General features: G+C 56.5%; 114 protein-coding genes, 1 tRNA gene and 1 pseudogene (2 of these 116 only partly in view). 58 read left to right on the forward strand and 58 right to left on the reverse strand.

All coding sequences use genetic code 11. From position 1 onward, the window contains the following. Positions 1–405 carry the 5' portion of a TetR/AcrR family transcriptional regulator gene (locus tag CU103_RS11105; protein WP_106664004.1) on the reverse strand. Its footprint begins 177 nt before the window's first position, so the window shows 405 of its 582 coding nt (coding positions 1–405); its start codon is at positions 403–405; the stop codon falls past the left edge of the window. A gap of 120 nt (positions 406–525) precedes the next feature. Between CU103_RS11105 and CU103_RS11110 the strand changes: the two genes are divergently transcribed. Continuing rightward, positions 526–1569: an aldo/keto reductase gene (locus tag CU103_RS11110; RefSeq protein WP_106664005.1), complete on the forward strand. Its 1044-nt coding sequence runs from the start codon at positions 526–528 to the stop codon at positions 1567–1569. Positions 1570–1666: 97 nt separating this feature from the next. On the opposite strand, the gene CU103_RS11115 is transcribed toward CU103_RS11110, so the two are convergent. Next, positions 1667–2251: a TetR/AcrR family transcriptional regulator gene (locus tag CU103_RS11115; RefSeq protein ID WP_106664006.1), complete on the reverse strand. Its 585-nt coding sequence runs from the start codon at positions 2249–2251 to the stop codon at positions 1667–1669. Between the two features lie 149 nt (positions 2252–2400). Between CU103_RS11115 and CU103_RS11120 the strand changes: the two genes are divergently transcribed. Further along, positions 2401–3411, forward strand: coding sequence for a Rossmann-fold NAD(P)-binding domain-containing protein (locus CU103_RS11120; protein WP_106664007.1), 1011 nt, complete (start codon positions 2401–2403; stop codon positions 3409–3411). 125 nt (positions 3412–3536) lie between these two features. Further along, positions 3537–5054 (forward strand): helicase HerA domain-containing protein, encoded by a 1518-nt coding sequence (locus CU103_RS11125; protein ID WP_106664008.1) that lies wholly within the window; start codon positions 3537–3539, stop codon positions 5052–5054. Here the strand turns inward: CU103_RS11125 and CU103_RS11130 are convergent, their stop codons facing one another. Together CU103_RS11130 and CU103_RS11135 are read right to left on the reverse strand one after the other, a co-directional pair. Then, positions 5055–5756, reverse strand: coding sequence for an HAD family hydrolase (locus CU103_RS11130; RefSeq protein ID WP_106664009.1), 702 nt, complete (start codon positions 5754–5756; stop codon positions 5055–5057). Between the two features lies 1 nt (position 5757). After that, positions 5758–6183, reverse strand: a complete 426-nt coding sequence (locus tag CU103_RS11135) for a Kazal-type serine protease inhibitor domain-containing protein (protein ID WP_106664261.1) — start codon at positions 6181–6183, stop codon at positions 5758–5760. Between the two features lie 155 nt (positions 6184–6338). Here CU103_RS11135 and CU103_RS11140 point away from each other — a divergent pair, with 155 nt between their 5' ends. The 3 genes from CU103_RS11140 to CU103_RS11150 all read left to right on the forward strand — a co-directional run bounded on the left by CU103_RS11140 (position 6339) and on the right by CU103_RS11150 (position 8530). Then, complete coding sequence (locus CU103_RS11140) at positions 6339–7181, forward strand: lytic transglycosylase domain-containing protein (RefSeq protein ID WP_106664010.1); 843 nt, start codon at positions 6339–6341, stop codon at positions 7179–7181. A gap of 392 nt (positions 7182–7573) precedes the next feature. After that, positions 7574–7789 carry a cold-shock protein gene (locus tag CU103_RS11145; protein WP_099998216.1) on the forward strand — a complete coding sequence of 72 codons (216 nt, stop codon included), beginning with the start codon at positions 7574–7576 and terminating at the stop codon, positions 7787–7789. A gap of 321 nt (positions 7790–8110) precedes the next feature. Beyond that, complete coding sequence (locus CU103_RS11150) at positions 8111–8530, forward strand: BA14K family protein (protein WP_106664011.1); 420 nt, start codon at positions 8111–8113, stop codon at positions 8528–8530. Between the two features lie 47 nt (positions 8531–8577). Here CU103_RS11150 and CU103_RS11155 read toward each other — a convergent pair whose 3' ends face one another. From CU103_RS11155 to CU103_RS11165, 3 genes are all read right to left on the reverse strand, one after another. Continuing rightward, positions 8578–9222, reverse strand: coding sequence for an MBL fold metallo-hydrolase (locus tag CU103_RS11155; protein ID WP_106664012.1), 645 nt, complete (start codon positions 9220–9222; stop codon positions 8578–8580). A gap of 111 nt (positions 9223–9333) precedes the next feature. After that, entirely contained in the window at positions 9334–9645 is a 312-nt protein-coding gene (locus tag CU103_RS11160) for a hypothetical protein (RefSeq protein WP_106664013.1), read from the reverse strand. Positions 9646–9779: 134 nt separating this feature from the next. Next, positions 9780–10670, reverse strand: coding sequence for a branched-chain amino acid aminotransferase (locus tag CU103_RS11165; RefSeq protein WP_106664014.1), 891 nt, complete (start codon positions 10668–10670; stop codon positions 9780–9782). Positions 10671–10919: 249 nt separating this feature from the next. On the opposite strand from CU103_RS11165, the gene CU103_RS11170 reads away from it, so the two are divergent. The 4 genes and pseudogenes from CU103_RS11170 to CU103_RS32025 all read left to right on the forward strand — a co-directional run. Further along, positions 10920–11423, forward strand: a complete 504-nt coding sequence (locus CU103_RS11170) for a MarR family winged helix-turn-helix transcriptional regulator (protein WP_106664015.1) — start codon at positions 10920–10922, stop codon at positions 11421–11423. Between the two features lie 75 nt (positions 11424–11498). After that, complete coding sequence (locus CU103_RS11175) at positions 11499–12203, forward strand: response regulator (protein WP_106664016.1); 705 nt, start codon at positions 11499–11501, stop codon at positions 12201–12203. Between the two features lie 172 nt (positions 12204–12375). Next, complete coding sequence (locus tag CU103_RS11180; protein ID WP_106664262.1) at positions 12376–13671, forward strand: sensor histidine kinase; 1296 nt, start codon at positions 12376–12378, stop codon at positions 13669–13671. Between the two features lie 63 nt (positions 13672–13734). Then, positions 13735–13869 (forward strand): annotated as a pseudogene (locus tag CU103_RS32025) (hypothetical protein); the annotation flags it as partial. Between the two features lie 96 nt (positions 13870–13965). Here CU103_RS32025 and CU103_RS11185 read toward each other — a convergent pair. Both CU103_RS11185 and CU103_RS11190 read right to left on the reverse strand, forming a co-directional pair. Continuing rightward, complete coding sequence (locus tag CU103_RS11185) at positions 13966–14301, reverse strand: tRNA-binding protein (RefSeq protein ID WP_106664017.1); 336 nt, start codon at positions 14299–14301, stop codon at positions 13966–13968. A gap of 31 nt (positions 14302–14332) precedes the next feature. Next, positions 14333–14833: a type III secretion system chaperone family protein gene (locus CU103_RS11190; RefSeq protein ID WP_100001028.1), complete on the reverse strand. Its 501-nt coding sequence runs from the start codon at positions 14831–14833 to the stop codon at positions 14333–14335. 559 nt (positions 14834–15392) lie between these two features. Between CU103_RS11190 and CU103_RS31380 the strand changes: the two genes are divergently transcribed. Then, positions 15393–15566 carry a hypothetical protein gene (locus tag CU103_RS31380; RefSeq protein WP_162707068.1) on the forward strand — a complete coding sequence of 58 codons (174 nt, stop codon included), beginning with the start codon at positions 15393–15395 and terminating at the stop codon, positions 15564–15566. Positions 15567–15657: 91 nt separating this feature from the next. On the opposite strand, the gene CU103_RS11195 is transcribed toward CU103_RS31380, so the two are convergent. After that, positions 15658–16557, reverse strand: a complete 900-nt coding sequence (locus CU103_RS11195; RefSeq protein WP_106664018.1) for a LysR family transcriptional regulator — start codon at positions 16555–16557, stop codon at positions 15658–15660. A 102-nt stretch (positions 16558–16659) separates the two neighbouring features. On the opposite strand from CU103_RS11195, the gene CU103_RS11200 reads away from it, so the two are divergent. After that, a complete protein-coding gene (locus tag CU103_RS11200) occupies positions 16660–17649 on the forward strand; it encodes a zinc-dependent alcohol dehydrogenase family protein (protein WP_106664019.1) in 990 nt (329 codons plus the stop codon). A gap of 77 nt (positions 17650–17726) precedes the next feature. On the opposite strand, the gene CU103_RS11205 is transcribed toward CU103_RS11200, so the two are convergent. Then, entirely contained in the window at positions 17727–18047 is a 321-nt protein-coding gene (locus tag CU103_RS11205) for an accessory factor UbiK family protein (protein ID WP_106664020.1), read from the reverse strand. A gap of 224 nt (positions 18048–18271) precedes the next feature. Here CU103_RS11205 and lgt point away from each other — a divergent pair, with 224 nt between their 5' ends. The 11 genes from lgt to CU103_RS11260 all read left to right on the forward strand — a co-directional run bounded on the left by lgt (position 18272) and on the right by CU103_RS11260 (position 27698). Further along, a complete protein-coding gene (gene lgt / locus CU103_RS11210) occupies positions 18272–19162 on the forward strand; it encodes a prolipoprotein diacylglyceryl transferase (RefSeq protein ID WP_425350598.1) in 891 nt (296 codons plus the stop codon). Next, a complete protein-coding gene (locus tag CU103_RS11215; protein ID WP_106664021.1) occupies positions 19159–20241 on the forward strand; it encodes a class I SAM-dependent methyltransferase in 1083 nt (360 codons plus the stop codon). Before lgt ends, CU103_RS11215 begins: the two co-directional genes overlap by 4 nt. A 64-nt stretch (positions 20242–20305) precedes the next feature. Beyond that, positions 20306–21097, forward strand: a complete 792-nt coding sequence (gene pgeF, locus CU103_RS11220) for a peptidoglycan editing factor PgeF (protein WP_106664022.1) — start codon at positions 20306–20308, stop codon at positions 21095–21097. A gap of 4 nt (positions 21098–21101) precedes the next feature. Next, positions 21102–22253: a M24 family metallopeptidase gene (locus CU103_RS11225; RefSeq protein ID WP_106664023.1), complete on the forward strand. Its 1152-nt coding sequence runs from the start codon at positions 21102–21104 to the stop codon at positions 22251–22253. Between the two features lie 66 nt (positions 22254–22319). Next, entirely contained in the window at positions 22320–22949 is a 630-nt protein-coding gene (locus tag CU103_RS11230; RefSeq protein ID WP_106664024.1) for a hypothetical protein, read from the forward strand. 145 nt (positions 22950–23094) lie between these two features. Then, positions 23095–24027 (forward strand): ribose-phosphate pyrophosphokinase, encoded by a 933-nt coding sequence (locus CU103_RS11235; protein ID WP_099998201.1) that lies wholly within the window; start codon positions 23095–23097, stop codon positions 24025–24027. A 214-nt stretch (positions 24028–24241) separates the two neighbouring features. Continuing rightward, on the forward strand, positions 24242–24874 hold the full coding sequence (locus CU103_RS11240; protein WP_106664025.1) for a 50S ribosomal protein L25/general stress protein Ctc: 633 nt from the start codon (positions 24242–24244) through the stop codon (positions 24872–24874). Between the two features lie 30 nt (positions 24875–24904). Further along, complete coding sequence (gene pth, locus CU103_RS11245) at positions 24905–25630, forward strand: aminoacyl-tRNA hydrolase (protein ID WP_106664026.1); 726 nt, start codon at positions 24905–24907, stop codon at positions 25628–25630. Between the two features lie 12 nt (positions 25631–25642). Next, positions 25643–26746 carry a redox-regulated ATPase YchF gene (gene ychF, locus CU103_RS11250; RefSeq protein WP_106664027.1) on the forward strand — a complete coding sequence of 368 codons (1104 nt, stop codon included), beginning with the start codon at positions 25643–25645 and terminating at the stop codon, positions 26744–26746. A gap of 14 nt (positions 26747–26760) precedes the next feature. Continuing rightward, on the forward strand, positions 26761–27231 hold the full coding sequence (locus CU103_RS11255; RefSeq protein ID WP_106664028.1) for a MaoC family dehydratase: 471 nt from the start codon (positions 26761–26763) through the stop codon (positions 27229–27231). Continuing rightward, positions 27228–27698 carry a MaoC family dehydratase gene (locus tag CU103_RS11260; RefSeq protein WP_106664029.1) on the forward strand — a complete coding sequence of 157 codons (471 nt, stop codon included), beginning with the start codon at positions 27228–27230 and terminating at the stop codon, positions 27696–27698. The genes CU103_RS11255 and CU103_RS11260 overlap by 4 nt, the downstream gene beginning before the upstream one ends. Before the next feature lies 1 nt (position 27699). Here CU103_RS11260 and CU103_RS11265 read toward each other — a convergent pair whose 3' ends face one another. The 6 genes from CU103_RS11265 to CU103_RS11290 all read right to left on the reverse strand — a co-directional run bounded on the left by CU103_RS11265 (position 27700) and on the right by CU103_RS11290 (position 35162). Continuing rightward, positions 27700–28245 (reverse strand): adenine phosphoribosyltransferase, encoded by a 546-nt coding sequence (locus CU103_RS11265; RefSeq protein WP_106664030.1) that lies wholly within the window; start codon positions 28243–28245, stop codon positions 27700–27702. Positions 28246–28352: 107 nt separating this feature from the next. Next, on the reverse strand, positions 28353–29216 hold the full coding sequence (locus tag CU103_RS11270; RefSeq protein ID WP_106664031.1) for a cytochrome c1: 864 nt from the start codon (positions 29214–29216) through the stop codon (positions 28353–28355). Between the two features lie 29 nt (positions 29217–29245). Then, positions 29246–30544 carry a cytochrome b gene (locus CU103_RS11275; protein ID WP_106664032.1) on the reverse strand — a complete coding sequence of 433 codons (1299 nt, stop codon included), beginning with the start codon at positions 30542–30544 and terminating at the stop codon, positions 29246–29248. Between the two features lie 21 nt (positions 30545–30565). Continuing rightward, the gene (petA, locus tag CU103_RS11280) at positions 30566–31129 is read right to left on the reverse strand and encodes a ubiquinol-cytochrome c reductase iron-sulfur subunit (RefSeq protein WP_106664033.1); all 564 of its coding nucleotides are present in this window, start codon (positions 31127–31129) and stop codon (positions 30566–30568) included. A 188-nt stretch (positions 31130–31317) separates the two neighbouring features. Continuing rightward, on the reverse strand, positions 31318–33168 hold the full coding sequence (locus CU103_RS11285) for an ABC transporter ATP-binding protein (protein WP_106664034.1): 1851 nt from the start codon (positions 33166–33168) through the stop codon (positions 31318–31320). Positions 33169–33314: 146 nt separating this feature from the next. Next, positions 33315–35162, reverse strand: a complete 1848-nt coding sequence (locus CU103_RS11290; protein WP_106664035.1) for an ABC transporter ATP-binding protein — start codon at positions 35160–35162, stop codon at positions 33315–33317. A 345-nt stretch (positions 35163–35507) separates the two neighbouring features. On the opposite strand from CU103_RS11290, the gene CU103_RS11295 reads away from it, so the two are divergent. After that, the gene (locus CU103_RS11295) at positions 35508–35978 is read left to right on the forward strand and encodes a tRNA (cytidine(34)-2'-O)-methyltransferase (RefSeq protein WP_245448734.1); all 471 of its coding nucleotides are present in this window, start codon (positions 35508–35510) and stop codon (positions 35976–35978) included. A gap of 56 nt (positions 35979–36034) precedes the next feature. Here CU103_RS11295 and CU103_RS11300 read toward each other — a convergent pair whose 3' ends face one another. After that, the gene (locus CU103_RS11300) at positions 36035–37138 is read right to left on the reverse strand and encodes an ABC transporter substrate-binding protein (RefSeq protein WP_106664037.1); all 1104 of its coding nucleotides are present in this window, start codon (positions 37136–37138) and stop codon (positions 36035–36037) included. Between the two features lie 220 nt (positions 37139–37358). Continuing rightward, positions 37359–37631 (reverse strand): hypothetical protein, encoded by a 273-nt coding sequence (locus tag CU103_RS11305; RefSeq protein WP_106664038.1) that lies wholly within the window; start codon positions 37629–37631, stop codon positions 37359–37361. Positions 37632–37786: 155 nt separating this feature from the next. On the opposite strand from CU103_RS11305, the gene hemF reads away from it, so the two are divergent. Together hemF and CU103_RS11315 are read left to right on the forward strand one after the other, a co-directional pair. Continuing rightward, entirely contained in the window at positions 37787–38701 is a 915-nt protein-coding gene (gene hemF, locus CU103_RS11310; protein ID WP_106664039.1) for an oxygen-dependent coproporphyrinogen oxidase, read from the forward strand. Between the two features lie 126 nt (positions 38702–38827). Continuing rightward, on the forward strand, positions 38828–39010 hold the full coding sequence (locus tag CU103_RS11315) for a DUF1059 domain-containing protein (RefSeq protein WP_106664040.1): 183 nt from the start codon (positions 38828–38830) through the stop codon (positions 39008–39010). Positions 39011–39025: 15 nt separating this feature from the next. Here the strand turns inward: CU103_RS11315 and CU103_RS11320 are convergent, their stop codons facing one another. From CU103_RS11320 to CU103_RS11330, 3 genes are read right to left on the reverse strand one after another with little or no spacing between them, the layout of a single operon-like run. Continuing rightward, positions 39026–40294 (reverse strand): CCA tRNA nucleotidyltransferase, encoded by a 1269-nt coding sequence (locus tag CU103_RS11320; protein WP_106664041.1) that lies wholly within the window; start codon positions 40292–40294, stop codon positions 39026–39028. Beyond that, on the reverse strand, positions 40291–40932 hold the full coding sequence (locus CU103_RS11325) for a CoA pyrophosphatase (protein ID WP_106664042.1): 642 nt from the start codon (positions 40930–40932) through the stop codon (positions 40291–40293). The genes CU103_RS11320 and CU103_RS11325 overlap by 4 nt, the downstream gene beginning before the upstream one ends. After that, on the reverse strand, positions 40929–41537 hold the full coding sequence (locus tag CU103_RS11330) for a DUF1285 domain-containing protein (protein ID WP_106664043.1): 609 nt from the start codon (positions 41535–41537) through the stop codon (positions 40929–40931). Before CU103_RS11330 ends, CU103_RS11325 begins: the two co-directional genes overlap by 4 nt. Before the next feature lie 123 nt (positions 41538–41660). On the opposite strand from CU103_RS11330, the gene CU103_RS11335 reads away from it, so the two are divergent. Genes CU103_RS11335 through CU103_RS11350 form a run of 4 tightly spaced genes read left to right on the forward strand, consistent with a single transcriptional unit; the run spans position 41661 to position 48497 of the window. Next, positions 41661–42668 carry an AAA family ATPase gene (locus CU103_RS11335; protein WP_106664044.1) on the forward strand — a complete coding sequence of 336 codons (1008 nt, stop codon included), beginning with the start codon at positions 41661–41663 and terminating at the stop codon, positions 42666–42668. Beyond that, positions 42668–43582, forward strand: a complete 915-nt coding sequence (locus tag CU103_RS11340) for a DUF58 domain-containing protein (RefSeq protein WP_106664045.1) — start codon at positions 42668–42670, stop codon at positions 43580–43582. The genes CU103_RS11335 and CU103_RS11340 overlap by 1 nt, the downstream gene beginning before the upstream one ends. Then, a complete protein-coding gene (locus CU103_RS11345) occupies positions 43579–46410 on the forward strand; it encodes a DUF4159 domain-containing protein (protein WP_106664046.1) in 2832 nt (943 codons plus the stop codon). Before CU103_RS11340 ends, CU103_RS11345 begins: the two co-directional genes overlap by 4 nt. A gap of 11 nt (positions 46411–46421) precedes the next feature. Further along, complete coding sequence (locus CU103_RS11350) at positions 46422–48497, forward strand: hypothetical protein (RefSeq protein WP_210203755.1); 2076 nt, start codon at positions 46422–46424, stop codon at positions 48495–48497. Between the two features lies 1 nt (position 48498). On the opposite strand, the gene CU103_RS11355 is transcribed toward CU103_RS11350, so the two are convergent. After that, entirely contained in the window at positions 48499–49011 is a 513-nt protein-coding gene (locus CU103_RS11355; RefSeq protein WP_106664264.1) for a GNAT family N-acetyltransferase, read from the reverse strand. Positions 49012–49332: 321 nt separating this feature from the next. Here CU103_RS11355 and CU103_RS11360 point away from each other — a divergent pair, with 321 nt between their 5' ends. Beyond that, positions 49333–50310 (forward strand): glutathione S-transferase family protein, encoded by a 978-nt coding sequence (locus CU103_RS11360; protein ID WP_106664048.1) that lies wholly within the window; start codon positions 49333–49335, stop codon positions 50308–50310. Positions 50311–50313: 3 nt separating this feature from the next. Here CU103_RS11360 and CU103_RS11365 read toward each other — a convergent pair whose 3' ends face one another. Further along, positions 50314–50784 (reverse strand): NUDIX domain-containing protein, encoded by a 471-nt coding sequence (locus CU103_RS11365; protein ID WP_106664049.1) that lies wholly within the window; start codon positions 50782–50784, stop codon positions 50314–50316. Between the two features lie 85 nt (positions 50785–50869). Here CU103_RS11365 and CU103_RS11370 point away from each other — a divergent pair, with 85 nt between their 5' ends. Continuing rightward, a complete protein-coding gene (locus tag CU103_RS11370; protein ID WP_106664050.1) occupies positions 50870–51802 on the forward strand; it encodes a metallophosphoesterase family protein in 933 nt (310 codons plus the stop codon). Positions 51803–51805: 3 nt separating this feature from the next. Here the strand turns inward: CU103_RS11370 and CU103_RS11375 are convergent, their stop codons facing one another. The 7 genes from CU103_RS11375 to putA form a co-directional block, all read right to left on the reverse strand. Then, entirely contained in the window at positions 51806–52426 is a 621-nt protein-coding gene (locus CU103_RS11375; protein WP_106664051.1) for a hypothetical protein, read from the reverse strand. 126 nt (positions 52427–52552) lie between these two features. After that, a complete protein-coding gene (gene leuA, locus CU103_RS11380) occupies positions 52553–54271 on the reverse strand; it encodes a 2-isopropylmalate synthase (RefSeq protein WP_425350594.1) in 1719 nt (572 codons plus the stop codon). Positions 54272–54597: 326 nt separating this feature from the next. Then, a complete protein-coding gene (locus tag CU103_RS11385) occupies positions 54598–55545 on the reverse strand; it encodes an alpha/beta hydrolase (RefSeq protein WP_106664052.1) in 948 nt (315 codons plus the stop codon). Positions 55546–55913: 368 nt separating this feature from the next. Then, on the reverse strand, positions 55914–56822 hold the full coding sequence (locus CU103_RS11390) for a cation diffusion facilitator family transporter (protein ID WP_106664053.1): 909 nt from the start codon (positions 56820–56822) through the stop codon (positions 55914–55916). 1 nt (position 56823) lies between these two features. Beyond that, positions 56824–59007 carry an anthranilate synthase gene (locus CU103_RS11395; protein WP_170117027.1) on the reverse strand — a complete coding sequence of 728 codons (2184 nt, stop codon included), beginning with the start codon at positions 59005–59007 and terminating at the stop codon, positions 56824–56826. A gap of 333 nt (positions 59008–59340) precedes the next feature. After that, on the reverse strand, positions 59341–61020 hold the full coding sequence (locus tag CU103_RS11400; RefSeq protein WP_106664055.1) for a formate--tetrahydrofolate ligase: 1680 nt from the start codon (positions 61018–61020) through the stop codon (positions 59341–59343). A gap of 101 nt (positions 61021–61121) precedes the next feature. Next, on the reverse strand, positions 61122–64214 hold the full coding sequence (putA, locus tag CU103_RS11405) for a bifunctional proline dehydrogenase/L-glutamate gamma-semialdehyde dehydrogenase PutA (protein WP_106664056.1): 3093 nt from the start codon (positions 64212–64214) through the stop codon (positions 61122–61124). A 110-nt stretch (positions 64215–64324) separates the two neighbouring features. Between putA and CU103_RS11410 the strand changes: the two genes are divergently transcribed. After that, entirely contained in the window at positions 64325–64786 is a 462-nt protein-coding gene (locus tag CU103_RS11410; protein ID WP_106664057.1) for an Lrp/AsnC ligand binding domain-containing protein, read from the forward strand. 23 nt (positions 64787–64809) lie between these two features. Here the strand turns inward: CU103_RS11410 and CU103_RS11415 are convergent, their stop codons facing one another. From CU103_RS11415 to CU103_RS11435, 5 genes are all read right to left on the reverse strand, one after another. Then, positions 64810–65934 carry a DUF2333 family protein gene (locus tag CU103_RS11415; RefSeq protein ID WP_106664058.1) on the reverse strand — a complete coding sequence of 375 codons (1125 nt, stop codon included), beginning with the start codon at positions 65932–65934 and terminating at the stop codon, positions 64810–64812. A gap of 105 nt (positions 65935–66039) precedes the next feature. Continuing rightward, positions 66040–67326, reverse strand: coding sequence for a DUF6638 family protein (locus CU103_RS11420; RefSeq protein WP_106664266.1), 1287 nt, complete (start codon positions 67324–67326; stop codon positions 66040–66042). Beyond that, a complete protein-coding gene (locus CU103_RS11425; protein WP_106664059.1) occupies positions 67326–69236 on the reverse strand; it encodes an AAA family ATPase in 1911 nt (636 codons plus the stop codon). Before CU103_RS11425 ends, CU103_RS11420 begins: the two co-directional genes overlap by 1 nt. Before the next feature lie 24 nt (positions 69237–69260). Continuing rightward, positions 69261–70412, reverse strand: coding sequence for a hypothetical protein (locus CU103_RS11430; RefSeq protein ID WP_106664060.1), 1152 nt, complete (start codon positions 70410–70412; stop codon positions 69261–69263). Positions 70413–70415: 3 nt separating this feature from the next. Continuing rightward, positions 70416–71504, reverse strand: a complete 1089-nt coding sequence (locus CU103_RS11435) for a hypothetical protein (protein WP_106664061.1) — start codon at positions 71502–71504, stop codon at positions 70416–70418. Between the two features lie 229 nt (positions 71505–71733). On the opposite strand from CU103_RS11435, the gene CU103_RS11445 reads away from it, so the two are divergent. Beyond that, entirely contained in the window at positions 71734–72111 is a 378-nt protein-coding gene (locus CU103_RS11445) for a winged helix-turn-helix domain-containing protein (protein WP_106664267.1), read from the forward strand. Here the strand turns inward: CU103_RS11445 and modC are convergent. The 4 genes from modC to CU103_RS11465 form a co-directional block, all read right to left on the reverse strand. Beyond that, on the reverse strand, positions 72105–73181 hold the full coding sequence (modC, locus tag CU103_RS11450) for a molybdenum ABC transporter ATP-binding protein (protein WP_106664063.1): 1077 nt from the start codon (positions 73179–73181) through the stop codon (positions 72105–72107). The genes CU103_RS11445 and modC overlap by 7 nt on opposite strands. Beyond that, positions 73178–73879, reverse strand: coding sequence for a molybdate ABC transporter permease subunit (gene modB / locus CU103_RS11455; RefSeq protein ID WP_106664064.1), 702 nt, complete (start codon positions 73877–73879; stop codon positions 73178–73180). The genes modC and modB overlap by 4 nt, the downstream gene beginning before the upstream one ends. Before the next feature lie 27 nt (positions 73880–73906). Continuing rightward, positions 73907–74701 (reverse strand): molybdate ABC transporter substrate-binding protein, encoded by a 795-nt coding sequence (modA, locus tag CU103_RS11460; RefSeq protein ID WP_162707070.1) that lies wholly within the window; start codon positions 74699–74701, stop codon positions 73907–73909. Positions 74702–74894: 193 nt separating this feature from the next. Further along, positions 74895–75488, reverse strand: coding sequence for a thymidine kinase (locus CU103_RS11465; protein ID WP_106664065.1), 594 nt, complete (start codon positions 75486–75488; stop codon positions 74895–74897). A gap of 189 nt (positions 75489–75677) precedes the next feature. On the opposite strand from CU103_RS11465, the gene CU103_RS11470 reads away from it, so the two are divergent. The 3 genes from CU103_RS11470 (at position 75678) to choV (ending at position 78607) form a co-directional block, all read left to right on the forward strand. Beyond that, entirely contained in the window at positions 75678–76619 is a 942-nt protein-coding gene (locus tag CU103_RS11470; RefSeq protein WP_106664066.1) for a choline ABC transporter substrate-binding protein, read from the forward strand. 105 nt (positions 76620–76724) lie between these two features. Further along, positions 76725–77567: a choline ABC transporter permease subunit gene (gene choW / locus CU103_RS11475; RefSeq protein ID WP_106664067.1), complete on the forward strand. Its 843-nt coding sequence runs from the start codon at positions 76725–76727 to the stop codon at positions 77565–77567. After that, a complete protein-coding gene (choV, locus tag CU103_RS11480) occupies positions 77564–78607 on the forward strand; it encodes a choline ABC transporter ATP-binding protein (RefSeq protein WP_106664068.1) in 1044 nt (347 codons plus the stop codon). Before choW ends, choV begins: the two co-directional genes overlap by 4 nt. 13 nt (positions 78608–78620) lie before the next feature. On the opposite strand, the gene CU103_RS11485 is transcribed toward choV, so the two are convergent. From CU103_RS11485 to CU103_RS11510, 6 genes are all read right to left on the reverse strand, one after another. Further along, positions 78621–78887 carry a hypothetical protein gene (locus CU103_RS11485; RefSeq protein WP_106664069.1) on the reverse strand — a complete coding sequence of 89 codons (267 nt, stop codon included), beginning with the start codon at positions 78885–78887 and terminating at the stop codon, positions 78621–78623. 163 nt (positions 78888–79050) lie between these two features. Next, positions 79051–79884 (reverse strand): ABC transporter ATP-binding protein, encoded by an 834-nt coding sequence (locus tag CU103_RS11490; protein WP_106664070.1) that lies wholly within the window; start codon positions 79882–79884, stop codon positions 79051–79053. Further along, positions 79881–80735 (reverse strand): ABC transporter ATP-binding protein, encoded by an 855-nt coding sequence (locus tag CU103_RS11495; protein WP_106664071.1) that lies wholly within the window; start codon positions 80733–80735, stop codon positions 79881–79883. Before CU103_RS11495 ends, CU103_RS11490 begins: the two co-directional genes overlap by 4 nt. A gap of 1 nt (position 80736) precedes the next feature. Next, a complete protein-coding gene (locus CU103_RS11500; RefSeq protein ID WP_106664072.1) occupies positions 80737–81648 on the reverse strand; it encodes an ABC transporter permease subunit in 912 nt (303 codons plus the stop codon). Between the two features lie 12 nt (positions 81649–81660). Further along, positions 81661–82665: an ABC transporter permease subunit gene (locus tag CU103_RS11505; RefSeq protein WP_106664073.1), complete on the reverse strand. Its 1005-nt coding sequence runs from the start codon at positions 82663–82665 to the stop codon at positions 81661–81663. Positions 82666–82777: 112 nt separating this feature from the next. Further along, a complete protein-coding gene (locus tag CU103_RS11510) occupies positions 82778–84385 on the reverse strand; it encodes an ABC transporter substrate-binding protein (RefSeq protein ID WP_106664074.1) in 1608 nt (535 codons plus the stop codon). A gap of 334 nt (positions 84386–84719) precedes the next feature. Here CU103_RS11510 and CU103_RS11515 point away from each other — a divergent pair, with 334 nt between their 5' ends. The 5 genes from CU103_RS11515 to CU103_RS11535 all read left to right on the forward strand — a co-directional run bounded on the left by CU103_RS11515 (position 84720) and on the right by CU103_RS11535 (position 88621). Next, the gene (locus tag CU103_RS11515) at positions 84720–85481 is read left to right on the forward strand and encodes a 3-hydroxyacyl-CoA dehydrogenase (RefSeq protein WP_106664075.1); all 762 of its coding nucleotides are present in this window, start codon (positions 84720–84722) and stop codon (positions 85479–85481) included. Positions 85482–85613: 132 nt separating this feature from the next. After that, the gene (locus tag CU103_RS11520; RefSeq protein WP_106664076.1) at positions 85614–86804 is read left to right on the forward strand and encodes a hypothetical protein; all 1191 of its coding nucleotides are present in this window, start codon (positions 85614–85616) and stop codon (positions 86802–86804) included. Continuing rightward, on the forward strand, positions 86801–87391 hold the full coding sequence (locus CU103_RS11525; protein ID WP_106664077.1) for a protein-S-isoprenylcysteine O-methyltransferase: 591 nt from the start codon (positions 86801–86803) through the stop codon (positions 87389–87391). The genes CU103_RS11520 and CU103_RS11525 overlap by 4 nt, the downstream gene beginning before the upstream one ends. A gap of 72 nt (positions 87392–87463) precedes the next feature. Next, a complete protein-coding gene (locus CU103_RS11530) occupies positions 87464–88084 on the forward strand; it encodes a hypothetical protein (protein WP_106664078.1) in 621 nt (206 codons plus the stop codon). A gap of 147 nt (positions 88085–88231) precedes the next feature. Continuing rightward, entirely contained in the window at positions 88232–88621 is a 390-nt protein-coding gene (locus tag CU103_RS11535; RefSeq protein WP_106664079.1) for a DUF930 domain-containing protein, read from the forward strand. A 46-nt stretch (positions 88622–88667) separates the two neighbouring features. Here CU103_RS11535 and CU103_RS11540 read toward each other — a convergent pair whose 3' ends face one another. Then, positions 88668–89615 carry a cell wall hydrolase gene (locus CU103_RS11540; protein ID WP_106664080.1) on the reverse strand — a complete coding sequence of 316 codons (948 nt, stop codon included), beginning with the start codon at positions 89613–89615 and terminating at the stop codon, positions 88668–88670. 238 nt (positions 89616–89853) lie between these two features. On the opposite strand from CU103_RS11540, the gene CU103_RS11545 reads away from it, so the two are divergent. The 3 genes from CU103_RS11545 to CU103_RS11555 all read left to right on the forward strand — a co-directional run bounded on the left by CU103_RS11545 (position 89854) and on the right by CU103_RS11555 (position 91766). After that, positions 89854–90045, forward strand: a complete 192-nt coding sequence (locus tag CU103_RS11545) for a hypothetical protein (protein ID WP_106664081.1) — start codon at positions 89854–89856, stop codon at positions 90043–90045. 84 nt (positions 90046–90129) lie between these two features. Further along, positions 90130–90909 (forward strand): HugZ family pyridoxamine 5'-phosphate oxidase, encoded by a 780-nt coding sequence (locus tag CU103_RS11550; protein ID WP_106664082.1) that lies wholly within the window; start codon positions 90130–90132, stop codon positions 90907–90909. Further along, entirely contained in the window at positions 90906–91766 is an 861-nt protein-coding gene (locus tag CU103_RS11555) for a TrmH family RNA methyltransferase (protein ID WP_106664083.1), read from the forward strand. Before CU103_RS11550 ends, CU103_RS11555 begins: the two co-directional genes overlap by 4 nt. Here CU103_RS11555 and CU103_RS11560 read toward each other — a convergent pair. Together CU103_RS11560 and CU103_RS11565 are read right to left on the reverse strand one after the other, a co-directional pair. Further along, the gene (locus CU103_RS11560) at positions 91719–92771 is read right to left on the reverse strand and encodes a coiled-coil domain-containing protein (RefSeq protein WP_146147784.1); all 1053 of its coding nucleotides are present in this window, start codon (positions 92769–92771) and stop codon (positions 91719–91721) included. The genes CU103_RS11555 and CU103_RS11560 overlap by 48 nt on opposite strands. Before the next feature lie 125 nt (positions 92772–92896). Further along, positions 92897–93475 (reverse strand): DUF1134 domain-containing protein, encoded by a 579-nt coding sequence (locus CU103_RS11565; protein WP_106664085.1) that lies wholly within the window; start codon positions 93473–93475, stop codon positions 92897–92899. 321 nt (positions 93476–93796) lie between these two features. On the opposite strand from CU103_RS11565, the gene chpT reads away from it, so the two are divergent. From chpT to CU103_RS11585, 4 genes are all read left to right on the forward strand, one after another. Continuing rightward, positions 93797–94426 (forward strand): histidine phosphotransferase ChpT, encoded by a 630-nt coding sequence (gene chpT / locus CU103_RS11570; RefSeq protein WP_106664086.1) that lies wholly within the window; start codon positions 93797–93799, stop codon positions 94424–94426. Between the two features lie 120 nt (positions 94427–94546). Beyond that, positions 94547–94915 (forward strand): response regulator, encoded by a 369-nt coding sequence (locus CU103_RS11575; protein ID WP_106664269.1) that lies wholly within the window; start codon positions 94547–94549, stop codon positions 94913–94915. Between the two features lie 132 nt (positions 94916–95047). Further along, positions 95048–95677: a bleomycin resistance protein gene (locus tag CU103_RS11580; RefSeq protein WP_106664087.1), complete on the forward strand. Its 630-nt coding sequence runs from the start codon at positions 95048–95050 to the stop codon at positions 95675–95677. A 119-nt stretch (positions 95678–95796) separates the two neighbouring features. Further along, positions 95797–96183, forward strand: coding sequence for a cupin domain-containing protein (locus tag CU103_RS11585; protein WP_106664088.1), 387 nt, complete (start codon positions 95797–95799; stop codon positions 96181–96183). Between the two features lie 51 nt (positions 96184–96234). Here CU103_RS11585 and ctrA read toward each other — a convergent pair whose 3' ends face one another. Further along, on the reverse strand, positions 96235–96936 hold the full coding sequence (gene ctrA, locus CU103_RS11590) for a response regulator transcription factor CtrA (RefSeq protein ID WP_099998139.1): 702 nt from the start codon (positions 96934–96936) through the stop codon (positions 96235–96237). A gap of 493 nt (positions 96937–97429) precedes the next feature. Here ctrA and CU103_RS11595 point away from each other — a divergent pair, with 493 nt between their 5' ends. After that, on the forward strand, positions 97430–97813 hold the full coding sequence (locus tag CU103_RS11595; RefSeq protein WP_106664089.1) for a flagellar export protein FliJ: 384 nt from the start codon (positions 97430–97432) through the stop codon (positions 97811–97813). Positions 97814–97950: 137 nt separating this feature from the next. On the opposite strand, the gene CU103_RS11600 is transcribed toward CU103_RS11595, so the two are convergent. Both CU103_RS11600 and CU103_RS11605 read right to left on the reverse strand, forming a co-directional pair. Beyond that, positions 97951–98235 carry a GNAT family N-acetyltransferase gene (locus CU103_RS11600; protein WP_210203756.1) on the reverse strand — a complete coding sequence of 95 codons (285 nt, stop codon included), beginning with the start codon at positions 98233–98235 and terminating at the stop codon, positions 97951–97953. 76 nt (positions 98236–98311) lie between these two features. Then, positions 98312–100423, reverse strand: a complete 2112-nt coding sequence (locus CU103_RS11605) for a carboxy terminal-processing peptidase (protein ID WP_106664091.1) — start codon at positions 100421–100423, stop codon at positions 98312–98314. A gap of 374 nt (positions 100424–100797) precedes the next feature. Between CU103_RS11605 and CU103_RS11610 the strand changes: the two genes are divergently transcribed. Next, positions 100798–101259, forward strand: a complete 462-nt coding sequence (locus CU103_RS11610; protein ID WP_106664270.1) for a paraquat-inducible protein A — start codon at positions 100798–100800, stop codon at positions 101257–101259. A 61-nt stretch (positions 101260–101320) separates the two neighbouring features. Here the strand turns inward: CU103_RS11610 and sciP are convergent, their stop codons facing one another. Further along, positions 101321–101596 (reverse strand): CtrA inhibitor SciP, encoded by a 276-nt coding sequence (sciP, locus tag CU103_RS11615; RefSeq protein ID WP_081816000.1) that lies wholly within the window; start codon positions 101594–101596, stop codon positions 101321–101323. Positions 101597–101896: 300 nt separating this feature from the next. On the opposite strand from sciP, the gene mnmA reads away from it, so the two are divergent. Next, positions 101897–103087: a tRNA 2-thiouridine(34) synthase MnmA gene (mnmA, locus tag CU103_RS11620; protein ID WP_210203748.1), complete on the forward strand. Its 1191-nt coding sequence runs from the start codon at positions 101897–101899 to the stop codon at positions 103085–103087. A gap of 47 nt (positions 103088–103134) precedes the next feature. Here mnmA and CU103_RS11625 read toward each other — a convergent pair whose 3' ends face one another. Next, complete coding sequence (locus tag CU103_RS11625; protein WP_106664272.1) at positions 103135–104253, reverse strand: DegT/DnrJ/EryC1/StrS family aminotransferase; 1119 nt, start codon at positions 104251–104253, stop codon at positions 103135–103137. 215 nt (positions 104254–104468) lie between these two features. Next, complete coding sequence (locus CU103_RS11630; protein ID WP_106664273.1) at positions 104469–105428, reverse strand: Gfo/Idh/MocA family protein; 960 nt, start codon at positions 105426–105428, stop codon at positions 104469–104471. Between the two features lie 302 nt (positions 105429–105730). Here CU103_RS11630 and CU103_RS11635 point away from each other — a divergent pair. From CU103_RS11635 to CU103_RS11645, 3 genes are all read left to right on the forward strand, one after another. Beyond that, a tRNA-Met gene (locus CU103_RS11635) sits at positions 105731–105807 on the forward strand. Between the two features lie 256 nt (positions 105808–106063). After that, positions 106064–106924: a hypothetical protein gene (locus tag CU103_RS11640; RefSeq protein ID WP_106664092.1), complete on the forward strand. Its 861-nt coding sequence runs from the start codon at positions 106064–106066 to the stop codon at positions 106922–106924. 88 nt (positions 106925–107012) lie between these two features. Then, a complete protein-coding gene (locus CU103_RS11645; RefSeq protein WP_106664093.1) occupies positions 107013–107645 on the forward strand; it encodes a LysE family translocator in 633 nt (210 codons plus the stop codon). On the opposite strand, the gene CU103_RS11650 is transcribed toward CU103_RS11645, so the two are convergent. Further along, complete coding sequence (locus tag CU103_RS11650; protein WP_106664274.1) at positions 107633–108550, reverse strand: LysR family transcriptional regulator; 918 nt, start codon at positions 108548–108550, stop codon at positions 107633–107635. The genes CU103_RS11645 and CU103_RS11650 overlap by 13 nt on opposite strands. A 106-nt stretch (positions 108551–108656) precedes the next feature. Here CU103_RS11650 and CU103_RS11655 point away from each other — a divergent pair, with 106 nt between their 5' ends. Then, on the forward strand, positions 108657–109289 hold the full coding sequence (locus CU103_RS11655) for a pyridoxamine 5'-phosphate oxidase family protein (protein WP_106664094.1): 633 nt from the start codon (positions 108657–108659) through the stop codon (positions 109287–109289). Positions 109290–109296: 7 nt separating this feature from the next. Here CU103_RS11655 and CU103_RS11660 read toward each other — a convergent pair whose 3' ends face one another. Then, the gene (locus CU103_RS11660) at positions 109297–109479 is read right to left on the reverse strand and encodes a hypothetical protein (protein ID WP_106664095.1); all 183 of its coding nucleotides are present in this window, start codon (positions 109477–109479) and stop codon (positions 109297–109299) included. A gap of 250 nt (positions 109480–109729) precedes the next feature. On the opposite strand from CU103_RS11660, the gene CU103_RS11665 reads away from it, so the two are divergent. Continuing rightward, positions 109730–112267 (forward strand): DNA translocase FtsK, encoded by a 2538-nt coding sequence (locus tag CU103_RS11665; RefSeq protein WP_210203749.1) that lies wholly within the window; start codon positions 109730–109732, stop codon positions 112265–112267. A 90-nt stretch (positions 112268–112357) separates the two neighbouring features. Here the strand turns inward: CU103_RS11665 and CU103_RS11670 are convergent, their stop codons facing one another. After that, a complete protein-coding gene (locus CU103_RS11670; RefSeq protein WP_106664097.1) occupies positions 112358–113431 on the reverse strand; it encodes a Tim44 domain-containing protein in 1074 nt (357 codons plus the stop codon). Between the two features lie 146 nt (positions 113432–113577). Here CU103_RS11670 and CU103_RS11675 point away from each other — a divergent pair, with 146 nt between their 5' ends. Beyond that, a protein-coding gene (locus CU103_RS11675) for a tetratricopeptide repeat protein (protein ID WP_106664098.1) crosses the window boundary here: on the forward strand, positions 113578–113641 show its 5' portion. The gene runs 422 nt beyond the window's last position; only the first 64 of its 486 coding nucleotides appear in the window; it begins with the start codon at positions 113578–113580; its stop codon lies beyond the right edge, outside the window.

The following is a 113641-nucleotide window of genomic DNA, read 5'->3' on the forward strand; positions in this document are numbered from 1 at the left end:
GATGTCAAGCAAGGTACCTATCCCCTCGCTGAAACGCTTGCGCACAGGCCCGCTTTGTCGGGCGATATCAGGGGCCAGTGCCGCGATCGTGCAGCCGGTTGCCTTGCCATCCCGGTGGGCCTTCGACAAATAGGAATTTGCAATCGCCGCAAAGGCTTCGTCCGGCGATGTTTCCGCAAGCTGCGACCATTTTTCGGCCGACCGATCCATTGAAGCGGCGCAGGCCTCCGCGATAAGGTCATCCTTGGATGCGAAATGGCCATAGAAGCCGCCATGTGTCAGACCTGCACTTTTCATAACGTCTGCCACGCCGATCCCATCGAAACCCTTCTCGCGAAATTCCCGGCTGGCAATATCAATGATCCGCTCCCGGTTCTTGGCTGCCTGTTCTCGACTGACACGCATGCAACGACCCTCTCAAAAACATTGTTGACTTTTTATATGATGACCGTCATCTATAGTCAATCATTATGATCATCATTTAATTTCGACTGCGGCAGGCAGCAGCGAAAGGGAGAATACGTCATGCGCTACAAGCTATTTGGCAATCACACTGGTCTCCGCGTTTCGGAATTTGCATTGGGCACTGGAAATTTCGGTACCGGTTGGGGTTATGGTTCCACACCCGACATCGCGCGGCCAATCTTCGACGGCTATGCCGAAGCCGGGGGAAATTTCATCGATACTTCGGACAGTTACCAGTTCGGTCAGTCGGAGAGCATGATAGGAGAATTCATCGCCCCGGAGCGTGATAGCTTCGTGCTCGCTACTAAATACTCGCATGGCGCATCGGCGAATCCCAGTCTTTCCGCCGTCGGTAACAGCCGTAAATCCATGATCCAGGCAGTTGAAGCCAGTCTGAAACGGCTGAAGACAGACCGCATCGACCTGCTCTGGGTGCACATGTCCGATGAAATGACGCCGATTGAAGAAATCGTTCGCGGTCTCGACGACCTCGTCCGTGCTGGCAAGATCATATACACCGGTTTCTCCAACTTCGCGGCTTGGCGCATTGCCAGTGGCGCGACCATCGCATCCCTGCGCGGCTGGACACCGGTGGCCGGTCTCCAGACGGAATATAGTCTCGTGGAACGCAGCGCAGAACGTGAATTGCTACCGATGGCGAAGGGCTTCGGGCTGGGTACGGTTGGTTGGTCGCCGCTTGGAGGAGGATTGCTCACGGGCAAGTACCGTAGGGGCGAAGAAGGTCGTGCTACGGGCCTCGGGGTCGTCATCCAGCACGAAGACAGCCCGCAGCGAACCGCGATTATCGACGAATTGCTGGCGATTTCCGATGAGATCGGCGCAGCCCCCAGCCATGTCGGCATTGCCTGGGTTGCCGCCAAAGGTGTGATGCCGATTATAGGTCCCAAAACCGTCGAGCAGCTGCGCGACAATCTCGCTGCCGCGTCGCTTGTCCTCACCGCGGAACATATCGACCGGCTCGACAAAGTGAGCGCCATCCCCCTTGGTGCGCCACATGAATTGCTGACAAATGGCCGGACGAAGCAAAGACTTGCAGGTGGCAAACTCGAGCTTCTCGACCTCTCATCCGCGCCATTGATTTGATGCGGGTGTTTGGTGTCTGATCACGGCACTATTGGTGCCGACGCGCAACGAGAGTAGCCCAGTGCAGCAGTAGGCAGACTGACGCCGATGGTGGAGTTCAGATGGAAAGCCATTTGACAATTAGCGATTGCAACACACGTGCAGCCGACGCTTCGTCGAGATTGCCGCGCATCATCTCCTTCGAAATCGCTTCTGCTGCGCCGACAATTCCTACACAACGCAAACGAAGTTCGATCGCAGGCAAAGCAGCATAGGGCGACAGGGTTTTGCAATACAGGTCGACGTAGCCGTCGATCAGGCTTGCCTGAAATCTCTCCATCGCCTCATCGCCCTTGAGTGCTGCCGATATCGCGGACCATTCAGGGCCAATAGAACGGTAGCACGCCATATACGCATCGCTCATGACGCGTGCAATGTCGTCAAGCTGTTTTGGCGTTTCCTCGATCGCAGCAACAAGTTCGTCAACCTGCCGCTGATCCAATTGCTCATAAAGGGCAATCAGCAGGCCAGCTCTGGTCCCGAAATGCTCGTAAGCAATGGGCTTGCTCACGCCAGCCCGCTCGGCCAGATAGCCGAGCGTCAGAGCATCCGTACCCTGTTCCCGAATTATATAAAGCGCCGTACTCAAAAGCTGATTACGTCTTTGAGCCTTCGGCATTTTCTTAGCTGAAACTGTCGCCATACGGCTCGATCCTTCATGAACGTCAGAATTCCGGATTGACGGCCCTTGTATTATTACTATTAGTAACCTACTATTAGTAATAATACAAGGAGCGAGAGGAATCGCCCCTCGCATTCACCATTGTCCAGTTTCAAGAAGGAGTCGAGGTCATGTCATTACTCGAAACAAAACCTGTTCTGATCATCGGCGGTTCGGGTATCGTTGGAGCAAAAGCCGCGCAGATCCTGCGCCAGCTTCACCCGGATCTACCGATTGCTATCGGCGGCCGCGATACCAACAGGGCGCAAAACATTGCCGAAGTCGTCGGCAATGCCTTCGCTGTCAAGGTTGATCTCGAGCGCAACGATCTCGGCCAGGGAGAAGGGACTGGCTATAGCGCGGTTGCCGTCTTCGTGAAGGATGAAACGCTTAACAGCATGAAATATGCACAGGCCCATGGCTTGCCATATCTAAGTGTTTCCAGCGGGGTATTCGAGGTCGGACCGGAAATGGCACTGGCCATACGCAACCCCGGACGTGCCCCAATCCTCATGGCGAGCAACTGGTTGGCGGGTGCCGCAACCTTCCCGGCACTTCAGGTCGCGCGTGATTTTCGTACCATCGACAATATCACGATCACTGTCGTGCTTGACGAAGAGGACATGGGGGGCCCCGCAGCTTTTGCGGATTATCAGCGGCTCACGGAATCCGCACCCAATCCCCTGCAACTCAAAGACGGACATTGGCGTTGGATCAAAGGGGAAGAGGCAACACGGCGATATACCGATATAGACGGCACGGATGTCGAAGCCAACGCGTACTCGCCGCTTGACGTGCTCAGCCTCGCCACCGCAACTGATGCAAAGTCCGTACGTTTCGATCTTGTCTATGGCGTGTCTGCGAGCAGACGACGGGGCAACGCTTTTTCCACGGAGATAGCTGTCGAGACCAGTGGCGATCTGTTGACTGGCGAAAAGGTGCACCAGCGTCTTGATATCGTCCATCCAGAGGGTCAGGCTCCACTTACGGCGCTGCATGTCGCACTAGGTATCGAACGTCTTCTTGGTCTGCATGGCGGTGAACCGGTCAAACCCGGCCTCTATCTCCCCGACTTGCTGATGGATCCGGAATATGTCGTGCGGCGCATGAAGGAATTCGGCGCATTGTTTCGGCAAAGCTGATGCCAAACCAGCTGTGGGTTTCCGTCTGGAAGTGCCGCATGGCCTTCTCCTGAACAGCAAAGGGATGCTAAGGATTCCGCGCGCGCCACCTCGCGCGTGGAATCACTCGAACGCTTGGAGAAACGATGAAGGTCGATATCGACATGGGAGCGGCGCCAGCCGGCGCGAAAGCCATGCTCGATCTGGAAGAGCTTCTGGCTACCCGCCTGCTCGTCCAAGGCAACTCTGGATCAGGCAAATCGCACCTGTTGCGCCGCCTGCTTGAACAAAGCGCCCAGTGGGTGCAGCAATGTGTTATCGATCCGGAGGGCGATTTCGTCACCCTGGCCGACAAGTACGGCCATGTGGTTGTCGATGGCGCTCGTACGGAGAATGAGCTGACCCGTATTGCCGCGCGTATTCGTCAGCACCGGGTTTCCGTCGTACTTGACCTCGAAGGGCTGGATGTCGAACAACAGATGCGCTGTGCTGCGGCCTTTCTCGGCGGCTTGTTCGATGCTGAGCGGGACTACTGGTATCCGATGCTCGTCGTTGTAGACGAGGCGCAGCTTTTTGCGCCAGCCGTTGCCGGAGAAGTCTCCGACGAGGCGCGTAAGCTCTCCCTCGGCGCCATGACCAATCTGATGTGCCGCGGCCGAAAGCGCGGCCTCGCCGGTGTCATCGCTACCCAGCGTCTGGCCAAGCTGGCCAAGAACGTGGCCGCCGAAGCATCCAACTTCCTGATGGGACGCACTTTTCTCGACATCGACATGGCCCGTGCTTCCGACCTTCTCGGGATGGAACGGCGCCAAGCAGAACAATTTCGTGATCTGGCGCGCGGTCATTTCGTTGCGTTGGGACCAGCGCTTTCACGTAAGCCACTGGCCGTCACAATCGGACCGGTGGAGACCTCTGCCCGGTCATCGAGCCCAAAATTGACGCCACTGCCTCAGCCGGGTGAAGACGCCCACGATTTGATCTTCACGCCGGCACCGGAAGAGCGGCGTGCCATTGTCCGCCGCACGCCTCCTCCGCCAGTACCGACCCCCACTGCCGACATTTTGAATCAGCTCACGCAAGCCAAAGCCCTCGTACAAGCCGAAGCTCCTGCGCTGACGCTTTTTCCGGAGATTGACCAAGCGGAGCGCAATGGTCGGATCGATTCGGTGATGCATGAAATGCTGAATGATCCCGACGCTTCCTTCCGCACTGATGCCGTCCTCTACCAGGACTTTCTCGTCCGTTGCCGTATTCGCCGTGTACCGGGCGAAGCACTGGCACTTCCCGAGTTTCGTCGCAGACTAGCGGTCGCTCGGGCTGGTATTGACGGAGAAACGGCGCAAAGCGAGCCATGGCAGCAGGCGCTGGAGCTGTCAAAGGCCCTGCCCGACGATGTTCAGGGCGTATTCTTCATTGTGGCGCAAGCTGCGGTCACAAATAGCCCCTGCCCGTCGGATGCGACATTGGCCCGCGCCTATGGCACGCATTCGGCCAGGCGAGCCCGACGGCTTCTCACCTATTTCGAAGAACAGGGCTTGATTGTCGTTCGCACCGATTTCACCGGCAACCGCGTCGTCGCCTTTCCGGATCTCGGCCGTGAGACAGCAGCCGGTGATCCGAATGGTCCCGACGAAGTCACACCAGAACAGCACGCCGCTGAATAATCAATCGATCTCTACCAGAAGCGGTACCAATTCTCCCAGATGCCTGATCTCCCGGAAACGCGGCTCGGCAACTGGCGCATCGACATGTTCGAGTACCCATGTCAATTCGTGCGGTACGAACACGCCCCAACTACCGGCCTCTATCGCCGGAACCACATCGGATTTCAGCGAGTTGCCAATCATCATGGCTCGTTCCGCACCATCGCCATGACGACTGAAAATCCGTGCGTACGTTTCTCTGTCCTTATTGCTGACGATTTCCACCGCATCGAAGAAATCACCGAGCCCCGATTGCGCCAGCTTGCGTTCCTGATCAAACAGATCGCCCTTCGTGATCAGCACGAGTCGATATTGATCGGCCAGTTGCTCCAGCGTTTCCTGCACATGCGGTAAAGTTTCAACCGGATGACGCAGCATTTCCCGACCGGCGGCCAGAATCTCGGCGATAACCGAAGCTGGAACCTGACCTTCCGTCACTTCGACTGCCGTTTCGATCAATGAGAGTGTGAACCCCTTGATGCCGAATCCATAAACATCGAGATTACGCTTCTCGATGGCAAGTAATCGCTCGGACAGGCCGGCTACCTCGACATGAGCAGACAATAGATCCGTAAAGTGCATTTCCGAGCTCCGGAAGAACTGTTCGTTCTGCCAGAGTGTGTCATCTGCGTCGAAGCCGATTGTTGTAATGGAACTGGGCATATCAACAGCGTCCTTCGCCAATCACCTGGTAACCCGCATTGCCAGCCTCGCAGGTATTGCCAAAAGTTTGGACGGAAGTGCCGCGGCGGGCACAAACGGGCGCGTATTGCAGTGTGCACATGCGGGGCTGCTCGGGTCTATCGCGCCGTCCGTCCCAGCCGCTGTCCGGTCTGTCCTGAAAACTGCATTTCCCAGAACCGATAATACGATAACCTTTGGAACGTGCTTCGCAAGCATTGCCGAATGTCTGGCGCTCGGAATTACGAACGCCGCAAACCGGCGCATATTCGCGTGTACAAATCTGCGGCCGCTCTGGCCGCGGATGGTGCGGCCCGCTATCCTCTACCGAAACGGTACAATTGGCGGCTATGACCGCCACAGCCATTATCGCACCAATTCTCAGGAAATTCCTCGGCTCCGCTTGCATGACCTCTCCCTTCATTCAAACCTTGCGCAATCAGATCAAAACAATGGAATCATTGCGCTATACCTCTTATCAGAAATATCGCTGTGCTTTATGCCTGTGCGCAGATGCACGAAGGGGATGACTACGGAGTGAACAGGCTCAGACGGTTCAGCTTGATGGCAGCATTCGTCCTCATGCCCCCGCTCGATGCGTGGTCTGCGGACAATCCGTCCGTTTCAACACCAGTGCAGCCACCGGTGCCAACCGTTGGCCAAATCTGCGCAGCCATCGCGACTCAGGCCGATGGCCATGGGGTCCCACGTGATTTTTTTGCAAGGTTGATTTGGAAAGAGAGCCGTTTCGACGTGTCGGCGACAAGCCCGGTTGGTGCTCAAGGTATCGCCCAGTTCATGCCCGGGACCGCCAAGGAGCGAAATCTGGACGACCCCTTCGATTTTGCCAAGGCACTTCCAGCCTCCGCTGCGCTTTTGAAGGACCTCCGCAGATCATTCGGTAATTGGGGTCTGGCAGCCGCGGCTTATAATGCTGGCCCGACGCGCGTGGCAAATTGGCTTTCCAGTGGCGGCTTTCTCCCGCTCGAAACGGAAGAATATGTCCTCGACATTACGGGGCATTCGGCAGACGATTTTGCCGCTGGAACCGAAATAAACGCACGCCCCCTCAACGCCAAGCTCAGTTTCGATGCGGCGTGCCGCCAGCTGCCCATTGTCCGCTTTTCCACGATTGCCATGGCTCAGATCAAGCCCAAGCCGTGGGGTATCCAGATTGCCGGAAACTTCCGCCGTTCGGCCGCTGTCGGTCAGCTTCAGCGCTTGCGCCGAAGCTTTCCAGCCATTTTGAACCAGCATGAACCAGTGATCAGCCGCTACCGTTCCGCCTTGGGACGGCGTGGTATCTATGCGGTACGCATCGGTGCAGACAGCCGGAACGAAGCCAATCAAATCTGTGCCCAGCTGCATAATGCCGGGGGCGCCTGCATCGTGCTGCGCAATCGATAGCAGTCAAGGATGGAGCGAGGCCCACGCACTTTCCATGATGTCGAAAGGTACCCCATCGGGAATGCCTAAAGAAATTTCCTACTCCTAAGTATGTAGGTTGCAATGTCGTTCGTTATAGTCGTCTAAATGATAGAAAAACTTTTGCTTGCCAAAAAACACTTATTCTAGCAGTCTCAATGTGTTCGGGCATTTGCGAACACTGGAAGACTGGAAGAACGGCGCGCCGGAACCGCAAGAATACCGGGTCGGGAGAAATCTCGGCAATGATCGGCTCCTTTCCTGAATTCGAGAACTGCCTGCATGATTTCCGTTGGATGTATCTCACAGAAGACGGCTCTACCAATCCCGCAAACCCGGAGGGGAACGCGGTAAGTAAGGAAAAGGAACGAAGCATGGCACAGACCGGTACGGTCAAATTCTTCAACAGTGAAAAAGGCTTTGGCTTTATCAAGCCGGATGACGGCGCAGCGGATATTTTCGTTCATATTTCCGCCGTTCAAGCTTCCGGACTCACAGGTCTCGCAGACAATCAGAAGGTGTCCTTTGATACCGAGCCTGATCGTCGCGGCAAGGGACCAAAGGCCGTCAATATCTCGGTCACTGAATAATACTGGGCGGCTAACACCGTCAGAAAGATCCCCGGTCAGGAATCGGGGATTTCCGTTCCTTAAATTTTGTGGCGCGCCCGAGTGGCCAGTCGCCGAGCTGAAGCTTTTGCGCTTCGCTGCCTTGGATTTGCTGAATTTGTGTGTGCTTTCTCTTCCCGTCAGGAGTGACGTGGAATGAATTCCTGCGATGTCCGTTCAGCTTGCATTCATGCTCATGCGGATAAAACAGACACTACGGCTGGCGCCCTCACCTAAGTCCAGCCCAACACTATCAGGCAAGCATATAATCGCTTCGCCAAGGATGCTTCAAAGGAGGCACAAATGAACAAAGGCACGAAAATTGCCGTCCTGGCAGCCGCCGCTTTTGCAACGGTCATGGTACCCCTCAGCTCAGCATCGGCAGACGATTGGCGCTGGCGCCGCCATCACCACCACGACAACGGCGGCGACGCATTGGCGGCCGGCGCAATCGGTCTTGCGGCCGGCGCCGTACTCGGTAGTGTCCTTGCCCAACCGCGTGAACCGGAAGTTATTTACCGCGATTATGACGATGGCTATCGCCCGGCCTACCGTGCCGCGCCTGTTCGCGTATATCGTGAGGCACCACGCTATTACGGTTCTCTGGAGCCATGGTCCCGTGAATGGTACCGTTATTGTTCAGATCGATATCGCTCGTTCAACCCGGAAACCGGCACATTCCGCGGGTATGATGGAGGCGACTACTTCTGCAATGCCAACTGATGTTGATTGGATAGCTTCGACGAACCGCCGGGAGACCGGCGGTTTTTTTATGGTTGCAGGAACGGATTAGTGCGGCGCTCTTCGCCAAAACGCCCGCCCGGCCCGTGTCCGCAGATGAATCCGATATCGTCTCCGAGCGGCAAAAGCTTTGTCTTGATGGAGTTGATCAAGGCGGCGTGGTCGCCACCCGGCAAATCCGTACGCCCCACCGATCCGTTGAACAGGACATCGCCCACATGGGCAAACTTGGCCACCCGGTTGAAATAAACGACATGGCCCGGCGCATGGCCCGGACAATGCAGGACTTCGAAGGCATGCGAACCAAACGACACCGTATCACCGTCGTTCAACCACCGGTCCGGGGTGCAGTTACGAACCTTGTCCGCAATGCCATACTGCAAAGCCTTTGCTTCCAGACTATCCAACAAAAAACGGTCCGCTGCGTGTGGCCCGATGATGTCGACGCCAAGCGCATCCTTCATGTCCATAGCCCCGCCCGCATGATCGATATGGCCATGCGTAATCCAGATGGCTTCAACCACGATGCCATTTGACTGGATTGCATTCAGGACTTGATCATTGTCCCCGCCTGGATCGATGAGAACACCATGCTTGTCGTCACTGTCAAAAAGGATCGTGCAATTCTGCTGGAACGCCGTAACGGGAATAATACCGGCCTGCAATTGTCCCATTTCACGATAGTCCCATGCTCGATCAATCTTATTTAGTATCTACTGCAAAGTGCACTCAAATGAAAAGGGCGGTCATGGACCGCCCTCGAAATCGTTTGCTTTCCGATAGGATCAGGTCTTGGCCATCGAGTTCTTGATTGCCCCAACAATCGCAGTCAGAATAAGGCCGCCCACACCGCCGCCGGCGACTTGTCCGATGATCGAGCCAAGATCCAGACCCGACGATGCTGCTGCATTTGCCACGACTTCAGCACCACCGGAACCGAGGAATTGCGTCAAATAACCACCGATAAGTCCGCCAATACCGCCGGCAACAGTATTGCCTGTTGTGCCGAGGCTCAGGTTTTTTAGAAGGCCGCCGACAATATTTCCGCCGACACCACCCGAGATAAGCTGGATAATAATAGGAAGAAGCGCTTCCATGATTGACACCCCGTCAACGTTTCAAGCCAGACTCATGCCTGACCTGACTCATGTTGACTAAGTTTTAAGCAATGTCAAACAGCTTGGTACCTCTATTCGAAGGTATCCAAGACTATTTTGCATTCTACTTTCGATCACTCCGCAGCTGCTTTCTTTGGCATTACTTCGGCAGCATAATCATTCATCAGATTGACAGCAATTTCGCCCACCGTGAAACGATACGAGCCGGCTTCCGAAACTGGAGTAACTTCTGCGGCAGTGCCTGTGAGGAAGCATTGCTCGAAACTCTCCAGTTCCTCCGGCATTATAGCCCGTTCGACAACTTCATATCCACGGCGCTTTGCCAGATCGATGACTGTACGGCGCGTAATACCGTCGAGGAAACAATCGGGCGTCGGCGTGTGAATGACGCCATCCTTCACGAAGAACACGTTGGCACCGGTTGCTTCGGCAACTTGGCCACGCCAATCGAGCATCAGGGCGTCAGCATAGCCCTTGGCTTCGGCGGCGTGTTTGGAGATCGTGCAGATCATGTAAAGGCCAGCGGCCTTGGACTTGGATGGGGCTGTTTTAGGGTCTGGACGGCGATATTCCGCAAGGTCAAGGCGGATGCCTTTAAGTTTCTGTGCTGGATCGAAATAGCTTGGCCATTGCCAGATGGCTATCGCAACATTGATTTTGTTCGCTTGGGCCGAGACGCCCATCGATTCACTGCCCCGCCACGCGATCGGACGGACATAGGCATCCTTGAATCCCTGTTTGGCCAGAAGTTTGCGGCTTGCTTCATTCAACTCTTCAACGGTGAAAGGTATTTTGAATCCAAGAATCTTTGCCGATTCGTGCAAGCGTTCGGTGTGCTCGTTAAGCTTGAAGATCTCGCCGCCATAGGCGCGCTCCCCTTCGAAGACTGAGCTAGCATAGTGCAAGCCATGGGTCAGCACATGAATCTTTGCATCCGCCCAGCGAACGAATTCGCCATTCATCCAGATGTAACCTTCAAGCTGATCAAATGGAACGGATGCCATGTTTTCCTCCAGGCGTTTGATTCCTGATAATTTTGCGGGTTTGAGCCTGCACCAACTGGTCCCGATTACCAATTGGTGTACCATTGCCCACGGCACCAATAGGCGTTTCAATAAGGAAAATGTCCCAGAAACACTTATTGGCTTTTCGTTTAATTCAAAATGTAGCCAACAGCTTGCCAAAAATTATCAGCAGTCTAAAATTAAGTCAATAAGACTGACATAATTTTCGGACAAGAGCGGGAACCCTGCATGAAATCTTATACACCAGATAGACATATCGAGACAGCCCTGACCAAGAAAGATGCGAGAGAACTCGACATCATCGAGCTGTTTTTCTTTGCATACCGTGACTTTACCGCCGATCCGGACATGATCCTGGAGAAGCTTTCATTTGGCCGGGCGCATCATCGCGTTCTGTACTTCATAAACCGTAAACCCGGGATGACGGTGGCGGAATTGCTGGATGTCCTTCAGATTACTAAGCAAAGCCTTGCCCGTGTACTCAAGCAACTTATTGACACAGACCATGTCGTCCAGATTCCCGGTCCACGGGACCGGCGCCAACGCGAACTTTACCCGACACCAAAGGGCCGCGACCTCGCACTGGAGCTTGCGGCACCGCAATCACGCCGCATTACCAGTGCATTGGATCAAATCGGTCATTCTGATCGGATCATCATTGAGCATTTCCTTAAGGCCATGGTGAACCCCGCCCAATGGCAACAGATCGACAGTTTACCGAAGGCAGGGTAGAACCATGCGGACCCTGCCACTCGTTTCGATGAACAGGGGCAAGGAAGCGAATGCCCGAAAAAAAGAGGACCGACATTGGTGAGTGACGAACTTCCACTTTCAGACGATGCGCCACATCTGCTCATTGTTGATGACGACACCCGAATTCGAAATCTTCTGTCGCAATATCTCACCGGCAGCGGCTTTCGCATTACGGTGGCTGCCAACGCAGACGACGCTCGCCGTAAGCTTGCGGGAATCGATTTTGATCTTCTCATTCTTGACGTGATGATGCCGGGGGAGAGCGGTGTCGCCCTGACCCAGTCGTTGCGCAAGGAAAAGACTGTCCCGATCCTCATGCTGACCGCTCTATCGGAAACCGACAGCCGCATCACCGGACTGGAAGCAGGAGCGGATGACTACTTGCCAAAGCCTTTTGATCCGCGTGAACTAATTCTCCGGATCAATAATATCCTGCGGCGAGGTGCCCCCGCTACGCAGGCGAAGATCGAGCAGATCGTATTTGGCCCGTATACGTTTATAATCGCCAAACGCGAACTCAAGCGCTCAGGGGAGTTGATCCGCCTGACGGATCGGGAACAGGATATCATGGCTATTTTCGCGGCACGGGCCGGGGAAACGGTACCACGCCATGAGTTGACTGGGCAGGAAGGCGATGTCGGCGAGCGTACGATCGATGTGCAGATCAACCGCCTGCGCCGCAAGATCGAAAACGATCCTGCCAATCCTGTTTGGTTGCAGACGGTGCGCGGCGTCGGCTATAAACTGAGCGTGGAGTAGCAAGACAAGATCTACACCACGCTATGAACCGAGTGCGCAAGCGGATACCGACAAGATGGCAACGACCGACTCCGCAAAACGCGCATTGGCAGTCAGAAAGCGCCACTGGCGGCGCAAGCGAAGCACCCTCCTTGCCCCATGGCGGAAGCTGACGCGATGGCTCGCGCATTGGATGCCAAAACGGCTCTATGCGCGCTCGCTGATCATCATTATCGCACCAATGGTACTACTCCAGTCCGTTATCGCTTTTGTCTTCATGGAGCGCCATTGGCAAACTGTTACGCAACGCCTGTCCACAGCGGTGGTTCGTGACATTGCCGGTATCATCGATCTCATGGACACCTATCCCCAAGACCCGGGCTACGAGAATCTGATCCGGATCTCGCGTGAAAGACTGGCGCTCAATATCTCGATTCTCCCGGCTGATCCGCTGCCCGCACCTGGTCCCAAGCCGTTCTTTTCGATTCTTGACAGCATCTTGGGTGAGGAGATCACCAGGCAGATCAATCGTCCCTTCTGGATCGATACGATTGGTGATTCCGACCTGGTAGAGATCCGTATCCAGCTGGAGGATAAGGTCATGCGCGTATTTGCCCGCCGAAGTCAGGCTTACGCATCAAACACCCTGATTTTTCTTGTCTGGATGGCGGGTTCTGCGCTTGTCCTGCTTGCTATTGCAATCCTGTTTCTTCGTAACCAGATCAAACCAATACAGCAACTCGCGACAGCGGCCGACAGCTTTGGCAAGGGGCGCGCACCGCCACCCGACTTCAAGCCGCGTGGTGCTGAAGAGGTACGCCGTGCTGGTGCAGCATTTATCGTCATGCGCGAACGCATTGAACGGCAAATTGAGCAGCGCACGACTATGCTCAGCGGTGTCAGCCACGATTTACGCACTATCCTGACCCGATTTAAACTTCAACTCGCCCTGGTGGGTAACAAGGTCGATACCGATGCCATGGAGCAGGATATCGCGGATATGCAGTCCATGTTGGAAGGCTATCTGGCATTCGCCCGCAGCGAGGCCGAAGAAGAGACGGGAACCTTCAATCTGGAGCGCTTCTTTGCCAAACTGAAGGAAGAAGGTGCGTTGCTGGAGCGCGGATTTGAGTCAAGCATCCGGGGCGAGCCAGAAATTCAGGTCCGCCCGAACGCATTCTCACGCCTTATTTCCAATCTTGTCTCGAATTCGTTCCGTTATGCGACCAACGTATCCGTCACCGCCGATCATCGCGAGGGCTGGCTGACAATCACCATTGACGACGATGGCCCCGGCATCCCAAAGGAAATGCGCGATGAAGTATTCAAACCCTTCTTCCGGCTGGATGAAGCACGCAACCAGGATGCAGGCGGAACCGGGTTGGGCCTCGCCATCGCACTCGACATTGCCCGCAGCCATGGCGGCGACATCTCACTCGATGAGAGCCCGAAAGGTGGTTTGCGGGCGGTCGTCCGAATACCGGCATAGTCGCAATCAGGGTCAATCAGTCCTTACGCGGCTCGCTCGCCAACCAGTGCTGACGTTTGGGCGGTGCAATTTCTGTTTGTTTCGGATGGCAGCCTGTTCACAACCGGCGGTGCAGAAAATCCGATGCTGACGATTGTCAGTCTCGCGATCCGGCAGGCGGACTATATCGCCAAGGAGATGGTAGCGAAGACAATTTAGCGTCAGGTCGGTTCCACTCGAGTGCTGACAATAGTTACGCCATTGGCACAATTCCAAGGGGAATTGAGTCAGTGGTGTAGCTATTCACATGGGGTTCTAGAACAGCTTGCCGCCATTCGGCACGGGCTTGCTTATGGCAGCCAGGACAACAGCTCCTTCCTCATCCGGAAATCCGAGGGTCAGAACTTCCGACATGAATGGCCCGATCTGGCGCGGCGGGAAATTCACCACTGCCATGACCTGGCGGCCCTGCAGCTGGTCCATCGTATAATGCTTCGTAATCTGCGCCGAGGATTTCTTGATGCCGATTTCGTCTCCAAAATCGATTTTCAGTTTGAACGCAGGCTTACGTGCTTCGGGGAAGGTTTCCACCTCGACGATAGTGCCGACGCGAATATCCACTTTCTCAAAATCGTCAAAACTGATGGTCATAAACTCAACCGTTGAATTGATCTGGTTTCGCTCAGGCTGAACCTACCGTCTCGAACAGTATACTGTCGAGCGATTCCCGGGCTGTCGAACCTGACCAGACAACGAACTGGAAAGCCTGAAAATAGGTCTCGCAGGCGTCCAAAGCGCTGGAGAGCAGTACTTCGACCTGTTTGCTCGTCGGCTCGGCTCCACCCGAGAGCAGCAGCGACTGGCGATACATGACCGCTCCTTCCTGCCGCCAAAGATCAAAATGGCCCATAAGTAGCTGTTCGTTGATGAGTGACAGCAAACGCATCACTTCATTGACGCGCGGCTCGCTCACGGCAATATCAAAGGCGCAAGCCAGATGCAGCGCTTCGAAATCCTCCATCCACGAAAAGGAAATCTGGTAGTCGGTCCAGCTCCCCTCGACAGTGATGGCAATTTCATCTTCCCCAGTGCGCTCGAATGCCCATTCGTTGGCGTGGGCTACATGCTCAATCACATCAACCGGATGCAAATCGCGCGCAATTTCTATTTCCAGAAGGCTCATCGCCACTACCTGCTAAATCGAATCTCATATGACGCTGCGGGAGCACAGCGCACCCACCCGAATGACACAAACGCTTGAAAACTCACCGGCAGGAAGAACGCACCAACCGGACCACGGTTAAGAACCAGAATAACCGCTACATGATCCTAGAAACGAATCATGCTGTAATTTCAGTGTATTGATGCTGAGTCCGAGCGCCAGTCCCCTTTTGATCGAACGGCGAGAATGGGTGTGGACAGACGCTCCCAAAAGGATTCACGACCTGCCTTTAACTGACTCTAAGAAAACGATTTTCGGCGATTTCCACCTGTTGATAAATTCTTAAGATTAATTTTGGGGATTGCGGATTGGGCGGTGGAAATATCAAGAAAATACCCGCAAGGATCGCCGCATCGTTCGCGCGGACGTCCAAGCTCGTGAAGCGGCGATTTTTATGGCCCCAAAAAATTGCGTTCTTGCGCGGTGACAATCGCGCGGTGACGGTCCCGAAATTTCCGTCATATATCCGATATCCACACCATCTAGACTGATGTTCTTGCCAACTCAAAGGAGACCGGCGATGTCCAGCGAAACAAGTACGACTGTGTCCGCAAGCCAAAAGAATGATGACGGACAATGGTACTATGTGATCACCACTGGTGGCGAACAGGGCCCAAAGGTTGGACCTTACGAAACGGAAGAAGAGGCGATCGCAGCAGGCGAACAACAGCTGGCGAAAAGCAGCAACGCCTGACCGAAATTTGGGTTCGAAAAACCCAGTAAATCATATGGCGTGAAATATCACGAAATCCGTGCAGCAGCGGGACCGACCGCGTCCGTTCATTTCACGTCATGAACTCGGGCAATGCGGCCGCCAACGCATCGACAGCAAGGCGAACCTTCAGCGGCAAGTGAGGTGTCTGCAGCCATAGGGCGTAGCAGTCGTAAGGAAATTCGGGCTGATCCTGCAACAGTGGGATTAGTGTGCCGGCTTCAATGCGCTCCCTGATGAGCCAGCGCGGCAGCCAGGCGAGCCCCATGCCGGCGGTTGCAGCATCGGCGATAGCGTCCATGTCGTCGAGCCGTATCCGGCTGATTGGCAAGACCTCCATTGGAGGCGCATCATTGCGTGGAAACAGCCATGGGCGTACACGGCCTGAGCGGCTGTAGATGATCGCATGATGTCCGCTGAGCGCCGCGATCTCCAGTGGCCGGCCGTACATCTCCACATAGGATGGCGACGCGCAAACGATCATGCGCTGGCGTGCAACGCGGCGCGCGATCATACCGGCCTTGCCCTCCAGGCTGCCGGTGCGGATGGCAAGATCATAGCCATTCTCAGCCAGGTCAGCGATGCGGTCATTGAACGACAGATCAAGTTCCAGCATGGGATATTGCTGTGCAAGTTTCAGCAGGATGGGCGCAACGCAGCGCCGGCCGAATAATGCCGGCATGGTGACACGCAGCCTTCCACAGGGATCGGAAAGGTGGTCGGAAGCCAGCGCATCCGCTGCTTCGGCTTCCGCGAGCACCACCTGGCAGCGTTCATAATAAGCGCGTCCGAACTCTGTCAGGCTTTGGCGCCGGGTGGTCCTGTTGATGAGGCGCACGCCGAGACGCTGTTCCAGAAACTGGACGTGCTTGCCAACCATTGGTCCGGACAGATTGAGTGCGGCCGCGGCCCCCGCGAACGAGCCCAGGTCCACAGCTTTAACGAATACGGCCATACTTGTAAGGCGATCCATATTCAAAACTCTTGATTTCGACTGTTCTTCATACAAGCCAATTTATCGCAATAATGCCAGCCGCTATAGCTTATTATGTCGAAATCTTTTGGAGTTATGATAATGACGCGCGTTATTCGCTTTCATAAGCATGGTGGTCCCGAGGTCCTGCGAATTGAAACCGTCGATGTTCCTAAGCCCGGCCGCGGCGAGATTCAAATCCGTGTCAAGGCGCTTGGCCTCAACCGCGCCGAGGCCTTGATACGCTCGGGCTCTTATATCGAGACGCCGCCATTGCCATCCGGTCTTGGCCTTGAGGCGGCAGGCATCGTCGAGGCGGTGGGCGCAGATGTGCGCGGTTTCGCACCGGGCGATGCCGTTAGCGTTGTTCCGCCACTGTCGATGGTCCGCTGGCCAGCCTATGGTGAGCTCGCGACATTTCCTGTCGAGATCGTTGTTAGGCATCCGCCGTCACTGACCTGGGAACGCGCCGCAGCCGTCTGGATGCAGTATGTCACGGCCTACGGGGCGGTGATCGATATTGCCCAACTCCGCAGGAAGGATTTTGTCGTCATTACCGCCGCATCCAGCAGTGTCGGCCTTGCCGCGATCCAGATTGCCAACCTGGTTGGCGCGACCCCGATCGCGGTCACACGGACGTGTGTTAAGAAGCAGGCCCTGATCGAGTTAGGTGCAGCGCATGTCATCGCTTCAGCGGAGGAGGATCTGGAGGCCCGGCTAAGAGAAATCACCGGCACTGAGGGCGTACGGGTTGTGTTCGACGCAGTTGGCGGCCCATTAATCGAGCCGCTGACGGCTGCAATGTCACGGAATGGCATTCTCATCGAATACGGCGGCTTGAGCTCAGATCCTACCCCCTTCCCGCTGTTCACCGTGCTGAGCAAGAGTCTGACGCTGCGCGGTTACCTCATCCATGAGATCGTCCGGGATCCGGCACGGTTGGAGGCCGCCAAGACGTTCATTCTCGATGGGTTGATATCCGGTTCGCTACAGCCAGTAATTGCCAGAATTTTTCCGTTCGACCAGATCGTAGAGGCGCATCGCTTTCTGGAATCAAATGAACAATTAGGGAAGATTGTCGTGACCCTTTGACGTTCCGTGATCTTCGGTCCGAACGCATTGATGCGCAGGACCGAAATCCACCAAACCCGCCGGTTACAGTTCGGAAACTACGCCTTCTTTGTACGGCCGCCACCAGACGCAGCAGGCTTTTCCAAAGTATCGCCCGGAGCTTTCTCTTTTGCGCCTACAAGAGCTTCCAGCGCCTCGATGCGGGCCAGGAGTGCCGTGTTTTCCGCCCTGGCGCGGATTGCCATTTCGCGCACAGCCTCGAAATCCTCGCGCTGCACCACATCCATCGTGTTGAGCAATCGTTCTGCCTGGCCACGGAACGCTGTTTCGACCTCGCGGCGCACGCCCTGAGCCGCTCCCGCAGCGTCTGTTACAAGCTTTGCCAGTTCATCGAGAACGCGATTTGATCCATTGGTCATGGCTGTACCTCCTCTGCTGCGCCGTGCTCCCTTTGTGCATAAAGGACGCAGTAGCACCTTGAATTGCGCACATCCTTGTCGAAACCTCTTCCAGTTTCAAGGATATGCGCCGGTTCCCAATCAGATAATCGCCGCCCGGTGTGATTGCAAGCAAGTTGGGCATTGGATCGTCCGCATGCAAATGTTACCGGAGAGGCAACTTGACGCTCTTCATGCCCTCGCGCATGGTCCCGCCGATCATCAATCACGACTGGAGTGCCTTTGTGAGCGAAATCCTTCTTCCGACATTTGCCGCGATCGCATTTCCGGATATTGATCCTGTGCTTTTCTCTATCGGCCCGCTGTCAGTCCATTGGTACGGTCTAGGCTATGTGGCCGGGATTCTCTTTGCTTGGTGGTATGGCAAGAAACTGATCGGCAAGCCTCGCCTTTGGGCGAATAACACGCCACCGATGAAACCTGCCGACCTTGACGATTTTGTCCTGTGGGCGGCACTTGGCGTCGTCCTTGGCGGTCGCATGGGCTACATCCTCTTTTACGACCTTGCTCGTTATGTCTCCAACCCGCTGGACATATTCAAAGTATGGGAAGGTGGCATGTCGTTCCATGGTGGTCTGCTTGGCACCATTCTGGCGATGATACTCTTTGCCCGGTCGCGTAGGATCAATGTCTACAGTATGTTTGACACCGTCGCCGCCGGCGTGCCGGTTGGCCTCGGTCTTGTCCGGGTGGCAAACTTCATCAACAGCGAGCTCTGGGGACGCCCAACCGACGTTGCATGGGGCATGATCTTTCCAACTGGCGGACCTTTCGTCCGCCATCCGAGCCAGCTTTACGAGGCAGCCCTGGAGGGCATTATTCTTTTTACAACCCTCGCACTCTTGATCTTTTATGGGCGGAAGCTGAAAAGCCCGCGCTTCATCAGCGGCGCCTTCATCACTCTATATGGTCTCTCCCGCATCTTCGTTGAGTTTTTCCGCGAGCCGGATGCACAAATCGGCTATCTTTTTGGCGGGTGGCTGACCATGGGTATGGTGCTTTCCATTCCCATGGTGATGATCGGCTTCGCCTTCATATTATCGGCTCGTAATCCCGAGGTTGCCACCGGACGATGAATCTGAAGCAACGCATCATCCGCCAGATAGAAGCCACCGGACCGATCAGCGTTGCGGACTACATGGCGATGTGCCTCTTCGACCGCGATGCCGGTTACTACACGACGCGCGAACCGTTCGGGAAAGACGGGGATTTCATCACAGCGCCAGAAGTCAGCCAGATTTTCGGGGAGTTAATTGGCGTATGGTGTGTCAGCGCATGGCAGGCGCTCGGCGCCCCAAGCGAATTCGTCCTTTGTGAAATGGGCCCCGGACGCGGCACGCTGATGAAAGACCTGATTCGTACAGCCATAAAGCTGGCACCGGATTTCATGACTGCTGCGAAGATCCACATGGTGGAGATCAGTGATCGGTTGACCCAGATCCAACAATCGGCACTCGGCAAACACTCGAATGCGATTGTTTGGACCAAGCAGCTCCGCCAGATTGGACCTGGGCCCCTTGTTCTCATCGCAAACGAGCTATTCGATGCCATTCCTTCGCGCCAATATGTCAAGATAAAGGGCCGTTTTGTCGAACGCACGCTTGCACTCGATGCCAGAAAGAATCTTGTCTTTGCTGCGGGATCTGGCGCGATCGACCAGGCTCTGCTTCCGCCAGCTGCTAATATCGCGCCAGAGGGCAGTATCTTCGAAATAGCCCCGGCCCGCAGCGCCATGATGCAGGAGATTTCCGAGCGGATCCACGCCGAACGCGGAGCAGCTCTCCTGTTTGACTATGGCCATTTGCAACCAGGTTTTGGCGATACATTGCAAGCTCTGAGCCGACATTCGTCTGTTGACGTATTGCATATCCCAGGAGCGGCAGACCTTACGACCCACGTGGATTTCCACAGCCTGGCTCAGGCCGCTCGTGCAGAAGGCTGCAAGACGAGCGCCATGAGCCAAGGCGAATTTTTGCTTGCAATGGGATTGCTTGATCGAGCCGGTGCGCTGGGACGGGGCAAACCAGCCGCTTTTCAAGACCAAATCCGTGGCGACGTTGAACGGCTCGCCGGACCTGAACAAATGGGGACACTGTTCAAGGTATTGTGCGTGACCGATCCCGCCACCCATACTTTCCCGTTCGAAGCGAAATGACATTCAGGCAATTGACTTCAATCGATTGCTCAACCACCATCCGCAGCCTTGAAAGGCATCCGGCATGACCACATCCGACAAACCAGCTCCACTGCGTTCTACCTTGCTGGGATCACCCGAAAAAGATCGAATCGCTCACGGATTCTTCACCCGCAAAGGTGGCGTTTCAGGCGGAATCTATCGTGGATTGAATGTCGGTAGCGGTTCGAACGACAATCAGGATCATGTCAAGGAGAACCGCCGGCGGGTCGCGGAATCGCTCGGTGCGCCACTGTCGCGCCTCGTGACAGTGCATCAGGTTCATTCCCCTGACGTCGTCACCGTGACGGCTCCATTTGCCGGTGACAGACCGGACGCAGATGCGATGGTCACAGCCACCCCCGGCATCGTCATTGGCGCATTGTCAGCCGATTGCGGACCGATTCTCTTTGCCGACACTGAAGCCAAAGTCGTCGGTGCCGCCCACGCCGGATGGCGGGGCGCCATCGGCGGCGTGCTTGAAAACACAATTGACGCAATGATCGCCCTTGGCGCGCAACGTGATAGAATACATGCTGTTCTCGGCCCAACAATCGGCCCCGACAATTACGAAGTTGGCAGCGAATTCTATGACCAATTTATTCGAACCGATCCCGCATACAAGGGTTACTTTCGCGACTCGATCAAGGATGGCCACAAGATGTTCGATCTGTGGGCTTTTATCATGACGAGACTCGATCGTGCCGGGGTGAACGCCTCATCGCTACAGGCATGTACCTATGCAGATGAGGATCAGTTCTTCTCCTACCGCCGGACGACCCATCGCAAGGAACCGGACTACGGCCGCCAGATCTCGGCGATCACTATCACGGAGTAACAATATGGCCCTTCATTTTGAACCGGAAGAATTTGCCGCGCGCCGCGACCGGCTTATGATAGTGATGGCCGAGCAGAAGCTGGATGCGGTCCTGCTGTTTGCGCAGGAAAGCATGTATTGGCTTACCGGCTACGACACCTTCGGCTTTTGCTTCTTCCAGTGTCTCGTCGTGAAGGCCGATGGCAGCAATGTCCTGATGACCCGCTCCGCCGATCTGCGGCAAGCGCGCCAGACTTCCAACATCGAAAACATCATTGTTTGGGCCGACCGCGACAATGCCAATCCCGCAGCAGATTTGCGCGAAATCCTGAATGATCTCGATCTGCTTGGGTGCCGCATCGGCATTGAATATCAGACCCATGGGCTGACCGCGGCCAACGGACGGAAGCTGGACGAACAGCTCACCGCATTCGGACAGCTCGTCGATATTTCGGGCATTGTCGACAAGCTGCGCGTTCTGAAGAGCCCTGCAGAAATCGTATATAGCCGCAAGGCTGCTGAACTGGGTGATGAAGCCCTTGATGCCGCGGTAAAGCTGACGAAGGCGGGTGCCGACGAAGGTGCCATTCTCGCCGCCATGCAATCGGCGATATTCATCGGCGGTGGCGATTATCCGGCCAATGAGTTCATCATCGGCTCCGGTGAAGATGCGCTTCTGTGCCGCTATAAGGCCGGCCGGCGCAAGTTGACCAAGAATGATCAGCTGACATTGGAATGGGCTGGCGTCTATCGCCACTATCACGCCCCCATGATGCGTACTGTACTCACAGGCAAGGCTTCGAAACGCCATCAGGAACTCTATGAAGCGGCCCATGAAGCGCTGCTTGCCGTCGAAGCTGCCATGACACCTGCCTCCACGTTCGGCGATGTCTTCGACGCACATGCCAAGGTTATGGAGAGCCACGAGCTGACCCGCCACCGCCTCAACGCTTGCGGCTATTCTGTCGGCGCGCGCTTTACGCCGTCATGGATGGATATGCCGATGTTTTATTCCGGCAATCCGGAACGGATTCAGCCCGATATGACACTATTTGCCCACATGATCATCATGGATTCAGATACCAGCACGGCCATGACCCTTGGCCGGACATATCTCACGACGAATGGTGATGCGGAGCCGCTTTCTCGCCAGCCTCTTGACTTGATCGTAAAATAAAACTTTTGTCTGCTTCTATTTTCTTAAGTGGACTAACAGGTGGCTCATGACGGGGTTTGAGTGAAGATGATATCGCGTAACTCAATGACATGCGCAGTCGCCATTCTGGCAGGGCTTGCACTCACCGCGTGCAATAGCTCAGAATCCCCGATTGGCGTTACCAAATCTGATCTGACAACGGCCCAAGGTAGCCAGACAGCGCCTGCACCAGGAACACCAGCACCACCGGGCGCACCAGCAGGGGCTACACCAAACGCACCCGCCAGTGGCACAGTCACTGCATCTGGAACGACTCAGGCCGCTACACCAACCGCGCCTGGCACGCTTCGCACGGCAAAATTGCGATTTGCACCTATCGTGGGTGCGCCGATTGCAGCTGCTACACCACTGTCGCAGCGGCTGTCAGCGCTCGCAAAGGAAAAGGGCATCACGCTTGGCACGGCTGCCGATACAGATAATACCCATATTATGAAAGGCTACTTCTCTGCCCTCCCCGACGGCAATCAGACGACGATCATCTATGTATGGGATGTGCTTGATCCCGCGGGGACGCGCCTTCACCGCATCCAGGGCCAGGAAAAGGTTCCAGGAGGCGGTGCTGATCCGTGGAGCTCAGTCCCGCCCAAGACCATGGAAGGGATTGCTGACAAGGCAATACAAGGCTATCTGTCATGGGTATCCGGCGCCAAGACGTGACATATTTACGCGTTTTGCGCGATATTCCCGTTGAATTGTGCATGAATCTTGCTTGCGCGCTTGCAATGTGCGTCAAGCACAGTAAAAGGCCCGCCATATCCTTTACTTGGCTGACGCTCTGAAAAAGACGTGAGGAAAATACGGCATGAAACTCTTCGCGGGCAATTCCAATCGTGTTCTCGCCGAATCTGTCGCCAAATATCTCAACATTCCACTCGGAAAGGCCAGCGTTCGGCGCTTCGCTGACCAGGAGATTTTTGTCGAAATTCAAGAGAATGTCCGCGGCGAAGACGTCTTCGTGATGCAATCGACATCATTCCCAGCGAATGATCATTTGATGGAATTGCTCATCATGATCGATGCGTTCCGCAGGTCATCGGCAAAACGCATCACAGCCGTGCTTCCCTATTTTGGCTATGCGCGCCAAGACCGCAAACCTGGTCCGCGCACACCTATTTCTGCCAAGCTGGTTGCAAATCTGATCACTGAAGCCGGCGCGAACCGCGTCCTCACCCTCGACCTGCACGCTGGCCAGATCCAGGGCTTTTTCGATATTCCGACCGACAATCTCTATGCCGTTCCGGTCATCGCGCGTGATGTCCGCGCTCATTACGGCACTTCAAACGTCATGGTCGTTTCGCCCGATGTTGGCGGTGTCGTTCGTGCCCGCTCGCTGGCAAAGCGCATCGACGCCCAACTCGCCATTGTCGACAAGCGCCGCGATCGCCCGGGCGAGTCGGAAGTCATGAATGTCATCGGCGATGTTCGCGGCAAGGACTGCCTGCTGTTCGACGACATCGTCGATTCCGGCGGCACTCTGTGCAACGCCGCCGAGGCCCTGCTGGCGAAAGGCGCCACAAGTGTGACTGCCTATATCACACATGGCGTCCTGTCTGGAGGCGCCGTCGCCCGTATCGGCGGCTCCAAGCTCAAGGAACTGGTTATCACCGACTCCATACAGCCAACCCCAGCGATCGAAGCCGCGCACAATATCCGCGTGCTGTCGATTTCCGATCTGATCGGCGAAGCGGTCTCGCGCACGGCATCGGAAGAATCCGTCTCCAGTCTGTTCGACTAAACAATCTGCAGCAATATTGCAGACAATGGCGCGCTGGCTTCGGGTGAAGCAACTTGCGCAATGGCCGTCTTTCCGTTATAGACCCGCCATCCGCGTAGACACCCTTGGAGGCAACGCGGAATGGGGCGGTCATAATGGGCCGCTTCATGTTTTTTGGACAGCCGACCATCGGCCTCAAAGAACACTCCAGATTTGAACCTCGAAAGGAAATGCCATGAGCGAAGCATACGAGCTCAAGGCCGAGGCGCGCGAACGGGTCGGTAAGGGGTCCGCCCGGGAAATTCGCCGCAACGGTAAAGTGCCAGCAGTCATCTATGGTGACAAGCAGGCGCCAATCTCGATTACCCTCGATTACAAGACGCTGTACTACAAGATTCACGGCGGCGGTTTCAAGACGACGATTGCCAACATCCTTCTCGATGGCAAGTCGATTCAGGTCCTTCCGAAGGACTTCCAGCTTGATCCTGTCAGTGACAAGCCAGTACACGTTGATTTCCTGCGCGTATCGGCCAAGTCGGTCGTCAACGTGCATGTACCGATCCACTTCCACAATGAAGACGCAGCACCCGGCATCAAGCGCGGCGGTGTTCTCAATATCGTTCGTCACGATGTTGAGCTTCATGCTCCAGCAAACGCCATTCCGGACGCGATCGATATCGATCTGACCGGCTTGCAGATCGGTGACTCGATTCACATTTCCGCTGTGACCCTGCCAAAGGGTGTCACGACGGTCATTCAGGATCGCGATTTCACCATCGCCACCATCGTTGGCCACGCCGCTGAAGTAGAAGAAGTCACTGAAGCTGCTGCGGAAACCACCGAAACCGAAGAAAAAGAAGGCGAGTAATCGTCTCTCTGACTATTGGGAGCTAGGCGCGTGCTGCTTATCGCAGGTCTTGGCAATCCGGGCTCCCAATATGCTGCAAACCGGCACAATATCGGTTTCATGGCGGCGGATGAGATACACCGCCGCCATAATTTTTCGCCTTGGACCAAGAAGTTCCAGGCACTTGTCGCCGACGGTATGATCGACGGCGAAAAGACCATCCTGATCAAGCCCCAGACCTTCATGAACCTGTCAGGCCAAGCCGTCGGCGAAGCCTTGCGCTTCTACAAACTGGATCTCGGCGACCTGGTTGTCATCTATGACGAACTCGACTTGCCCTCAGGCAAGGTACGCGTGAAAACAGGCGGGGGTGCAGGTGGTCACAACGGGATCAAGTCGATCGATGCGCACTGCGGTAAGGAATATCGCCGCGTACGGCTCGGTATTGGCCACCCTGGTGTCAAGGAAATGGTTTCGAATCATGTCCTCGGTAATTTTGCCAAAGCCGACCGCGAGTGGCTGGACCCGCTGCTCGACGCGATTGCTGTCAATGCCGGGCTTCTCGTCAAGAAGGACGATTCCAGTTTCATGAATCGCATGGCCCTGGCTGTGGGCAATAGCGCCAAGACGACGACTGAAACGGTCGAAAAGCCTGTTGCAAAATCCGCCGGTCAAAGCCATATCCGGCAAGCGCGCAGCCAAAAGCCTGCCGTCAACATTCCAAAATCCGGCCCGATGGCCGACATGCTGAACAAACTCTTCGGTAAGAAAGAATAAGGATCGCACATTATGGGTTTCAAATGCGGCATCGTTGGCTTGCCAAATGTTGGTAAATCGACGCTTTTTAACGCCCTGACCAGAACCGCCGCCGCCCAAGCTGCGAACTATCCGTTCTGCACGATCGAGCCGAATACGGGCGAAGTCGCCGTGCCCGATCCGCGCCTGCAGGCGATCGCAAAGATCGGCAAGTCTGCCAACATCGTTCCTACCCGCATCAGCTTCGTCGATATCGCCGGCCTGGTACGCGGCGCCTCGAAGGGCGAAGGCCTCGGCAATCAGTTCCTCGCAAATATCCGCGAAGTCGACGCGATCGTACATGTCCTGCGCTGCTTCGAGGACGATGATATCACCCACGTGGAAGGTCGAATTGATCCTGTGTCGGATGCCGAGACAGTCGAAACCGAATTGATGCTATCTGACCTCGAAAGCCTCGAACGCCGCATCGTCCAGTTCCGCAAGCGCGCCAGCAGCAAGGACAAGGAAGCGCTGACCGTGCTGCCCGTCATGGAACAGGCACTTGGGCTGCTTCAGGACGGGCAGCCAGTCCGGTTCATGCTGAACGGCATTGCCGCCGAAGACCTTGCCATCCTGCAATCGCTTAATCTTCTGACATCCAAGCCAGTGCTCTATGTCTGTAATGTCGCGGAGGGCGATGCAGCGACCGGCAATCAATATACCGAAGCAGTGGACGAAATGGCGACTGGCCAGGGCGCTGAAACCGTAACGATATCAGCTGCGATCGAAGCGGAAGTAGCTCAACTGCCGGATGAGGAAGCCAAGGAATATCTGGAGGCGATGAATCTTGATGAGCCGGGTCTCGACCGGTTGATCCGCGCCGGCTACAAGCTGTTGCACCTGATCACCTATTTCACTGTTGGACCGAAGGAAGCACGCGCATGGACTGTCGAGCGTGGATCCAAAGCACCGCAGGCTGCCGGGGTCATCCACACGGATTTCGAGCGCGGATTCATTCGCGCGCAAACGATCGCCTACCATGATTATGTCAACCTCGGCGGCGAAGTGGCCGCAAAGGAAGCTGGCAAGGCGCGCGATGAAGGCAAGGAGTATATCGTCCAGGATGGCGACATCATGCTGTTCAGGTTCAATACATAGGGTCTCGGCACGATATGAGCGAGCATTCCCCCAAATATGCCTATGAGGATTTCATCGTCGGCAGCGAATGGCCGCTGGGTTCCAAAATCGTAACGGCAGAGGAAATCATTGATTTCGCCAGCCAGTTCGACCCGCAGCCGTTCCATCTCGATGAGGCCGCTGGTAAGGCGAGCATTCTCGGTGGGCTTGCTGCATCCGGCTGGCACACGGCTTCGATGTTCATGCGCATGCTGTGCGACGCATATCTGTTGGATTCTACATCGCAAGGCGCACCGGGGATCGACTACGTCAAATGGAAGCAGCCGGTTCTAGCTGGTGATACGCTGACCGGAAAGACGACCGTTCTCGACCGGCGCCTGTCAAAGTCGAAGCCGTCGCTCGGGTTCGTCAAGCTGTACCATGCAGTCTTCAATCAGAACGATATACTCGTCTGCGAACTGGAGCACACCGCCATGTTTTCACTGCGGGAGCCGATCGCATCATGAGTCGTGAGATCGACAAATTCATCGGCGTTGAGCGGGATCTCGGTACATACACATTCTCGGCCGAGGAGATCGTCGCCTTCGCCAAGAAATATGATCCACAGCGCTTTCACGTCGACGCTGATGCGGCAAAAAACCGCAACTTTGGGTCCCTCTGCGCCTCGGGCTGGCACACCACAGCTGTCTGGATGCGTTTGAATGTCGAAGACATGAAGACCCAGGTTCAATCAGCAATTCAGCGCGGCGAGCAACCGCCGCAATTTGGCCCATCCCCAGGATTCGAAAACCTCAAATGGCTGAAGCCGGTTTACGCCGGCGACACAATCCGATTCACTCGAACATTGAATGCTATGCGAGCGCTCCAGTCGCGCCCTGGCTGGTGGATGATGCAGATGTCCTCCGCAGCCTATAATCAGAAGGGCGACAAGGTTCTGGAATTCGACAGTGCTGCGCTGATTGCCCTGCCATAAGTCAATGGCCCTCGAAAGCGATCAGCGTACGCACATTCACGCCAAGTGCTTCAAGCTTCTTGCGACCGCCCAGGTCCGGTAGATCAATGATGAAGCAGGCGCTGACAATATCGGCGCCCATCTGCTGCAGAAGCTTCACAGCGCCCTCAGCAGTCCCGCCCGTCGCGATGAGATCATCGACCAGAATAACCTTGTCTCCAGGTACGATTGCGTCCCGGTGCATCTCCATCTCATCCACGCCATATTCAAGACTGTAGGCGATGCTAACCGTATCGTGCGGGAGCTTCCCCTTCTTGCGTATGGGAACGAACCCCGACGAGAGCTGGTGGGCCATTGCTCCACCAATAATGAAACCCCGGGCCTCGATGCCGGCCACCTTGTCCACTTTGCCGCCGGCGTAGGGATGCACAAGTTCATCTACCGCGCGGCGAAAGGCGCGCGCATTGCCGAGCAGCGTTGTGATATCTCGGAACATCACCCCGGGCTTGGGATAATCGGGTATGTTGCGGATGGCATCGACCAGCGTTTGCTTCAATGTGGAATCCATCTGATCGCTCCTTCGTGCCAATGACAGGTTCTCGCTATCTAGCGTTCCTGTCTTTCAAAAGAAAAGGGCGCCGAGCGCCCCTTCCAAATTCCGAGTTTGATCAGAGCTCAATGCTCAACGTCAGCCCAGATCCGGCGCTTGGCCACGTAAACCAATCCCGCAAACAGAACGAGGAAGATCATGACGCGGAAACCGGTCTTCTTGCGTTCTTCCAGATGAGGCTCGGCCGCCCACATCAAAAACGCCGAGATATCCTGGGAATATTGGGCCAGCGTCTGGGGAGAACCATCATCATAGGTCACCTGGCCGTCCTGCAAAGGCTGAGCCATGGCAAGCGACTTGGCGGCAATGAAGTATGGGTTGTAGTGCGTACCTTCGGGTATCTGCATACCCTCCGGCGGCGTTTCGCCGAAACCGGTCAGCAGCGCATGGATATAATCCGGACCACCTTCCTGGTACTGAGTGAAGATGTCGGCGAGGAAAAGTGGGAAGCCACGCTCGACTGCGCGCGCCTTGGCGATGAGTGAAAAGTCTGGCGGAACAGCACCGCCATTGGCTGCTGCGGCGGCCTGCGCATTAGGATAGGGCGACGGAAAATGGTCGGCCGGGATGGCTTTGCGATTGACGATTTCGCCATCCGCATTGGGCGCATCCGGCACTTCATATTCCGCGGCAAATGCCTTTACCTGTGCTTCGGTGTAACCAAGCTCTTCGAGAGAACGGAATGGCACCAAATTCATCGAATGACAGGCGGAGCACACTTCCTTGTAGATCTTCAGACCGCGCTGCAGTTGCTGCTTGTCGTAGTGACCGAATGGACCGGCGAAGGTCCAGTCCAGTTCGGCTGGCTTCTTGATCGGAAAATGCGTCGGTTCAGCCGCATTGTGAGCTTCTTCGGCGGCGTAAGCACCACTGAAAGCCAACATTGTACCAAGACCGGCAGCTGCGAGACCGAGGAGGATTTTTTTCATGGGGAAGTCCTTTGAGCCCTTCACGATTCTCAGCCTTTGGTTTCCGGAGCAGCGGCAATACCTGCCGGCTGACCACCGCTCTTGTTTTTCGCAAGCACCGCCTCGGTGATCGAATTCGGCAATCGACGTGGTGTCTCGATCAGACCGAGCAACGGCATGAGGACGACGAAGAACCCGAAGTAATATGCCGTCCCTACCTGCGAGAAGAGCGTGTAGAGGCCTTCGGCCGGACGCGATCCGAGCCAGCCAAGCATGATGGCGTTGGCTACGAATACCCAGAAGAACAGCTTGTACCACGGGCGGTAAACCGCTGATCGGACCTTTGATGTATCGAGCCAGGGCACGATGAACAGGATAGCGATCGAACCGAACATGATCAGGACGCCGCCGAGCTTGGAGTTGATCGGCCCGATGTTGAAGGTGATGGCGCGCAGCATGGCGTAGAACGGCAGGAAGTACCATTCTGGAACGATGTGCGCTGGAGTCTTCAAAGAATCAGCCTGAATGTAGTTGTCCGGATGCCCCATGTAGTTCGGTAGATAGAATACGAAATAGGCGAAGAGGATGAAGAACAGCACCAGTCCAAACGCATCCTTCACGGTCGCATAAGGGGTGAAAGCGACTGTATCGGTCTTCGATTTCACTTCGATACCTGTCGGATTGGTCTGGCCGGTCACGTGCAATGCCCAGACGTGCAGAACAACGACGCCTGCGATCATGAAGGGCAGCAGGTAATGAAGCGAGAAGAAACGGTTGAGCGTCGGATTATCCACGGCAAAGCCACCAAGCAGCAGTTGCTGGATCGGATCTCCAATGATCGGAAATGCCGTGAAGAAACCAGTAATAACGGTGGCGCCCCAGAAGGACATCTGCCCCCATGGCAAAACATAGCCCATGAAGGCGGTCGCCATCATCAGGAGCAGGATGATCACACCGAGAATCCAGAGCAGTTCGCGGGGCGCCTTGTACGAACCGTAATAAAGGCCGCGGAAGATATGCACATAAACGGCGAGGAAGAACATCGAAGCGCCGTTGGAATGCAGATAGCGCAGCAGCCATCCGGAGTTCACGTCGCGCATGATCTTTTCAACGGATGTAAATGCAAGGCCCGTATCGGCAGCATAATGCATCGCCAGGACGACACCGGTGAGGATCTGCGAAACCAGCATAAGTGCCAGAATGCCACCGAATGCATAGGCATAGTTCAGATTGCGCGGAACTGGATACGCAACGAATGAATCGTACATCAGACGTGGCAACGGCAGCCGCGCGTCAATCCACTTTTCGATACCAGTGTTCGGCGTATAGGATGAATGTCCACCGCTCATGTCGTGTCTCCCCGTGGAACCTTAGCCGATCTTGATGACGGTATCGGAAATGAATGAAAGTGGCGGGATAGGCAGATTCTCGGGCGCTGGCCCTTTGCGAACGCGACCGGCCGTATCGTAGTGCGAACCATGACAAGGGCAGAACCAGCCACCAAAATCACCCTGCTGACCAAGGGGGATACAGCCAAGATGGGTGCAGACACCCACCATCACCAACCAGTTTTCCTTGTCCTTGGAAGCGGTACGATCAGCATCTGTGGCCTGGGCATCCGTTGGCAGATTGGCATTGCGCGCAATCGGATCTTTCAGCTGGCTCAGCTCGACAGCCTTGGCTTCCTCGACTTCCTTGGGCGTGCGATTGCGAATGAAAATCGGCTTGCCGCGCCACTTGACCGTCAGGGACATACCCGGCTGAACAGCCGAAACATCAACTTCGATAGACGAGACTGCCAGCGTAGATGCGTCCGGTCTCATTTGATCAATGAAGGGCCAAGCAAAGGCACCTGCACCGACCACACCGGCCATACCTGTCGCAATATAGAGGAAGTCACGCCGTGTCGGCTCGGTCGTATCGTGTGCGCTCACGGGGCCTGTTCCTTTCCGAATAACAACGCAGCGGGAGAATCCACTATGTCAGCATAATAGAAGACAGGCCCAAGAAAATGAGCCCCGTGGAATCCCCAGCATATTGCGTGGTTTCTAAGCATGTCCCTTCGGCTTGTCCAGCCTGACAGGGCCACAAGGGCAGGATGTCGCAGGGATAGGCAGCCGTATCACTCATGACCAATAAATCCACCGGATTGCCGCGCCCAAAGACCCGCATAGATGCCATTGGCAGCAATAAGCTGATCATGCGTCCCGCTTTCGACAATCCGGCCCTGATCCATTACTACCAGCCGGTCGAGTGCCGCAATGGTCGATAGGCGGTGTGCAATGGCGATGACTGTCTTGCCGTGCATCAGACGGTAGAGGCTATCCTGAATTGCGGCCTCCACTTCCGAATCGAGCGCCGATGTCGCTTCGTCCAGAATCAGGATCGGCGCATCCTTCAGCATCACTCGAGCGATGGCGATGCGCTGACGCTGGCCACCGGAAAGCTTGACGCCGCGTTCACCGACATGCGCGTCAAAGCCTGTTCGTCCTTTTGGATCACTCAGAGCATCAATGAACGCATCGGCCTGCGCATTGACGACGGCCTGCCGCATCATTTCGTCCGAGGCGTCCGGTCGCCCATAGAGTATGTTGTCCCGCACCGAGCGATGCAGCAGTGACGTGTCCTGCGTTACCATACCGATATGAGCGCGGAGCGAATCCTGGGTGACGATTGAGATATCCTGGCCATCGACAAGGATACGGCCGCCTTCGAGATCGTAGAACCTGAGCAGAAGATTAACGAGCGTTGACTTGCCGGCACCCGAACGCCCCACAAGGCCGATCTTCTCGCCAGGACGGATATTCAGAGAAAGATCCTCGATAACGTTCCTGGAACTGTCATAGTGAAAACGCACGCTCTCAAACCTGATTGCCCCATGCGTGACGACAAGTTCTGAAGCATCGGGGCTGTCTACGACGCTAACGGGCTTTGCCAAGAGCTCCATGGAATTCTGGATCGTACCGAAGTTTCGCAGAAGCCCGTTCAGATTGGCCATCATGCGAGTCAAAAGCATGCTCAGACGCAGGACAAGGCCGAGCGTAAAGGCCACCTCACCCGAGGAAATTTCCCCGGCCAGCCAAAGATCAATGGAAAGAGATGCAACGGCACAGATCATCACACCGCTCGTTGCAGCGAGCGAAATCCGAATGCCGCTCAAACCGCGCGTCAGCGCCATGATCGCAGCGAGCCAGCGGTCCATCCCCCGCCGCATGTAGGCATCGTCGCGCTGCGTCGTGCCGAACAGCTTCAGCGTCTGGATATTGCTGTAGCCATCGACGAGGCGCCCCATGACGAGAGAACTCGTTTCGGCAGTTTCCCTCGCGGCCCGGCGCACCCGCGGCAGGAAGTAGCGTGCGGTGAATCCAAAGACGACCAGCCATAGTCCAACGACCGAAGCCAGGCGCCAGTCAAGTCTGCCAATTAGAAACAGCGTTGTCGCACAGTAGACCAGACTGAACCATACAGCCTGCAGCAGCGTAACCATGAAATCGCCAAGCGCCTGACCAGCCGCCCAGACCTTGGTCACTATGCGACCCGAAAAATCATTCTGGAAGAACGAAAGGCTCTGGCGGTAGACAACACTGTGCGCCTGCCAGCGCACGAGATTGTTGAAGCCCGGTACAATGGCCTGCTCCTCGACGAGCGCAGCAAGCGAAAGAACAAGCGTCCGCCCGATAAATACCGCCAGAAGCATGAGGAGAAGCGCGACACCATGCCCGTCGATCAGACCCTGCCAGCCTTGCGCACGATCAGCTGATGACAGAATGTCGATCACTTTTCCGACAAACCAGAACAGACCAGCCTCGAAGAGCGCGATCAGGCCGCCGCAGACAAGCATGGCGAGAAATACGTATTTTTCCTGCCTGACGTAAAACCACATGAAAGCCAGTGACTGGTTTGGCACTCGATCGGCCGGCGGGTTTGCGTAAGGATCGATCCAGCTCTCGAACAGGCGGAAAAGACGTGTCATTCAACCCACATCAATGTTGGAATCTCCTGTGGCTTTGATGAAGTATGCACCGCTGTGAAACGCATCGACGGCCAGCGAAACACCTTTGAGCGAGTCCCGCTGGCCGTCAAATTAAACTTGAGTAAGTTTGCAGTATTGAACTCTGATTACTCGGCTGCTTCCTGATCGTCGAGACCAAGGAAGCCCCCCGACTGCCGTGCCCACAGCCCGGCGTAGATGCCATTAGCAGCAATAAGCTCCTCGTGACTGCCACTTTCGACAATCCTGCCCTTGTCCATAACCACCAGCCGGTCGAGCGCCGCAATGGTCGACAGGCGATGTGCGATCGCAATCACGGTTTTCCCCTGCATGAGCCGATAGAGGTTGTCCTGGATCGCTGCTTCCACTTCGGAGTCGAGCGCGGAGGTTGCTTCGTCCATGATCAGGATCGGTGCATCTTTCAGCATGACCCGCGCTATGGCGATACGCTGGCGCTGACCACCGGAAAGTTTGACACCTCGTTCACCGACATGGGCATCGAAACCACGCCTGCCCTTCGGATCGGTCGCCGCTTCGATAAATCCGTCGGCCCGAGCATTCCTTACGGCCTGATACATCAGTTCGTCGGATGCATCGGGCCGGCCATAGAGAATATTATCCCGGATCGAACGATGCAGCAGCGAGGTGTCCTGTGTGATCATACCGATGTGTTCTCGCAGGGAGTCCTGTTTGACCTGCGAAATATCCTGGCCATCGATACGTATATGTCCGCTTTCGAGGTCGTAGAACCGCAACAACAGGTTGACCAGTGTCGATTTGCCGGCGCCCGATTTGCCCACGAGCCCAATCTTTTCGCCGGGGCGAATGTCCAGCGACAGGCGGTCAATGACACCTGCGCCCTTGCCGTAATGAAAGCCGATCGCATCGAAAGTGATGGCGCCAGCGCTCACGATCAGTTCTGGAGCATCGGGAACGTCCGTCACAAGACGGGGCAGTGAGATCGAGGTTATGCCGTCCTCAACTGTGCCGATATTCTCGAACAACGCCGACATTTCCCACATAATCCATTGCGACATACCATTGAGACGAAGCACCAGCCCAATTCCGACAGCCACCGCACCAACGGAGATCGCCGAGCCGAGCCACAACCAGATGGCAATGCCGCTAACCGAGAACAGCAACAGGCAGTTTATCGCATAGAGGCCCACATGGAATGCTGTCACCATACGCATCTGGGTATAGGCGGTACTCAAGAAATCCTGCATGCCCTCGCGGGCATAGCCTTCCTCGCGCTTGGAATGGGAAAAGAGTTTGACGGTGGCGATATTGGTATAGCTGTCGACAATCCGCCCAGTCATTGTCGATCGCGCATCCGCCTGCTTTTTGGAGACCACCTGTAGTTTTGGGATGAAATACCACATCAGGCTGAGATAGGCCGCCAGCCATACCAGAAAGGGCATCATGAGCCGCCAATCAGCCGCGGCGGCAATGATCAGGGTTCCGCTGAAATAGACGATAACGTAGTTGAGAACGTCGAGCAGCTTCATCACCGTCTCGCGCACCGCGAGAGACGTCTGCATCAATTTGGTGGAAATGCGGCCCGCAAATTCATCCTGAAAAAAAGTCATCGACTGGCGAACAAGATAGCGATGCACCATCCAGCGGATACGCATCGGATAATTGCCGAGCAAAGTCTGATGGATGACCAGCGAATCGACGAGAACGACCCCCGGCATCACGACAAGTACGACACCCGCAATCAATGCGAGCTTCCACCCTTCATCAGCAAGAAATGTTTCGCGTGAGTGGTTCGAGAGCCAATCGACAATACCGCCCAGGAACCCGTACATCGACACTTCGAGAACAGCGATGAGAGATGTGCAGACAGCCATAACAGCAATCCACGGCCAGACACCCTTGGTATAGTGCAGGCAAAAGGCCACCAAGCTCTTGGGTGGCTCGCCAGGCTCAGCAGACGGGAATGGCTCAAGCCTCTCTTCAAACCAGCGAAACATCATCGAACCTCATGTGGGGCATATCGTGATCATGGTTGCAGACCGCAAAATCGGCTTGCTGAAGTTTGGTCAAGACGAACATGGAACAGAACCTGCAAACGTGAGAACAAACGATTGCGGCTTGTGTCAGGAGGAGAGAAACTATGCGAGAATAATAGACACAGAACCACCAACGGCACCGGAGACCATCCGGTTTGGAAGAAGTCGGGAATATTCTGGCATCGACACCTCCAAAGTTAGCGTTGCGGTACGTCCCCTATACCTATTATGAACGCAAAAGGCGAGACCCCAATCTCATACGTTCAACCTTCCGCAGCGAAGGTGTTGCGAACGGAGCACGCGATATTGACCGAAGCACCACCTGACTTGCGCATTGCGCTCTACCAGCCCGATATTCCCGGCAATACAGGCACTATACTGCGCATGGCTGCATGTTTTGGTATCGCGGTGGACATCATTGAGCCTGCAGGATTCGACCTTTCGGACCGCTCATTGAAGCGGGCCGGGATGGACTATCTCGAACAGGCCGCTCTCACGCGCCATGCCGACTGGACCCATTTCCAGCAATGGAGGCTGACTGAAAAACGCCGTCTGCTCCTGTTTTCGACGAAAGCGGCCGAGCCCTACACGCAATTCAGATTTCATCCCGGAGACATTCTGCTGCTAGGTCGCGAATCGGCGGGCGTGCCGGATGAGGTGCATCAGACTGCGGATGCAAGGCTGATCATCCCGATGGTCCCAGGCGCGCGTTCCCTGAATATCGCCCTTTCGGCGGCCATTGCTGCTGGAGAAGCGCTCCGGCAGTTCCAACTCTGAAAAGCAAGTCCGCCGGGCATTTCTGACCGGCGGACTTCTCCATGTATGGCTGCGTTTTAGTCGATCTGAACAGCCTTGCCGCCTTCCCACTTGTAGAAGACGAAGGCCGGTGTGGTCAGGTCACCTGTGCTCGAATAGGTCAGGTCACCCACGACCGTTGGCAGCGCCTCACCCGACTTGATCTTTGCCGCAACTTCCGTTGGTTCAGCGGAACCGGCCTTTTCGATGCCGCCTGCGATCACCTGCAACGCTGCATAAGCGTTGAGTGTGAAAGCTTCCGCCGGGATATTCTTGGCTTGAAGTGCTTCTACGACTTTCGAAGCCGCAGGATTTTTTGTCGGATCTGCACTATTGGTAAACAGCGTACCTGCAGCAGCCTCTCCGCCGATTGCCCAGTACTCGGTATTTGACAGACCATCAGGGCCAATCAGCTGCGCCTTGATACCTTGGTCGTTCAACTGGCGGGCAATCAGACCGCCTTCAGCGTGATAACCACCAAAATAGATCACGTCGGCTTTTTCAGACTTCAGACGCGTAACAAGCGCGCTGTAGTCTTTTTCACCGGCATTGATGCCTTCGAAGACAACTTCGGTGACACCGCCCTTGTTAAGCACGGCCTTGAGGCCGTTACCGATGCCGGTACCGTAAGGGGTCTTGTCATAGACAATGGCAATACGCTTGTCCTTGAAATTGTCGAGAATGTACTTGCCCGCAACGTCCGCTTGCTGATCGTCACGTCCGCATGTGCGGAACACGGTTTCAAGGCCGCGCGTCGTCAGGTCCGGGGTGGTCGCGGTTGGCGTGACCATCACGATGCCGTTTTCAGCCAGAACATCCGAAACCGGCATGGCGACGCCCGACGTCACCGGACCGACCACGAACTTGATACCTTCGCCAACGACCTGGTTGGCCACCGATACGCCCTGCTTGGGCTCGCCCGCATCGTCAAAAATCTTCGTTACGATTTTTTCGCCCTTGATGCCGCCTGCGGCATTGATGGCTTCCGCAGCACTTTCGACGCCGTTCTTTACCTGCAAGCCATACGCTGCGACCGGTCCGGTGACAGGTGCGATAATGCCAACCACGATGTCGGCCTTGGCAAACGACGTCATCGCCATAACAGCGGCAAACGCCACGCCAGATATCAACGATAAGCGCATAGTATCCTCCTTGATTTTTCTTGTGCGTCCGGACGATTCTCCGGTGCTGGCAGAGTTCTACTGGCTTTGCAAAAGGCTGTCAGCAACGATTGCTTGAAATTCCGCTTTAACGATAGAAAATCTCATAGATTTTTAAAAAGGACGACGATTTCTCATCAAACTGATCAATTTTCTGAAGAAGATCATCAATTTTATTGTTGAATCTCTGATTTTTCAAATTTCAGTCTGCGTTCGGCAATCGGCGCATCGTAAACTCGATGATGTCCCCCGGGCGTTCATACCAACTTTCTATTTCAGTCCAGTAGGCGGCCTTCGGGTACTGCTCGAACCATTCACGCGCCTTCTCCCGCGCCGCGAGGCGTGGCAGTCTGAAACTCTCGCGAACGAAAGCACCACGCTGCTGGCTGGTGCCGTCGCGGCTCTCCTGCAATCTCTTGCGCAAGCCATCAAGTGGCGGCTTGGGAAATTGCGATCGGGGTGCTTTGGAGACCATCTCGTATCCCTCACTGAACCCTACACCAATAGAGATTAGGGAGTGTTCGGACGGAAAACGAGTCATTTTTTGTGCATTCAGTATTTGAGTAAACTTCCCTTCCTTTTGGCTTTCGGTTGGTGTGATACTGTCCGCTACAAAAAGGATTCTTTGCCATGGACCGTCCAGATATTCCCGCCATTCTCCCAGAAGCGCTTGAAGACAAGAAAAACACGGCTACTGCTTGGTTTGCGGAACTGCGCGACAAGATTTGCGCGGCCTTTGAACAGCTGGAAGATGAACTGGATGGACCGTTCTCCGACCGTACGCCCGGACGCTTCAAGCAGACACCCTGGCAACGTGACGAGGGAAAGGGCGGTGGTGGCATCATGTCCGTCATGCATGGCCGTGTATTCGAGAAGGTCGGGGTGCATATTTCGACCGTGCACGGCGAGTTCAGCCAGGAATTCCGCAAGCAGATACCTGGCGCCGACGAGGATCCCCGGTTCTGGGCTTCAGGCATTTCGCTCATCGCGCACCCGCAAAGTCCGTTTGTGCCGGCGGTGCACATGAACACGCGCATGGTCGTGACGACACGGCAGTGGTTTGGCGGTGGTGCGGACCTGACACCTGTACTTGAACGCAAGCGCACCCAGGAAGACCCTGACACGATGGCGTTTCATAAGGCGATGAAGTTCGTGTGCGACAAGCATTCTGCGGTAGCCAGCTATGATAAATTCAAGAGCTGGTGCGACGAATACTTTTATCTTCCCCATCGCAAGGAGCCCCGCGGTACGGGCGGCATCTTCTACGATTGGTTGCACTCCTCCGAAGAGGCTGGGGGCTGGGATGCCGATTTCAACTTTACACGCGATGTTGGACGGGCTTTTTCCGTTGTCTATCCCTACCTCGTACGACAAAACTTCAATAAGGATTGGACCGATACCGATCGGCAGGAGCAACTCGTTCGCCGGGGCCGCTATGTCGAGTTCAACCTGCTCTACGATCGCGGCACGATCTTCGGTTTGAAGACCGGCGGCAATGTCGAATCCATTCTTTCGTCCATGCCGCCAACCGTTAAGTGGCCCTAGTCGGATATTTTTGGGATCAATCTTCGACGTCATGCGTTATGATCCGTGTTGGCGCGGCGAAATCGCGCCCGATGAATCGAGCGCGTCAGGCACACGTTTTGCGGGCTCACAACAGGAAGAGAAGCCATGAAAGAACTTCATTGCATTGTTCCCGGTTGCCAGTGGCACACACGTCACGACACCGAAGCTGAGATTATCCGCCGCGCCACAGAGCATCTTCGCGAGACTCACGGCGAAACCGTCATTCGCGAGCACATGCTCGATACGATCAAGGCGAACATTCAGCCTGAAAAGGGCCGCGCCGCCTGATCTGAGCCAGGAACCTTAAGCCTTCCCCGTATAATCGGGAATCTTTGCAAGCAATGCGTCGCGGCCGAGACTGAATCCGGACTCGATCCATTCATTCTCCAGTGCTCGTTGTACTTTGCCGATCTCTGGACCTTTGTCGAAGCCGGCGGCAACGAGATCGCCGCCGGATAATGGGAATTTCGGCTTTTCATAGCGTTCAAGAAATTCCAGCAGTTTTGATAGATGCCCGGCGCGCATCATTGCTGCGTTATCCTCCAAAGCGCCTGCACGCGCGGAAGCCAAAGCGAGACGCAGCTGATCGCTCATGCCTTGCCTATCACTGCGATAGAGTTTCTTCGCAAATCCAGATTGAGAAATCTCCGGTTGCGGCGGCATCGTATTGGCCCAGTTTTCAAGCCGCTCACGCTCGCTGTTGGAGAGTTTCAGCCGCAATGCCAGTTCGGTCGTGCGTTCGGCATTTGGCGGGATAATGCTCGCCAGCCGCAGCATGGGATCGATGTCCCAATCAAGATCCCGCTCTGTCTTCACCAGACCGTGGATCGAGTCGATCCCCCACTTTTCGCTTTCCGGCAGAACCGCGGTAAGCACACCCGCCTGCCGCATCCACAGGAGTGCACGCGAGGGATCCGGTGCCGCCAGCAGTTTTTTCAGCTCAGACCAGATTCGTTCAGCCGAAAGTCTGGCCAGACCATCCTTCAGCCGGGCGCATGCCTTCAGGCCCTCGCTTTCGGGTCTGCCCTTTCCATACCAGGCGAAAAACCGGAAAAACCTCAAGATGCGCAGATAGTCTTCCCGGATTCGCTGCTCCGGATCGCCGATAAAGCGCAACGTCCCGTTTTCGATGTCGGCAATTCCACCCACAAGGTCAATGACCGTGCCGTCAGCCTCGACATAAAGCGCATTGATGGTGAAATCACGCCGTTCCGCATCCACCTGCCAATCGCGGCCAAATGCCACTTCTGCATGCCGGCCATCGGTCTCGACGTCGGCGCGCAAAGTTGTGACTTCATAGGGGCGCCCTTGGGCGATAACCGTAATCGTTCCATGACCGATGCCAGTCGGAACAACCTTGAAGCCAGCCTCTTTCGCACGCCGCAACGTCTCTTCCGGAAGGCAGGTGGTTGCGATGTCCAGATCGCTAACGGGCTGGCCGAGTAACGTATTGCGCACTGCGCCACCGACAACGCGTGCCCCCTCGCCTCCGGCAGACAGAACCCCGAGCAGTTTCTGCAAGGATTTGTCCCTGATCCAGGGGGCCGTGTTCGCGATCGAGATTGTGCTCACGAATAGAGCCTTTCATAAAGCGTGCGGATAATCCCGGCGGTAACGCCCCAGATGAAGCGATCGCCAAATGGCATTGTGTAGTAGAAGCGTTCCTTGTCCTGCCATATCCGGCTTTCGCGACGATGGTTAGCCGGATTCATCAGAAATGACAGCGGCACCTCGAATACGTCTGCAACCTCATCCGGGTTCGGCGTCAATTCAAATGGCGGATGCACAAGACCAAGCACCGGCGTGATCGAATAGCCGGTCGTCGTCAGGTAGCGCGGCAGACGACCGATAAGTTCCACATGCCGGCCTTCAAGCCCGATTTCCTCATGAGTCTCGCGCAGCGCTGCTTTCTCCGGCTCGTAGTCGTCCTCTGGATCGATCGCACCGCCCGGAAAAGCCACCTGGCCGGAGTGCTTGCGCATGTTGGCGGTGCGTAAGGTAAGGATCACACTCGCCTCGTCGCCACGATCAACAATCGGTACCAGCACAGCCGCATCACGCAATGGATTTGCCGCGATCACGGCATCGAGCCCGGGATTGAGCAGATGGTCACCGTGGTCCTCATCCAATGTTTCATTGCCCTTGAGTGCCACGCGCTGCGCGAAAGCCCTGGCAGAAAAGCCCTCTTCCAGTATTTTTGACTGGCTCATAGGCTTTGCTTTTCCAGATCGACCGCGGGCATGATCGGAAAAACCTTGCCTTTCGATCGGACGGCAAACATGACTTCGCCGTCGATAGTAACATCCTCTCCGTGACCGACCAGTTCATACATCACCGGGCGAGCAAGAAGAGCTTCAAGGCGCCCTCTGACGAGAAGGTACGGTTTCAGACCGCCATTGGTCTCGTCGACGACAAAACGCAGTGGGTTTTCCGCGCTTGCCTCGACGATATCACCCACATTGGTCCGGAACGTCATGGTCTGATCATCCCCTTTGCCGGATACATTTACTTCGACGGCAAGAAAATGCGCATCCTCGACCCGAATGCCCACCTTCTCCACGGGCGTTACGAGATAGGTCTTATCGTCGGCATCCTTGCGCAGAACGGTCGAGAACAGGCGTACCAGAGGCTGTCGTCCGATCGGCGTTCCCATATAAAACCAGGTCCCATCCGCCTTGATCTCCATGTCGAGATCGCCGCAAAAATCCGGGTTCCATTTGTCGACCGGCGGCAGGCCCTTGCCCGATGCCGCGGCGCGGGAAATCAACGCTTCAAGTCCCGCAGCATCGCGCAAAGTGCTTTCTCCCTCGGCCATAGCCCGACCTTTTTTCTGTATACGTCACGAAATAGTCACCGTTGGACCGCTTGTCAGCATGTCATAGTGATTTAGAGTCATTTAAGACAGACTCTGATCAGATACCAGCGGTGAGGTGAATCCATGACCATGATTAAACCTGAGGTACCGTCCGACCCCAAGGCCATGATCGCCGAGGCAGAGAAAGCGCTGGCCGATATTGCGAAGATAAGACAAGGCATAGGCACGGTCATCTTCGGTCAGGAAAGTGTCATCGAACGAACACTCGTGGCACTTCTGGCAGGTGGGCATGCTCTTTTGGTCGGCGTCCCGGGCCTGGCAAAGACAAAGCTGGTGGAAACGCTGGGAACGGTGCTTGGCCTTGACGATCGCCGCATTCAGTTTACTCCCGACCTCATGCCATCAGATATTCTCGGTTCTGAGATCATGGAGCAGGACGATAACGGCAAACGTTATTTCCGTTATGTCAAAGGTCCGGTTTTCGCTCAATTGCTCATGGCCGACGAAATAAACCGCGCATCACCACGCACACAATCGGCGCTGCTGCAGGCCATGCAGGAGTACCATGTGACGATCGCAGGCGAGCGCCATGATTTGCCGCAGCCTTTCCATGTGCTGGCAACGCAGAACCCGCTCGAGCAAGAAGGCACTTACCCGCTGCCGGAAGCGCAACTTGACCGGTTCCTGATGCAGATCGATATTCTCTATCCGGAAATCGAAGCGGAGCGACGCGTCCTTCTTGAAACGACCGGTACATCCGAGGCCGTGGCGGAAAGAACGATTGATGCGGAACGCCTCCGCGAGATGCAACAGCTTATCCGGCGTATGCCGGTACCTGAAGGCGTCGTCGATGCCATTCTCAAGCTTGTCCGCTCTGCCCGTCCGGGCGCCGATAATGAGATTGCGAAGAAATTCATCTCTTGGGGTCCCGGTCCACGGGCCAGCCAGGCATTGATGCTCTGCGCCCGCGCCCGTGCCCTCTATGATGGGCGCCTGGCCCCATCGGTCGACGATGTCAAAGCGCTTGCCGAGCCGGTATTGCAGCATCGTATGGCGCTTACTTTTGCCGCGCGAGCCGACGGAATGAACGTACGTGACGTCATCGGCAACATCACCAAGGTTGCTCTCTGATGCCAGCAATCGGCACGCAAGTTCAGCGGACCGAGACGGGCGACGCCCTTGCGCGAGCCCGCCAGCGTGCCGCCTTGCTGCCTGATCTTCTGGTCGAAGCGCGCCGCATCCTCAATACCGTCAATACCGGCTGGCATGGTCGCCGCAAGAGGGGAGTCGGCGAAAGTTTCTGGCAGTTTCGACCCTACACAGAGGGTGAAGCAGTATCGCGCATCGACTGGCGCCGGTCGGCCCGCGATGACCGTACCTACATCCGCGACCAGGAATGGGAAGCGGCCCACACCGTCTGGCTATGGGCTGATCCCTCTCCTTCAATGCTCTACAAATCAGAACAGGCACATGTGTCGAAAGAGTCGCGTGCGCTCGTCATGGTTCTTGCATTGGCAGAACTTCTGTCGCGTAGCGGAGAGCGCATCGGCTTTCCCGATATAACAGATCCATCCTCTGTCCGAAACGGCGCGGAACGCCTGGCAACCTTGCTCTCCCACGCAACAAGCCTGCCCGCCAAACCTGACCTCAGCAAAGTACGCCGGTTTTCCGACGTGGTGCTTGTCAGTGATTTTCTTGAGCCGGTCGAAGAGACGCTGGGCATTTTGCAGAAACTGGCTCACGATGGTGCGCGCGCTCATCTGATCGAAGTTTACGACCCGGCTGAGGAAGATTTCCCCTATAAGCGACGGACGGAATTCGTTGATCCGGAGACCGGGGCGTCACTGACCTTCGGCCGCGCCCAGGACTACGCGGAAGACTATCGGCGTCTGTTCTACGCGCGCCGTGAAACGTTGAGTTCCTTCTGCAAGCGGATTGGCTGGAGTTACACCATCAACCGTACCGATCACCTTGCTTCCGAAGCGCTCGTAACAGTGCATATGAACATGACCGCCAGCATAGGCTATCAGGGAGGAGGCTCATGAATGCCCTTCCGCTGGCCTTCGGCGCTCCCGCCATTCTTGCAGCTCTGGTTGTCCTTCCTGTTATCTGGTGGTTGCTGCGGATAACCCCACCACGGCCGGTCAGGGAAGTGTTTCCTCCACTTAGGATCCTGGCGCAACTCCTGAAGAAGGAAGAGACTCCGAACAAGAGCCCCTGGTGGCTGACCCTTCTGCGGCTGCTGCTTGCCGCGCTTGTCATTCTCGCTTTGTCGGAGCCCGTCTGGAACCCGCGCCCCGAAACATTGACGGGCAAGGAACCCGTTGCGATCGTTCTCGACAACGGTTGGTCTTCAAATGAGGAATGGGATGCGCGCAAGGAAACCGCTGAGCGATTGATTGGCGATGCGGAGCAATCCGGGGCGCTGATCTACATTCTCGGGACTGCTGAGAGAGCAAATACGGATATTGGTCCGTTTAATGCCAGCACGGCGTTGGAACGGGTGCGCGCATTGGCCGTCCGGCCAATCCCGGTTGATCGCGCCGGTGCATTCGCTCGGCTGAGAACAACACTCGAAAACGTATCTGGCACGCGCGTTGCGTACCTCAACGATGGTATCGATACGCCTCAGGCGGCCGAAGCGTTGAAATCACTCGAAGACGCAGGAATAGCATCCTTGATCTGGTATCAACCTTCGATAACCTCGCTCGCAGGTATTCGCCAGGCCGAGAACAACGCCAACGGCTTGACCGTGCATGCGGTACGTCCAAGCAATGAGCGCGGACAGGGCGCTGTGACGATTGGCGCATTTGATGAAAAAGGGCGGCGCATCGCCGAAACCGGTCTGATCTTTTCTGCTGGCGAGGCTACTGGCCAGGCCGTCATCAACGCCCCATACGAGCTGCGTAATGATTTCCACACCTTGCGCATCGACGGTACTGCTCAGGCCGGTGCGACCTATCTGATCGATGACAACAACAAGCGCAGGCGTGTGGCCTTGCTGTCCGGGTCGGAAGCCGATCTGTCACAACCCCTTCTTTCGCCGCTCTACTATATATCGCGCGCCCTTGAACCTTTCGCCGACCTCCTGCGACCGCGCAATGCAGAGCTCGTGCGGGCTGTGCCGGAACTTCTTGAGCAGAAACCATCGGTTGTCATTATGGCGGATATCGGCAAGTTGCCGCCTGAAACCGAACAGGTCCTGTCCGACTGGGTAAACAATGGTGGCACTCTGATCCGGTTCGCTGGGCCACGTCTGGCGGGTGGCAGCGAAGAAGATCCTTTGTTGCCTGTAATCCTGCGCAAGGGCGAACGGTCCTTGGGCGGCGCCCTATCGTGGAAGGAATCACAGCCGGTAGCCGCCTTCCCGGAGAACGGTCCCTTCGCCGGCCTACCGACACCGCAGGACGTTACCGTGACGCGGCAGGTGCTGGCAGAGCCGTCTTCAGACCTCTACGACAAAAGCTGGGCCAATCTCGCCGACGGTACTCCGCTCGTGACTGGCGAGACTCGCAAACGCGGACAGTTGGTCCTCTTCCATGTCACGCCTGAGGCCACCTGGTCGAACCTGCCAATCAGCGGCAGTTTTGTCGATATGCTGCATCGCATCGTTACGCTCTCTCGCAATGCCGGGCCCATCGCAGGTTCAAACGGCGCCGATGTTTCGCGCGCACTTCCGCCCTATCTTACTCTGAATGCAGAAGGTTCGCTCACACCTCCAGGCGGCGACACGCGACCTCTCATAGCCAGAGCTGGTCAAAACCCACAGGTGAGTTTCGACAATCCACCCGGCTTTTACGGCGTAGAGGACGCGATGTCGGCACTCAACCTCTTCAAGCCCGACGACGAGATCAAACCGTTGGCGAGACCTGATTTGACAATTCCGGTGACGACAGCGCGTTACGCGGTTGATGAATCCGTACAGCTGCGGGCGCCCCTGTTCGCACTGGCTGCATCAATGTTGGCACTCGATGCGATCGCGATCCTTTGGCTCGGTGGCCACCTGCGCAGGCGTTTCCGCACCACAGCCGCTGCGTCTTTGGCAGTCTTGCTGCTCCCTGCCGTTATCGCATTTGGACCATCCCCCGCGCATGCCCAGCAAAATGACAGCAAACCCGGAGATCAAACCATCCTCGAGGCGATCAATGTCACCCACCTCGCCTATGTGATTACGGGCGACAGCGCGATCGATGATATCAGCAAGGCAGGCTTGTCAGGCCTGTCAAAGGCACTCTCCGAAAGCACGGCGCTAGAGCCGGGAGAGCCAATCGGCGTCAATCCCGCAACGGATGAACTTGCATTCTTTCCGCTCATTTACTGGCCGGTCGATTCCTCCGCGAGGATGCCTTCGCCCGAGGCCATTGCCAAAATCGATGCCTATATGCAGCAGGGCGGGACAGTTCTCTTCGACACGCGGGACCAGGATGCGGCAGCGATCGGCTTTGAGAATGCGACGACACCGTCCAACCAGAGATTGCGCGAAATCCTAGCCGGGCTGAACATCCCGCCGCTCGAACCGGTGCCCAGCGATCATGTTCTGACCAAGTCTTTCTATATCCTGCAGGATTTTCCGGGTCGTTACCGCGGCAGCCCGCTGTGGGTGCAGGCCTCATTGTCAACAGAAGCTCGCGCCGACCGGCCCGTTCGCGCGGGCGATGGTGTCACCCCGATCATGATCACGGGCAATGATTTCGCCGGAGCCTGGGCGATCGATGCCAATGGCTCACCATTATTGCCGACCGTACCCAATGATCCCATACAGCGCACCTATGCCTATCGTACTGGCATCAATATCGTGATGTACATGCTGACCGGAAATTACAAATCTGATCAAGTGCACGTGCCCGATCTCCTGGAACGGTTGGGGAACTGAGCGCCATGTACCTGTCCTTGGATTTCCAGCCCCTGGTGTCAACCGCACTACTGGTCTTGTTGCTGGTCCCGATGTTCGTCCTGACATTGGTTGGCATCTACTTTCGTCAACGTGGCAGTTTGCTCCGACTGCTGGCCGTCGCGGCATTTTCGATGGCTCTGTTCAACCCGATCGTCGTGAATGAAGAACGCGAACCATTGAAAAGTGTCGTTGCTGTGATCGCCGACCGCAGTCAAAGCCAGGACATTGGCAACCGCAGGGCCGATACGGATGTGGCACTCAAACAGGTGCAGACAGCCCTTTCCCGTCTGCCGCAGTTCGACGTTCGAACCGTCGAGACGGGCCGTGCCAGCGAAAATGACGACGCGGTATCGACACGGCTGTTCCAGGCCCTGAATAGTGCTTTTCGTGATGTGCCGCCTTCACGCATAGGCGGTGCGATCATGATCACGGACGGCCAGGTTCATGACATCCCGCCGAATCCGGCTGGCCTTGGTTTCAATGCGCCAGTCCACGGTCTTATAACCGGCACGCCCGGCGAAATCGATCGGCGTATTCAGTTCGTTCGCGCACCGCGCTTTGGCTTGACCGGCAAGCCACAGCAAATGGCGTATAAGGTTACGGCATCGAACGAGCCCCCGGGTAGTCGCGTTCGGGTGCGTGTGCGGGTCAATGGCACAGAAACAGCCAACACAGATGCCATCGTCGGCGAGGAAATGCCGATGGAAGTGACGCTTTCACGCGCCGGTATCAATATCGTTGAGATAACGGTGGATTCCGTTCCAGGCGAACTCACTGAGGTCAATAATCGTGCTGTTGCGATGGTGGACGGGATTCGTGAAAACCTGCGGGTACTTCTCATCTCGGGCGAGCCACATAATGGCGAACGCACGTGGCGCAACCTTCTGAAATCTGATGCATCGGTTGATCTGGTGCATTTCACTATTTTGCGCCCGCCCGAAAAACAGGACTCGACCCCGCTACCCGAACTCGCGCTGATCGCCTTCCCGACGCGAGAGCTCTTCGTCGACAAGATAGGTGAATTTGATCTGATCATTTTCGATCGTTATCAGCACCGCGATGTGATGTCGCTGCTCTACTACGACTACATCAATGATTATGTCCAAAAGGGCGGAGCCTTGCTTATTGCCGCTGGCCCCGAATATGCGGGCAATATGTCTATCGCCAATACACCCCTGCTGTCGGTGCTTCCGGCAACACCAACGGGGAATATTGAAGAACGGGCTTTCTATCCACGCTTGAGCGACCAGGGCAAACGCCATCCGGTCACGCGCGGGCTCGAAGGCAGCGAACAGGAACCGCCGAACTGGAGCCGCTGGTTCCGTGTCATCGATGTAAATCCGCCGGAAGGTTCGGTCATCATGAATGCCGGTGAGAGGCCGCTTCTGGTGCTCAATCGTATGGGCGAAGGCCGCGTCGGAATGTTTCTCTCCGATCAGGGCTGGCTCTGGGCGCGCGGGTTTGAGGGTGGCGGGCCCCATGCAGCACTCTACCGGCGTATTGCCCATTGGCTGATGAAAGAACCGGAACTCGAAGAAGAAGCTCTTACCGCGAAGGGCAGTGGCCGCAATCTTGAAATCCATCGCCAGACCATGAAGAAGGTCGCCGACCCAGCGAGTATAATTACACCGTCGGGAAAGACGAAATCCATCCCACTTACCGAAACCGAGCCGGGTGTGTTCACCGCTTCTGTCCCGACCGATGAAATTGGTCTCTATCAGGTGGCCAACGGCGAGTTGACAACACTCGCCCATGTCGGACCAGTGGATGCACCCGAATTTACTGACAATGTTTCGACCACCGCCAAACTCGATCCGCTCGCGCGCCAGACAGGCGGCGGCACGCGCCGTCTGCGCCCCACTACGGACCAGAACTCGATCGAAGTACCCAACGTTGTCGCCTCCCGCGGTATGGCTAACGCCAGCGGAGACAACTGGATCGGCTTGCGTCCGACAAATGAAACAGTGCTCAAGAGTGTTACGCGGCTGCCATTGTTTTCAGGTTTTCTTGGTCTTGCCGCAATGATCCTCGTCCTTGGCGGCATGTGGTATCGCGAGGGAAAATAACTCAACCGTCCGCCACGGACGCATGACGCACTTTTCCCTCAACATTCAGCAACGAACGAGGTGTGAGTTCACAAGCAAGAAACCGAGCGGGATCGACGGGAGCAGGCATCTCGATCTGATGACCCGGAATAGCACGAAATCCAAATGGCGCGTAGTAGGGTTCGTCTCCAACGAGGATGACGAGCTTGTGTCCCGCAATTCGCGCAGATTCCATGCCTGTGCGCATCAATGCCCGGCCAATTCCCTTGTTTTTCCAGGCTGGCCGCACCGCCAGAGGACCAAGCAGCAGTGCTGGTGTTATGCCGATCATGATTGGCGTAAACCGGACCGACGCGATCACATGCTCGCCATTCAGCGCGACAAAGGAAAGCCTGCGGTCATGCGGCCCGCCCTCGCGGATCCTGTAGGCGGCACGGGTGAACCTTCCAGGTCCGAAGGCCTCTTTATTGATGTCTTCGATGGCAGAATCATGCACCGGCTCTTCCGGCGTGTACGTCACGACATGGGTCAGCATGCTGGGTATCTTTTTAAAGGAGTGGACAATCGCCTTGGACCATGATGGGACCGTTGGCCAACACAGGAACTTCCGCCGCGCAATCAGCGCCGGTTCGGGTTTCATCGTCGGATGAACAGAATTCCTGCCACAAAAGTCTCCTTTTTCGTTCGCCTAACATCAAACCAGCACCACGTAAACCGAAATTCGAATCTTATGAGCAAAAAGTGACGCTCTGTTCACTCCGCTCGTACTGGATGGGCGAAGATTAAAGTCTAGGTAAAAGACAGGATAATAAATTCCCCCTGATGGCAGCCTCATGTGAGGGCAAGGAGCAATGATATGGGCCTATTGATCGATGGCGTCTGGCACAACCAATGGTACGATACCAAGGATAGTGGCGGGCGCTTTATCCGAGTCGAGTCACAGTTTCGCAATTGGGTTACCGCCGATGGCAGCGCCGGACCGACCGGCAAAGCGGGCTTCAAGGCCGAGTCTGGCCGCTACCACCTCTACGTTTCCTATGCCTGCCCCTGGGCCCATCGCACGTTGATCTTCCGTACGCTGAAACAACTGCAGGACGTCATTTCGGTGTCCGTGGTCGATCACTATATGGGAGCTGAAGGCTGGACTTTCTATGAGAAAGACGGTTCCACGCCTGATCATCTCTTCGGTTACAAGCGCCTGCACGAGGTCTATTCACGCGGAGACCGGAACTATTCTGGGCGGGTAACCGTGCCGGTCCTGTGGGACAAACAGCAAAATCTTATCGTTTCGAACGAATCATCCGAGATTATCCGCATGTTCAATTCGGCATTCGATGACTTCGGCGATGCTTCAATTGATTTCTATCCCGAAGACCAGCGCAGACAGATCGAAGCGATCAACGCACTCATTTACCCTAACATCAACAATGGCGTGTATCGTGCCGGTTTTGCCACGACACAGGAGGCCTACGAGGAAGCTTTCAGCCAGCTTTTCGACACGCTCGATCAGGTCGAAGAGCGGCTTTCGAAACAACGCTATCTGGTGGGCAACCAGATAACAGAAGCCGATTGGCGGCTGTTCACCACCCTCTTGCGCTTCGACCCGGTCTATGTCGGACACTTCAAATGCAACCGCCAGCGCATAGCCGATTATCCGAACCTGTCCAACTACACACGCGACCTCTATCAGGTGCCGGGAGTCGCGCCGACGGTCAACCTGAAGCATATCAAGGCGCACTACTATGGTAGCCACAAGACAATCAATCCAACTGGGATAATCCCGATTGGACCCGAACTTGACTTGACCCTGCCGCACGACCGGGACCGCTTCTGATTGCTACCAGGCGAGCGGCACTTCGGCACCGTTCAGGATTTCAGCCAATCGGCGCCGGGTTGAAGGTGTTATGTCGTCCGGCAGAGCATCCAATCTGAAAAATCTTGCCTCGGCAATTTCACGATTGGATAAGAAGGGGGCGGTTTGCCGGAAGGAGCGGCAGACATAAAGAGCGACATGATCACGCCTCGATGCATGGGCATTGTGGTAGATGGCAAAGAGCTGAGGCCGGCCCGTCAGCTCGATATTGCCTTCTTCCATCAATTCCTTGGCCAGGGTTTGCTCGACAGTGTGACCAGGCTCAACACCCCCGCCGGGAAATTGCCAGCCAGGCACGTAGGTATGGCGAATGAGAAACACCGACTTCTCGCCCTCATCGATGACAACACCCCGTGCACCCAGCGTCATCGGACGGCGAAGCAAAAAATAGGTATGAAACAGGCGGTGACGCCATTTTGATCGTTTTTCAACCATTCCGTATAACCTTGAGCGGAACCTCGGCTTTGTGCGACGGTTCTATCACTGGATTTCACCTGCGTACTCCCATAAAGCTGAAATAATGTTCCGTCTCGCCCATATCTCCGATATTCACCTGTCGCCGCTTCCGGCGCTAACCCTGCGCGAGCTGATTTCCAAGCGTATAACCGGCTACATCAACTGGCGTTCCAACCGCAAAGACTCGATGACCGGCGGTACCTTGGATACGCTCGTCGCCGATATGAAGACACAGGCGCCTGATCATATCGCCGTGACAGGCGACTTGGTTAATCTCGCTTTGGATGAGGAACTCGAAACGGCACAGCGCTGGCTGAAAACGCTCGGCGATCCCGCTGATGTTTCGGTTGTTCCCGGCAATCACGACGCCTATGTGCCAGGCGCGCTGAAGAAAACGCGCCGGTTCTGGGCGCCATGGATGCGTGGGGATCGCGAGGCGTCCGCAAACAGTCCCGTCGAATTTCCCTATTTGCGGGTTCGCGGCGATGTTGCGCTGATTGGTGTCTCATCGGCACGCGCAACGGCACCCTTTATGGCAACTGGCGATATACGTGAACGGCAGGCGCGAAAACTGGGGGAAATTCTCGACGAAACCGGTGAACGTGGTCTGTTTCGAGTGATCATGATCCACCACCCGCCGGTACGCGGCGCTGCGCCCTCGCATAAGAGGTTGCTTGGCATTGGTCTTTTTCAGCGCACGGTCCGCAAGCATGGCGGCGAACTGATCCTTCACGGCCACACGCACCTCGCGACCCGCTACGAGATTGAGGGACCAAGCTGGAAAATCCCCGTGATCTGCGTTCCGTCGGCAAGCCAGGGTTTCGGAGGAAATCAAAATCACCGCCCGCCAGCCGCGTTCAATTTGTTTGCGATTGCAAAAACGAATGCGGTCTGGTCCTGCCAGATGGTGGAGCGCGGAATTGTCGACGAGCATATGACCATACGCACAATTCGAGAGCATGACCTGACGGTCGGAGCAGTCCTTACGTCTGTGTAGCGTTCAAAAGAACTGCGCCAGCCGATCCCAGAAAAAGGCGAGGAGCGCACCGGCACCTGCCAGCGCGCCGATCAGAAACCACGTCATGATCGTAACAGCGTTACTGAAAACAGAGGGGCGCGGAGCCATCGATGCTGACGACGTACCGGAATGCCTCCTCTCAGCTGATTCCATCGAAACATTTGCGGGACGAAGGCTAATCCGTTCACCTTCCATCAACTTCTGACGCTCGACGATGCGCTCCGCGATGTAGTTGGTTACGGCATCCGAAATCGGCCCGACGTCCGTTGATTCCGCCAGCACTATCCGTCCGAGCCGGGTATCGCGGACAAAACGATATGTCCGTCGATCCCGGGCCATCATCACATGTGACGTAGCGTCAATCCACAATCGCGGCTGCAGTCCAGTCGAGACCGCGAAGTCCCACTGCAGATCATCGGCAGGCACTTCGTCAAAAACGGCCTTGAGATCCTGAGCGAGAATTTCGATCCGGGCGAGATCGGCTTCCTTCATGTCGATGACAACGTCGCCGCGATCCGCCGTGGCGACCTGAGCACCACGAATGGCGTCGGCGAGCTTGTGACGATTGTCGGCAGTTTTAATCTTTTCTCGCATCTCGCTCATGAGCGTTTCCGGAACAGGGGTAGCAATTGTAGCGACATCATTAACCATATGCGCCAGGCATTGCATCAGAAACTTGTCCGGAATGAAATCGTCCGCAGAAAAAGAAAGACCCCGAAGGGCCTTTCTTCACTTTCCGATAATCCTGTTTGCCGCCGAGATAATTCCCTCCAGCGAGGCAGTCACGATATTCTTGTTTATGCCCGCACCAAAGATTTTACCGCCCGGGTGTTCAATTTCCATGTAGCTGATGGCAGCGGCGTCGGATCCGTGTTGAAGCGAATGCTCCGAATAATTCACAACCGACAGCCTGATGCCGAGATAGTGCGAAAGTGCGTCGATGAAACCATCGACCGGTCCCGTGCCCCTGCCCTCGATGCGCTTGGTCTCACCACGATCGGTGATCTCTGCAGAAAGTATGCGTATTCCCTTGTGCTCAGTGTCGGGATAGGTGTGGTGATCAACGAATTTCAGGCGCGCACCTGGCTGTTCGACATAGAGCTCCTGAAAACGCTCGTAGATCCGCCTGGATGGCATCTCCTTGCCTTCCACATCGGTAATTTGCTGGATATCCTCACGGAATTCCACCTGCATGCCGCGCGGCAGGTTCAAGCCATAGTCGGCTTGGAGAATATAGGCGATGCCACCCTTGCCTGATTGCGAATTGATGCGAATGATCGCTTCATAGCTGCGGCCGACATCCTGTGGATCGATCGGCAGATAAGGCACTTCCCACAGGGTCTTGTTGGCCTGCTTGATCGCTTTCATGCCCTTGTTGATCGCATCCTGATGCGAGCCGGAGAACGCCGTGTAGACCAGTTCGCCCACGTAGGGATGACGTTCCGGAATCACCAGCTGATTGGAATACTCATAGACCTCTTTCATCCGGTTAATATCGGAGCAGTCGAGTTCGGGATCTACGCCTTGTGTAAACATGTTCAGCGCCAGCGTAACGATATCGACATTGCCGGTCCGCTCGCCATTGCCGAACAAGGTGCCTTCCACACGGTCTGCGCCAGCCATCAGTCCGAGTTCCGTCGTCGCAACGCCCGTGCCGCGATCGTTGTGCGGATGCAGCGAAATGATCAGGTTTTCGCGATTGTCGAGCTGGCGGCACATCCATTCGATGCGATCCGCATAGATATTCGGGGTCGACATCTCGACGGTCGATGGCAGGTTGATGATCAATTTGTTGTCAGGCGTTGGTTTGACGATCTCCGTCACCGCGTTGCAAATTTCCAGCGCAACTTCCAGTTCAGTGCCGGTGAAGCTTTCCGGCGAATATTCGAAGCGGTAGCCGCCGCCTGCCTTTGCCGCCATGTCGGTGATCATCTTGGCAGCGTCGGTAGCGATAGTCTTGATGCCATTGACGTCTTTGTTGAACACCACGCGGCGCTGCAATTCACTGGTGGAATTGTAGAAATGCACAATCGGCTTGTGTGCGCCTTCCAGCGACTCGAAGGTTCTTGTAATCAGCTCCGGCCGGCATTGTACCAATACCTGCAGAGAAACGTCCGGGCCGCAATTGCCTTCTTCTACGCACCAGCGGGCGAAATCGAAATCCGTCTGCGAGGCTGACGGAAAGCCGATTTCGATTTCCTTGAAACCCATATCGAGCAATAGCGCAAACATGCGCACCTTGCGGTCATGCCCCATGGGGTCTATTAGCGCCTGATTGCCATCGCGCAGATCGACCGAGCACCAGATAGGCGCTTTTTCGATACGCTTGGAAGGCCATTGCCGGTCTTTCAAGTCGACAATTGGATAGGGCTCGTACTTCTTGGCAGCATCGGGCATGCCCGCGTTCTGTTTGCCCATAGTCTTTGCGGGGACGATCATGTCAGTCATTTGCTTCTCGTTTCCGGCCGGATGCGAATAGGTTCCCTCGCGATCACGGCACTCTTCTTAGGCGTTACATTTGTCTTGTAAAGGGATAAGGAGCGACAGCCAGGCGGCAATTTCGACCGCCGGACGCTCCTCTTAACGAGCCCGGCGGTCGCCGATAAGGTCGAGGAGAAGCGGAAGGAGAAGTGCGCGATTCGTCAGGCCTGCAAAAGCAGACTGGCCGAAGGACTTATGTGTCGGGCGCGTTTTCATGGGTCAGACAAATAAACGACTGTCTGACCGGATGCAAGTGGATTGGTGCCGAATACGATCTCTATCTGATCGCAGGTTCAATTCTTATTGAGTTGAGCCGTTGCTCCCGACAGCCATTCGCTGACGACCTTCACATCGTCCTTCCCGAGCCCGTGATCGGACTTTATCGAACGGGCTTCTACGCGAGCGCCATGCGATCTCAACATATCCTCGAGCGCAGGCGCATATGGTGCATAGAGTCGGTCCGATGCGCCCGATACTGTCAGGACCCGTGCATTGGCAAGATTTGCCTCGGATGTTTCGGTCAACACCGGCATGGAACGCAACAGGACGGCCTGTTTTACCAAATCCGGGTAAAGCATCATCACTGCGTTGACCAGGTTGGCACCGTTGGAATAGCCGAGGAAGGTCGTGCGGTTCGGGTCAATCTTGTATTGCTGGGTCACCTGTTTCAGGAATTCGGCAAAAGCCTTTGCTTCGGAACGAATGTCTTTCTGGTCAAAGCTGACGGGCGTCAGGCGGCGATACCAGCGGCTCGATCCATCCTGTATAACGCGTCCGCGCACGGCGAACAGCACAGCGTTCGGGGCTATTTTTGAACCAAAGGAAACAAGGCTGGTCTCGTCCTGGCCGGAGCCATGCAACAGGACCATCGTATCGCCATTTGGTGTTTCGGGACGGTAGATACGGTACTTGAATGCTAGATCTTCGTAGAGCGATCCTTCGCTCTGGGGAAGAATATCGCCTTTGATCGCTTTCTTCAAAATACTGGCACCGCCTGTTGCAACGATATTGATGGGCGCGACCTTTGCTGGCACCTGCGAGACCACTTTGCTCTTCTGCGTGCAAGCGTCGACGCTGTCATTTTTATCGACATCCGGCAGCGGATCAACCGTGTCTGATAAAACTTGCGTTTTTGCGGACTGCGGCTTGTCGCAATCGGCTGTGCTGCGCGCGCTTGCAGGATGCGCCGCAGTGAAGAGAGAAAGGCCTGCAATCAGTGCATATAAGTACGGTTTACCCATAAGTTAATCCTGGCAGTTTTTGAGCAAAGGATACTATCCGGATATCGTTTGCTTTAAGGTTAACTAAGCTTGTAAACAGCCGCGGTTGTCCGCTCGGCGCTGCCATGCCTATTGGCGCTCGATCCTCAATTTTGGGACTTGATGCGTCTCGCCAAATTTACTGTCCCCTGACGTACGCCCCGGCGTCGCATCAATAGTGGAGAATTGCATTGCTGAGGCACATGTGACCCAGCCCTGCATCTATGTCAACAAAATTGTAACGAAATCATGACCGGCTGAAATAATCCGTTACAATTTGTTGCTGGCTTGCATCGATTTTGACGATGAGACGATACAATCCCATTCCGCTTCCGGCAAACAATGGAAACTCAGGCGAATGGAACGGCGGCCGTGCCAAGCGGCAGTTTCGCTTCGTCTTCCGGTTCTACATGGATCACCACGCTGGCATCCGGGATCTGCGCCATCAGGGCGTTTTCGATGCGATCGCAAATAACGTGTGCATCGCCGACGCTCATGTTTGCTTCGACTACAAGATGAAACTCGATAAAGGTCATTCTGCCGGCGATGCGTGTCTTGAGGTCATGCACTTCCAGCGCGCCCCCCGCATTGGCGGAAATGACGTCGCGAATACGCATGGTCTCCTCGGTCGCCACGCCCACATCCATCAGGCCCTGCACCGAATTGCCGATCACGCTCCAGCCTTGCCATAGGATGTTCAGCGCCACGATGACGGCAAGCAGCGGATCGAGGATGGTCCAGCCGGTCATGACTGCGCCGGCCAAGCCGGCAAACACGCCGACGGATGTCACGACATCGGTCATAATATGCTTGCCGTCGGCTTGCATGGCCGGAGATCGGTGCTTTCGCCCGCGGTTGATGAGCAACGATGCCCAGAATGCATTGATGACCGTTGCCCCGCCATTGATCGCAAGACCAAGCCAGGGCTGATCCAGTGTCATCGGCGTCTCCCAGGCAAGCCAGACTTCGCGCAGAATCAACAGTGCGGCCACAACAATCAGCACACCTTCGAGCACCGCCGAGAAATACTCGGCCTTGTGGTGCCCGAAAGGATGATTTTGGTCCGCGGGCTTATAGCTGACGCGGATTGCCCACCACGCAGCCATCGCAGCCACCACATTGACGATCGACTCCAGCGCATCGGAATAAAGCGCGACAGAGCCGGTGACGTAATAGGCACCGTATTTCAGCGCAAGTACGGTCATTCCAATGAAGATCGACCAGAAAGCCAGCCGCTGAACTGTGGTGTCTTCATTCATGCTAGGCTGCTCGTTCCTTGGCGCGGCGTGGCAGATGCGCCACGACATTTTCGATCATGCGCATACCAGCATTGTGACCGAGTGTCATGATCGATTCCGGATGGAATTGCACGGCGGCGATCGGTTCGCTCTTGTGTTCGAACGCCATGATGACACCATCTTCGGTCTCCGCCGTTACGATGAACTCGTCCGGCAGGCGAACGGGATCAGCGAAAATCGAATGATAGCGGCCGACGGTCACTTCCTTGGGCAGGCCAGAGAAGATTTTGCCTTGCTTGGTGATCCGGATGCGCGAAGGCTTGCCATGCATCGGCACATGCAGCTGGCGCAACGTTCCGCCATAGGCTTCAGCCAGTGCCTGCAAACCGAGACAAACGCCGAAGATCGGCAGCTCGCGTATGCGCGCCTTCTTTATCGTTGCCTTGCAGTCGAAATCCTGCGGCGTGCCCGGTCCGGGTGAAAGCACGACGAGATCCGGCTTGATGCGGTCAAAGACCTCCTCCGGCACCGGTGTACGCACCGTGGTGACCGTTGCGCCAGTCTGGCGGAAATAATTCGCCAGCGTATGGACAAAGGAATCTTCGTGATCGACGAGAAGAATCGACAAGCCCTCCCCGACGCGGGCCACTGCACGCTCTTCCGGCAGGACATTGCTTTTGTGCGCATCGCGCACGGCAGCGATCATTGCCGAGGCTTTGAGCTCTGTCTCGGCTTCTTCCTCTTCAGGCACTGAATCAAAAAGCAGGGTGGCACCGGCACGGACTTGCGCAATGCCCTCTTTGATGCGGATGGTGCGCAACGTCAGGCCGGTGTTCATGTCGCCATTGAAGTTGACCATGCCGATTGCACCGCCGTACCATGCACGCGGGCTCCGCTCATTTTCTTCGATGAATCGCATGGCCCACAGTTTTGGCGCACCGGTTACAGTCACCGCCCAGGCATGCGACAGGAAGCCGTCAAAGGCGTCCATATCTTCGCGCAACCGCCCTTCGATGTGGTCGACCGTGTGGATCAGCCGCGAGTACATCTCGATCTGGCGGCGGCCGATCACCCGGACGGAACCCGGCTCGCAAACACGGCTCTTGTCGTTGCGGTCCACATCCGAGCACATGGTGAGCTCGGACTCATCTTTCTTCGAGTTCAAGAGCTTGATGATCTGCTCACTATCGGCAATCGCATCCTCGCCGCGCTTGATCGTCCCCGAAATCGGGCAGGTCTCGATGCGGCGCCCTACCACGCGCACGAACATCTCCGGCGACGCGCCGACCAGATATTCGTTATCTCCAAGATTGATGTAGAACGAATAGGGCGACGGATTGATGGCCTTCAGCCTCCGTGAAATCACCGACGGTTTGGTTTCACAGCGCTCGTAAAAGGTCTGTCCAGGCACGACTTCAAAAAGGTCACCGCGCTTGAAGCTGTCTTTCGCCTTCTTCACGAGCTCCGCGTAGTCACCGGGATTGTGGTCGCCACGGCCAGGAATTGCGTCTGTCGGCTTGAAGAGTTCCACAGCGGTATCGCGCGGCAAACCTTCCGTCGAGGAACCCTCAAAGGCATATTCGTAGCGGTCGAGCCATGCCTTGGCGGCATGATGATCGACGACCAGAATTTCGTCTGGCAGATAAAGCACAATATCCCGCTGATCGTCCGGCCGCTTAAGCTTGTACTGGATTGGATCGAATTGGAAGGCCAGGTCGTAGCCGAATGCACCGTAAAGACCAAGGTTGGCATCATCCTCCGTAAAGAACAGCGCCACGACGGCGCGCAGCACCGTGAAGACGGAAGGGACACGGGAACGTTCTTCTTCCGTGAACGGGCGGTTCGGCAACGCAATTTCAAGCTCGATTTTGCTCGCGCTTGCGGCTGTAATGGACACTTCCCCAAGTGTGGCAATGGCTCTCTTGATAGGCGCAAGCAGAACCTCGCCGCGCTTGTTCAACGCCTCGATGGTCATGTGGCGGCCATTGGAGGTGATAACGGCAGGGGGATCGACAATAGCCGTATCCCAGCGTGTATAGCGGCCCGGATACTCATAATTGGACGAAAAAACTGCGCCGCGCCGCTCGTCGAGAGCATCCACGTAACTGTCGATCGCGCTGGCATAGGCCGTCGCAATGCGTGACCGGGAAATCGTGACACCGCCTGCGGTATCGAATATTTCCACGTCGCCCTCAATTCTATGCATCTTCATCTCCAATTCGTTGCATCTGGCTCTACTGCGCCGTGCGTCCAGTGGACGCTGAAGGGACGCAGTAGCACCGTGAATCTGCGCATAACCCTTTCCAAAAATCGAAGATGATTTTGGGGTTATGCGTTGGGCATCGGACGGTCAAACAAAAAGGCCGCCCGGAAAACCCGTTGCGGCCCTGTTCCTTTTCACAAACATGCAAAAAGCTGCGTGGCCGCTATCAGCGAGCCCACCACCAGCCATTTGAAAGAATGCGTGTGTTCATGGCGGTGATTGTTAGCGGCATGCGCCGCCGCTTGCAACAGCAAAAATGCAGCTTTGGCTCAGCTTTCAGAAAAGGCCCTCGATTACCCCGTCGCCGTTCAGGTGGATTCGCTCGGCGGAAGGCGACTTCGGCAGGCCCGGCATAGTCATGATCTCACCGCAGATTGCCACAATGAATCCGGCGCCGGCAGACAAGCGCACCTCCCGCACATGCACCACATGATTGACCGGCGCGCCGCGCAGGCTTGGGTTCGTCGAGAATGAATATTGGGTCTTGGCCATGCACACGGGAAGGTTGCCATATCCGGCATCTTCCCACTGGCGCAACTGTTCGCGCACGCTTGCATCGGCATCCGCTTCGGCACCGCGGTAGATGCGCTTGACGATGGTCTCGATCTTGTCGAACAGCGACAGCTCATCTTCATAAAGCGGTGAAAACTGCGCCGAACCACTTTCAGCTAAGGCGACAACCTTGTGCGCCAGATCTTCAATGCCAGCTGAGCCTTGCGCCCAGTGCTTGCACAGAATTGCTTCCGCGCCATGCGCCGTGACAAACCCCTTCACGGCTGCAATCTCGGCTTCGGTGTCGGCGGTGAAATGATTAATGGCAACGACCACTGGCACGCCGAATTGCCGGACATTTTCCATATGGCGGCCGAGATTGGCACAGCCGGCTTTGACTGCGGCAATGTTCTCCTGGCCCAGATCATCCTTTGCAACGCCACCATGCATCTTCATGGCGCGCACCGTGGCAACAATAACCGCTGCGGCCGGCTTCAGCCCCGCCTTGCGGCATTTGATATCAAAGAATTTCTCTGCACCAAGATCAGCTCCGAAACCCGCTTCTGTCACCACATAATCGGCAAGCTTCAGGGCCGTGGTGGTCGCGACGACTGAATTGCAGCCATGAGCAATATTGGCAAAGGGCCCTCCATGCACAAATGCCGGATTGTTTTCCAGCGTCTGCACAAGATTGGGCTGCATCGCATCCTTGAGCAGAACGGCCATGGCCCTGTCTGCCTTCAGATCGCGGGCATAAACCGGCGTCTTGTTGAAGCGGTAGCCGATGATGATTTCGCCCAGCCGTCGTTCCAGATCGCTCAGATCCGTAGCCAGGCAGAGGATCGCCATCACTTCGGAAGCCACCGTGATGTCGAATCCCGATTCCCGCGGGAAGCCGTTGGCGACGCCGCCAAGGGATGAGGCAATGTCGCGCAGGGCCCGATCGTTCATGTCCATGACACGCCGCCAGGTGATGCGGCGCGTGTCGAGATTGAGCTCATTGCCCCAGTAGACATGGTTGTCGATCATCGCCGCGAGCAGATTGTGCGCAGCGGTGACCGCATGGAAGTCACCCGTGAAATGCAGGTTGATGTCTTCCATCGGGATCACCTGCGCATAGCCGCCACCTGCGGCGCCACCCTTGGTCCCGAAACAGGGACCGAGCGATGCTTCTCGAATGCAGACGATTGCCTTTTTGCCGATGCGGTTGAGCCCGTCGCCAAGTCCAACGGTCGTAGTGGTCTTGCCCTCGCCAGCCGGAGTCGGACTGACGGCCGTCACCAGGATAAGCTTGCCATCCTTGCCGCCCTGCTTCGAGCGAATAAATTCTGCCGAAAGCTTGGCCTTGTCATAACCATAGGGCGCAAGGTGTTCAGGCGGTATGCCGATTTTTGCGCCGATCTCAAGCACCGGCTTTTTCGCCGCCGAGCGCGCAATCTCAATATCGGATTTGACGATAGCCATCGACGTTCCCCCGTATCGGAAGTACGTCAAATAGCATTCTACAAGCCAAATGGGGATAGCCCGAACTGACTATCCCCAGCTGCAGCGTAATCCGGCAACGCCTATTCGCCCATGGCGATAAGGCTCGCGTTTCCACCTGCAGCGGCCGTGTTGACGGAAACCACCTGCTCCAGCGCAAAGCGCGCCAGATAGGCCGGCCCCCCGGCCTTTGGCCCGGTGCCGGAAAGGCCCGATCCGCCGAAGGGTTGCGTGCCGACAACCGCGCCGATCGTGTTGCGGTTGACATAGACATTGCCGATATCGAGCCGGTCGATCACCTTGGTCACCGTGGCTTCGATGCGCGTATGCAGGCCGAAGGTCAGGCCGTAACCCGTCGAGGCAATCTGGTCGAGCACCTTGTCGAGGTCCTTGGCCTTCCAGCGAACCACATGCAACACGGGACCGAATACCTCGCGTTCCAATGCATCCGGCCGGTTAAGCTCCACGATATGCGGCGCGAAGAACAGGCCCTCCCTGGGCGCTTCGCCTGCATAGCGCACCTTCTGGCTCTTGCGCATCGCCGCGATGTGGTTCGAGAGCATATCGCGCTGTGCCTCGTCGATGATCGGTCCGACATCGGTCGAAGGCAGTGCCGGATCGCCAAGGGTAAGTTCCTTTGCTGCTCCCTCGATCATTTCGAGCATGTTGTCCGCGATATCTTCCTGCAGATAGAGAATGCGCAGTGCCGAACAGCGTTGCCCCGCCGAACGGAACGCCGACATGACCACGTCATCCGCGACCTGCTCGGACAATGCCGTTGCATCGACGATCATCGCATTTAAACCGCCGGTCTCGGCGATCAGCGGGACGATAGGTCCTTTCTTCGCAGCCAATGTCCGGTTGATAGCCCAAGCCGTATCGGTCGAACCGGTAAAGGCAACGCCGGCAATCTCCGCATGTGACGTCAAGGCCGCGCCAACCGGGCCATCGCCCGGGACATAGAGCACGGCGTCCTTCGGCACCCCGGCTTGATGCAGGATGCGAATGGCCTCGTAAGCGATGAGCGGTGTCTGCTCCGCGGGCTTGGCCACAACGGTATTACCCGCCGCCAAAGCTGCTGTCACTTGCCCGAGGAAAATCGCCAGAGGGAAATTCCACGGACTGATGCAAACGAAGGCGCCCCGGCCGCGATGCCGCAGCTTGTTGTCCTCGCCCGTTGGCCCGGGCATGACCTTGTCGACCCCAAACTGCCGGCGTGCTTCGGCGGCGTAATAGCGGCAAAAATCAACGGCCTCACGGATTTCGGCGATACCGTCATCGATGGTCTTACCGGCTTCGCGCGATAGAAGATCCAGAAGCTGATTGCGATTTTCTTCCAGCAGATCAGCCGCCTTTTCCAGCGCCCGCGCCCGTGTATCCACCGGCAGGCGCGACCATGAAGCAAAACCCTTGCGGGCAATACCGACAGCCTTTGCAGCTTCATCAGCCGTGGCAAATACGACGGTACCAACAGTTGAACCATTCACCGGCGAGACGACATTCTGGGGTTTGCCGTGAACCTTTACGCCGTCGATCAACGGAATCGCATTGACGCTGCGCGACGCCTTGGCGATACCACCGAGAAGTGCGGCCAGTTCCTTGCGATCACCCAGTTCGATACCTGAAGAATTGGTGCGCTTGCCATAGAGCTTCGATGGGAGCGGAATATGCGGATGCCTGTACCCCTTGCCGTCATTGAGTTTGTCGGCCGGACGGATCAGCAGGTCGGCAATCGGTATATCGATATCGCCCACGACTGAAACGAACGAGGAGTTTGCGCCGTTTTCGAGAAGGCGCCGCACGAGGTAGGCCAGAAGATCGCGGTAGCCGCCAACCGGCGCGTAGATGCGGCAGGCGATCTTGTCATTTTTTTCGGTGATCTGCTTGTAAAGGCTTTCGCCCATGCCGTGCAGGCGCTGGAACTCGAAGCCAGTCTTGTCGGCGCCTGCCATTTCCAGAATCATCGCGACTGTCAGCGCATTATGCGTGGCAAATTGCGGGAATATTCGCGGACGTGCATCGAGCATGCGCTTGGCGCAGGCAAGATAGGAAGCATCGGTCGCGGGTTTGCGGGTAAATACCGGGTAATCGGCAAGGCCGCGTTCCTGCGCCCGCTTCACCTCAGTATCCCAATAAGCGCCCTTCACCAGCCTGACCATCATCTTGCGGTTGTGGCGTGCGGCGAGCCGGTCGATATGATCGATCACATCGAGGGCACGCTTCTGATAGGCTTGAATGGCAAGACCGAACCCGTCCCAGCCATCAAGCGAGGGGTCAGCGAAAACCCGGTCGATCACGTCCAGCGACAGTTCCAGCCGGTCAGCTTCCTCAGCGTCTACAGTGAAGTTGAGATCATAGGATTTTGCCTTCTGCGCTAACGCCAGCAGATCGGGTACCAGTTCCGCCATGACCTCGTCGTGATGCGTGGCGAGGTAGCGCGGATGCAGCGCCGAGAGTTTGACTGAAATGCCCATGCGATCCGGCAGCTTCTTGTTGCCAGTCGCACGACCAATGGCGTCAATGGCGTCGGAATAGGATTTGAAGTAGCCGCGCGCGTCCTTGCGGGTGCGGGCACCCTCGCCGAGCATATCGAAGGAGTGGCGGTAACCCTTGGCCTCGTTGGTGCTGGCCCGCTTGAGCGCATCCTTGATCGTTTCACCAAGGACGAAGTGATGACCAAGATAGCGCATGGCCTGCTTGGTCGCGGTGCGTACGGTCGGTAGACCAATTCGCTTGACCAGCGAGGAAATGACGCCTTCCGGCGTTTCGCCCGGCTTGATGACCTTTGCCGAAAGGCCCAAGGCCCAGGCGGATGCCGAGACGAACCATGTGTCACCGCTCGGCTCGTGCTCGGACCAGTGGCCTTGCTTCAGCTTGTCCTCGATCAACTTGTCCTGCGTTGCGGCATCCGGCACGCGCAGCAGGGCCTCTGCCAAAACCATGAGCGCCAAGCCTTCGCGCGTCGACAGCCCGTATTCGCGCAGGAAGTCTTCAACGCCGCCGATGCCGCTCGCTTCCTTGCGGATGGTCGCGATATACTTGCTGGCGCGCGCATCGATGCGGCGATTCATATCCTCCGGAAGGGCAATCGTCTTCAGCAGCGATGCGACCAGTTGCTGGTCATCGACTGCATAGGGTGCAGAAAAATCATTAGTCGCTGGCAATTGAACGGTCATCAGGCTTCCCCTTATTGATTTTTCCCATATAATCTATTCCATATGGTTCTTCTCACCAATGAATGTGAGGGAATTGGCGCAAAAAACTAAGAATGGGGAATAATTTAGTGATGAAGAATCTGGACAGCCTCGATCGCAGGATTTTGCGCGAGCTGCAAAAGGACGGGCGCCTTACCAACACGGAACTTTCCGAACGTATCAGCCTGTCACAAACCGCAACGACAGAGCGCGTCAAGCGTCTCACCCGTGATGGTTATATCCTTGGCTACACGGCAAAATTGTCGCCTAAAAAGCTTGATCGTGCAATGCTTGTGTTCGTCGAGATCAAGCTCGACCGGACGACGCCAGACGTCTTTGCGACCTTCGCGGCGGCAACGCGCCGAAATCCGGATGTCATGGAGTGCCATATGGTTGCTGGCGGTTTCGATTATCTTATCAAGGCGCGTGTCGCCGATATGGAACATTACCGGCGTTTTCTCTCGGACGCACTGCTCTCCCTGCCAGGCGTACGCGAATCCCATACCTACGCAGTCATGGAAGAGGTCAAGGAAACGTCGAGCCTGCCGGTGTGACCGGCAGGCTGCATTGACGCCGCCTACTGCTGCAACACCTGCTTGATGTCGATCAGGTTCGAGCGAACGCGCAGAATGTAAAAACCCATCGTCGTCAAATGGTTCGGCAACAGCCAGCCGCTCTCCTTGCCATTGGCGATGATCCACGGCTTGATATTCAATGCGGCGCGCAGCTGGCCATCCATACCGTCCCAAAGCGGTGTCAGATGTTTTTCCTGCAAGACCTGATTGAAATCGACCTGGGCCGCATTCATGAGGCCGTAATACGCATAAAGCTGGCCATAGGCGAACCAGAACCGGTCATCGGCGCGGGTATCGAACCAGCCATAATTATTGTTCTCCGAGCGATCCTTCAGAATGGCCGAGGTCGCGCCGATATCATTGGCAATACGGTCAATGAACTGGATGAGATTATCGGCACGGGCATCGAATATGGCGTTGCAGTTCTCGAGTTTGGAATTGAAAGTCCGCAAATCCCTGACGGCCGAACGGTAATAGCTCGGCGTCGGCGTTTTTGGTCCGAACGGGTTGACGCCGAAGTACCAGGCATCCTCGGTGAACTGCAGATTGCCGCGCGCCTTCTGCAGATCGGCATCGATCTGCGACGTGCCGCGAACGCGGCCGAGCGTATCGACCAGCTCAACCGCCGTGCGCCGCACCGCGGAATTGATGCCGCGCTGGAACGACGCCTTGTTATCGAGAAATGGCGTATTGTCCCAGTCGACACCGAAGAAACCGAGTTTATAGAGCAGCATGGATGAAATCCACGCATTCTGGTTGACGTTGAAATCCGTCAGATCCGCCGTCACCTCGACAATGGCCGACCGGGCGCAGCTTTTCGCAGGCGTTCCGGCCGCCTGCGCGGCGACAGGCTCGCCCGCAGGCACATTGCGGTTCTTGAAATCATAGACCGAAATGTAGTCGGGGTTGAAATTGGTCCAAGCCTGCGTGTTGTAGAAAAAATAGCCGTAGAGGCCGAGCCACACGAGCGCCACTACGCCGAGAACAGCCTTGAGGACAATGCCGCGCTGGCCGTACCAGCTGCCGAGCCAAAGGAACGGCCACAGAATGATGCCGACCAGAAAGCCGATACCGCGTCCAATGTAATAAAAAATCCGGCTGAAGAAATTGATCACGGGCTCGAGCATTCTGTTTCCTTCGCTGTTCAAGTCCATAAGGCCGCCTCAGCAGCCCTCTTGGTCATTCACATAGGTTGTTTCGCGAATATCGACAACGTGCCCGCTATTGATTGTTCACTCATTAAATCCATACAACCGCTTCCTTAGCCCTTCCTTGTCGTTCAAATAAATCGTCTTCAGGGTCTCGACGACATGTTGCTGATAGGGCGGGTTCCAGCTTTCATAGTCCGCAAAAAATCCCGGCTTGTTGAACACATAGCGTGACAGGAAATCCCACGGCACGAAATCGCTGATCAGATGGTTGACCAGCCAGGCATCCGGATGGCGGGGCAGCGCGCGGACGACAAGGAACCGGCGCTTGGGATCGATCTCGGCCATGTTGAGCTGCCCGGTCTGGCCGATCTCGCGCTTGACCGCATTGAGGAACGGCCAGGTGCCGTCATGATTGATCAGGGCGGCATTGGCGTGGATCCATGTCTGCAGCCAGATACGGTCGATATTGGTCAGGTCCCGTTCGGGTTCCAGTGCCTGGATCAGGTGGCGGATGATCATCTCGCCGCGATTTTCCAGATAGCCGGATTGCTCGATCCATGAGGCGCGCGGCAATTCGATGCGCGAGGTGGAGGCAAGAAATTGAAAGACCTGCTCGGCATCCTTGATGGAAATATAATTGACTTGCCAGGGGCGTGAACGCCTGAACCCCGGTGCCGACGGGTCGCCGATAACCGTGGTGGTATTATCGTCGACGAATATATACGTACCGCCGAAATGGCTGGTCCAGAAGGCGCGGTGCCGGAACATGACCTTGTCCGGCACCAGCGAATTCTCGCGTATGTCGCCGGTGATCTTGGCGAGTTCCACCATGCGGTTGAGAAGTTCATTGTTGCGCCAGGCGTCCGGCTCGTTCTCCAGCCGGTCGACCAGCAGCCGCAGTTCCGCGGCCTGCCCCATGACGTTCTCAGCCGAAAGGACCCGGAATTCGACCTGGTTTATCGACAGCAAATCCTCGATGTCGCTGACAACCGAAACCGAATCCTCGATCTCGCCGTAGAGCACATCCTTGATCGTCAACGCATTGATCGCCCGGGAATTGCTGGTGAAAAACTCATACATCAGCTGCGATGTATTGGAGAATTGTGTGTGCACGACCGGCAGGTCAGCCTGCGCCGGTGTTAGAATGATGAAGCGCCGGTTGACGCCATTTGGATCCAGGTAGGACGGGTCTTTCAGTTCCTTGGCGATTTCCGGCGAAAAGCCGGTCCGGTCAATGTCGAATTTCTTGAGCTTGGTCGCAGGAAACCCGAAGGATTTCAGCGCCCGGTTATAGCGCTCGATCAGGTGCGGCTGGTCGACCGTCAGCAAGCGCCCGTAGATCAGATCGTTTTCGTAAAGAAGGTCCATCAGGCGTCCCACTGTCCCTTGGCCTTGAGCCCCTCTACTTCCCGCACCGCCCGTTCGCGCAGTCTCGCATCGCGGACCATCTTGTCCACGGCGGCATCATCGGATTTGTCCGCATAGCGGAATTCCGAATCCGCGTAGCGGTTGGTTTCCTGCAGCACCATCTCCATCGTAAATGGCTTGCGCAGTTCCTCGATCATCGCCTTCTTGTCATCATAGCTTTTGTGCATGAACATTTCGGGCTTCTCAAACCACTCATCCGGCAATTCCACATCCATAGCCCGCATCTTGATCGCATCCGTGACATTCTTGATGGCCCGGCCGGTGAAGCGCGGCTCTCGCTCCTTGATCATATGCAGATAGGTGCCGACATCGGCCAGCGTCTCCGGCTCGCCATTCTCCTTGATGAAGCGGTCGTATACAGCCTTCAGTCCCTCCTCTTGCGGCTTCGACAGTTCGTCATAAGCCGTCTCCACCGCCCTTTCGATCTGCTGAGCCTCGTAGAGCTTGTGATCGCCAAGCGGGATCTTGTGGTTCTTGCCCGCCAGCAGCGTGAAAATGTCGATATAGTCGTCGCGCGTCTGCGGGCCATTCACCAGCCAGCGCGCGCCAGCACGCTGCCGCAATGCGTCATCGACGTTTTCCGGATAGTTGGAAAACATGCCGAACGAGCAATTGCCGCGCACGACAGTCGATGCGCCGGAAAAGGCTTCCATAAGCACACCAGTGATTTCGTGCTGGCCGGAAGACGCACGGTCGTCGGAACGTTTTGCCGCCACCTGATCGATATCGTCGATCGTGCCGAAACCAATCACCCGCGGATTGAGCACATTGGTAACGAACTGCTTGCAATTCTGTCCGGATTTACCCTGATAGGACGAAATCTGGTCGACACCAAAATTCTCGTAATGGAAGGCGTATCCTGCGACCTGACAATAATCATTGACCAGCCCGGCGATCATCTGGATCAGTGTGGTCTTGCCCGTACCCGGTGCACCATCGCCGATAAAGGTGAAGAGGAACCCGCCGAGCTCAACAAAGGGATTGAGCTGCCGGTCGAAATCATAGGCCATCAGCATCTTCGAAAGCTTCAACGCCTGATATTTGGCAATGTGGTTGCCGACGACCTCATTAGGCTTTTTGAATGTCATCACCAGCGGCGTACGCTTCTTCGACGGTGCGACGTCAAATCCGTCGAGTGTGAAATCATCGCTGTCGAGCCGCAGATGCATATCCTCGAAGCTGCCGAGCCCGTCGAAACGGCCCTTGCGCTGCAAGAGCCCGTCTATCGCCAGCGCCGAGTAGGCCTTGGCACGCGACAGCATCGCCTGCTCATCACTCGCGCCGGAAATTGCCCGGTCGAGTCCGGCGATCACTGATTTCAGCGCATCCTGCGTCGTGTCGAAGACGAATTCCGGCGCCGCAATATCGTTCGCTGGCTCGGAGTCCGACTCGATCAATTGCGCGAGATAAGCTGCAAGCGCAAAGGCGCCCACATAGGACGCGGCGGAAAGAAGCCGTTTGAAATGGCTCGCATCTTCACCCTGCAATGGAGCCGAAGCATTGCGTGCCATCAAAGCTTCAAGATCGCTATGGCGCCCGAAAACGTCGCCGATCGCCAACGCGATCGCTACACCGCGCCGTGCCCGAAACAGCAGTGTATGCTGGGCAATGGAGAGCATCTGATCGTCTGGCCGCACGGTCTGGATCGTCTTGGTCAGCTCGACTTCGCGCATCTTGCGCAAGCCGCCGGAGGAAACAGTCGGGACAAACCGCCGGCCGGTCCCGGCAATCCCGGTTCCCGATTTCGCGTCGCCGGCATCCAGGGAAATGAAACGCGTCACCATTGCCTGCGCAACGGCAAGATGCTTGACGATGTCCTTTTCCTCAATCGTGGTCAGACCGATATCCATGATTCTTTCCTCCTCAAATCGGTCTCAAATGCCGCTGATCACCTGGCCGTTGGACAGGATATGCGTCTCAAAGCCTTTGAAAATTTCTGCCGCCTCACCTGAGGCATAGAGCGCCTGATAGGCTTCATGCGGTACAAGTGCGTGTTTCTCATAATGGCTGACACCTTGCCGCGCCGCTTCGAGATCATCGGTATTGATATGGAATTCCTCGCGCGCCGGTTCCGACGACCATAGCCCGCGTTTGCCAGGCTTTTCGGCCTTGGAAAAAACCTCCTGCAATGTCCAGGTCAAGAGCCAGGCATCCTCCGGCTCGCGCACCTGTTCAAGCACATCGGCGACCTTCTGGTTATGCTCGGTGATCCCGGCCGTATAGAATGGTCCAAGCACGACCCGGCGCAATTGCTTCGGATGCAGTTCCGGAAAATCCTGATCAAGGCTCGTCGCAATGGTTACAGGCGACAACGAATAGGCGGAGTTCTTCGCGGCAAAATCATCGAAGCGGCGGGCAAGGTCTGGATTGAGCAGGCCGCCAACAGGGAGAGGAATCCTCACTTTGTTATTGAGCTTGCCGTCCTTGTCGACCAGCGTCTCCACCATGTTTTCCGAAGAATCCTCTATGATGGCCATGTAGATCAACGGTAAATTGGACGCCCCGTCAAATGCTCCCCAATGCACCACGTAGAATGGCCGCAGCGTCTTTGGATTGACCGAAACCCGTATGGTCACGGGCAGGAGGAAAGGCGAGAAGACTTCACCCTGATTGACGGCTTCCAGATAGATCCGCTCTGCCATTGTCTTTTGCAGATCGCGCGGGAATTCGCGGTTGCGCAGAATGAAATCCGCCATCTCGCCGCGCAGCGCTTCTGCTGGCGGAATGGCGGCGAGCCTCTCCTTGGCGTCCTTCTTGTCATTCTCGAGCTCGAGAACGTTCTGGAAAACCGGAAATCCGCTCTCCGCTTTCGAAATGCGAAAGCGCTCGGCAAAACCGAGCCGGTTTCGCCAGCATTCGAAAGAAGCATCGAGCCGCTGCAAGTACTCCGATACAGTCTGCGCAACCAGATCATGCTTGTAGAATGGCGAGTCCTGATTGTTCAGGAAGACGCCCAGCCCATCCAGCGCAGCGCGGATGGCGCCAAAATAGCGTTCTGCTGCTGCCATATCTGTATTGTCGGTCATCGATTAGCTTTTAGCGTAATCGGCAGAATTGTGCTTCTTGAGGACTTCGGAGAACCGGCGCGAGAAGGCATCGTCCGCCAGCTTCTTGCGGCGCTGGATGTCCTGTGAGCTGACCATGTTCTTCTCGTGCATTTCAAGAAGATCGCCGATATGTTTCTGAGCTGCCGCGCCGACACCCGCCATGGTTTCTTCCGCCGCGGTATCCACCTTGCTGCCAAGCGTGTTGATCTTGTGCGCCACATCCTGCTGCGCTGCTGTCTTCAACGAATCTTCCAGCGCCTTGTACAGCACGATGCGCTGTTCGGTGTCGATGGCGAGCTTGTTGATCAGGGTGCTCTGTGCCGCGATCTGGTTGTTGAGCGAATCGACAAAGGTCTGGAACATTGAGGTGTAGCGTTCCAGTGTCTGGCTTTCCGCCAGAAGCTCCTGTTCCTTGGCCTGGCGCTCATTGTATTCGGTCGCAAGCTTCGACCGCTGGCCTTCGAGCTCGGTGCGTGTGCCCTGATCGGTGGAAGCCGCAATGCGGTTTTCGATGTCGAGCAGCAGCGGGTTGAGTTCTTCTATGCGCTTCTGGGCCGCTTCGAGATTCGCAATAGTCGTCTTGCGGCGTTCGATCACCGTGGCAAGGCTCGTCTCGGAGGTTTTGTAGCGCTCATCCAGAACGGCCTTCTGTTCTTTCAGGATTCCGACGATGCGATCCGATTTGGAGAGAAGCTCCTGCAGGTTCCCTGCAAGGGACATATTGCGGACGCGGTCCGACCGCAGGCGCTGCGCCTTTTGCTTCGAAAAGACGCCGACGAATTTTTCCCAGCCGGAAAAGCCCTTCATGCTTTCGAACTCCGAGCCGAAAACATTGGTGGCATCCTCAAGCCCGATGATCAGTTCGGCAATATTGCCTTCCATCACTTTTTGCTGGCGTAGTACATCGGCGATGCGCGCGTTTTCGATGTCGAAATCAGAGGCGCCGATTTTTTCATCGGCCTTGGCGAATTTGTCGAGAACAACGCTGGACTGATCTATTTTCGTCCGCATCTCATTGACCATCGTCCTGGTCTTTTCGATCTCGGAATCAAAACTCTGCAAACTCGCCATCACCCTCTACCCCTATTTCCCAAAAATTAGTTCCTGCCGCGCTGTGCGAATATAGACACGCCACTGTGCGAAAAAAAGCCTTCTGGAAAATGAAAGGTCCGAAGGTAAACTTGCATGCGGAGAATTCGAGCTTTGGCGTTTTCAATAGACCAGTGTAGTCCATGCCGATGTACATCATCGGGGGCCTTGCTATAGATGATTTCGGCAATATAACAACGTGGTCATGACAATGGGCACATCCTCACAAAGGGACCTGAAAACGGTCCTTCGCATCGATTTTCCAAACGGGGAAAGAATCGGTCGCGGAAAGATGCAGCTGCTGGAACACATTCGTTCGACCGGTTCCATTTCAGCTGCAGGCCGTGCGATGAACATGTCCTATCGTCGGGCCTGGTTGCTGGTCAGCGCAATGAACGGCATGTTCTCGCTTCCGGTCGTAGATTCGCAGCGTGGCGGCAAGCAGGGCGGCGGTGCGGTCGTTACAGGGTTTGGCGAGGAATTGCTCAGCCGCTTTCGCGCAATGGAAGCGAAAATCGGAACAGCGGTCGCAGATGATCTCGGCTGGCTCGATGCCAATCGCGCGAAACAAGCAACGGGCGATCAATAAGGTTCCAGCGCAACCGTCTTGATGATCGCGAAGACATGCATTCCCTCCAGGAGGCCAAGCCTCTTGCAAGATAATTCGGTAATCCGCGCCAAAACCAGCGTACCGTCGCAATCAACCTGAACGTCAACCGTGCACGCCTCGTCAGAGTTGATCGCACTGATTTTCCCCTCGAGGATGTTGAGCGCGCTCAACTGTTCCGGCCGGACAGTCGAAAGCATCACGTCTTTGGCCAGGATGTGGACGCGAACTGACTTTCCTTCGGCAATTTCGGCACCCGAAACATAAATTCTCGACGTCTTGAATGCGATGGTCGCAAGTCGGTGCCGCATATCGTAATGCTCGACCCTGCCTTCCATGAGCGAACCAGCTTCCCTGCGACCGGCGGCGATTGAAATGGAAGGCTGGCTCAAAACGACTGAAGCTGTCCCGGCCATAGCCACTTTGCCATCGCTCATGACAATGACGTGATCAGCAAGCCGGGCGACTTCCGCGACTGAATGGCTGACATAGACAATGGGAATGTCGAGCTCGTCGCGGAGGGTCTCGAGATAGGGAAGTATCTCCATCTTCCGCGCTTCATCCAGCGCGGCGAGCGGTTCATCCATCAGCAGCAGGCGCGGTGACGACAGCAATGCGCGGCCAATGGCAACACGCTGTTTTTCCCCTCCGGACAGTTTCTCCGGACGCCGGTGCAGGATCCCCCCGATACCGAGCAGATCTACGATCTTTGCCAAGCTTTCCGCACGTTCGGGTTTTGGGGCGAACCAGCGGCCATAATTCAGATTCTGCTGGACTGTCAGGTGTGGGAACAGCCGCCCTTCCTGAAACACAGTCGCGAAACGGCGTTGGTGCTTGGGTACGAATATGCCCTTCCGCGTATCCACGAGTACGGTGCCGTCGAATTCGACTTTTCCCTGATCAGGCCGCGTCAGACCGGCGATGATTCGGATGACCGACGTCTTGCCGGAACCGGACTGCCCGAACAGTGCCGTGACGCCGCGATTGGAGGTAAAGGCAGCATCGATGACAAACCTGCCGAGCGCATGACGTGATTCAAAAACGAGGGTCATTCGATATCCACCCTGCGCCCAACGAGATAAGCCATGAATTCCGATGCCATCAGCGCCGCCATGGAAATGACGACGGATATGATGGTCAGGCGAAACGCGCCGGCGTCACCGCCGGGCACCTGGGTGAAGGTATAGATGGCAGCAGATAAGGTCTGCGTTTCCCCCGGGATATTGGAGACAAATGTGATGGTCGCGCCAAACTCGCCCATGGCTTTGGCGAAAGAAAGGATCATCCCGGCGATGATGCCCGGCAGGATCAGCGGCAGCGTCACTGTCGTGAAAACCCACAGGGGGCTCGCGCCGAGGGTTCCCGCCGCGTCTTCGAGCTTGCGGTCCACCGCCTCGATCGAAAGCCGGATGCTGCGCACCATCAACGGAAAGCCCATGACCCCACAGGCGAGCGCCGCACCCGTCCAGCGGAAGGAGAGGACGATACCAAAGTGCTCCGCCAGGAAAGCGCCGATCGGTCCGCGCCTGCCAAACAGGATCAGCAGGATGAACCCGGTGACGACAGGCGGCAGGATCAGCGGCAGGTGAATGAGCCCGTTGAGGATCGATTTGCCCCAGAATTGCCCCCGCGCCAGCAACCAGCCGACGAGAATGCCAAAAGGCAGACTGACGAGCATCGCGACAGAGGCAATGCGCAGCGTGAGATGAACGGCGGTCCATTCTTCATTGCTCAGTGACAACCAGTTCAAAACACAGCGCCCCGCGCGTCCATTGCCCTATTCGAGCACAGTGAATCCCTGCTTCTCGAAGAATGGCACAGCCTTCTCCGATTTGATGTAGTCAAACAGTGACACCGCATCGGCATTCCTGCTCTCGGTCAGAATGGCAATCGGATAAATGATCGGTTTGTGGCTGTCTTCAGGGAAAGTACCGACGATTGTAACCTCTTTGTCCGCGGCCGCGTCGGTTTGGTAGACGATGCCATACGGCGCTTCCCCGCGCGACACGAGCAGCAGTGCGGCACGTACACTCTCGGCTCCGGCAACTTTGCTCTCAACTGACGACCATACACCGAGGGATTCCAGGGCAGCCTTGCCGTATTTGCCTGCAGGAACAGAGTCAACTGCACCCATGGCAAGGCGACCATCGCCAAGCAGCTTTGCAAGTTCGAAACCATTTTTAATATCAACCGGTTCGGTTTTGTCCTTCGATGCAACCAGAACGATGCGATTGCCGAGAAGATTCTTGCGGGTGTCCTCTTTGACGAGATGCTTCTTCGCCAAATAGTCCATCCAGTCCAGATCGGCCGAGATGAAGATATCCGCTGGCGCACCCGACTCGATCTGCTTCGCCAAAGCCGAACTCGCGGCATAGGAAATTGTTGCCTCCTTGCCGGTTTCTTGCCCCCACGCCGCAGTGATGTCATCGAGAGCATTCTTGAGGCTGGCCGCCGCGAACACGGTGACCTTTTCAGCTGCCTGTGCTGGTGCTGCTGTCGGCGACAGGCCGAACCATGCCGCCGCGAGTCCAGCAAAAGCCATTTTGATCCATTGACGACGATGAATGCCCATATTCGACCTCCGGTCAGTTCGAGATATTTTTCTGAATATAACGCGTCACGACAGATATCCAGTGTTATATTTGTCAGAATATATTGAAACAGACCTGGGCGCCCGGTTGAGAATTCAGTCTGACGGTCAGCTCGTGCGTTTGCGACCATGGACACCGAAGCGCAGATTATTGCATCCGGCGCGTGTCAGTGGATCAATTGGAGGTTTTTGAAATCCGTCCGGTTTCTTCTTCCCAGTGCTTGCGGCAAAGCGAGACATAAACTGATTTCTCAATCGCCACCTGATCACCCTCGATCAGCGCCTTGCCTTCCGGGTCACGCCGCACGACCATGGTGGCCTTGGCACCGCAATGGCATATTGTCCGGATTTCACGCAGCGTATCGGCAATAGCGAGGAGCTCGGATGATCCCGGGAAAAGCTTGCCCTGAAAATCGGTGCGAAGGCCAAAGCACATGACCGGAACATTGAGCCTGTCAGCAACACGCGCCAGCTGCCAGACCTGATCCTTGGTCAAAAACTGTGCCTCGTCGACGAACACGCAGCTTAGTTCGCTCTCACTATGCGTTGCAGCGATTCGCTCGAACAGCATGTCGCTTTCGTGATAAAGCTCTGCCTCCGCGCTGACGCCGAGGCGCGAGGTGATTCTTCCAGCCCCGTTCTCGGCATAATGTGCGGCGGTAAACAGCATCGTCCGCATGCCTCGCTCCTGATAATTGTAGGAAGCCTGCAGCAGAAGCGTGGATTTTCCGGCATTCATCGCCGAATAGCTGAAGTAGAGTTTTGCCATAGCGTGCTTTAACCAGAATTGAGCCGGCACATGAAGCCTCTCGTAGTCCTTGTCCGTAACTTTTGTCGGAATTTCAACAACTGTCGCTATTTGACTGGATTTATGCGCGCCTATGCTTGAATGCCTGCCGATTTGGTGCTTGGTTCTTGCAAGTATCGACCGGGAAAACCCGGAGAGGGAGAACTAACGATGAACGCACTATCCAAACTCACCATATCGCTCGCCCTGGTGCTTTCGGCAGGCACCGCTTTTGCCGCCGAGCCGGAGAGCTGCAAGACAGTCCGATTCGCCGATGTGGGCTGGACGGATATCACGGCGACTACGGCCGCGACGAGCGAGGTGTTGAAAGGTCTCGGTTATTCGACCGACACGAAGGTACTTTCCGTGCCGGTGACTTATGCCTCGCTCGGCAAAAAGGACATTGATGTATTTCTGGGCAACTGGATGCCGACCATGGCTGCGGACATCAAGCCCTATCTGGAGAACAAGACCGTCGACGATCTCGGCCCCAATCTGACCGGTGCGAAATATACCCTCGCCGTACCGCAATATCTCTACGACAAGGGCCTTAAGGACTTCAAGGATATCGCCAAGTTCAAGGACGATCTCGACGGCAAGATTTATGGCATCGAGCCCGGCAACGACGGCAACCGGCTGATCCTCGACATGATCTCGAAAGATCAGTTCGGGCTCAAGGGCTTTGAACTGGCCGAATCGTCCGAGCAAGGCATGCTGGCGCAGGTGGCCAAACAGACGAAGAGCGAAAAGCCGATCGTCTTCCTTGGTTGGGAACCGCACCCCATGAATACGAACTTCAAGCTCGCCTACCTTTCCGGCGGCGATGACGTGTTCGGGAAGGATTTTGGCGGCGCAATTATCCATACCAATGTTCGCGCCGGATACACGGCTGAGTGCCCGAATGTCGGCAAGTTCCTGACCAATCTCAAGTTCAACCTGCAGATGGAAAACGAGATCATGGGCAAGATCCTCGACGACGGCGAGGACGGCGCAAAGGCAGCATCTGAATGGCTGAAGGCCAATCCGGCAATCCTGGATACCTGGCTTGCCGGTGTAACAACTTTTGACGGCAAGGAAGGCCTTCCCGCGGTCAAGTCGGCGCTGGGGCTCTAAAGCACGATACGCAGCTTCGCCGGCTGAAAGACATAAGAACATAAGCCGCCCGGTTTACCGGCCGGACGGCTTTCTCCGCTCATTCCGACAGAGGGGTAGTTCCGCTTGGACTGGTTAACGCAAGACAAGATTCCGGTTGGCAGGACGGCGAAGGGTATCGTCGATTGGCTCACGAACAACTTCGCCTGGTTCTTTGATGGTCTGGCGACGCTCATGCAGGGTTTCATCGATGGACTCATGTTCCTTCTGAAGTACCCGCATCCGCTGATCATGGTCGCGATTTTCGCCGCCATCGCCTATGCGCTCCGGCGTTCCATCGGTGTCACTATCCTGACGGTTCTTGGCTTCCTTTTCATCCTCAACCAGGGTTATTGGCAGGAGACAATGGAGACGCTGACACTCGTCTTGTCGTCTTGCATTCTATGCATGGGCATCGGCGTTCCGATCGGCATCATTGCCGCGCACCGGCCAAAATTCTACGCGGCCATCCGGCCGGTTCTTGACCTGATGCAGACACTGCCGACCTTTGTCTACCTGATTCCCGCGATCGTCTTCTTCGGCATCGGCATGGTCCCGGGCTTGCTGGCAACTGCAATCTTCGTACTCCCCGCCCCCATCCGCCTGACCCATCTTGGTGTTTCATCGACACCGCTGCATCTGGTTGAAGCAGGCGAGGCCTTTGGCGCGTCGTCGCGTCAGCTCCTGTGGAAAATCGAACTTCCCTACGCCATGCCGCAAATTCTGGCCGGCCTCACGCAGACCATCATGCTGTCGCTCTCCATGGTCGTCATTGCCGCGCTGGTCGGCGCGGACGGACTTGGCGTTCCCGTTGTTCGTGCGCTCAACTCGGTCAACACCGCCTTGGGCTTCGAGGCAGGACTTGTCATCGTGGTCGTTGCCATCGTGCTCGACCGTATCTTCCGTCCCGGCAAGGAGCCAGGTGAATGACCGCGATCACACTGGAAAACGTCTGTATCATTTTCGGCAAGAAAACCGACGACTCTCTCTCGCTTGCCGATCAGGGCAAGAGCCGCTCCGACATCCAGGCCGAAACCGGCCATGTGTTGGGCGTGCACAATTGCTCGATCACCATTGCCGAAGGCGAGATAGTCGTTCTCATGGGACTGTCCGGTTCGGGAAAGTCGACCCTGCTGCGCGCCATCAATCGCCTTAATCCGATATCGCGCGGCTCCGTCGTGGTCCACAATAGCGGGCGATCGATCGATGTCGGGAAAGCCGACAAGACAACGCTGCGCGACCTGCGCAAGCATCTCGTATCGATGGTTTTTCAGCAATTCGGTTTGCTGCCGTGGCGCACGGTGGAAGAGAATGTCGGTTTCGGCCTTGAGCTCTCGGGCGTTCCAAAGGAGGAACGCGCCAAGGCAGTGCAACAGCAGCTGGAACTGGTCAATCTGAAGGACTGGGCCAAGCGCAAGGTTGGCGAACTTTCCGGCGGCATGCAGCAGCGCGTCGGACTCGCCCGCGCCTTCGCAACTGGCGCGCCGATCCTTCTCATGGACGAACCATTTTCTGCGCTCGATCCGCTGATCCGCACCCGCCTTCAGGATGAGCTTCTCAGCCTGCAAGAGCGTTTGAAGAAAACGATCGTATTCGTCAGCCATGATCTCGATGAGGCGATGAAGATCGGCAACCGCATCGCCATCATGGAGGGCGGGCGGATTATCCAGTGTGGTACGGCACAGGACATCCTGCTCAATCCCGCCAATGACTATGTGGCGGATTTTGTCGCCAACATGAACCCGCTCGGGGTTTTGACCGCCGGCGATATCATGGTGCCGCTTGACCGTTCGCGTTCTGCCGACCGGCCCTTTGCTGCGACCGCACGACCGGAGACACCGGTCCGCGAAGTCATGCAGGCGGTGGCGAAGAACAATGGAGATGTTGGCGTTGTCGACAAGGGCACGATCCTTGGCATGATTTCTGCCGACGACATTGTGCGAGGCCTGCTAAAGCACCAGAGACACTAAAGAAAATTGCGCTCTATTCGTCGCTGCCATCGCCCTCATCTTCGCCGGCCTTGCCGGCCGGCTGCCATGAGTGCGGTGCGACCTTCTTCTGCGTATTGGAATCCGTGAAGATCCACCAGCCGGCATCGGTTTCGTCCCACTGTCCACCGGTGGCTTTCAGCCGGTCCAGAGAGCGATACTGCCCGATGGATTCGTTCTCCTGCCCATCCTCATCGGTCCAGAAAATCTGAACCTTGCTGCCGTCCTTCGGCGCTGTTGAAATCGCCTGCTTTTTGCTCATGATATTCTTTCAATTATCCAAGAGTCCGTTTCGGAAGTTGCTGCGGTGAGAGCTGGCGTGGTTTTCGAGAACCGGAGCGCAGCGTACATAAAGCACGTGAGCACCGGAAACGCCGAAAATCGCGTCAAATCACCGCCGCAGCAGGCCCTTACGGTGATCCTCCTCAGGCAGCTACCTTCTTCTTGGCGAGGCGCGCCTTGATGCTCTCGACGTCGGATTTCGGTGTCGCGGCAAACAGCGTCTTTGTGTAGCTGTGCTGCGGATTGGAGAACACCTCGTCGCGCGTTCCATATTCGACCACTTCGCCATAATACATCACCATCACCTCATCGGCGATATAACGCACCACCGACAGGTCATGGCTGATGAAGACGTAGGTGAGGTTAAACTCGTCCTGCAGGTCGGCCAGCAGATTGAGGACCTGCGCCTGAACCGAAAGATCCAGCGCCGAAACGGGCTCGTCGAGCACCAGCAGGCTCGGGCTCAGCATCAGTGCGCGCGCAATAGCGATACGCTGGCGCTGCCCGCCGGAGAACATGTGCGGATAGCGATTGTAGTGTTCCGGTCCGAGACCAACCTTCACCAGCATTTCCATGGCGAGATCGCGTCGCTGGGCTGCAGTCTTCTTGGTATTGAGCAACAGCGGTTCGCCGAGCACTTCGCCAATCTTCTGGCGCGGGTTGAGCGAGCCATAAGGGTTCTGGAAAATGATCTGCACCTTGCGGCGCATTTCGGATGTAACGCGGTCTTTTGCTATGTTTATGGCCTTGCCGTCGATCAGCAATTCGCCAGATGTCTGCGGGTCGATCAGCGTCAATATACGTCCGAGAGTGGATTTGCCGCATCCGCTTTCCCCGACGATGGCAAGCGTCTTGCCCTTCTCAAGCGTGAAGCTCACGCCCTTGACGGCGCGAACGGTCTTGGCTTTCCCGAAAAAGCTGCCACCGACATGGTAATCCCGAACGATATTGCGCCCTTCGAGCACGATCTCTGTCATGACGGAGCTCCTGAAATCGCCGCTTCGTTTTTCATGAAGTCCGCAACTGTCGAAAGGCGGTCGCCTGTCGCGTTTTCTGGCAGGGCGGAGAGAAGAGCGCGCGTATAGGGGCTCTTGGGCGATTCAAACAGGGAAAGCACATCAGCCTCCTCCATCTTGCGGCCCTTGTATTGAACAATGACGCGATCGGCGGTTTCCGCGACCACGCCCATATCATGGGTGATCATGATCAGGCCCATGCCGTATTTGGCTTGCAAGCTGACGAGAAGGTCGAGGATCTGCTTCTGGATGGTCACATCCAGCGCCGTGGTCGGCTCGTCTGCGATAAGCAATTTCGGATTGCATGCAATGGCGATGGCGATCATGACACGCTGGCACTGGCCGCCGGACATCTGGTGTGGATATGAGCTCAATCGCTCTTCCGGCGTTGGGATGCCCACCTGTTGCAGCAATTCGATTGCACGCCTGCGCCGTGTCTTTGCATCCATCTTCATATGGAAGCGCAGGACCTCCTCCAGCTGGAAACCGACGGTGAAGCAAGGATTGAGGCTTGCCATCGGCTCCTGGAAGATCATGGCGACATCACGGCCAACGATTTCGCGCTTCCGTTTCGTGGTCATTTTCAGCATGTCGTGCCCGTCAAAGGTCATGCTGTCGGCCGTCACCGTCGCTGACTTCGGCAACAGGCCCATCACGGCAAGCATGGCCACGGATTTGCCCGAGCCGGATTCGCCAACGATTGCCAGCACTTCGCGGGCATCGACCGAAAGATCGATACCCTGCACGGCCATGAACTGGCCCGTGCTCGTATCGAAGCCAACCGAGAGGTTTTTGATTTCAAGAAGCGCCATCTCAGCTCCTCTTCAGTTTGGGATCGAGGGCATCGCGCAACCCGTCACCGATGAGATTGATAGCGAGCACCGTAATGAGAATTGCAAGGCCGGGGAAGGTTACCACCCACCAATGACCACTGGAAATGAACTCACGGGCATCAGCAAGCATGGTGCCCCATTCCGGCGTTGGCGGCTGCGCACCATAGCCCAGGAACCCGAGCGCCGCAGCATCGAGAATCGCATTGGAGAAGGACAGTGTTGCCTGCACGATCAGCGGCGCCATGCAGTTGGGCAGGATCGTCTTGAACATCAACCGGAGCGGACCGGCACCGGCCACCTTGGCCGCGACGACATAGTCACGGGTCTTCTCGGCCATGACAGCGGCACGGGTGAGCCGCACGAAATGCGGCTGGAACACCAGTGCAATCGCAATCATCGCATTGACCAGACCCGGTCCAAGGACCGCAACCAGAACCAGCGCCAGGAGCAATGACGGGAAGGCGAGGATAATATCCATCAGCCGCATGATTAGGGTATCGACCCATCCGCGGAAGTAACCGGCGATGACGCCAAGAAAAATGCCGCCAACGAGCGCGATGGTGGTAACGATGACGCCGATGAACAATGAATAGCGGGCGCCATAGATCAGACGCGAGAAGATGTCCCGGCCAACGGCATCTGTGCCGAGCAGGTAGGTCAGTCTCCCGCCCTCCTGGCCGAATGGCGGCAGAAGCACGGCATCGCGGTACTGATCGGCCGGTCCGTGCGGCGCGATCCATGGGGCCAGCAGAGCGACGAAGACCAGCAGAACGAAAAAGCTCAGCCCCATGACAGCGCCGCGGTTCTCGGAAAAATAATACCAGAACTCAAACAGGCGCCGCCGGAGCGACGAATCGGTGGAAGAGCCACCATGAACGGTTGTTTCGGCCATACCCTAAATCCTTTAGTGGCGAATGCGCGGGTTGATCAGGCCATAAAGCAGGTCGACGGCAAGGTTGACCAGCATAATGGTGGCGGCAATGATAAGCAGGGCACCCTGGATAACTGCGTAGTCACGGCGGCTGACGGAATCGACCAGCCATTTGCCAATGCCCGGCCAGGAGAAAATCGTCTCGGTCAGAATCGCTCCAGCCAGCATAACGCCGACCTGCAGACCGATGGTCGTTACGACCGGGATCATGGCGTTTCTCAGCGCATGAACGCCGATGACGCGCAGTGGCGACAGGCCTTTTGCGCGAGCGGTGCGAACATAGTCTTCTGACAATACTTCGAGCATGGCCGAGCGGGTCTGACGCGCGATGACAGCGAGCGGGATCGTGCCAAGCACGATTGTTGGCAGGATCAAATGGCTGATCGCCGATTTGAAGGCGCCCGCTTGTCCGGAAATCAGCGAGTCGATCAGCATGAAGCCCGTGACCGACGGAAAGAAAAACATTAGAGATATGCGTCCCGACACCGGCGTCCAATGCAGCGTATTGGAGACAAGCATGATCAAGAGCAGGCCCCACCAGAAAATGGGCATGGAAAAGCCGATCAGCGCAGTCCCCATGATTGCCTGATCAAAGAACGAGCCGCGCTTGATTGCCGCAAACACACCGGCGGGTATCCCCAGCAGAACCGCAAAGGTGATTGCGCAGAGCGAAAGCTCCAGCGTCGCGGGGAATAGCTGGAAGAACTGGTCGAGAACCGGCTGTTTGGTTACGATCGACGTGCCAAAATCACCGCGCATGACACCCCACAGATAGTCGAGATACTGGATGACTATCGGCCGGTCGAAGCCGAGTTCATGCGAAATCGCGGCATGCCGCTCCGGTGACATAACGCGTTCGCCGGAAAGCAGCGCCACCGGATCGCCCGGCAGCATGCGAATGAACGAAAAGGCGATGATCGAAACCCCGATAAAGGTCAGGATCATGACCGATGCGCGCCCTACAAAAAATTTGAACATGTCGTACCCTCTTGCCGCAACGCGGCCTGCTTTCCGGCTCTTATTACTGTTTTCGCACGGAAGCAAAAAAGGCGCCCGCCAGACGGGCGCCTTTCATACCACTTATCGCTTGTTACTCGACAATGTCGACGCCGTCGAAGGCGAAGTCACCGAGCGGGCTCTGATGGAAGCCCTCAACGCCCTTGCGCATTGGCACGAGCGAGAGCGAGTGATCAAGCGTTGCCCAGGGTGCATCCTTCTTGAAGACGACCTGCGCCTGCTCGTAGAGCTTGGTGCGTTCCGCCAGGTCAGTCGTCTCCTTGGCCTTGGTCACCAGGTCGTCAAACTCCTTGTTGCACCACTGCGCGCGGTTGTTGCCGCCGACAGCGTCGCAACCAAGCAAGGTATCAAGGAAGTTATCCGGATCACCATTGTCGCCGGTCCAGCCGAGAATGGCAGCGCCGTCGCGGTCCTTGGCCTTGGACTTGTCGAGATATTCGGCCCATTCATAGGAAACGATCTCGGCCTTGACGCCAACCTTCGCGAGATCGGACTGCATCAACTCGGCAGCGCGGCGTGCATTGACCATGTATGGCCGCGCAACCGGCATCGCCCAGATCTTCATCGAAAGATCCTTCACGCCCGCATCGGCAAGCATCTTCTTGGCTGCTTCCGGATCGTATTTGTCGTCCTCAATCGACTTGTTGTAGGACCACATCGTTGGCGGGATCGGATTTGTGGCTGGAGTCGCCAGCCCCTGGAACACGCCATCGACGATAGCCTGCTTGTTGATCGCCATGTTGAGTGCCTTGCGTACCTCAACCTTGTCGAACGGCGGGACGAGTGTGTTGTAGGCCAGATAGGCTACATTGAGGCCTTCCTGCTCCATCACCTTCAGCTGTGGATCGGCTTTCATTGACGCCACGTCGCTGGGGTTCGGATAAGGCATCAAGTGGCATTCGCCGGCCTTGAGCTTCTGGTAGCGAACCGATGCGTCGGTTGTGATCGCGAATACCAGATCATCGATCTTCTGCTTGCCATTCCAATAGTCCGGATTGGCCTTGTAGCGGATAACCGCGTCCTGCTGATAGGCGACAAAGATGAATGGACCCGTGCCTACCGGCATCTGGTTCATCTGGTTCATCTTGCCATCGGCTTGAAGCTTGTCGGCATATTCCTTGGAAAGGATCGAGATGAATGGCATCGCCACATTGGCCAGGAACGGCGCTTCTTTGCGCTTGAGCGTGAACTTGACCGTCATGTCGTCGACCTTCTCGATCGACTGGAGCAGTTCGGGGAACCCCATGCCGGCAAAATATTCCCAGGAGGTGCCCGTAACATAGCTGTGCCACGGATTGTCCGTCTTCCATTGACGTTCAAATGAGAAGATCACGTCATCGGCGTTGAGTTCACGAGTCGGCGTGAAGTATTCGGTCGTCTGGAACTTGACGCCCGGACGCAGCTTGAACGTGTACTGCAGGCCATCGTCGGAAATCGTCCAGCTCTCGGCCAAACCAGCTTCCGGCTCCGTCGTGCCGGGCTTGAATTCAAGCAGGCGATTGTAAACTGTATGCGCTGCTGCGTCGAAAGTATTGCCGCCCGTGTAAAGGCCGGGGTCAAACCCTTCCGGCGACGCTTCCGAGCAAAAAACAAAGGTTTTGGCCGAGGCTCCACCTGCCATCAGCCCACTGGTCATCAATGCGAGCGCGCTGGCCGCAAGGAGTTTCTTGTAGGTATTCATTTTTTCCACCTTCAGAGGTTTTTTTGTGTTGCAGGCCCCCATGCCTGCAACGAAGATTGCATGGAAGCCTTTGCAATGTCGCAATGCAAGCAGATTTATTCGCAGTCAACCCGTCAAAGGCCGCATAATTGTCGATTCTGGGGAAAATCTCCCACCAGAAAGAAAAAATGGTGAAATCCACTAAAAATTCGTCCACTGACTTCCGGTATGCGGTATCGATCAGTCTTCAAATTGCCGCGAATAAGACGAATTCTGGTGCCCAAAAACGGTTCTCTGTCTGGATATGCGCCAAAACTCATGCAAGAAGACATGAAAGAGCACAAGGAGTGGCATTTTGAACATTCAGGGCCAGACGGCCATTGTAACAGGAGGCGGATCGGGTCTCGGGGCTGCAACCGCACGGGCATTGGCCGAAAAAGGCGCCAAGGTTGCGCTTTTCGATATCAATCTCGAAGCGGCACAGAAACTTGCTGACGAGATCGGCGGCCTTGCCCTCGCCTGCAATGTCTCGAGCGCTGGCGATGCCGAGCAAGCCGTATCACGGGTCGTCGATGAACTCGGCTCACCGCGCGTCCTTGTCAATTGTGCAGGTATTGCCAATGCCGGCCGCATCGTTGGCCGCGACGGTCCGCATGATCTTGAACTTTATCGCCGCGTGATCGAAGTCAATCTCATCGGTTCGTTTAACATGCTGCGCCTCGTCAGCGATGTGGCCGCAAAGCTTGAACCTTTGGAAACAGGCGAACGCGGCGTCATCATCTCGACCGCATCTGTAGCTGCTTTTGACGGCCAGATCGGTCAGGCCGCCTACGCTTCTTCGAAGGCAGGCATCGCCGGCCTCACCCTGCCCGCCGCCCGCGAACTTGCGCGTTTCGGCATTCGCGTCATGGCGATCGCACCGGGAATTTTCGGCACGCCAATGCTGCTTGCCATGCCGCAGGAGGTACAGGATTCGCTTGCAGCCTCCATCCCCTTCCCTTCCCGGCTCGGAAAGCCCGAGGAATATGCGGCACTGGCGCTGCATATTATTGAAAACCCGATGCTGAATGGCGAGACCATCAGGCTCGACGGCGCAATTCGCATGGCGCCAAAATAGAACCCCGGATGTATGAAGTGACCGGAATGCGTTGCCGGCTATTTTCTGTTAACATCGGCCATCTAAACTCGTTCTTGCTGAGCTATTGCGCTGATCACTGATCCGAATTCACCGGTTCCTGAAAGGTGGCAAATGTCCGTTGCCGAGCGTCTCGTAATTTTACTGCCAGGCTTTGAACACATGCCGGTCGAGGCACATCACCGGCGCTTCATGCGCGAGGCGCAAAAAACGGCGCCGGTCTATGATATTCAATTGGCCGAGACTGCTCCACTCGATGTTTCTTCAGCCGGTGATGCAGTAGCCACGGGTCAATTCAGTCTTACGTCCTCCGGTGAAAACTGGACGACGAGAACGGATTTCATTCTCTATGGCCTCGGCGACATCACCATGTTCTATGCGTCGCGCAATCCACTTGTGCGGCTGTTGAGCGGGATCGTGGCACTCCTCGACTTCGTTGTGACGGGAACATTCTTCCGCTTTGTCGCGACCAGCTGGCGCTATGCCCTGTTTTTCCTGTACCCGATCGTTCTGATCGCAATCATCCTCGCATTATCATACGGTATTGGCAGCGCCGCTACCGCTATTGGCCCGGACGGACCGATCATCCCGCTGATCCTTTCGTTCCTCTCCGTGGTCGCGCTGTTCTGGTTTGCGGCCAGCAAAATGCACTTCTTGCTCATTATGGATGATTGGGCATTCGCTCACGATATGGCGCGTCGACGGCGGCCCGAAGTCTTGGCCAGAGTGGAAAAAGTCGTCGCCGATGCTGCGGCTCGTATCGGTAATACACCGCCAAACACCGAAATCCTTGTAGCCGCACACAGCCTCGGCGCGATTTGCGCGCTCCAGATACTTGACGCTGCCCTCAGTCAGGATGCTTCCAGAAACTACGGCCTTCTCACTGTTGGTTCGAGCCTTCTGAAAGTGGCGCTGCACCCTGCAGCCCGGGCGCTACGTCAGAAGGTCGGGACGGTCGCGCGTAGCAATACGATCTGGGTCGATGTTCAGGCGCTAACCGATCCGATGAATTTCTACAAATCCGACCCTGTGCGCGATCTCGGGATTGCCAATGGCACATCGCCTGTTCCTGTCAGGGTTCGATTTCGCAGCCAGCTTTGCGATGAAGCATACAAGGCTATTCGCCATGATTTTTTCAGGGTGCACCGCCAGTTTGTCTTTGGCGTCGAAAGGCGCACGCACTATTCCTGGCACGCCATCCTGTGCGGGCCGGAGCATTTTTCCGACATCGCGATGAAGGGGGGGCTTCCTTGCGAGCGTTCTGCTCCTCTTCCACTCAAATTATCTGAACCTGCCGCATCATGATTTCACTTGTGACCGCCGGAAAAGTCGTTTGGGTGGCCTTTGTGGCCGGCTGGTATCTGTTGCGCCGTCCATTCGATCGGCGCGCACGCCGGGCAAGGCTGACAATCGACCGGAGGAAGGGCGCCGATACCATTCGTCTTGCCATCTCTGCCACGGGCCTTGGCATCATCCCGTTGATTTATGTTGCTACAGGGCAGCCGCGTTCAGCCTCGTACCCGGCGAGCCCTTTGCTTTTTGTCGCGGGAATATGCACCGCTGTCACCGCACTCGTGCTCTTTCGGCTGACGCACAAGGCGCTCGGTCAGATGTGGTCCGTTTCGTTGCAACTGAAGCAGGATCACAAACTCATCACAACCGGCATTTACAAGTACCTTCGCCATCCGATGTATACAGCCTTCTGGTTGATGGCATTGACCCAGGCCCTGCTCTTGCCCAATTATGTCGCAGGTCTCGCCGGTGTCGTTGGCTTTGGCTTTTTGTTTTTCTCCCGCATAGGACCGGAGGAGGCGATGATGGAAGAGGCTTTCGGAGAAGAATATCATCGATATCGCGCTCGCACCTGGCGCGTCCTGCCCTATCTCTACTGATTCCGGATCGAAAGAAATTTGATCGTGCGAAAAGCCGCCTCGTCCCCGTTCAACCAATTATTGGCGGGCCTCATGGTAATCGCTTTGGCCGTCTTTCAGCCGGCAATGGCGGCAACCAGTTCGAAAATCATATCAACCTCTGTTCCGGAGATCCCACAGCTTACCTGCGCGGCCCACGGAAAACCCAATGGTACGGATGCAAAGCTCACCGCCAATCGCGAGAAATCCGGTGATCCGGCCTATATCGAATTTCGCCAGCGTTTCTCGTCCAGCATCCCGAGTGGTCATGTCTATGTGGTCTTCGGCAGGCTGGACGCCAAGGGCGAGCCGGTCACACGCCAATACATCGGTCTGTTTCCAAGAGGTAGCCTGATTGGACTTTATGGCGGTGCAATAGTGCCTGTGCCAGCAGACCTGGCCCCGAGTTTTGAGGATTGCCGCTTTACGCCAAACGCCGCTTATCGCGTTTCGCTGACCGAACAGCAATACCAGCAGTTGCTGGAAAAGGTCCGGGCCAACCTCGCCAATCCCCCGAAGTGGAGGATGTTCGGCTTCAATTGCAACAATTTTGCCGCCACCCTTGGCAGTGTCGCAGGCATGGTCGAACCCGCCAATCGGTCGCAACCATCCTTCTCGTACATCTATTCCTTTATTGAAGCCAACGGCGATAAAGAACGGAAAGTTGCCGGCTAGAGGCCATTGCTTGAATACAACCGCCCTTTCATAATTTGGACCCAATCCGATTGGTATCTAGCGGGCGCGCCAGCGTGTGATTCAACCAGCGCGGCAAGTTGGTAGCAATGCCCGATGCATCCCTTGTAATTTGAAAGCCGGTCAGGAATGAGAATAATCAGCGTCATCCTCTTGCTGTCGGCCGCCTTGGCGAGCCCAGCCCGAGCCATGGATTCTGGCGCTGCCGAGGAGCTGGAACGGCTCGACCCGCAAACGCGGCTGGAGCAGCGCTGCGATCTTGAGGCGATGGAACGCATCCACAAGGATCCGGCACGGCTCGTTCCGGACGAACTCGTCGCCTATGCTTTTGAGGAGCCCAAGATCAAGGGCGATAAGATTCGTTCAGCGGGCGCTGCGTTCCGCAGCAAGGGCGAATGGTATCATCTGTCCTATACCTGCTCGACCTTGCCTGACCACATGACGATCTTGACGTTTCAATATGCCATCGGCCAGATGGTTCCCCACAACGAGTGGGCCCACCATTACCTGGTACCGTGAATGGTTCGGGCTTGGCGCCCGAACCCCCTCAATCATACCCCGATCTTCAGAGAGAGTTTGGACGATCTTGCGCCAGCAGCATCTGGCCGATCGCATCGACAGCCTTGCCATTTGGCGCCTCATAAGCCATCAGGCCGGGCTGCGTCGTCGTCTGCGAAGACTGTACCGGCTGAGCAACCTGCACAGTCTGCACAGTCGACGACCTGTAATCCATCGCCTGAGGCGGCGGATCCATCGGTACGGCGACCTTCGTTGTGTCGAATGACATCGGAGCAATGTCCGCCTGCGCAACGAGAACGGGCCGGCTGGTCACACGTCCGCCAGTCGGTGTTGACGTTGTTGCAAGTGCCGGTTGCGATGCGGTTGCAATCAGAACGGTATTGGCGGACTTTGCGCCGGCCATTCTTGTGCTGGCTATATAGGCATTGGCAATCGCAATGCTCGCGTCCTTGGAAGCAATCTCGGCCGTATGATAACGGTCGCGCTTCTCATAAAAGGCATTGCCGCCGGCCACCACCGTGTAGTGCATGTTCTTGTAAGGGAAGCGGAGACCCGCCGTGTGGAAAAACATTGCGTTTTTCACCTTGGGATTGCGTTCACCCTTGAGGACGGCGTCTGCAGCTGCCTGTACATCCGGCAGGGCGGCAGATTTCATTGGACGGGAAAGCACGCCGGGAGCGAACTGCCCCTTCTGGCCGACAACGCCGCAAATGGTGTTGCCCCATTTGCCGGAATCGAGCCGGTTCATCACCACTGTGCCGACTGCAAGCAATCCGTCCTGGCTGGAGCGGTTTGATTCGAAGAACATTGCCCGTTCAAGGCATTCCTTGTCCTTGGGTGTATAGGCATATGTCTTGCTGCCGCTGGTGCGCGACGTCAGATTGGCGGTAAGCTTACTGGAATGTTGACCGGTCTGTGTACAACCACTGACAAGCCCGGCGGCTGCGACAATGCCCGCAATAGAATGGATTTTCCACTTAGCGAAGCCGATCACGAAGCAATTCTCATCGCTGTTGTTCCTGCTGGTGAAGGTGCCCACAGAATGAACCCATTTGGGGCCAAACAATGGCAAGTATGATTATTGTGCAACATGACGATAGCATCCGTTTGAAATTATGAGGTTATTTTATTCAGTTCACGAGCAAAAATTTTCAATAATGGCAAAATTAAGAATTTGTTTACCGTATTTGCCTTAAACTTGATGCAACTGATCACGCTCAAAAGGCAATCTGATGCGCACGCCTGCTGCCCGGTATGATACCCGCGAATCACTGATGGAGGCACTGCGAGAGTTGATGGTGCTTCAGGTTCCTGCCGAAGAAGTCGCGCCGGTTCTCTGCACGATCGGCCCGGTCGATCTGGATCTGCTCGCCGATTGCATGAATGATATCGGCCTCAGCGAAAATCGCTCCATCGCTGCCTGATCTTCCGGCGCCGCCTTCAAATAACTTGTTCGCTTCTCCCTGACGAACTATCAATCTGATGTACGCCAGGATGAAGGAGCAGCCGTGACCGAAAATAAGGATGTTTTGCGCGAGATTGACGATGGCGCAATCCGTCTGGCCCGCACATTGCTGCGTACCGCCCGCCACGCGGTCATTGCCACGCTGGATCCCCAGACCGGAGATCCTATTGCCACCCGCGTTGGCCTCTCCACCGACCATGACGGCGCGCCCATTATTCTTGTTTCCGCCCTCGCCGCCCACACGCCGGCGCTTCTTGCCGATCCGCGCTGCTCGCTCCTGGTTGGCGAACCTGGCAAGGGCGATCCGCTCGCTTCCCCACGCATGACCATGTCCGCGCGTGCCCGGGAGATATCGCGCGATGCGCCCGAGCATGCGCGCATTGAATGGCGTTATTTGTCTCACCTGCCCAAATCAAAGCTCTACGTCAGCCTTGGCGATTTTCGCTTCTTCCGGCTCGAACCGGATCACGTGAGACTGAATGGCGGGTTTGGCCGGGCCTATCAGCTCGCGGCAAGTGAATGGTTGAGCCTCAGCCCGGCAAACGATGAGCTTGCGGCGGCCGAAAAAAGTGCGGTCGAACACATGAACCGGGACCATGCGGATGCCATCGCGCTCTACGCCCGCTTTTTTGCCAGGGCGGCGGACAGTAACTGGCGGCTGACCGGCATCGATGCCGACGGTTTCGATTTGGCCGATGGAGATGACGTGCTGCGGATATTCTTCCCCGAGCCGCTGACCTCGGCAAAGGATATGCATATGACGCTGGTACGCATGGCCGGGGAAGCGCGGGCCGGGCTGGGCGCCTCGCACCCCTCCACATGACATCTTCCGGGTCTCCGGATTGTCAGTGGCTGGAGCGCAGGGTAACCCGGGTCTCCGAAGCAGGCGATGAGCGTCTTGCGCCTTACCGCAACGTGCGCGAGCGCGATCTGGTAGGTCGCGGGGGCCGCTTCATCGCCGAAGGCAAGGTCGTCCTCAATGTGCTGCTGTCCAATCCGGCATTTGCAGTAGAGTCGCTCCTCATACTGGAGAACAGGCTCGTAGGGCTCACGGAGCAATTGCAGCGCTGTCCGGCCGATGTGCCCGTCTTCTGCGTATCGCGCGAAACTATGGATGCGATTGCCGGCTTCCCGATGCACCGCGGCATCCTGGCCGTAGGCAGGCGCAGCGCGCCCCATTCGCTGCAAATGCTCGTGGAAACCCTGCCTGAAAAGGCTCTGGTCGTCGTTCTTTGCGGCATTTCCAACCATGACAATATGGGTTCGATCTTTCGCAACGCCGCCGCTTTCGAGGCGGATTGCATCCTGATGGACGAGACCAGTTGTGATCCGCTCTACCGCAAGGCGATCCGTGTTTCAGTCGGAGCTGCTCTCAAGGTTCCCTTTGCCCGGCAAGGATCGATCGAAACGATCGTAGACGGATTGCGGCACGCCGGTTTCGAACTCTTTGCTCTCAGCCCGTCGGGCAAAACAAGCATCTACGACGCCGAGCCTTCACCGCGCACGGCACTGCTGCTTGGCACCGAGGGCGAAGGCTTGCCCAAGGCGCTTTTGCAACAGCTGCGAACAGTGAATATTCCGATGTCCAGCAGCTTCGACAGTCTGAATGTCGCGACTGCCTCAGGCATCGCCCTATCGCGATTCAGCCGTTTTTCCAGCCTCGGACGCCGCGGCTTGTAGCGCGCGAATACGATCGGCAAGGCTCACGATCAACTCGCCGTTTTCGTCATGGACGCGAGGCAAATCATTGCCGGCCTTGGCCAAAAGTTCATTGATCGGGGATGCCGGTCCTTCCAGTCTTGCGACCATGGCAACGACTTGCGATGCCAGGGCGTTCATCTCCTCTCGCAGGATTTTTGCCTCCTGGGCCTCGACCACCGCCTGCTTGCCCCGCGGCACGTCGAGGACGGACGAGCCTTGCTTGCGTCCTTCGGCAAGCACCTTGCGCAGTCGCTCGTTGATTCGCTCTATTTCCTTCTCGCGGCGGGAGAGCCTTGCTTCCGTATCGGACAGTTTGGCCATGAGCCCGTGCGCCTGTTTCTCAAATTCAGCACTGCGTTTGGCTTCCTGCGCCGATGAATGCTGCAGGGCTTGCAGATCGGCTTCGACCTTCCGCCGCTGCTCATCACTGTCGCGTTTGCCCTGACGCGCCTGTTTCAATTCGTCCGACAGGTTTTCGATCCGGGTCGATTGCGCAGCCAATTCGATTTGCAGACTGTCGGAATTGATCGCAAGATTCGACATACGGCGATTGAGGAGCTCAAGTTCTGACGAACGCTGCTCGAGCGATTTTTCCGTGCCGGACAGGTTCTTGGTGGATTTCTCGAGATTTTGTTCGTGATCCGCGAGCCTGGCGCATAGCGCGGCAATGGTTTCATCGCGCGCCGCGAGGTCAGCCTTTAGATTGCGTGCCAGGCGCTCCCTCGCGCCGAGCTCCACCAGCTGCAATGCTGCCTTTTCCTTTTCATCTTGAAGGGTCAATTCCAGCTTGCGCTCGGCGACTGCATGTCCGGCACGCATGCCATCCATCTGTGCCTGTATCTCGTTGAGGGTAAGCGGCGTCTCTGCCTCGACATTTCTGCGGGTAATCAGCATCGCCCGGCGCCAGATTGGCGGTGCAACGAGCAGCGCCAGCAAGACGGCGCTCAGAAATCCAAGAGCGAAATATAGTGCAGACTGGATCACGATCGAGGTCCTGTTAGAGCGGAGAACGTCCTTTTTGGTACAGCGTGTATTAGCAGACCAGCCGGCCAACACAAAGACGCGGGCGATAAGCCCGCGTCCTGGTTGGCAAATATCGGCTTAATGGATCAAAATGGATTCCATGTTGGCGTCTGGGTCAACTTCAGATAGCCGACATTGACACCAAGACGAGCGCCCACACCCGTCCTGATTGGCACGAGCAAGACTTGGTTGCGCTTGAGCACGTTGAAACCGACACCTGCAAAGAGATAGGCGGAACCGGCGACGCCGACGAAACGGCCATACAGATTTTGTATATCGTCGAGATTGTAGACAAGCATCATGACGCGCGAGCCCTGCCCGCCGAAATCCCATCCGATGGACGGCCCTTGCCAGAAAGTTTTGTGGTCACCGGCATTCTTTGTATACAGCGAGCCTTCGCCATAGGTCAGGCCGCCGATAAGCGCGCCGGAGCCTTCTTCGCCAAGGACATAGCCGTTGGGCAAGCCGTAACTCTGGAACACCTTTTCGACAGCCGTGGCGAGCCCGCCCGATGTTGATCCGAAGAATCTTTGGCCGGAGTTGACGATCTCCTCCATCGTATAGGTTTCCTGCGCCCGCGCCGTCTGCGCTTGTGCGACAACGAGCGACACGATGGTCAGAAAGAGAAGAAAGCCACGGTTCAAAGACAAGAGTAGAGACGCCATCATAATTCCTTTTGGCTGTTCGCTTCTTTGCCTGACGCCTGATACGGATGTGTGCAGATCTTGCGCCTGCTTTCTAATTGAACGCTATTTAAGGCGCTAAACCTTGTATAAAAGTTTATGAATCGATCTTGGCATTTCAATGACTTGCAAAGATTGGCAAAAACGCACGAATTTCAGCATTTTCGGCGCTTTTACCACGACGTTCTTGCCGATCGGGATCAGGCTATGTATCCAAATGGGTCAGAAATCAGAGTGATTCGCGGTAGGTACTGATTCGCGGCAACGTCTGAACCAACCAGACAAATTTCAGGAGATTCCCCAATGACATTGCCCGTTATTCTCTCGGCAACGGACCTAGGAGCGCTCCTCAGCAGCCGCATCTGCCACGACATCATTTCGCCGGTTGGCGCGATCAATAACGGCCTTGAACTCCTTGAGGAAGGTGGTGCCGACGAAGACGCAATGAACCTGATCAAATCCAGCGCACGGAGCGCTTCTGCACGGCTGCAGTTCGCCCGCATTGCCTTCGGCGCTGCGGGTTCCGCCGGCGTCCAGATCGACACAGGCGATGCCCAGAACGTTGCCAACGAATACATGAAGGGCGAAAAGGCGGAATTTTCCTGGGAAGGCACTCGCGTGCTTCTGCCGAAGAACAAGGTGAAGCTCCTGCTCAATCTGGTGCTGATCGGCAACGCAGCGCTGCCGCGCGGTGGCACATTGTCAGTGGTCCTGGAGACTCCGGAAACGCAACCGCGTTTCGTCCTGACGTCACGGGGACCCATGCTGCGCGTACCGCCGAAATTTCTCGAGCTTCACAGCGGCAAGGTCCCTGAAGAACCGATTGATGCCCATGCCGTGCAGCCGTATTATACGCTCCTCCTCGCGCAGGAAGCCGGAATGACCATCTCGATCCATGCCTCGCCGGAAGAGATCGTTTTCACTGCCGCGTGATACTTTCTTAAAAGTTGCGCCAAAATTTACCATCAACCTTGGGTATTTGTTCACCCAGGGCCTGCTAGTCTTCCGCCCGAAACAGCAAAAATGGGCCTCATGGCGCAGGAGAAATTTCCATTGCTACGTTGCATGATCGTTGACGGATCGCCGGTCGTCAGGAAGGTTGCGCGTCGTCTCATAGCCGGCGACACCACCGTCGTGACCACCGCCGATACCGGCTTTCAGACGGTTGCCGCCTGCAGCGTCGAGATGCCCGATTTGATCATTCTGGACAGCGCCCTGGCCGATATGCCTGCCACAGATATCATCGCGCAGATACGTGCCTTGCCTGGTGGCGAGAACAGCAAGATCTATCTCTGCCTGCCCGAAATCGACGTTACCAAGATCATGCGGGCAAAGCGCGCCGGTGCTGCCGGATATCTTCTGAAGCCATTCAACCGCGCATCGATTGCCGAAATCCTCCCTCAGGTACCCATGACGGGTTGAACGGTCACTCTTCCAGAATCTTGACATACCAGTCTGCGTCACAGTAGCGTAGATCCGCTGCTGTAGGGCGCATCGGCTTTCGGCCGGAGGGGCAACGCCCGCCTACGACAACCTCGAACGTAGTGCGCGCCCATGCGGAATTTGGAAAACCTGAAAAAGCAAGCAAAGCTCTATCTGCGATGGCATCGCGATGGATATCATCCGGTGGCAGCCGAGATCAGGATGTTCTTGACCCGATTTCGAAGCCTGAGCGATGATCAGATTCTGGAACAGACCTTCCGGCTCGGCGATGCCCAGGAGCTTGTTGCCAGGAAAGCCGGTTTCGAAAATTGGGAGGCGCTGAACAAAGGAATCCAGACCATGCCCGATTTAGCCGTTCCAGCCGCATCACGCCCCTTTCTCGCCATCGTTGAGCCACAGCTTTTTGTCTCTGATATCAAGGCATCCTGTGACTTCTATCGTATCGTGCTCGGCTTCGAGACCCGCTTCATCCATGGCGAACCGCCTTATTATTGCCAATTGGCTCGAGACGCCGTCAGGCTCAATCTCCGGCAGGTGGATGGTCCTGTTTTTGATACCCGCTTGAGATCCGAACAACACTTGCTCTCGGCGACAATCGTGCTCGACGACGTCAAGTCTCTCTACTTGGAATATCAGGAACGGGGCGCTCTGTTTCACCAGGCGTTGAAAGCCGAACCTTGGGGTGCGCGCACCTTCATTGTCAGGGACCCCGACGGAAATCTCATTGCATTTGCAGGCTGAACGCTCCGGCGCGCCAAAAATTCCGGATGAATGCCTCGCTCCTGATTTGCACAATCGTACAAGACCCGGGTTTCAAGGCCGGATTAAGAATTCCAGGTACTCAACCAACTGGAGGCATCATGCAGACGAACAGAGCCACAAGGACCTACAGTGCTATCAACTTTTCCGAGAAATTCGGCCTCTTCTCAGAGCAATGGCTACCGAAAGTTGTGGCTGAACTCAATGATTACCAATTCAAGATTGCGCGGCTTGAAGGAGATTTCATCTGGCATGACCATCCGGAGACAGACGAGGCCTTCATCGTCCTCGACGGCGAGCTGCGCATTGATTTCCGTGACGGCTTCGTCTGCTTGAAAGCCGGAGAAATGTTCGTGGTTCCCAAGGGCGTCGAGCACAAGCCGTTCGCCGAAAGGGAGGTCAAGCTGATGCTGATCGAGCCGCGCGGAGTCCTGAATACCGGCCACGAAGGTGGTGAGCGTACAGCCCGGAACGACATCTGGATCTAACACGAAAGGCTCCGCAATACGGAGCCTTTTGATTGTTCCCGCTGAATGGGATCAGGCGATTTCGCGCATTTCTGTCGCGTCAGGTTCGCGCAGCACATAGCCGCGGCCCCAGACGGTCTCGATGTAATTGATGCCGTCCGATGCCGAATCGAGCTTCTTGCGCAACTTGCAGATGAAGACGTCGATGATCTTGAGTTCCGGCTCGTCCATGCCCCCGTAAAGGTGGTTCAGGAACATTTCCTTGGTGAGCGTCGTGCCCTTGCGGAGCGAGAGCAGCTCCAGCATCTGGTATTCCTTGCCGGTCAGGTGAACGCGCTGGCCTGCGACTTCGACCGTCTTGGCATCGAGATTGACGATCAGGTCGCCCGTAGTGATGACTGACTGGGCATGGCCCTTCGAACGGCGCACGATCGCGTGGATACGGGCGACCAGTTCGTCCTTATGGAAAGGCTTGGTCATGTAGTCGTCAGCGCCGAAGCCGAGGCCACGAACCTTGTCCTCGATCCCGGCCATGCCCGAGAGGATGAGGATCGGTGTCTTCACCTTCGACAGGCGCAAGGTCCTCAGGACTTCATAACCGGACATGTCCGGCAGGTTGAGGTCGAGGAGGATGATATCGTAGTCGTAGAGCTTGCCGAGATCGACGCCCTCTTCGCCCAGATCCGTCGTATAAACATTGAAGCTTTCCGACTTGAGCATCAACTCGATGCTCTGGGCCGTTGCACTATCGTCTTCGATTAAAAGAACCCGCATATCATTCCCCTTTTCCCGCCGCTGAAATGGGTTGCCCAATAAACCTCAGTCAGGGCAATCCCGAAGCCAGGTCGCGAAACAAGCCGTTTCCATAACGTTAAGATTGCCACCGAATGGTTAACAAAATCTAATTCCGCTTTGCAAGTGCCTTTGACTCTTAAATTAAAGATCGCGGGCACAGCATTGATTCATAAGGTCAAGTCGCCAGTCAAAAACCATCAGGCACAGCTTGAGGTTCAGGATCTAAGCGACTCATTCGACTCGATAAAATCTCTTCCTAAAAACTTCAGGTTTCGGTTTACCGAGCTTTAAGTCTTAAGGCGTATGATTAATGCTGAACGTAAAGGAAAGGTTACCAGACGGGGCAGCCTTTAAGTTTTTGTTTCATTTTCCCGAAGTGATTCGGGTAAAACGCCAGCCGGGTGACCCTCGCCAATGCTTTTGGTGACATCACAATACCGGCCTCAGGATGAGCGTTTAGGGGGTAGTGAGTATGAAGTCGCATGAAGGTTTGGTTCGGCTGAAGCTCTTTCAGGTCAAGGAAAAGCGCCGCCAGCTCGGTCAGCTCGATCTGATGATGGGTGAGTTCGAACGTATGGCTGCTGAATTGGACGCGCAGATCCTGTCCGAGGAAAAAAAGGCCGGCATCACCGACATTTCGCATTTCGCTTATCCGACATTCGCCAAGGCTGCCCGCCAGCGCCGCGACAATCTGTTTGATTCGATCCGCGATCTGAAAACGCAGAAAGATGACGCCGAAGCGGCGCTTGCCGAATCGGAAGCGGAACTTGCCAAGGCTGAAGCGCTCGAACAGCGGGACGGCAAGCCGCGCGATGAAGAAATGCCCGTTGCCGACAGGCGCGCGATGATCGGTTAGCCCGAGCGCTTTTGAGCCTGAAGAATCAGCTGGTGTAGATTGCGAGGACCGGAACGCAACGGATTTGTTTCTCTCCGAGCACGGGAAAACACAGAATCCTCGTCAGATCGCCGTCAGATCGAAATTATCAAAAGCCCTCATCGTTGCTGAATAACATCCGCCCATTCCGCATGCCGAAGCGATTGCGCGCGCATGAACGGACAGAGCGGGATGATCTTCCATCCCCCAGCCCGTGCATCTTCCACCGCATGCAGCGCGAGAGCCTGGCCAACACCCTGACCGCGCAGCGCATCCGGCACGGCGGTATGATCGACGATGATCAGATGCGGGCTCGCCCGCGAGAATGTCATTTCGGCTTCCTGGCCTGACACGACCGTGACGTACCGCCCGCCCTTTTCCGTCTCCTGCTTGTCGATCTTGATCTGACCTGCCATCGTTGCACTATCTTTCATATTGCGGCACAGCGCTCAACTTTGGCGCGCTGCCTGACGTGTTGTTTCAATTGTTCTTTGCCGACTGGATTTTCAGGAGTTCTGATGCGTCATTGAGAATATGCACGGTCTCGTCCAGGAGGACGTCTTTAGCATCCTTCAGTGCCTTCTCGCTCGCGATATCGGCGCTCAAGCTGCGCTCGTTGGCCTGCATTCCATCTTCCTGGAATACAAGATCGGCCGGTGACACGGAACCCTTGCCCTCAGCTGCCTCGCGCGCCTTCAAACGGTTTACCTGACGGTCTCGTTCAACACGCCTCTCGGTCTCATTGAGTGAGATTACGCGCTTCCGGCGCAACTCGTTCAATTCGTTCACGTCTTCCACCAGATCGCTAAAATCCTTGTCATTTTTGGATCGGGCATCGTGGCGCCTTTGAAGTTCTGGCAGCGCCTGCTTGATATCACCGAGAGGCGAATAATCCGCTGGCTTGATTTGCAGCCACGGCAAGGCATTGTCATAGCTCGACTCTCCCAGCTTTTCCTCGTCCGCGAATCCAGGCAGGCTGATATCCGGCGTCACACCGCGAAGCTGCGTGGTACCGCCATTGATGCGGAAAAACTGAGCTACCGTCATCTTCAACTCACCGAACGCCGGCTTCGCATTGCGCGCCTCCTCATCCAGATCGACCACTGTTTGAACCGTGCCTTTGCCAAAACTCGGTTCGCCAATAATGACGCCCCGGCCGTAATCCTGTATGGCTGCGGCAAAAATCTCGGAAGCAGAGGCCGATCCGCGATTGATGAGAACGGCAAGCGGACCCGTCCAGCGCGCCTTGCCACGGGTGTTTCCATTTACTTTGATCTCGCCGTCGCCGTTGCGCTGCTGCAGAACTGGGCCCTTGCCCACGAACAAGCCGGTCAGTTCGATGGCCTGCGGCAACGAACCACCGCCATTGTCGCGCAGATCGATAACCACGCCATCGACCTTATCTTGCTCCAGTTCATCCAACAGCTTGGCGACATCGCGGCTCGCGCTTCGATAGTTCTTGTCACCACGCCGCCGCGCATCGAAGTCTTCGTAGAATGTGGGTAGCGAAATCACGCCGATTTTGCGCGCGATATCGCCGTCCTTTACGATCTTGACGCTTTTATTAGCGGCCTGTTTCTCCAGATTTATCTTGTCTCGCACCAGCGTGACCAGGCGATGTTTGCCGTCGAGCCCGGCGTCCGTGGGCAATATATCCAGCCGGACCACCGTATCTTTCTCGCCCCGTATCAATTTTACAACTTCGTTCACGCGCGTCCCGACGACGTCCACCAATGTGCCGTCTTTGCCTTGCGCCACGCCAACGATCCTGTCGCCGACCGCGAGCTGGCCCGATAGCTGTGCCGGACCACCCGGCACCAGCTCCCGTATCGTCGTGTATTCGTCACGCTCCTGGAGCACGGCACCGATACCCACCAGTGAAAGCTTCATCGAAATGTCGAAATCCGAAGCCGCTGCTACGCCAAGATAGTCCGTATGAGGCTCGATCGAGGTCGTGTAGGCAGTCATGAACGTCTGGAAGACATCATTGCTCTGGTATTTGTAGGCCCGTGCTTGCAAGTTTCCATACCGCTTGCCAAGGGTCTCGCGTATTTTTGCGTCGGCCGTGCCAGCCAATTTCAGGCGCAGCCAGTCGTTCTTCACGCGCTTGCGCCATAATTCCTGGCTCTCCGCTTCGGATTTCGGCCAGGGCTCCTTTTCGCGCATGACCACATAGTCTTCGTTCTGACTGAAATCGAAGCCGTTATTGAGCAATTCGCGAGCGAAACTCAGGCGCTCTACGACGCGCTGCTCATACACATTAAAGATGGTAAACGGGATACTCAGATCGTCGCTGTAAATGGCATCATCGATCTTGTCCCTGCTGGCCATGAACTGATCGATATCGGACTGCAGGAAAAAAAAGCGCTCCGGGTCGAGTGATTCTATGTAACGACTGATGATCTTGGCAGACAAGGCGTCGTCCAAAGGCACCTTCTTATAGTGGTAATGTGACAGAATCTGCGCGCTCAGATGCGCAGCCTTCGCCTGGTCCTCTACCGGCGCCAGCACTGGCGGCGAACCGGTCTCCAGCGCCTGGGCGGAGGAAACAAAGGCCAGCAAAACAAACAGCAAGGCGAATTTGGTACGCATAAAGGGCTTCAATCCAATGTTCTGTGTCGATCAATTCATCAAGAATTCAGATATTCTCAATAACTGGCGGCAATGGGGCGGCGCTCAAGGACGCGTCGAGTTTCATGTCAGGCAAGGCGGAAATGGCGGTTTTTGACGATCGGGCGCAGTGTACATTCCCATACATGAGCCCCGGATCGCAGAAAAGCGCCATTTGCAGCCGCCATGGCGTGAATATCGACACACCCAAGAACCCTAGTATGGATTTCATCCATGGGAAGCGTCAATCGGGTACAAGCGAATGTGATAAGGCGGTCCTTACCATCGTTCGTCCTTGACGTGCACCAATTGTTTCCTCCATGCATATCCTCGATCAGCTTTGGTTCGGGATCAGCATGCCGGCAAGATTTCTTATTCCCATCTTTCTCTTCATCGCCACTTTCTCCCTTGCGCTCGGGTTGACCATGCCGCTGATGAATGTCAGCAAGCTGTATTTCTTCGACGAGAACCCTTCGCTCCTCGCTATTGTCACGACCCTCTGGAGGGACGGCGACTGGCTTTTGGCCGTTATCGTGACGCTGTTTTCCGTGATCCTGCCGATCGCCAAGCTGGCAGTCGCGCAGCTGGCGGCAGCGCAAGTGACCGCCGCCACACATATTCTGCATCGCTGGATCGCTATCCTGTCGAAATGGTCGATGCTGGATGTACTGCTCGTCGCCCTCGTCATTTTCGGGGCCAAGACCAGCGGGCTCGCAACTGCGATCGCCCAGCCGGGCCTGTGGTTTTTCACCGCCTCGGCAATATTGTCGGCGGTAGCAACACATTTCATTGCGCGGGAAGAAAAAACTGCCGCATAGATCTGCAAACGAAAAAGGCCGGTCTCGCGACCAGCCTTTTCCTCACTCATTGCACCATCATCTAATGACGATATTGCTGTATCCGGGTCGTTCTAAGACCAGCCAGCCCGTGATCGGAGATCGAGGACTGCCAGGACAGGAACTCTTCCACCGTTAAAGTATAGCGTTGGCAAGCCTCCTCAAGACTAAGAAGACCACCGCGCACAGCGGCAACCACCTCAGCCTTGCGGCGAATAACCCAACGCCGCGTGTTCGCGGGTGGAAGATCGGCGATGGTCAGCGGGCTGCCATCCGGGCCGATTACGTATTTTACTCTCGGTCGAACAAGATCGGTCATTGTACTCTCTACACTAAACTTCAAGACCTATCGCAGCCGACATTACAGTGAGGGCTTTAACAATTGCCTAAACGCCTGGTCACTCTCTGGTAACCTCAGTTAACGGACCGGCAGTATTTTCATTGAGCTTTGGCGCATCGTCCGGACTATCCGCGTTTTGATAGCGAAAGTCTGCCTTTCCCACGGATCAAGAAAAGCGCCCCGGTTGCGACTTCCTGTTGGCAAGCGAAGGTCAATAACCTATATAGAGCCGACAAGTGCGCTGCGCCTTTATGCCGCTGCAAAGAACCGGATCCGCTTATGACACTGAATAATCTCGATCTGCCGGGAAAGCCGGAAGACACCCGTATCGTCGTTGCCATGTCTGGCGGCGTGGATTCTTCCGTCGTGGCGGGCATCTTGAAACGCCAGGGCTATGATGTGGTCGGCGTCACCTTGCAGCTCTATGATCATGGCGCATCGACCCACCGCGCCGGCTCCTGCTGCGCCGGTCAGGATATCGAAGATGCGCGCCGTGTTTCAGAGCGTCTTGGCATTCCGCATTATGTGCTCGACTATGAGGCCCGTTTCCGCGAAGCCGTGATCGATCCGTTCGCTGCGAGCTATGTCAGCGGCGAGACGCCGATCCCTTGCGTTTCCTGCAACCAGACCGTCAAGTTTGCGGATCTTCTGCAGACTGCGCGCGATCTAGGCGCTGATGCACTGGCAACCGGCCACTATATCCGCAGCCATGCCAATGGTGCGCATCGCGCCCTCTTCCGCCCGGTCGATACCGACAAGGACCAGAGCTATTTTCTCTTTGCCACGACGCAGGAGCAGATCGACTATCTGCGCTTCCCGCTCGGCGGACTGACCAAGCCGGAAACCCGCGCCATTGCCGAGGAGCTTGGTCTGACCGTCGCCAACAAGCAGGACAGCCAGGACATCTGCTTCGTGCCGCAGGGCAAGTATTCGGACATCATTTCCAAGCTCAAGCCGGAAGCGGCCAACCCCGGCGATATCGTTCACATCGATGGGCGCGTGCTCGGCCGTCATGAAGGCATCGTCCATTACACGATCGGCCAGCGCCGCGGCATCGGTGTCGCCACTGGCGATCCCCTCTATGTCATCCATCTCGACGCAGCCAATGCACGGGTGGTCGTCGGCCCGCGCGAAGCGCTCGAAACCCGCAAAGTATTCTTGCGCAACGTCAACTGGCTCGGCGATGGCCCGTTGGCGGATATTCCGGAAGGCGGGGTCGAGGTTTATGCGAAGGTCCGTTCCACGCGCCCGCCGCGCCCGGCCGTCTTGCACAACCACAACGGTGAAACATGGGTCGAACTGGTCGATGGCGAAAGCGGTATCGCACCGGGCCAGGCCTGCGTTCTCTATTCGGATGACAGCAATACCGCCCGCGTCTTCGGCGGCGGCTTCATTGGCCGTTCTGAACGCGCACCGCAGGCGGAGGCCATGCTCAAGCGCCTGGCGCAGCAGGGGCACGCGGCGGCCTAGCGCCTTTTCTCTCCCTTGCGGGAGAGAAAGCCCGCACCAGCGTCCGCTTACTCGCCAAGAAAATCGCGGATCGTGCCGATGATGCGATCCTGGTCGGCCGTGCCAAGATAAGGATGCATTGGCAGGCAGAGAATGTTCTTCGGCAGGGTCTCCGAAACCGGCAGACCGCCCGGCGCGCGCATATAGTGCTCGTAGGCCACCTGCAGATGCAGCGGCTTTACATAATAGATCACCGACGGAATGCCGTTGGCCTGCAGGTGCGCCTTCAGCGCGTCACGGTTCTTCGTTTCGATCGCATACTGCGCCCAGGCCGAACGCGAGCCTTCCGGCATATGCGCCACCTTGACCACATCCTTCAGCCCGTTGGCATAGCGCTTCGCCACAGCCTGCCGCGCTTCCATCTCATCTTCGAGAATGGCGAGCTTTTCGATCAGGATTGCTGCCTGGATTGTGTCGAGGCGAGAATTCAGCCCGATGCGCACATTGTCATACTGCGTCTCGCCCTTGCCGTGAAACAGCACCGAACGCAGCACCTCCGCCAGCGCGCCATCATTGGTGAACATCGCGCCGCCATCGCCGTAGCAGCCGAGCGGCTTGGCCGGATAAAAGCTCGTCGCCGCCACGTCCCCGAAGGCGCCGCACATGGCATTGTCGCGCTTGCCGCCGATCGACTGCGCCGCATCCTCGATCACGAACAGGCCTTCCCGCGACGCAATGGCGGAAAGCGACGTGTAATTGGCCGCAAGTCCGAACAGATCGACCGGAATAATCGCCTTCGGCTGCAGCCGGCCCTCGGCGCGTACAGCGGCAATCGCTGCCTCGAGCTGCTCCACATTGATATTGTAGGTGTCGGCGTCGACATCGATGAAAACCGGTTCCGCGCCGGCAAGCGCCACCACTTCCGCTGTCGCCGCAAAGGTGAAGCTCGGGCAGAACACCGCATCGCCCGGACCGATTCCCTTTGCCATCAAAGGCATCAGCAGTGCATCGGTGCCATTGGCGCAGGCAATCACATGCTCGACGCCGACATAGTCGGCCAGGCGTTTTTCGAACTCGGCCACTTCCGGTCCGAGAATATATTTGCCTTCGCGCACGACTTTAGCGATCGCCGCATCGAGTTTGCCGCTAATCCGTTCACGCTGTGCGCCGAGATCGATGAACTGCATCATTGCTCCAATATCAAATGTCGCCGCGAATCTGCCGCGGACAACGGTCAAGCCAACTCTTTAAAATGGCAGCTCGAGGTCTGCCAGAGGGCGCCATTCAAAGTTTGCCTCATCCTTTAACAAGGCGTGGGCCTTGTAACAACGCTTGAAACGCAGGGCAATGCGATTGCATATTCACAATGCGTGGTTCGCCCCTCGACAAGCACTTGTTGCTATCAGCTCTTATTGTGCGCGACAGTTCCCGCCGTCAAAATCCGCAAGACCCGGATTGCCTCTTCGCCATCCGTCTTTGGCTGAACGCGCGTCTGGATACTTTCGATGAAATTCTGGCATTCCCGCGTCAGCGGCATGCCCTGCGCGACCTTGATATAGGTCGGCTCTTCGGTGGTCGAAGCCCACTGGCCGTTGTCCTGCCAAATCGAATGCTTGTAGACCGCGAGTTTCTTGTCCCATTGCTCCATATCGTCAAACACGGCCATGGCCTTGGTTCCGACGACGGCCAGGCGGCGCTCGCGGTAGGGGTTGAGCCGCGAGGCGAAGAGATGGCCGCGCACATTGTTGGGGAAGCTCAAATGCAGATGGGCGAAATCACTGAGGTGATCGAGCACGGCAGCGCCCTCGCCGCGCACTTCCAGCGGCTCCGTGCCGGTTATCGCAAGGATCATGGAAAGGTCGTGCGGGGCAAGATCCCAGAGCGCATCGTTCTCCGTATGGAATTTGCCGAGGCCAAGGCGGTGCGAGTGGATGTAGCGCACTTTCCCGAGGTCGCCGGCCTTGACGAGGTCCAGCAATTTCTCGAAGGCGGGGTGAAAGCGCAGCACATGCCCGACCATGAAGATGCGGCCATTGTCGTGCGCAGCCTTTACGGCGCGTTCCGCATCGGGCACCGTCAGGGCGATCGGCTTTTCAACCAGCACGTCCTTGCCATTGGTCACGGCCCTGATTGCAGCTTCCGCGTGAAATTGCGGCGGCAATGCCATGACAATGGCGTCTACGTCCGGGTGAGTGAAAAGATCGTCGGCTTCGATGTGTAAAACGCCCTGCTCGGCGGCAAAGCCCGCAGCGCGATCGCTGTTCTGATCGGAGACGGCATAAAGAGCACCGAGGCTCTTTAATGTACGGATATGGTTGCTGCCCCAATAACCACAACCCAGCACTGCAATCCGTGGAGCCATCTTTTCAGCCTTGTTCATGACGGCATCCAATATCTGGAGCCGGAAACGATGACAAGTGTTGGATGTGAGCAATTGCGCAGCAGGCTGGCAAAATCATGATGCGTGGTTGGTAGCACAACAGGACCGCCGCGCGATATGGCCGTTTGGTCATTCATCTGCGATTGCTCCAGAAGATCGCTTGACAGGCTGTTGCTCCCCACATATATCCGCCCACGTCCCTGTCACCCGCTTGAAGTGAATGACAGCGCGCACCTCCGGTCTCCTTTGCAGGCAAACCATTGACGGGTCGCGATGAAATGTGGGGCGAAGTAGCTCAGTAGGTTAGAGCAGAGGAATCATAATCCTTGTGTCGGGGGTTCGAATCCCTCCTTCGCTACCATTGCCTCTTCCAATTCCGGGATTTCATTCCAGATCAAGGCAGAGAACGGGTTTGCCAATATTTCGGGATCTCCGCATCGCGGGACGCCACCCGTTTGTTCGGTTATGCCCATTTGAAGACCGCCCGGAGACAATTTTTCCCCGCTATTCCTGACCCGAAGTAAGTAGGTTCCCCGCCCCCTAATCCATTTAATCTAAACAGCGCGGGTGCTATAATATCCGTTTGGGAAAAGGAATTGTTTTGGGGGGAGTAAGACATGTCTACTCAAGATACACCCGGGCCAATCAGCCAGCGTTTTACGCTGAACAGCACCATCAATACAGGAACGATCTACATTTGTGCCGCGATTGGCGGTTTTATCGCCGCGGTTGCTGATCTGGTCCAGAAGGAAGAAGCATCCGCGGTCGAAAAGATCACCAAGGTGTCGGCGCGCCATCTTGAACTGACCGTCCAGCCCCTTTGGACCTTGTCGCTTCTGGTCATCCTCGCAGCGGCGCTTTGCTTTGTCTTTCAGCCAAAGGACCGCAAACAGTCATTTGGCGTTGGCGTTGGCATCATTGCAGCCATCATGACACTCACGCCGTACAAGGGACCGCTTACGGGGGCGCCGATCGACCCGCCAGCCGTGACCGACCCAGCGGAAAGCTATTACGCGCCGGCGATGGTTCATCGCGTCAGCGACAAAGGCGGATTTCTCAGCGGATCAAAGCGGCCGGGGAAGAACGGTCTGACCGAAGGCCAGCTTGCGTTCACCGTCTCGAACGCGACCAGCGACGAGGCGGTCATTGCAGCGTCAATCTTTGTCGGTTCGCGCGACTACTACCAGAAATACATTGCAAATCCTGGCTCTGATGTCACCTTTGCCTTCCAGCTGCCACCCAATGTTCGCGGGCAAAAAGTATCCTATGCGCTTGAAGTCAACGGCAAGCGCCTTCCGAACCGGACGCTTACTCCCGGCGCTGACGGTTTCGCCGTGTCGGCGGAGATCAGGTCCGATATGACGACCGTACAGGAGTTCGACGGATCGGATGTGGAAGAATATTCTACCAAGCGTAACGTCAACGGCAGCTTTACGAGGAAACTGCAGGATAAGCTGTTCAACAACTATCGATGGTAGTGCGTGGCCTGTCACTTCTCCTTGAATCTGCGGCCAAGGCATTGTCTAGTCGGACCCGACGATCTGGAATTGCGACAGGAGCCAAAGCATGCCGTCGACCGAGCTGTTCATTGCGTTTCTCGCCACCACGGCGATCTTCGCCTATATCCCCGGTCCGGCCATGCTCTATGCTGCAGCACAGACGATAGCGCGCGGCCGCGGCGCGGGCCTCATGGCATCGCTCGGTATTCATCTTGGTTGTTACGTGCATGTCATTGCCGCCGCCGCCGGGCTATCGGTGCTTTTTCACGCCGTGCCCATGCTCTACATGGCGGTTAAGTTTGCCGGTGCGGCTTATCTGATCTGGCTCGGCATCTCGCTGTTCCGCGCCAAGGCGCAAGGCGAAGTTGCCCTGCCCGGCATCGAAATGAAATCCGGCCGGCGCGCCTTTTTCGAAAGCATCAGCGTCGAGGTTCTCAATCCGAAGACCGCGATTTTCTTCATGGCTTTCCTGCCGCAATTCATCGACGCATCCGCTGCGTTTCCGGTCTGGGTCCAGTTCGTCATTCTGGGAACCATCGTCAATCTGATGTTCTCGTCCGCCGATATCGTATGCGTGATACTCGCGGGCGCGGTGATTACCAGGCTGCGGCGCTCAAGCCACGCGCAGCGCCTCATGCAGCGTGCCGGTGGCGCGATGCTTGTTGGGCTCGGCGCTCATCTCGCCTTTCAGAAAAGCTGATCCAAACCCGCTATGCGGTCACCGGCCCTCAATCTCGGCACGGCGAAATCCAGAAAGGCCCGCAGCTTCAGCGGGACCAGCCCCTGTGCAATGTAGATGGCGCTGACCGGCCACGGCGGCGGCTCGAATGGCTCCAGCACCATCTGCAGTTCGCCTGCGGCGATGGCGCGCGCGGCCTGATATGAGAGCAGCCGCGTCACCCCAAGTTGCGCCACTGCCGCATCGACCGCCGCTTCCGCTGTGGTCACGCTGAGCCGGGAATGAACCGGCACGGCGACCTCTTTCCTGCCGCGCATGAACGTCCAGACGCTTGGTGACGTGAACCCCTCGAATGTGATGCAGTCATGGCCGGCAAGGTCTTCCGGCCGCTGTGGTATGCCGCGCCGTGCCAGATAGGCCGGGCTCGCATAGGTTGCACGCCGGATCGAACCCACTTTGGTTGCAACCATGTTGCTGTCCGGCAAATTGCCGATGCGGATCGCAAGGTCGACATGATCCTCCACCAGATTGACCAGACGATCGCTAAGGCTCAGCCTGATATTGATCTCGGGAAAGGCTTTGAGAAACTCTACCACGACCGGCAGCACATGCAGGCGCCCGAACACGACCGGCGCGGTGACTGTGAGATCACCCTTCGGCGTTGTGTATTCGCCCGTGGCGGCACGCTCGGCTTCGTCCACCTGTTCAAGTATGGCCCTGCTGGCTTCGACATAGGCGCGTCCGGCATCCGTCAGCAACAGGTGGCGGCTCGAACGGATGAGCAAACGCGTGTTCAGATGCGCCTCGAGATCGGCAACTTTCCGGCTCACGGTGGCGAGCGGCATGGCGAGGCGCCGCGATGCGGCCGAAAGGCTGCCGGTTTCGACGGCTGCGATGAGAACGGTCATTGCATCGAGGCGATCCATGGCATCTTCCATTTTTCGGGAGGAATACTTCCGATAATCCCTTCTACAGCGATTTGATGGAAGAAGCTATTCTCATGGGCCAATCACGAATCCCAAGGATCCGGCCATGTCATCCGCACCCGTCTTTTCCAGCGATGTCGCCTTCACGCCGACGGTCAAATCGATCCAGACCCGCAAGGGCTCGCGCGACGGCTATGCCGGCATGGAGCAGCGCGGCGCGTGGCGCACGGGCATTACGCCGGACCTTGCGCAATTCATTCAAAGCCAGATCAGCGTGTTCCTTGCCACCGCCAACAGCGAAGGCCAGCCCTATATCCAGCATCGCGGCGGGCCTGCGGGTTTCCTGCATGTCCTCGATGAGCGGACCATCGCCTTCGCGGATTTCGCCGGCAACCGCCAATACATCACGCAAGGCAATCTCGCCGACAATGCGAAAGCCTATCTCTTCCTCATCGATTACCGCACACGCCAGCGGGTAAAACTTTGGGGCAAAGCGCGCGTGGTCGAGGGTGACGCCGGCCTCATGGCGAAGCTGATGCCGGAAAATTACCGCGCGCGGCCGGAGCAGGTGATCCTGTTCGAGGTCGCGGCCTGGGACATGAATTGCCCGCAACATATCCCGCTGCGATTCGAAGCAGCCGAGGTCGAGGCGATCGTCGCTGAGCGCGATGAACGTATCAAAACGCTCGAGGCCGAGCTGACCCGCCTGCGCAATATTGGAGCTGGTGACAGCGGCTAGTGCGCAATCACTTCTTGCGTTTGCGCTTTGGCTCGGCTGGCTTGCCATCAAAAAGATCGCTGCCGGAAGGATCGGCAATCGAATCATCGGCACCGGGTGCCGGATCGGCCTTTGCCTCGGTCTTGAGCTTGCCCGCATTTGCCGAAGCGGATTTCGGCTCATTGTCTTTCAACGCGAATTTGATCGCCATGCCACAGTGCCTTTTCAAAAATGGATATGAATTACCGCTCGCAATAAATCATCCTGAGCAAATGCCTAGCATGAAATGGCGAATATCCCGCACGAATTCCGCCATGCGATACCGCGGTCCTGTGGCCATCCTGCCACGGCGCTGAAATCGATGGCCGGGAGCGGCAAAAGTAGGAAGTTGTTAACCTTGGTTTCCTATTCAAATGGGGAGCCCATCGGGTAACTTTCACACCATTCCGTTTGCAGGCATCATGCGTATCCCCAGAACAAATTTTCCAATTAAAACAGATGAATACGGGTTTGAAGACGACTTCGGGGAGCAGCCGGTCCGTGCCGAAACACGGCCGGTGATTCCCGCAGCCGCGGCGCAGGCCCCATCCTTGCTCGGCCGGTCCGCACCGGCGGCTTACACCAGCCCGCAATATGAGCCGGTTGTCGTTAAACGTCCGGCCACGGCGCCGGTCATGAACAGGCCGGCTTCGCCCATGGCCACCCGCCCTCAGCAATCAGCGTCGTTAAACGTTGACCCATCTTCGCTGCCCATCTCGAAACGCATGTTCTCGCTGTCCGAAAACGTGCGCTTCACGCGCACGCCCGACAGCGAGCTTCTGAAGGGCAAGGAAGCGCCGGCACTTGAAGCACCAATCAAGACCGCAGCGGCGCCCCAAGAGCTGGTGGTCCCCGCCCCGCTGCCCGTTCGGCGCGCGCCGACGGAGCTGCCAAAATCACCTGTATCGCCCGCAGTGCCGCCAAAAACACCGCACGCGGTTCGCACCGGCCCCGTCATGCCCGATCCAAAAACCCCGTCGCCGGACAATTCGCCGTTCGCGTATGTCTCGGATTTCGCCTTCTTTGAATCGATGGATATCTCCGTGGACGCCGCACCGGCTGCCGCCGTCGCCCGTTCAAAGCCGAAGCCCCGGTTCAGCCCGGATGAAATCACCGCACGCTTCCGTATCGTTGAGTGCAAACCGCATCGGCCTGTGGAGGACGCGCCGAAACGGCAACTTGCAGTGCAGCCGTCCGATCCGGAGCCAATTGCTGAGCCCCCTGTTGAAGCAGAAGCGTCCGGGCCGGAATTGCAGGTGACCGGTACCATCGAAACGGCCCCGGTTGCCGCTGCCGACCAGGTTCCCGCCGCGCCAGTGCCTGCACTCGCACGGCGCCGCGACATTGCTCCGGTCCAGCCGCCTTTGCCGCCAAGACAATTCGCCATCGCCAGCCCCGTGGACGCATGGTCGCAGCACGGAGGTTACGAAAAGCCTCCGGTGACGCTGCTGCAGGAGGCAGTCACGCAGGATACCGTCACCATTTCGCAGGAAACGCTGGAACAAAACGCCGGCCTTCTGGAAAGCGTGCTGGAAGATTTCGGTATTCGCGGCGAAATCATCCATGTACGCCCCGGACCTGTCGTCACGCTCTATGAATTCGAGCCGGCGCCGGGCGTCAAATCCTCGCGCGTCATCGGCCTGGCCGACGATATCGCCCGCTCCATGTCTGCACTGTCAGCACGCGTTGCGGTGGTACCCGGCCGGAACGTCATCGGCATCGAGTTGCCGAATGCGACACGCGAAACCGTCTATCTGCGCGAAATGGTTGCATCGGACAATTTCGACAAGACCAAGTTCAAGCTGGCGCTTTGCCTCGGCAAGACCATCGGCGGCGAACCGGTCATCGCGGAACTCGCCAAGATGCCGCATTTGCTTGTTGCCGGCACCACCGGCTCCGGCAAGTCGGTCGCGATCAACACCATGATTCTCTCCTTGCTTTACCGGCTCACTCCCGACGAGTGCCGCCTGATCATGGTCGATCCGAAGATGCTCGAATTGTCGATCTATGACGGCATCCCGCATCTCCTGACACCGGTCGTCACCGATCCGAAAAAGGCTGTCATGGCCCTCAAATGGGCGGTGCGAGAGATGGAAGACCGCTACCGGAAAATGTCCAAGCTCGGTGTACGCAACATCGATGGCTTTAACGCCCGCGTCACCGGCGCTCTGGAAAAGGGTGAAACGGTCATGTGCACGGTACAGACCGGATTCGACAAGGGAACCGGCGAGCCGCAATACGAGCAGGAGGCGATGGACCTTGCGCCGATGCCCTACATCGTCATTATCGTTGACGAAATGGCCGACCTTATGATGGTCGCGGGCAAGGATATTGAAGGCGCGATCCAGCGGCTCGCCCAGATGGCCCGCGCTGCCGGGATCCATCTGATCATGGCAACGCAGCGTCCATCGGTCGATGTCATCACCGGGACCATCAAGGCCAACTTCCCGACACGTATCTCGTTCCAGGTAACGTCCAAGATCGACAGCCGTACCATTCTCGGAGAACAGGGCGCCGAGCAGCTGCTCGGCCAAGGCGACATGCTGCACATGATCGGCGGCGGGCGTATTTCCCGTGTTCATGGCCCCTTTGTTTCCGACGAGGAAGTCGAGAAGGTCGTGGCGCACCTGAAGGCTCAGGGCCAGCCGGACTATCTCGACACGGTCACCGCCGACGAAAGCGAAGAGGACGAGCCCGAGGCCGACGACAGCGCGGTCTTCGACAAGAGCGGTATGGCTGCCGAGGATGGCAACGAGCTTTACGATCAGGCAGTCAAGATCATCCTCCGCGACAAGAAATGCTCAACCTCCTATATCCAGCGCCGACTGCAGATCGGCTACAATCGCGCCGCCTCGCTCGTTGAGCGCATGGAAAAAGAAGGCCTCGTCGGACCGGCCAATCATGTGGGAAAGCGTGAGATCCTGCATGGCAACCGGGACAATGCGGCTGACATCCAATGACAAATGTAGTACGGCCGATGCGTTCCATCGGCCGTACTACAGGTTCTTGTTTGACGGCCGCTCCGCCTCGGCGAAGCGCAATAAGGGTTGTTAAGCCGCGTCCTGAATGGCCGCCAGCTTCCAATCGGAATTGGGCTTGCGCACGAAAGTCCAGACTTCCGTGGTCTGCGAAGGTTCGCCGTCATCGCCGTTGACGACCCGGCCGGTGTTACGGTCCAGCATCGCATCGACGCTCGAATAGCGCATGGCTGCGGTGGCATATTCCGCATCGCCTTCGGCCCAGGCCTCGGCAATGTCGCTCTGGAGCAGCTTCACATTGGACACGCTGTTCCGCAGCCCGTCCGTGGCATTCTGACCGAGTTCTTCCGCCAGATAGGACATGGCCTCGGGTGTGGTCAGGCTGCGCAGCGCGGCGTAATCTTCCTTGCCATAGGCGGTCTGAACTTCAGTCAGGAGCTGCTCGAACCTGTCGAGATCGTCCTGTTTCAGGCCGATTTCGTCCGATGCCGCCGTCAGTCCCTTTGCCGCATAGCCCTGGCCGGATCCTGCTGTGCTCCGTCCGGCAGTGCTCTGGTCCACAGTACGGCCTGCAGTGTCCTGGCCCGAAGCACTCTGGCCAGCACCGGAGCCAATCGTCGGAACGCGGAACGACTGAGACGCTGAAGGCTGTTCGCCATAGGAACTGCGGCCAAAGGACGGGCTTGCACCCGCTGTTGCCGTGGAAGGCTGACGCGACCGGAAGAACCGCATGGCGAGCATGATTGCGCCGATGACCAGCGCGATCTGCAGCAGCATGCCGAGCATGCCGGCAGCGCCGCCGAAACCGTAACCGAGGAAAGCACCGATCAGGCCGCCCAAAAGCAGGCCGCCGATCAGCGAACGTCCCATGCCACCAAACAAACCGGGACGCTGCTGTCCAGCCTGCGGCTGCGCCGCCGTTGGCTGGTTCTGTGGCCGCGGTGTCATCGAGCGTTCGATCGGCGCAGCCGGAGCAGGTGCGGTGCGCGTTGGCGCTGGCGCCTGGAATGTACGGGTCCCGCGGCTGCCGAAACCACCGCCACCTGCCCGCCGGGCGTCAGCCTCATACACAGCGCTGAACGACACCGCCAATCCGATGACGAATATCGCCGCAATCCGGCCAAGGTGGGAAAGAACAAATGGCATGCAGTCAGTCTCCTCTACGTAAGGCACATAACCTCGTCTCGCGCATATGGGGAAAGGGACAGACAATTTTAAGGATCGCCGGCAAATATTGACAAAGTTTCACCGGCGCGGTCACCCTGCGGCCTTCGTTGGAAGGATATGCGTCGATGACGGATAAGGATTGGCAGCAGCGTCTGGACGCTCTGTGGGCTGAATTTGACCAGCACGAAC

The sequence above is a fragment of the Phyllobacterium sophorae genome (assembly GCF_003010965.1).
GTDB lineage: Bacteria > Pseudomonadota > Alphaproteobacteria > Rhizobiales > Rhizobiaceae > Phyllobacterium > Phyllobacterium sophorae.

Excerpts from the sequence above, each read along its gene's own strand:
- CU103_RS11645 (WP_106664093.1), top strand. The coding sequence starts at position 107,013 with ATGCCGTCGACCGAGCTGTTCATTGCGTTTCTCGCCACCACGGCGATC.
- CU103_RS11650 (WP_106664274.1), bottom strand. The coding sequence starts at position 108,550 with ATGGATCGCCTCGATGCAATGACCGTTCTCATCGCAGCCGTCGAAACC.
- CU103_RS11470 (WP_106664066.1), top strand. The coding sequence starts at position 75,678 with ATGAACGCACTATCCAAACTCACCATATCGCTCGCCCTGGTGCTTTCG.
- CU103_RS11640 (WP_106664092.1), top strand. The coding sequence starts at position 106,064 with ATGTCTACTCAAGATACACCCGGGCCAATCAGCCAGCGTTTTACGCTG.
- chpT (WP_106664086.1), top strand. The coding sequence starts at position 93,797 with ATGACATTGCCCGTTATTCTCTCGGCAACGGACCTAGGAGCGCTCCTC.
- CU103_RS11205 (WP_106664020.1), bottom strand. The coding sequence starts at position 18,047 with ATGACCAATGGATCAAATCGCGTTCTCGATGAACTGGCAAAGCTTGTA.
- putA (WP_106664056.1), bottom strand. The coding sequence starts at position 64,214 with ATGACCGTTCAATTGCCAGCGACTAATGATTTTTCTGCACCCTATGCA.
- CU103_RS11265 (WP_106664030.1), bottom strand. The coding sequence starts at position 28,245 with ATGGATTCCACATTGAAGCAAACGCTGGTCGATGCCATCCGCAACATA.
- CU103_RS11270 (WP_106664031.1), bottom strand. The coding sequence starts at position 29,216 with ATGAAAAAAATCCTCCTCGGTCTCGCAGCTGCCGGTCTTGGTACAATG.
- CU103_RS11190 (WP_100001028.1), bottom strand. The coding sequence starts at position 14,833 with ATGAGCCTTCTGGAAATAGAAATTGCGCGCGATTTGCATCCGGTTGAT.
- CU103_RS31380 (WP_162707068.1), top strand. The coding sequence starts at position 15,393 with ATGTCCAGCGAAACAAGTACGACTGTGTCCGCAAGCCAAAAGAATGAT.
- CU103_RS11110 (WP_106664005.1), top strand. The coding sequence starts at position 526 with ATGCGCTACAAGCTATTTGGCAATCACACTGGTCTCCGCGTTTCGGAA.
- CU103_RS11240 (WP_106664025.1), top strand. The coding sequence starts at position 24,242 with ATGAGCGAAGCATACGAGCTCAAGGCCGAGGCGCGCGAACGGGTCGGT.
- CU103_RS11520 (WP_106664076.1), top strand. The coding sequence starts at position 85,614 with ATGTCCGTTGCCGAGCGTCTCGTAATTTTACTGCCAGGCTTTGAACAC.
- CU103_RS11145 (WP_099998216.1), top strand. The coding sequence starts at position 7,574 with ATGGCACAGACCGGTACGGTCAAATTCTTCAACAGTGAAAAAGGCTTT.
- CU103_RS11670 (WP_106664097.1), bottom strand. The coding sequence starts at position 113,431 with ATGCCATTTGTTCTTTCCCACCTTGGCCGGATTGCGGCGATATTCGTC.
- CU103_RS11225 (WP_106664023.1), top strand. The coding sequence starts at position 21,102 with ATGGCCCTTCATTTTGAACCGGAAGAATTTGCCGCGCGCCGCGACCGG.
- CU103_RS11385 (WP_106664052.1), bottom strand. The coding sequence starts at position 55,545 with ATGGGTAAACCGTACTTATATGCACTGATTGCAGGCCTTTCTCTCTTC.
- CU103_RS11330 (WP_106664043.1), bottom strand. The coding sequence starts at position 41,537 with ATGGCCGAGGGAGAAAGCACTTTGCGCGATGCTGCGGGACTTGAAGCG.
- CU103_RS11180 (WP_106664262.1), top strand. The coding sequence starts at position 12,376 with ATGCCAAAACGGCTCTATGCGCGCTCGCTGATCATCATTATCGCACCA.
- CU103_RS11395 (WP_170117027.1), bottom strand. The coding sequence starts at position 59,007 with ATGCATAGAATTGAGGGCGACGTGGAAATATTCGATACCGCAGGCGGT.
- CU103_RS11530 (WP_106664078.1), top strand. The coding sequence starts at position 87,464 with ATGGTAATCGCTTTGGCCGTCTTTCAGCCGGCAATGGCGGCAACCAGT.
- CU103_RS11415 (WP_106664058.1), bottom strand. The coding sequence starts at position 65,934 with ATGCTCGAGCCCGTGATCAATTTCTTCAGCCGGATTTTTTATTACATT.
- CU103_RS11495 (WP_106664071.1), bottom strand. The coding sequence starts at position 80,735 with ATGGCGCTTCTTGAAATCAAAAACCTCTCGGTTGGCTTCGATACGAGC.
- CU103_RS11235 (WP_099998201.1), top strand. The coding sequence starts at position 23,095 with ATGAAACTCTTCGCGGGCAATTCCAATCGTGTTCTCGCCGAATCTGTC.
- CU103_RS11170 (WP_106664015.1), top strand. The coding sequence starts at position 10,920 with ATGAAATCTTATACACCAGATAGACATATCGAGACAGCCCTGACCAAG.
- CU103_RS11370 (WP_106664050.1), top strand. The coding sequence starts at position 50,870 with ATGTTCCGTCTCGCCCATATCTCCGATATTCACCTGTCGCCGCTTCCG.
- CU103_RS11300 (WP_106664037.1), bottom strand. The coding sequence starts at position 37,138 with ATGCGCTTATCGTTGATATCTGGCGTGGCGTTTGCCGCTGTTATGGCG.
- CU103_RS11140 (WP_106664010.1), top strand. The coding sequence starts at position 6,339 with ATGGCAGCATTCGTCCTCATGCCCCCGCTCGATGCGTGGTCTGCGGAC.
- CU103_RS11255 (WP_106664028.1), top strand. The coding sequence starts at position 26,761 with ATGAGCGAGCATTCCCCCAAATATGCCTATGAGGATTTCATCGTCGGC.
- CU103_RS11305 (WP_106664038.1), bottom strand. The coding sequence starts at position 37,631 with ATGGTCTCCAAAGCACCCCGATCGCAATTTCCCAAGCCGCCACTTGAT.
- CU103_RS11390 (WP_106664053.1), bottom strand. The coding sequence starts at position 56,822 with ATGAATGAAGACACCACAGTTCAGCGGCTGGCTTTCTGGTCGATCTTC.
- modC (WP_106664063.1), bottom strand. The coding sequence starts at position 73,181 with ATGACCCTCGTTTTTGAATCACGTCATGCGCTCGGCAGGTTTGTCATC.
- CU103_RS11580 (WP_106664087.1), top strand. The coding sequence starts at position 95,048 with ATGCGGAATTTGGAAAACCTGAAAAAGCAAGCAAAGCTCTATCTGCGA.
- CU103_RS11345 (WP_106664046.1), top strand. The coding sequence starts at position 43,579 with ATGAATGCCCTTCCGCTGGCCTTCGGCGCTCCCGCCATTCTTGCAGCT.
- CU103_RS11535 (WP_106664079.1), top strand. The coding sequence starts at position 88,232 with ATGAGAATAATCAGCGTCATCCTCTTGCTGTCGGCCGCCTTGGCGAGC.
- CU103_RS11525 (WP_106664077.1), top strand. The coding sequence starts at position 86,801 with ATGATTTCACTTGTGACCGCCGGAAAAGTCGTTTGGGTGGCCTTTGTG.
- hemF (WP_106664039.1), top strand. The coding sequence starts at position 37,787 with ATGGACCGTCCAGATATTCCCGCCATTCTCCCAGAAGCGCTTGAAGAC.
- CU103_RS11340 (WP_106664045.1), top strand. The coding sequence starts at position 42,668 with ATGCCAGCAATCGGCACGCAAGTTCAGCGGACCGAGACGGGCGACGCC.
- CU103_RS11115 (WP_106664006.1), bottom strand. The coding sequence starts at position 2,251 with ATGGCGACAGTTTCAGCTAAGAAAATGCCGAAGGCTCAAAGACGTAAT.
- CU103_RS11555 (WP_106664083.1), top strand. The coding sequence starts at position 90,906 with ATGACATCTTCCGGGTCTCCGGATTGTCAGTGGCTGGAGCGCAGGGTA.
- CU103_RS11375 (WP_106664051.1), bottom strand. The coding sequence starts at position 52,426 with ATGAGCGAGATGCGAGAAAAGATTAAAACTGCCGACAATCGTCACAAG.
- sciP (WP_081816000.1), bottom strand. The coding sequence starts at position 101,596 with ATGACCGATCTTGTTCGACCGAGAGTAAAATACGTAATCGGCCCGGAT.
- choV (WP_106664068.1), top strand. The coding sequence starts at position 77,564 with ATGACCGCGATCACACTGGAAAACGTCTGTATCATTTTCGGCAAGAAA.
- CU103_RS11630 (WP_106664273.1), bottom strand. The coding sequence starts at position 105,428 with ATGGCTCCACGGATTGCAGTGCTGGGTTGTGGTTATTGGGGCAGCAAC.
- lgt (WP_425350598.1), top strand. The coding sequence starts at position 18,272 with ATGGTCCCGCCGATCATCAATCACGACTGGAGTGCCTTTGTGAGCGAA.
- CU103_RS11185 (WP_106664017.1), bottom strand. The coding sequence starts at position 14,301 with ATGACCATCAGTTTTGACGATTTTGAGAAAGTGGATATTCGCGTCGGC.
- CU103_RS11490 (WP_106664070.1), bottom strand. The coding sequence starts at position 79,884 with ATGACAGAGATCGTGCTCGAAGGGCGCAATATCGTTCGGGATTACCAT.
- ychF (WP_106664027.1), top strand. The coding sequence starts at position 25,643 with ATGGGTTTCAAATGCGGCATCGTTGGCTTGCCAAATGTTGGTAAATCG.
- CU103_RS11125 (WP_106664008.1), top strand. The coding sequence starts at position 3,537 with ATGAAGGTCGATATCGACATGGGAGCGGCGCCAGCCGGCGCGAAAGCC.
- CU103_RS11195 (WP_106664018.1), bottom strand. The coding sequence starts at position 16,557 with ATGGATCGCCTTACAAGTATGGCCGTATTCGTTAAAGCTGTGGACCTG.
- CU103_RS11445 (WP_106664267.1), top strand. The coding sequence starts at position 71,734 with ATGGGCACATCCTCACAAAGGGACCTGAAAACGGTCCTTCGCATCGAT.
- CU103_RS11230 (WP_106664024.1), top strand. The coding sequence starts at position 22,320 with ATGATATCGCGTAACTCAATGACATGCGCAGTCGCCATTCTGGCAGGG.
- CU103_RS11595 (WP_106664089.1), top strand. The coding sequence starts at position 97,430 with ATGAAGTCGCATGAAGGTTTGGTTCGGCTGAAGCTCTTTCAGGTCAAG.
- CU103_RS11625 (WP_106664272.1), bottom strand. The coding sequence starts at position 104,253 with ATGCAGTTCATCGATCTCGGCGCACAGCGTGAACGGATTAGCGGCAAA.
- CU103_RS11425 (WP_106664059.1), bottom strand. The coding sequence starts at position 69,236 with ATGGATATCGGTCTGACCACGATTGAGGAAAAGGACATCGTCAAGCAT.
- CU103_RS11160 (WP_106664013.1), bottom strand. The coding sequence starts at position 9,645 with ATGGAAGCGCTTCTTCCTATTATTATCCAGCTTATCTCGGGTGGTGTC.
- CU103_RS11610 (WP_106664270.1), top strand. The coding sequence starts at position 100,798 with ATGCCGGCAAGATTTCTTATTCCCATCTTTCTCTTCATCGCCACTTTC.
- CU103_RS11130 (WP_106664009.1), bottom strand. The coding sequence starts at position 5,756 with ATGCCCAGTTCCATTACAACAATCGGCTTCGACGCAGATGACACACTC.
- CU103_RS11335 (WP_106664044.1), top strand. The coding sequence starts at position 41,661 with ATGACCATGATTAAACCTGAGGTACCGTCCGACCCCAAGGCCATGATC.
- CU103_RS11285 (WP_106664034.1), bottom strand. The coding sequence starts at position 33,168 with ATGACACGTCTTTTCCGCCTGTTCGAGAGCTGGATCGATCCTTACGCA.
- CU103_RS11355 (WP_106664264.1), bottom strand. The coding sequence starts at position 49,011 with ATGCTGACCCATGTCGTGACGTACACGCCGGAAGAGCCGGTGCATGAT.
- leuA (WP_425350594.1), bottom strand. The coding sequence starts at position 54,271 with ATGACTGACATGATCGTCCCCGCAAAGACTATGGGCAAACAGAACGCG.
- CU103_RS11215 (WP_106664021.1), top strand. The coding sequence starts at position 19,159 with ATGAATCTGAAGCAACGCATCATCCGCCAGATAGAAGCCACCGGACCG.
- CU103_RS11465 (WP_106664065.1), bottom strand. The coding sequence starts at position 75,488 with ATGGCAAAACTCTACTTCAGCTATTCGGCGATGAATGCCGGAAAATCC.
- pgeF (WP_106664022.1), top strand. The coding sequence starts at position 20,306 with ATGACCACATCCGACAAACCAGCTCCACTGCGTTCTACCTTGCTGGGA.
- CU103_RS11165 (WP_106664014.1), bottom strand. The coding sequence starts at position 10,670 with ATGGCATCCGTTCCATTTGATCAGCTTGAAGGTTACATCTGGATGAAT.
- CU103_RS11360 (WP_106664048.1), top strand. The coding sequence starts at position 49,333 with ATGGGCCTATTGATCGATGGCGTCTGGCACAACCAATGGTACGATACC.
- CU103_RS11150 (WP_106664011.1), top strand. The coding sequence starts at position 8,111 with ATGAACAAAGGCACGAAAATTGCCGTCCTGGCAGCCGCCGCTTTTGCA.
- CU103_RS11315 (WP_106664040.1), top strand. The coding sequence starts at position 38,828 with ATGAAAGAACTTCATTGCATTGTTCCCGGTTGCCAGTGGCACACACGT.
- CU103_RS11660 (WP_106664095.1), bottom strand. The coding sequence starts at position 109,479 with ATGGCGATCAAATTCGCGTTGAAAGACAATGAGCCGAAATCCGCTTCG.
- CU103_RS11275 (WP_106664032.1), bottom strand. The coding sequence starts at position 30,544 with ATGAGCGGTGGACATTCATCCTATACGCCGAACACTGGTATCGAAAAG.
- CU103_RS11290 (WP_106664035.1), bottom strand. The coding sequence starts at position 35,162 with ATGTTTCGCTGGTTTGAAGAGAGGCTTGAGCCATTCCCGTCTGCTGAG.
- CU103_RS11325 (WP_106664042.1), bottom strand. The coding sequence starts at position 40,932 with ATGAGCCAGTCAAAAATACTGGAAGAGGGCTTTTCTGCCAGGGCTTTC.
- CU103_RS11605 (WP_106664091.1), bottom strand. The coding sequence starts at position 100,423 with ATGCGTACCAAATTCGCCTTGCTGTTTGTTTTGCTGGCCTTTGTTTCC.
- CU103_RS11655 (WP_106664094.1), top strand. The coding sequence starts at position 108,657 with ATGTCATCCGCACCCGTCTTTTCCAGCGATGTCGCCTTCACGCCGACG.
- CU103_RS11200 (WP_106664019.1), top strand. The coding sequence starts at position 16,660 with ATGACGCGCGTTATTCGCTTTCATAAGCATGGTGGTCCCGAGGTCCTG.
- CU103_RS11135 (WP_106664261.1), bottom strand. The coding sequence starts at position 6,183 with ATGCAAGCGGAGCCGAGGAATTTCCTGAGAATTGGTGCGATAATGGCT.
- CU103_RS11420 (WP_106664266.1), bottom strand. The coding sequence starts at position 67,326 with ATGGACCTTCTTTACGAAAACGATCTGATCTACGGGCGCTTGCTGACG.
- CU103_RS11400 (WP_106664055.1), bottom strand. The coding sequence starts at position 61,020 with ATGGCTATCGTCAAATCCGATATTGAGATTGCGCGCTCGGCGGCGAAA.
- CU103_RS11120 (WP_106664007.1), top strand. The coding sequence starts at position 2,401 with ATGTCATTACTCGAAACAAAACCTGTTCTGATCATCGGCGGTTCGGGT.
- CU103_RS11545 (WP_106664081.1), top strand. The coding sequence starts at position 89,854 with ATGCGCACGCCTGCTGCCCGGTATGATACCCGCGAATCACTGATGGAG.
- CU103_RS11260 (WP_106664029.1), top strand. The coding sequence starts at position 27,228 with ATGAGTCGTGAGATCGACAAATTCATCGGCGTTGAGCGGGATCTCGGT.
- CU103_RS11585 (WP_106664088.1), top strand. The coding sequence starts at position 95,797 with ATGCAGACGAACAGAGCCACAAGGACCTACAGTGCTATCAACTTTTCC.
- CU103_RS11155 (WP_106664012.1), bottom strand. The coding sequence starts at position 9,222 with ATGGGACAATTGCAGGCCGGTATTATTCCCGTTACGGCGTTCCAGCAG.
- CU103_RS11665 (WP_210203749.1), top strand. The coding sequence starts at position 109,730 with ATGCGTATCCCCAGAACAAATTTTCCAATTAAAACAGATGAATACGGG.
- CU103_RS11430 (WP_106664060.1), bottom strand. The coding sequence starts at position 70,412 with ATGACCGACAATACAGATATGGCAGCAGCAGAACGCTATTTTGGCGCC.
- CU103_RS11505 (WP_106664073.1), bottom strand. The coding sequence starts at position 82,665 with ATGTTCAAATTTTTTGTAGGGCGCGCATCGGTCATGATCCTGACCTTT.
- CU103_RS11485 (WP_106664069.1), bottom strand. The coding sequence starts at position 78,887 with ATGAGCAAAAAGCAGGCGATTTCAACAGCGCCGAAGGACGGCAGCAAG.
- CU103_RS11500 (WP_106664072.1), bottom strand. The coding sequence starts at position 81,648 with ATGGCCGAAACAACCGTTCATGGTGGCTCTTCCACCGATTCGTCGCTC.
- mnmA (WP_210203748.1), top strand. The coding sequence starts at position 101,897 with ATGACACTGAATAATCTCGATCTGCCGGGAAAGCCGGAAGACACCCGT.
- CU103_RS11365 (WP_106664049.1), bottom strand. The coding sequence starts at position 50,784 with ATGGTTGAAAAACGATCAAAATGGCGTCACCGCCTGTTTCATACCTAT.
- CU103_RS11410 (WP_106664057.1), top strand. The coding sequence starts at position 64,325 with ATGAAGAATCTGGACAGCCTCGATCGCAGGATTTTGCGCGAGCTGCAA.
- CU103_RS11510 (WP_106664074.1), bottom strand. The coding sequence starts at position 84,385 with ATGAATACCTACAAGAAACTCCTTGCGGCCAGCGCGCTCGCATTGATG.
- modA (WP_162707070.1), bottom strand. The coding sequence starts at position 74,701 with ATGGGCATTCATCGTCGTCAATGGATCAAAATGGCTTTTGCTGGACTC.
- ctrA (WP_099998139.1), bottom strand. The coding sequence starts at position 96,936 with ATGCGGGTTCTTTTAATCGAAGACGATAGTGCAACGGCCCAGAGCATC.
- CU103_RS11435 (WP_106664061.1), bottom strand. The coding sequence starts at position 71,504 with ATGGCGAGTTTGCAGAGTTTTGATTCCGAGATCGAAAAGACCAGGACG.
- CU103_RS11565 (WP_106664085.1), bottom strand. The coding sequence starts at position 93,475 with ATGGCGTCTCTACTCTTGTCTTTGAACCGTGGCTTTCTTCTCTTTCTG.